Below are 115,343 nucleotides of genomic sequence, written 5' to 3' on the forward strand. Positions count from 1 at the left end.
GCATTTCGGATGCTTAAATACTTCTTTTTGTTTTTGGGAGGATATCTGGGGATTTTTGGAATTGTGATCGGAGTATATCTGACAGTATCACATCTGGCAGGACTTCTCAGCTTTGGAGTCCCATATCTGACGCCCTTTGTCAAACAAAGTATGGATAATGGGACTGGAAACAAAATTGTGAGAGTGCCATTTAAAAAGAGATGGAGGCGTCCTTCATATGTCAGACAAAATGAGCGAGTGAGACTGCAAAAAATCCGCAATAAAAACAGGAAGGATAGGTAGCAGGAATAAATGAAATTTGCAGAAAATAATCGAATCTCCCAGCGGCAGCTCTACAGGCAGATCGTGATTGCGTTTATTGCACCATTAATATTGTGCCTTTTCGGAAACAGAAAAACTCTGGGGCTTGGCGGGCTGGCAGGGACTGCAGCAGCCCTTGCAGCTGTGCTGTTTTATGTGATTTTCCTCATCCGTCTTCGTTATGCTTTTGCCAGGCCCTGCAAAACAGCCGGTGTGGTGTGGGGACGGCTGACAGCGTTGTTTTTTCTTATATACTGTATTTTTGGAGCCGCATTTCTTTTGAACCTTCTGGGAGAAATTGTTGCAGTTAGTCTGGGAACAGGTATAGGAAAAAAATGGCTATGTCTGATCACATTGCTGGTTTGCAGTCTGGGCACGCAAAAGGGGATTCAGAGGCGAGGCAGAATGGGAGAAGTGTCAGGAGGCGTGGTACTTGCAGCGGTTATGCTTATGTTAGTCCTGGCTGTGGGACAGGGAAAATGGGAGTATTTTCAGGAAATGGTATGGAATTCCTCTTTCTCAGGAAGAAAAATTCTGGAAAGTGGATATGATGTGATATGTGCATTTTCCGGATTGGGGCTGCTTCCCTTTGCACTGAACTGTGTAGGAAACAGTAAAGATACAGGGAAAACTGTAAGCCTTGCCGTTTTTACCCTGGGAATTTTGCTTATTCTGACGGAATTGCTGCTTCCTTCTGTATTTGGATGGGGGCGGCTGAAATATGAAAGCTGTCCGATTTTGCCGCTTCTGTCAGGTGCGGAGCTTCCAGGGAATGTATTGGCAAGATTTGATGTCCTCTGGATGGGATTTCTTTTATACAGCCTTTTATTTTCTATTGGAAGTTTTCTGCATTATGGTCATTTAATTGTGGAAAAAGCAGATATGGGAACTGGAAAGCTGTGGATATCCATTCTGGTTTTTGCCGGAGCTGTGTGGGATATTGAAAGATGGGGAATCCGGAATAGTTTTCCATTATATTTGAAATATATTTTTGTGCCCGGAATGCTGGTGCTTCAGATTATGTTTTTTATGACAGGCAAAAAGAAGTGGAAAAAGAAGCTTGCCGTAGCGTGTGTCAGTGCATTGTTTCTGTTAGCCGGCTGTGGTGGTGTGGAACCGGAGAAACGCATGTATCCGCTTGCACTTGGAGCCGATATTACAGAGGGGAAATATCTGCTGACTTACGGAATTCCGGATCTTCCAAAATCTACAGGACAGGAAAAAGACGGGGAAGACCAGGGGAATGCTGCTCCGTCGATTCAGGGAGAAACTTTCCGTGAGATTGAAAATATATACAGCCGGACACAGGAAAAATATCTGGATATGGGACATCTGGAAATTCTGGTTTTGGGCGAGAGTTTGTTAGATGGAGGGCGTTGGGAGCAGGTCCTTGAGTATCTGAAGCAGGAGCCGACTATAGGTGAAAATGTTTATGTGTTTCGCTGTGCTGCGGCATCTGAAGCAGTAGCCTGGGTAAGCCCTCAGGACGTTTCTCTGGGAGAGTATCTTCTTGGGCTGCTGGAAAATAATCCAAATGGAAGCCCGGGACAGGCAGTAACGCTTCGTGAGGTTTATCATGAGTTTTATGAACGTGGTGCTTTGTCTGAATTGCCAGAACTGAAAATTTATGGAAAGGAACTGGAAGTGAAATTTTAGCCGAATCTCCCACAAATTGTGACGCACATCTTGCAGAAAGCCTTTTTCAGACACGCTCCAGGGAAGTTGCGAAAAGCAATAAGCAGTGGGAATAAATGTGATTATTCCGGGCCGGGACAGGGAATACTTTTGTTAAGAAAAATATGGGAGGTACTTTTATGCTTTGTCTGAAAAAAAACAAATATCATATAGCGGCAGCACTTCTGACAGCTGTATTACTTTGCCCATGCAGTGAAAATTTTAATAAAACTTCCAACCTTCTTGCGTGGTGGGGAACCATTTATCCCCAGTTCTGTTTTATGGAAGCACCGAGGACGGAGAACGGTCAGAAAGCAGAGCCAAGATTTCATTTCTGGATTGTGGAGACGTTACTGTTCGCAAAAAACACTTCGCGGAATGTTACCAGTGAACCGTAACGTGGGGACACTTAACGCTTTGATGTAGTACAAGCACTTGCACCGCCGCTCCTTTGGTGTTAAAATGAAATACAGATTGCAAATATCGCTTGACTATGAATTTGGAGATAGATAAATGAAAATAGACAGAGATGCGCCTGTTGGTGTGTTTGATTCCGGTATTGGCGGACTTACTGTGGCAAGGGAGATCATGCGGAATCTTCCAGCAGAGAAAATCGTGTATTTCGGCGATACTGCCAGAGTTCCATATGGCAGCAAATCCAGAGAGACTATTATAGGATATTCCCGTCAGATAATCCGTTTCCTGAAAGAGCAGAAGGTGAAGGCGATTGTGGTGGCCTGTAATACAGCCAGTGCGTTTGCTCTGGAGGCAGTTCAGGAAGAATTTGACATTCCCATTCTTGGAGTGATTGAAGCCGGTGCCAAGGTAGCTGCGCAGGTTACCAGAAATAAACGGGTGGGAATCATCGGTACAGAAGGTACTGTTGGAAGTGGAATCCACGCGGAGGTTCTGAAAAAGATCGATCCGGAGATTACAGTGATTGGAAAGCCATGTCCCTTATTTGTACCGTTGGTAGAGGAAGGCTGGACTCATGATCCGGTGACAGTGGAAGTTGCAAGCAGATATCTGAGGGAACTACAGGAAAAAGATATTGATACACTGATCCTTGGCTGTACCCATTATCCACTGCTCCGTTCTACCATCGGACAGATCATGGGAGAGGGGGTTACTTTGGTGAACCCGGCGTACGAGACGGCACTGGAGCTTGGCAGACTTCTGAAAGAGCAGGATATGCAGAGCACCGGACAGGGACAGTCTGATTTCCCATATCGTTTCTATGTGAGCGATCTGGCAGAGAAATTCAAGGGCTTTGCCAATTCGATTCTGCCATTTGATGTGGAGAAAACGCAGAAGATTGATATTGAGAAATATTGAAAAAGAGAAAGAAATGGAAAAACAATGGAAAAAGAAGTTTTAATTCACGTAAAAGGTTTACATATGATGGACACACCAGAAGGTGATGAGCCCATCGAGATTGTGGTTCCGGGAGAGTATTATTTCCGCAACGGCAGTCATTATCTTCGCTATGAAGAAATGCTGGACGAGCAGGGAGATCCTACTGTAAATTATATCAAGATATCCTCCAGGGGAATGGAAATCCGAAAAAAAGGACAGGTAAATACACATATGGTTTTCGAGCAGGGAAAGCGTAATATGGCATTTTATACCACCCCATTCGGAACTCTTGAAATGGGAATTTCAGCGACGAATCTGGAATTGGAAGAAAGTGACGGTCAAATTGCCATGAAAGTGAATTATTCTCTAGACCTGAATCAGGAGCATGTGGCAGATTGCTGTCTGGATATTCAGGCGCAGGGGAAGAATACAACTGGGTTTGTGTTGTAGGAACTGTTGGGTAGAAGCATTACAGAAATTAATTTTAACAAGAAGACAGCAGGCGTTCGTTTGTTAGAATGAACTCCTGCTGTTTTTTTATTGTTATTTGAATCGGTAGCAGTGGACGAATCTGGTATTGGAATCAATATTTTCAGATGAAACCAGTGGTCACTGGCGCTGACATGCACGGCATTCATGAATTTGAAAAGGGTTCCATCGATGACGCTGGTTATGGTAATCCCATGTTTCTGGCAATATATGGTTTTCATTTTTTATGTAATGATGTAAACAAAAAAGGTGCGACTTAAAAGTTTGTTTTTAAGCTGCGCCTTCTTTGTTTAATTCACCAGCCGTAACCAGATACGAAAGCGTAATCTGTAGCTTTTTAAACGTGGGATGTTGTGGACTCCTGGAGAAATTCATTTTATACTATAGTTAAATTATGAGTAGATTTACAAGAAATGAGAATTGGTTATTGTTCAAAGATTGTGAACAGCAATAATTTACGGGAGGAAAACGGAAATGGAAAATACATTTTGGATCTGGTATCCGGGAGATTTTGAATTATATCATGCCATGAAGCAGAATTTCAGCCGTGTGGAGAGAGGTTTTGGATGGCCGGCATTTTGGAAGAGTGAGGGCTTCCGCAACCGTGTGGCTTTCCGCCGGACTTATGAATTGGAGCAGGAGACCAGTTTTACTGTATTTTCCAATGCGATTGGTCATGTGCTTGTAACCAGGGAGAATGGGGAGAAGAAATATCCATTTGGAAAGAAGATTACAGTAGCACCTGGAAAGGTGCGGATCTCTATTCATGCAGGCTGTGTGGAGGCATTTCCTTGCGCTTATGTGCAGGGTGAGGTGATCCATTCTGATAAAACATGGAAGGCAGAGGATTATTCCCAGCCATTAGTGCCGGTTGGAGTGTGTAAGTATTTTACCAAGCCGGGACAGAATCCTACTGTGTGGGAATATACAGAAAAAGAGTGCAAGCCGGTGAAAATCAGCGAGATAAACGGTGGCGTGCTGGCAGAGTTTGAGACGGAACTGACGGCGGCGGTTTATGTGAAAAGTAAACGCAGTAATTGTGTTGACAGTACAAGCGAAGATGAGGATTTAGAGGTTTTTTGCGGTGAATCTGAGGACGAAGCTCTTGACCTTGAGCACTGCTACTACAGCTGGCAGCCGAATCCGGTTACAAATCGATGCCCATGCTGTGCAGTCCGTTTTGCATTCATTCCGAATTGCAAAGCCGAAGATGTGGAAATCACAGCATTCTATCAGTATGTAGATTTCCCGAAACGCGCTTCCTTTAAGTGTAATGATGAGAAACTAAATAAAATCTGGGAGGTGGCGGAGCATACCTTCCGTCTTTGCAGCGGTATCTTTTTCCTGGATGGGGTGAAACGTGACAAATGGATCTGGTCTGGAGACGCCTACCAGAGCTTTTTTGTAAATCAGTATCTGCTGGCAGATCCTGATATTGACCAGAGAACTCTTTTAGCACTACGTGGAAATGATCCTATGACAAGACATATCAATACCATCATGGACTATTCCCTGTTCTGGATCCTGGGCGTGCTTTATCATTATGAGGCATATGGTGACCTGGAATTTGTCCGCCAGGTTTATCCGAAAATGTGCTCCCTTATGGAGTTCTGTGAGGGTCAGCTGGATGAAAACGGATTTCTTGTAGGTCGTGAAAATGACTGGATCTACATTGACTGGGCTGACATGGATAAGACTGGTGCCCTTTGTGCAGAGCAGATGCTGTTCGCAGCATGCTGGCAGACCATGGCGAAAGTGAGTGCGGCTCTTGGAGAAGAAAATCCGGAATACATGGAGAAATATGAGAAACTGATCGGGCAGATCCGTAAATTATACTGGGATCAGGAGAAAGGCGCATTTATTGATTCCTTTGAATCCGGTAAGAGAAATGTGACCCGTCATGCCAATATTTTTGCAATTCTTTTTCACATTGCAACACAAGAAGAGCAGGAGAAAATTCTGGCAAATGTAATTAAGAATGATGCAATTCCGGCAATTACAACTCCGTATTTCAACTTCTTTGAACTGGATATGCTCTGCCAGACCGGAAATCTGGAATTTGTACTAAATAAGATTCGCAATTACTGGGGCGGTATGCTGGACCGCGGTGCAGTTACCTTCTGGGAAGAGTTTGACCCGGAGGCACCAGTAGAAACTCAGTACGATATGTACGGCGACCGCTTTGGAAAAAGTCTCTGCCATGCCTGGGCTGCAAGCCCGATCTATTTCCTGGCGAAGTATTTCATGGGGCTGAAATTTACTGGAGTCGGCGGAAAAGAATTTGTGGTAGAACCGCATACTGAGTTTTTCGACAGCTTTGATTGTACATTGCCTGTTGCTGAGGGACAGGTACATATTGTGTGGGATGGGAACGAGCTGAAGGTAGAGAAGACAGCTCACAGACTTGATTTATAAAGTTCTGTGGGCTGTTATTAGCGTAAAAAAAAGGACTGTTCACGCTAATTCTTCCACAGAGATAGGAAAAAGCAGTAAACTGTCAACAGAACGAGAATGCCGAAAAGGTAGTTGGTTTAAGGACAGAGATTTCAGAAAGGAGCAGTTTACTGTATGCAGAAAATTGATTTTAACAAGGATTGGATGTGCAGGTGTCTTACCAGGGATGAGGAAGCTTATCCGGTGACTTTGCCACATGACGCCATGTTGAGTGAGCCGCGTACTCAGGAGAGTACCGGCGAGGGAAATATTGGATGGTATATTGGTGGGGATTACGAATATACCAAGAATTTCTTTGTGCCAGAGGAGTATAAAGGTAAGAAAGTCCTCATTGAATTTGAGGGTATTTACCACAATGGTGAAGTTTACATAAATGGGAAAAAGGCGGCTTACCGTCCTTATGGTTATACCAATTTTTATGTGGATACAGAGGGCTTTTTCCAGTATGGAAAAGAGAATGAGATCAAAGTCATTGCGCGCAATGCTGACCAGCCAAACAGCCGCTGGTATTCAGGAACCGGTATTTACCGTCCGGCTTATCTGTATGTTGGGGAAGAAAAACATATTCCGGTAAACGGCGTGAAAATCCGTACTTTAAGCTATGATCCGGCGAGAATTGAGGTCGTTGTGAAAACTTCTTCGCCTGGAGAGGTTTCCCTGAAGATTGAGTTTGAGGGCTCTAAAGTACTTGGAGTAATTGGTGAAAGTACAAAAATAGGAAATGTAAACAATGACAAAATAATATCATCAGATAATAAAAACATGCAGCCAAATGAATCAGTACAGACTGGAAAAAATGGTCAGAAGAGTGAATTGGCGCAGGTGGAAGCGGAAAAAAATAATCAGGAAGCAGCATACCAGGCCATCTTCCAGCTGGATGTTCCAAACGCAAAGCTCTGGGATACAGAGCACCCGAATCTCTATACCTGTAAAGCAATTTTCGGTGAAGACGAAGTAACTGAAACTTTCGGAATCCGTGAATTGATCTGGAATCCTCAGGTAGGAATGACCATTAACGGAGAGCGTGTGATTCTTCGCGGTGCATGCTTTCATCACGATAATGGCGTGCTTGGTGCATGTACGTATCCGGAAGCAGAAGAACGTAAAATGCGTATTCTCAAAGAAAATGGATACAATGCAGTCCGCTCTGCACATTATCCTTGCTCTAAGGCACTTCTGGATGCCTGTGACCGTGTGGGAATGCTGATGATGGATGAATATGTAGATGTATGGTACATTCATAAGACTAAATATGATTATGCCGGACAGCTTGCTGACTGGTGGAAACAGGATTTAAAAGACATGGTTGACAAGGATTACAACCATCCAAGTGTGATTATGTACTCCACAGGAAATGAGGTTGCAGAGACTGCCCAGAAGAAGGGAATTGCCCTTACCGGTGATATGACAAACTATCTTCACAGCCTGGATTCCACCCGTCCTGTTACCTGCGGAATCAATATTTTCTTCAATTTCTTAAGCTCCATAGGACTTGGCGTTTACAGTGATGACAAGGCAGAAAAGAGCGCTGGAAATGCAGAGAAAAATGCCGCTCAGGCAGCTGGAAAGAATGAGAAAAAAGTAGTTAAAAGTGGTGAAAAGACAGTAAATAAAGCCACAGAAAATGGAAAAAAAGGATTAGGCAGCACCAAGCCGGAAAAGAAGAAAAAGCCGGTAGGAAGCGAGTTCTATAATACTCTTGCCTGTCTGGTTGGAGACTACTTTATGAAGTGCGGTGCTACCCTTTATCCGTGCGATTTAAGGACGAAGGATGCCTACGCAAACATGGATATCGCAGGTTATAATTACGGTATTTTCCGCTACAAACATGATCTGAAAAAGTACCCGAACCGTCTGATTCTTGGAAGTGAAACCTTCTGTAAAGATGCGTATAGTTTCTGGAAAATTGCCAAAAAAAATAAAAGAATTATCGGTGATTTTGTGTGGGCAGGATGGGATTATATCGGAGAAGTCGGGGATGGTGCAGCAGAGTATTCTGACTATAAATTTGAAGATCCAGCCACGAGAATGACAGGTGGAAATGGTCGAATTGACCTGAATGGAAAGCCGCGTGCAGAGGCTGCATATACTCGAGTTGCTTTTGAAAGAGAGACAGGTCCGTTTATTGCAGTTGATCCTGTTTACCAGAAAGAGAAGCTTCGTCTTACCGGCTGGCAGCTGACAAAGGCTCTGGAAAGCTGGGCATGGGATGGCTGTAACGGAGAACCGGCGAAGGTAGAAGTTTATGTAAGGGCTGCACAGGTTGAGCTGTTTATCAATGGCAAAAGTGCTGGTAAAAAGAAAGTGAAAAAATGCCGTGCAAACTTTAATATCACCTATCAGAATGGGGAGATAACGGCGGTTTCTTACGATGAAAACGGAAGAGAAATCAACCGTTATTCATTACATACAGCAGGAAAAGAAACGGTTCTTCAGGTGCGCCCAGAGGAGAAAACCGTAAAACCGGAGGGCCTTGCATTTATTCAACTGCAATACACAGATAGCAAGGGAATCTGGAAACCAATGGAGAAACATAACATAAAAGTAACAGTAGAAAATGGTGTCCTGAAGGGACTCGGAAGCCCGGCTCCTTATGTAAAAGGGAATTATACTGACCATACTGTGGCGACTTATTATGGTGAGGCAATGGCAGTTGTACAGGCAGATGGAAACGGACCGGTGAAGGTTACCGTGGCAGATGAAGAACGGTTTTATGTGGTGGAAATTCCATGTGAATGAAGTGAAAGACTTATGATTTAAGGTGGAAAAGAGGTTGAACAAATGAAGAAAAAAGGTTTTATCATAGGTGGAATCTGTCTTGCTGCTATAGTTGGTATTCTAGGTTGCAATCATGAAGCTGTTCGTGTGGTTTTTCATAATGTATACTCTCCATCAGTGAAATTGGATGATTCTTCCAAATGGAATGGTGGAAAAGCTTATGAGAAGCTGTCATATTCTGAGACTTCCGAAAATGATTATCTGGATCTGTATGTGCCGGACAGTGAAGAACCTATGCCGTTGATCATATTGGTACATGGGGGCGGCTTCGTATACAATGACAGCCAGTCCCGTCAGGCGCAGCTGATGTACCGCTATTTCCGCGATCATGGATATGCATGTGCATCCGTTAACTATCGTCTTGCCCAGGAAGCAGCCTTTCCGGCCGGAGTGGAAGATGTGAAATCGGCAATCCGTTTTCTTCGTGCAAATGCAGAGAAATATGGATATGATCCGGAGCGTTTTGCAATCTGGGGAGAGTCAGCTGGGGGGTATTTATCAGTGATCTGTGGCGCTTCTAATGATGAGGAATTTAATAGTGTTCCATTTATCGGAGAAGATAAGAACCATCCTGTTTCCAGTGAAGTTCAGGTGATTCTGGACTATTACGGCTGTATGGAATTCGGAACTATGGAAGATGATTACAGGGAGCTGAGGATTCCAAAAATTGTCCGCTGGGCGGCCAGCCTGTGGCTTCAGGGAGCAATTAAAGATACCGGCTACGAAGATGTAGAATCTTATTGGATGCGCAAGGATGTAAAAACTCTTACTGAGGATGAGAAAAACAATTATAGTCCATTATATTATATTGAGAAAAATCTTACGGAGAAAAACAGCCCGGATATATTGATCTGGCATGGTGATGCGGATTTAGATGTTCCGTATCTGCAGTCTGAGAGACTGAATGCACTGCTTACAAGAATTGTTGGGACAGATAAGGTGGAATTTAAGCTTTTTCATAATTATAAGCATGCGGCAGATCAGCTGTACAGTGATGAAAATCTGGGAATCCTGAAAGAATATCTGGATGAGAAATTTGCATAAGGGAAGTCGCATACATTAATATGAGCGTGATTACCGGAGAATCGGCAGACACATAAGCTGACAGAAACGAAGAAAATATCTGGCACAGGGCAGAATTGCCCCGTCAGATATTTTTTTGCCCTCAAATAAAAAGGTTTTAACAAAATCTGTCAAAACCTTGAAAAAGCTAAATGGGTTTGATATGCTGTCTATGTATATCTTTTGATGAGTTGTAAGTCATTGTTTACAGGTAATATTCTGTGCGGGTAAATTTCGCATAGAATTGCAGCACAAGGTGATCATTGTGCACTTAGTGAACAGTGCTATTTTATATAGTAGGGAGAAACTATGAAAATAGAAAAGAAACTATGGATTACCATGTTCGCATTTGGAATGTTTGCTATTTGTTTTTCGGGCTGGATCTTCAGTCGGAGTACGGTCAGGGAAAAACTGTTCTGGGATAATACAATCAAGTGCGAAACAAAAGAACTGACAGATGGAGAAATCAAATCAGAGAATATTGCTCTGCCTGAAGACTTTAATGTTCCCAAATCAATCATGTTTAAAACCACACACACCATTGCAGAAGTGTGGCTGGACGGAGAAAAAATATACGAATACGGAAATGAAAAGGATGCTCCCGGCTTTATGAAGTCACCGGGAAGCTGCTGGCACATTGTGGATATTCCGGAAGACAGCGCAGGCAAAAGTCTGGAGGTCAGAATTATTCCGGTATATGACGACTATTATGGAAATGAAGTCAGCATTGCATACGGAACACGAGGCGACTGCATTCTGAAAATCTTAACGGACAGCTTTGAAACCCTGATGCTCAGCTGCGGGATCCTGTTTGCAAGTATCATCTGCCTGGTTCTGTATTTGGGGGCAGTGCGAAGAAAAAGAAGAGACAAGACAGAAGCGAAGATAGAGATCTTTTTAAACCTTGGATTTTTCTCATTGCTGATCGCAATATGGACACTGGCACAATGTAGTTTTTTGCAGTTTTTGATTCCGGATGGAAGAACCCTGTACTTTGTGGAATATTTTTCATTCTTTCTTTTCCCGATACCATTTAATTTCCTGTTATATGATATCTGTAAAAGCAGATACCACAAAGGTTTATTGATTTTTTCCATTCTTTATCTTGTAAATATGGCAGCTGATGTTCTGCTTCAGTGTACAGGAGTTATTGATATATTCCGGCTGCTTCCAGCAACCCATGTTATCATGGTTGCCAATGCAGTTTACACAATTGCCCTTATTCTTTACGAGGCCAGAAAAGAAGGCAACGATGAAGCTAAGAAATTCCAGTATCCTATGTGTGCGATTATAGTATTCGGAATGGCGGAAATGTTCCTTTATTATTTAAGAAAATTCCAACAGACATCCATTATGCTTCCCATAGGAACCCTGCTGTTTATCATTATGCTGATCTGGATCCAGGTTTCCCAATATTACGATCAATACATCCAGAAACAAAAGGTGATCTATCTGCAGAAAATAGCCAACATGGATATGCTCACAGAGGCTATGAACCGAAACGCTTACGAGGACATGGTGAAATATCTGGAGGAAGGGGATATTAAACTGCGCACAACAGGTGTGGTTTTGTTTGATCTGGATAATCTGAAAGTGATCAATGACAGTTTTGGACATGAAAAGGGAGACGAGGCGCTGAAGCTGTGTTATCAGTGTATCAGTCAGGCATTTCAGAATGTAAAGAACTGCTTTCGGATTGGCGGTGATGAGTTTGCATATGTGTATCATAGCGATGAGAAGGATATGATTCCGGAACGTTTGAAGGCGCTTGAGCTGATTTTGAAAAAAACAGCGGAAACGAACAAGCTGGAGTATCCACTCAGCATGTCAGCCGGATATGCTTATTATCAGCCTGATATAGACTTTGACTTTAAAGATATTGTAAGACGAAGTGATACCATGCTGTACCGTCAGAAGCGTAGGAAGAAGGTGGCACGGTCAGCAGGTCTGGACAATCTGCTCTCCCGTATGAGTAAGCAGCCGACAGAGGAGATCACAGATGAGGTGATCCTGCAGGAGAAAAAGTTTCAGAGCATGTCTGTGGATGAGCTTTGCAGTGTGATCGATCTTCTGAGCCCAACTACAGATAATTACCCATATGTGGTTGACTTTCGGTCAGATTTTTATTACATAGCAAATCAGGCGCTTGAACGTTTCTGTATTCCGAAAAATGGTTTTCATAATGTAATTTCGAAGCATAAGGAATTTGTATATGCACCGGATTATGAAAAACTGAAAGCGGAATTTGATGATCTTCTAGAAACAGACCGCTGCATCCATAGCATGGAATATCGCTGGCTGGATCTGAAAAAAAAGCCGATCTGGATTCATTGCAAAGGGTATCTGGTCCGTGACGATAACATGAAACCTCTTTACATGATTGGTTGTGTGAATGAAATTGGAGAGAGACAGAAGGCAGATAATGTAAGCGGACTATTGGGAGAGTCTGGTTTCCGGGAGTATATGAACCAGCTGGATACTCCTTTGGAGACAGGATATCTGCTTCGTATAGGAATCGATCATTTTAAGGAAATCAATGATAACTTCGGACAGGAGTACGGTGACTTTGTACTTAAGAAAACGGCAGAGTGTATTTCCAGCTGCACATCAGAAGGACAAAAGGTGTACAAGCTTGTGGCAGATGAATTTCTGATCCTGGATGTTTCTTCTGATGAGGTGAAGGATGCGGATAAGCTTTATGATAAAGTAAGAGAGGCAATAGACAGATTTATTGAAACCAATGAATTTAAAGTCATGTATACGGTTTCAGGAGGAATTGTACCATTTGCGGCATTAAAGGGAAATCAGTGTTCAGAAGCATTGAAGCTGACGGATTTTGCCCTGAATGAGGCGAAGAAGCTGGGAAGAAACCGTTGTTATATATTTAATGGGGAAACCTACAGAAAATTTCTTCGGAAAAGGGAGATCACCCAGGAGCTGCGGGAAGCTGTGATCAATGGCTTCCAGGGCTTTGCAGCTTTTTATCAGCCTGTATTTGCTGAGGATAAAAAAGTGCCTTATGGAGCAGAAGCTTTAATGCGTTTTACCTCTGAAAAATTCGGAATGATTTCACCGGCAGAGTTTATTCCAATTCTGGAAGAAACAGGTCTTATTATTCCTGCTGGCCGCTGGATGATGAAAGAGGCTATGGAAAAATGCAGTGAGATCCGGAAGATACTTCCAGGGTTCCGGATGAGTATTAATATTTCCCAGGTACAGGCTTCCAAGTCTGATGTGCTCCAGGATATCAGTGCAGAAATGAAAAGGGCAGGGCTGCCGCGGGTAGCGGTGATCGTGGAATTGACAGAGAGCGATCTTCTGGAACAAAATATAAATGAGAAGCATTTTCTCACAGAACTGAAGCGAATGGGAATCAGTCTGGCGCTGGATGACTTTGGAACCGGATACTCGAACTTCCATTATCTCAGTGAGCTGAAACCAGAGATTATTAAGGTTGACCGCTCTTTCACTGCGAAAGCATTTGCAGATGAACAGGAATATTATCTTCTGAATCAGTTTTGTACCATGATTCATAATCTGGATATGAAGATTTGTATTGAAGGTGTAGAAAGTGCCCAGGAATGGCTCAAAATCCGAAAGCTGTGCCTGGAATTCACCCAGGGATATTTCTGGGGAAAGCCTTGCGGGTATGAAGAGTTTGTGAGAAAATTTGTACAAGAGAAATAAGAGAAATTCGGTACAAAGTGTATAAAAATACTTTGTGCCGAATTCTTTTTTTATGTGTGCATAAAATAATCTGCTACAGCACATAAAATTAAAAAAATGTAAAATACAAACGTTTTTTAAATACATTTTAAAAACTTGAAAAAATATCAGTGATAGCAGTCAGAAAATGAGTGAGAAAATGGAAAAAAATGATAAGGATAATTTGATACTGGATATTGATGGAAATAAATTAGATAGATTTTGCAAATTGACGTTGCGTGGGATTTAACCTATAATGAAATTAGTTTTATGAGTGAAATGGGGGAAACTATGCGCGTTGATGAGGTCATGACAGAAATTATACAACGGTGCAGATTGTATGGGGCACAGAAGATAATTCTGTATGGATCCCGGGCAAAGGGAACTGCGACAGAGCGGAGCGATATTGACATTGCAGTGTCTGGAGTCGCTTCACACGAAATTCTTGATTTGCAGGAGAATTTAGAAGAGATTCCAACATTGTACACAATTGATCTGGTTGATCTTGATACTTGTCAGAATCAGCTGTTGTTGGAGGATATAAAACAATATGGACGAGAAATTTATAAGAAGATTTGAGTCGTTTAGAAATTCACTGGACTCTCTGGCGGAGGCGAAACAGCGTGATTTGTCAGATTCTTTTGTACTTAGTGGAACCAGTGCTAAATTCAGTATTACATTTGACTTGGCGTGGAAGGTTATGAAAGATATTCTAGTACAGTATTATGCAATAACTGGATTTGTCACTGGCTCACCAAGAGAAGTTCTCAGAGAATCATTTCAGGCGAATCTGATTACTGGTGATGAGTGGATGGATATGCTGAAAGTAAGAAATCAGCTTGCACACGACTATGATGGAGTGATTGTGAAAGAACATTGCGGGACAATTGTTCATGTGTATATTGATAAATTATATGATTTCAAAAAGGCTGTTGAAAAATTGCTGAAAGAATGATACATCGACCGGGGCATGCCCGGTCGGTTGTTTTTAGGGAGTTTGGGTTATGGCTAAGGTGTATTTTGTGAGGGAAGAGATTAGTATAGAGGTTCCGGTGGGAATCAGCGTGCTGGAGGCAGAGATTCGGGCGGGACTTGTGCCGGATGCACCTTGCGGTGGACTTGGAACCTGTGGAAAATGTCTGGTGAAGGCGGATGGAAAGCCGGTTCTGGCGTGCCAGACAAAGGTGGAAAAAGACTGCCGGGTGGAAATCCCTGGGAAGAAAAAAAGGGGGAAGATTTTAGGCGAAGGTTTTTCCAGAAAGGTGAATTTCCAGCCGGAGCTGCAGGTGAAAACGGTGCGGCTGGAGAAGCCGGAGACTGGGGAAAAAAGGTCAGAGTGGGAGCGGCTGGTGGAGGCTGTTTATGAGAGCCCTGAAATTGAAAAAGCTTCGCATACGATTCAGAGAAACATAAAAACAGATATAGAAATAGCTGGAAGTCTTTATAAAAAAAGAATCTCTGAGGCAGAATGGGACGTGATTTACATAGATAATGAAATTCTGGATTTGCAACCCTGTTTCGCTTCACAGGATGCTTCAAAGGAAAGACAGGAAGATAATTATAAAGGAGTACACCCGCTGTTGTTTACTGCATCAATTGACCTTGGAACAACCACAATTGTAGGTTATCTTCTGGATGGCAGAACAGGGGAGACATTAGCTGTGGAGAGTAGAATGAATCCTCAGATGCAGTACGGTGGAGACGTGATCCAAAGAGCGAATTATGCGCTGGAACATGGAGAAGATGTGTTAAGTGCGTGTGTACGAAAGGTAATAAATGAAATACTGGAAAGCCTTAGTGTAAAAGCTCGAAAAGCCCTTCCAATAGATATAAAAAATCGCAAAAACGAAGTAACAAATGAAAAGAAAGAAGTGAATGGACAGGCTGTCAATGGCAAGCTTGGAAGCGCTGAATGGATGCCTGGAGTGGAAGATATCTATCAGGTAAGTCTTGTTGGAAACACCTGTATGCACCACCTGTTTCTTGGAATTTCCCCGGCTTCTTTGGTACATGCGCCATATACGCCTGCAATCAGTCAGTCCCTTACTGTGCGCGCAGCTGATTATGGTATTCACATCCACCCAAAAGGCCAGTTGCTCCTTCTTCCGAATATCGCCGGATACATAGGCGCAGACACCAGTGGCTGTCTTCTGGCTCTTCGACAGGATTTGAAGGATGAAATAACTTTAATGCTGGATATCGGAACTAACACAGAGATGATCCTTGGAAATAAATATGGCCTGGCAGCCTGCTCCGCGGCATCTGGCCCAGCCTTTGAAGGGGCGAAGATCCAGTGCGGAATGCGGGGGCTTCCGGGAGCTATTGATCATGTAAAATATGAAGATGGAAAATGGCAGTATACCACAATTGGCGGTGAGAAGCCTGCAGGCCTATGCGGTTCCGGGCTGATTGATCTGGTGGCAGAACTTCTGCGAGTTGGTTTGCTGGATGAGAATGGAATTCTTCACAGCGGGCAGGAAAGAGCAGACACGTTTATGCTTGTGCCACCACAAGAAACTGGTTTTTCCCAATGTGGGCAGAATATGTCAGAGGATGAGCAAAGTGAGAAAACGGAGTGTTTACAGAGAAACGAAAAAAATGGGAGTGGGCAGTCGCGTTTCGAGAATGATTGCGGAGTCTATCTTACCCAGAAAGACATTGGCGAGGTTCAACTTGCCAAAGCAGCCATTGCCGCTGGAATCCAACTCTTATTAAAGAAAAGAAACATAGAAGAATCCCAGATCCAGACTGTATATCTGGCTGGTGGATTCGGCAATTATATGAATGCAGAAAATGCGGCCCGGATTGGTCTGATCCCGGAGAGCTTTGTGAAGAAAGTACAGTGTGTGGGAAATATCGCTGGGGAAGGTGCTAAGATTGCATTGCTAAATAAGAATGAGCGCCATGAGATCGAAAGAGCGGTACAGAGCATTGAATTTCTGGAACTGGCGGCCTGCCCGGAATTTCAGGATTGTTTCGTAGATGAGCTGGGATTTGAAAGGTAAAGAGATTTCCGGTTACTGTTCACTGGTAATATTCCGCGAGGTGTTTTTTGTGAACAAAGTTCACAGAAAACCCGAGAATTGCGGCGCGAAATCATGCGAATGCATGATTTCTGTGCATCGCGAAGCGCGTTACTGGTCACGGAGTGAACAGTAACGATTTCCGTGTTTATTACAGGAAATTTTAGTGCTGATTTTATAAAAATAGAAGACTGAGAATTATAAAATGTTTTTGTATATTATTATCTGTGGATAATAATGATTTAAAAAGGATTAGAGACATGAATTTCAAAGACTTAAAACAACTATGCCTGTCCCACGGTTTTACCAACGTGGCTCCGTTGGCCTGCGATACCATTGAACTAAAGCCAGAAGTACGCCAGATGTGCGCCTCCGATTCCTGTCACAAATACAACAAATGCTGGAGTTGTCCGCCCGGCTGCGGAACCCTGGAGGAATGCGAACAAAGAGTAAGAAAGTATAAACTTGGAATCCTGGTACAGACAGTGGGACAGCTGGAGGATTCCATGGATGGGGAAGGCATGATGCGCACAGAAGCTACGCACAAAGCCTCCTTTTACAGCCTGGAAAAAGATCTGCGGAAATTTTACCCGAACATGCTTCCAATGGGCGCAGGCTGCTGCACAAAATGCAAAACCTGCACCTGCCCGGAGGCCCCCTGCCGATTTCCGGACCAGGCCTTTTCCTCAATGGAAGCCTATGGAATGCTGGTCATGCAGGTTTGTCAGGCAAACCACCTTGACTATTATTATGGTCCTGGAAAGATTGCGTATACCAGCTGTTATTTATTAAAGTGAAACTGGGAAGATGAAATGCAGGTGGTTAGATATTTCGCAAAGAAAAGTTGTATATGTGAGTATTTTACGATGCTTTGCGCTGAAATCCTGCATATGCATTTAGTTGTGAAATTATTCACAGTAAGATAGTATAATCGAATGAGAAAATAACAGAAGAGGAATTTCCCCCAATTGATATAAAATGAATTTGTAAAAGCAAGTCCATTTAGCGGAGGACTTGCAGCGGAGAGAACGAAACTGTTACAGCTTGCGGAGAAGATTGTGACGGAAAATTACAAGTTACTGGTCACGGAGTGAACAGTAGCAATTACAATTTCATATTGGAGGGAAAATGCCATGATTATTATTGGTGAGAAGCTGAACGGATCCATTCCGTCAGTTGCAAAAGCCATCGCTGAGAAGGATGCGGACCTGATCAGAGAAAGAGCCAGAATGCAGGCAGAAGCGGGAGCCACATTTCTGGACGTATGTGCCTCAGTAGAAGAGGCTGTAGAAGTAGAAACCTTGAAATGGATGATCGACCTTGTACAGGAAGTGACAGATACACCAATCTGTGTGGACAGTCCAAGTGCCAGATCCTGTGTTGCAGCCATTCCATTTTGTAAAAGACCGGGACTTATTAACTCTGTTTCCCTTGAAGGAGACAAAATTGACACGATTTTTCCAGTGATCGCAGATACAGACTGGGAGTGCGTAGCCCTTCTCTGCGACAATGATGGAATTCCGGATTCCGTAGAGCGTCGTATGAAAATTTTCTTCGGAATTATGGAAAAAGCGAAACAGTACGGCATTGCACCAAGCCGTTTACATATTGACCCACTGGTTGTAACCCTGGGAACAGACCAGACTGCGCTGACTGTATTTGCAGACTGCTGCAGAAGAATCAAATACGAATATCCGGAAATCCATATCACCAGTGGACTTTCCAACATTTCCTTCGGACTTCCGGTGAGAAAAAATATTAACCAGGCATTTATGGTTCTCGCTATGAATGCCGGTATGGACAGTGCCATCGTAGATCCTACCAACAAGAACATGATCGGTATGATCTATGCCACAAATGCACTGTTAGAGCGTGATGAATACTGCCTGGATTACATTGGTAAATTTGGAAATAAAGCCACAGAAGAAGCTGCACAGCCAGTTCCTGCTTCTCCACTTGATGAGAAAATGCAGAAGGTTTTCAAATTAACTCAGGATGGAAAAAATAAAGAAATCGGACAGGCTGTTCAGGAAGCACTTGATGCAGGCTGCGACCCGACTGCAATCCTCAATGACGCTATGATCGGCGCCATGGCAGTGGTTGGCGAGAACTTTAAGAAAGAGATTATTTTCGTACCACAGATGCTGGCAGCAGCCAGGGCTATGAAGGCTGGTGTGGAAGTTCTGAAGCCATATCTTGCAACCGGCGAGGCTGGAAGTGCAGGAACGATTATCCTTGGAACTGTTGCCGGAGATCTTCATGATATCGGTAAAAATCTGGTTGGAATGATGTTTGAAAGTGCCGGCTTCGAAGTGATCGATCTTGGCGTTGATGTGCCGATCCAGACTTTTATTGATGAGGTAAATAAGCACAAAGAAGCAAGTATTGTTGCACTTTCTGCGCTTCTTACCACTACAATGCCGTCCCTTCGTGACACTGTGGCGGCACTTCTGGAACAGCCATTCAGAAGCAGGATTAAGATCATGGTTGGCGGTGCGCCGATCAGTCAGGAGTTTGCAGATGAGATCGGAGCAGACGCATACACAGAGGATGCAGCCTCTGCGGCAGAGCAGGCGAAGAAATATGCAGAATCCGGTTTCTGTGCAAAGGCAGCGGCTGGAGAATTTGATCCGGCACCTGCAAAGGATAGTGAAGAAGTTACTGAGACAGGAAAAACCGCGAAACCAGCGGAAAATATTGCAACTGAGGAAACTTTTACAGAAAATGGTTCCTGGCTTCGAAAGCCCATACAGGTTGAGCCGCATTTTGTAAAAGAAGAAGTAGATTTAAGCAAAATCCAGCTTCCGAAGCCAGGCGAAGGCTACAAGGTAAACATGGAAGCTGCCAAAGAGAAATTCCGCAATTACTGGGCACATAAGAACACAGGAAGACCGCTTATGTGCGTAATCGCAAGAAGACCGGAGGTAGAGCAGTATTCCGATGGAACTCCTGTAGAGGGTGGCTATCTGGATCAGATCTGCCAGGGCAAATATTACAATATGCCGGAAGAACTGAAATGGAAAGACATGGAGGACAAATACCAGAATCCTCAGAGAATCGTTGACCGTTACCGTTACTTCTGTGAGACCCATGCGTTCCTTGGTGAGAGCTTCCCGAACCTGAATATCGACTTTGGACCAGGTTCCCTTGCTTCTTATCTTGGATCTGAGATTGGATTCAAAGAAGACACTGTATGGTTCAATAAGTGTCTGGACAGCTGGGACGGTGTTCCGAAGCTGACCTTTGATCCGGAGAATAAATGGTTTAAGAAACACATTCAGCTTGCAAAAGACTGCCAGGCACTTGCCGGAGATGACTTCTATGTGGATATGCCTGACCTTATGGAAAATATTGACGTTCTTGCTTCTCTTCGCGGAGCCCAGGACATTCTCTTCGACCTTCTGGATGAGCCGGAAATGATCGGAGAAAGAATCCAGGAGGTAACGGATATTTACTATGAATATTACGACCGCTTCTATGATATCATTAAAGATGAAGAAGGCGGAAATGCATACACCGTATTCCAGATCTGGGGACCAGGCAGAACTGTGAAGCTCCAGTGCGACTTCTCCGCAATGATGTCACCGGAAGACTTCCGGAAATACATTCAGCCGTCCTTACGTACCCAGTCTGAAAATGTAGACCATGTACTTTACCATCTGGATGGACCGGCTGCAATCAAGCATATGGACGCCCTTATGGAAATTGATGGAATCGATGCTCTTCAGTGGACCAGCGGCGATGCCGGCCCGGACGGAACACTTCCGGATTGGGATGTGATCTACGACAAAGCTATCGCAGCAGGAAAATCTATCTGGGTAAAGGTTTATTCCGGAGAATTCGAAGACTGGATCCGCAACGTAGACCGTATTGTAAAGAAATACGGCTCCCACAGTCTTTTCCTTCTTTTCCCGGAAATGTCCATGGAGCAGGCTGCATATCTTCTTGATTATGCAGACCGCAACTGGAGCGATGTGAAGGGTACTTTTGTAGAGTCTCTGGGACGCTGAAACATATGCAATCCTATTGATGGAAGCAACCCATATTCAAATTAAGTTTGTTTTGTTAACTCCATAATAAAAACCACAAAGCGCCGGCAGGTAAATCTGTCGGCGCTTTGCGTTGTCTGTATGAGATATACAACGTGCAATAATTCATATAAAACTAATAGGAATAATTATAATATTTGTGCAATTAGTACAAAAAACAATAAGAAAGTATAAAGTAACAGGAAGAAAATAGAAGAAAAAGTTTTTTTAAAAGATATAATTGAAATTAATACGCGGGGGAAACACAAAAATTGAATGGGGAAAAGAGGTATTTCAAACTATGAAACAGAAAGCTATGGATGTAAAACTTGTTGTAAGGCCATTGATCGGTTGTCTGACACACACGCATTTCTGGGAAGGCCCGTGCCGTGCCGGACGAAAAGAGGATATGACTGTAGAGGCAGAGACAAAGGTTGCTGATGAAACCTTCAAAAGCTCTGTAGAGGCCCTGAAGGACGTGATCAGCGAGGTTGAATTTAAAGAGGCATTGGATGTAAGATATAATGAATCCTTTGTTGTAGAAAAAGAAATGTTCGACAAGATCGGTGAAGATGTAGATGAAATTGACTGCTTCCTTTGCATGGGATGGAGAATTCCGAAGCTGGAACGCTACAGAAAACCGGTCATTATCTGGCAGAATGGAAATGAGGGCATTGATTTTGCAGCATATTGCCGCTCAATTGGTGTGGAAGCATACGTGGCAATGGATCTTCAGGATGTAAATGAAATCGCACATATTCTCTGGGTAAGAAAAGCAGTTCGCAATACAAGAGCACTTGTGCTGACCGCAGGTTCCCAGCCTACATTTGGAATTCAGAGCCTTATCCGTGATCCGGAGATTCTTCGTCAGCGTTATGGATTTGAAGTGATCAAGCTTCCATTCACATCTATTTTCAAATATATGGATGAGATTACGGATGAAGAGGCAAAGCCAATTGCGGATAAGCTGATTGCTGGTTCTACAGATACTCAGGTAAATACCGACTGGTTTATCAATGACATTAAATATTATCTTGCAGCAAAGAAAATGATGGATATTTATGACTGCAATGCATTTTCCACAGCCTGTCATGAGCTTTGTACGACGGAAATTCCACAGAACCGTAAATTTACACCATGCATGTGTCATTCAATTATGAAGGATGAGGGAATTCCAAGTGGATGCGAGGAAGACTTGAATGCACTTATGGCAATGCTGATCATGCAATACGCTGCAAACCGTCCGGCCTTTATGGGAAATCCAAATCATGAGACAGATGAGCTGCTCAGGATCCATCATGCAGTTCCGGCCCTTTGTATGAACGGATACGGAACAAAACCGCTGGAATACAAGCTGTGGGCATTTACCGGACAGGGCTTCGGCGGTAAGCTTCAGGTTGATTTTACACAGAACGAAGACGATTATATTACACTTGGTCGTTTCAATCCGGCAGGTGATACCATGTGCATTAAGAAAGGAAAAGTAATCCGTTCGGAATATGCCGAGACCTATTGCAGCCCGTATTACTATATCCAGATGGATGATGCAAGGGAGTTTATGCACAATCTGGCTGGCTTTGGACATCATCAGGTTCTGATTTTTGGTGATTATACCAGGCTGATCAAAAAAATTGCAAAGGTTATGGATTTCAATATCCTGGAAGGATGAGTTAGATGATCTATCTGAACAATGCGGCCACTTCCTGGCCCAAGCCTTCCTCTGTATGTGAAGCTGTACAGGCGTGTCTTATGGACACGCCTGCTTCGCAATTCCGGGGAGGAAGCGCAATTTTGAAAAAAGATACAGAAGAAAGGTGCAGGGAAAAGCTTGGAAAGCTGCTGGGCATCCATGCTCATGACCGGATCTTTTTTACCTCAGGTGCTACGGAAAGCCTGAACACAGTGCTGTGTGGACTGGATTATGGAGAAGAGGGGCGTGGAATCCTGGCAACCCAGACAGAACACAATAGTGTATTGCGCCCGCTTATGAATCAGCCGGTATTAAAGAAGCATCCGGTAACAATCATTTCCTGCCTGGAAAATGGAGCAGTTACCCGGAAGGCACTGGAAAAAGGTTTGGAAGAAGCTCTGGAAAACACAGGGAAAAATCCGTCAGCTCTTATTGTAAACCACTGTTCCAATGTGACCGGATATGTGCAGGATATGAAGCTGATTGGAAATTTTGTAAGAGAAAATAATCTGCTTCTGATTGTTGATGTATCGCAAAGTGCAGGCTGTATTCCGGTGGATGCAGACAGCTGGAGGGCAGATGGGGTTATTTTTACAGGGCATAAAAGTCTTTTGGGAATACAAGGCACCGGAGGCTTTTTCATAAGAAAGGGGCTGGAACTGAAGCCATTGAAGTATGGCGGCACAGGGCGGAACAGTCAACAGCTTACTTATGAAGACGGTGATTATGAGTATGAGGTCGGCACTCAGAATCTGCCGGGGATCAGGGCACTTCTTGCCGGTGTGGAATTCGTGCTGGAAACCGGCGTGGACAGGATAAAGGAAAAAGAAGAAAGGATGATGAAGCTTTTGTATGAAGGGCTTGGGAAAATTCCGGGGGTACAGGTATATGGCAGCTTTGCGGAATGTAAGGGACCTGTTATGAGCCTGAATTTTCAGGGGCTGAAGGCTTCGGATGCGGCATATATCCTGGAAAATGGTTATGAAATTACAGTGCGCGCCGGACTTCATTGTTCCCCCCTGATTCATGAGGCAATGGGAACAAAAAATAGTGGAACTGTGAGAGTGAGCGTTTCCTGGTTTACGAAAGAAGAGGAAATCCTTGCATTTCTGGAGGCAGCAGGCCAGATTGCAGTATCATTGAGAGGAGCCGATTAAATGAAAATTCTTGGAAAACAGCCGTCAAGAGAAAAGTGTGCAGAATCAGGCTGGTTCGCAACGGATTACCTTCTGGATGCGCCTATAGACAGAGCTTTTATATTAAGTCTGAGACCTCTGGGAAGTTTTGTGTATCTGGATATGCTGAAAGAGCCTTTTTTTAAAATAGAAAATGATTATTATATGATAAAGGGAGTGCAGGGAAAAGATTATTTCAGAATTGCAGTTCATGGGAAACATGAGGATGAGCTGCAAAGGTTAGAAGAATTTTTGTATTCTTTAAGGCTGATTGCATGCAGAACCTAAGTCTGCTATACTGTGCTCATGAGATTATTACAGGGGGCAGAATATGAGACTGGAACGAGACAGCATTCCTCTTGATAAAGAATTTCCTTTTCAGATATCAGAAGTGGAGCTTAACCCTTCCAACAGTCATCCGGGAACCTGGCACTGGCACAGCTATTTTGAGATCACCTGGGTTCTGGAAGGAAAGGGAAACTATTTCGTTAATGGACAGGAATATACCATGGAAGAGAATGATATTATCATTTTCAATAATGTAGAGCCGCATGGCTGGAAACTTCTGGGAGGCAGAATGAAGCTTTTGGTTATGATTTTTTCGCCGGAGTTTGTAGCAGAGAAGATCAGTACCTTTGACACGGAATATCTGCGGCCCTTCGTTGAGCGTGGAACTAATTTTAAGAACAGAGTGGGCCATGAAGAAACTGTGAATACGGAGATCCGTACCAGCATACAGGAGATTTATCAGGAATGGCAGGAGCGCAAGGAGGGCTATCCGCTTATGATTAAGGCGAATGTTCTGCGGATTTTGACCATGCTGATCCGGGCTTATCAGGATGAGACCAAGTCCGGTGAAATGCTTCGGGAAAAGAAGAATGCCATGAAACGCCTGGAGCAGGCTTTTACTTACATAAACGCTCATTATTGTGAGAAGATTACGCTGGAGGAGGTTGCAGCGTCTGTTTATATGAGTTCCAACTATTTTTCCTCCTATTTCCGTAAGTTCACCAACATCAGCTTCAGTGATTATGTGACACGTCTGCGTGTGAACCGGGCACGGGAGCTGCTTCGGGAGGATGGGGCAAATGTGACTGAGATTGCCCTGGCATGTGGGTTCAATAATATTTCCAATTTTTACAGATTATATAAGAAGCATATGGGAAAAACTCCCGGATATGAGAAGAGTAAAAATAATTAAAATTCAGAAGCAGATAAGACATAGACCTTTTTCAGGCTGGCATGTTAGGATAAAAGCAGGATGCTTTGTCCTGATGTGCCGGCTTTTTATATAATAGTATAATAGAAAATTTCGTTGCAATTTATTATTACATGAGAGGCTATTCCGGACAGACAACGTAAAAAACAGGGGATTAAAAAACGGAGGGAATGGAAAATGCTCAAAACAGACAGGTATGTACAGACGGAAGCGGCAGGAATGTTATACCGGCTGATTCCGGTTACAGAGGAAATCATCCGCTGTGTAATTGGAAAAGAGGAGATTAAGGGAAACGACTCTCTTATTATTGAAAAAAAGGAATATCCGTCAGTTGAGTTTGAAGCAGAGGAAAACGAGGAGAAGCTGGAATTAAAGACTGGAAAAGTTCTGGTCTCTCTGGAACTTTTATCTGGAAGAATAGAATGGAAGCATGCGGACGGAACCAGGTGGTGCATACAGGATAAGGCAGATTTAACAAAAGTTGATGTAGTGCGGTATACAACCGGCGGGGAGAAGCCGGTTATCAACCGTGTAAAAACAGTTGACGGTGAGCGTAACTTTATTCAGAATCTGAAGCCGGAGAAGGTGCGCGACGGTTATCGTGCAAGAGTTTTCTTTGACTGGAAAGAGGAGGAAGAGATTCACGGACTTGGCCAGGCAGAGGAAGGAATCTACAATTATCGCGGACACAATCAGTATCTTTACCAGCACAATATGAGGATCCCAATGCCTCTGTTTGTTTCCACAGAGGGATATGGAGTGCTGTTTGACTGCTGTTCTTTGATGACTTTCAATGATGAGGGACGGGAGTCTTACCTGTTTTTGGATACAGTGGATCAGATTGATTATTATTTCATGGGCGGCAATACCATGGATGGAATTATCCATAATTATCGCTATTTGACAGGCAAGGCGCAGATGCTGCCGAAGTGGGCTTATGGTTATATCCAGTCCAAGGAACAGTATTATACTTCCAAAGAATTAGAGAAAATTGTACGCCGTTACAGAGAAATCGGGGTTCCGCTGGATTGTGTGGTTCAGGACTGGAATACCTGGGATCCGGGCAACTGGGGGGAGAAGATTCTGGATCAGTCCCGTTATGGGGATAACAAGGAGTGCATGGAGCGGATTCATGAGATGCATGCCCACAGCATGGTCTCTGTATGGCCGAATATGAATGCCGGAGGAAAAAATCATCAGGAATTTTTTGATGCCGGATATCTTCTGTATGATTATGCAACCTATGATGCTTTTAATGAAAAAGCAAGAGAAATGTACTGGAAACAGGCGAAGGAGGGGCTGTTTGACCAGGGCTTTGATTCCTGGTGGTGTGACTCTACAGAGCCGTTTTCCGGTCCGGACTGGGGCGGTGCGGTGAAAAGAGAGCCCTGGGAGCGTTTCCAGCTGGTTGGAGGCGAGCACAAGAAATACCTGGATCCTGCTGTGGCCAACGCTTTTGCCCTGGAGCATGCAAAGGGAATTTATGAGAACCAGAGAAAGGCTCGGGAGGATATGCGTGTACTGAATTTGACACGTTCCGGTTATGCATCTGGTCAGAAGTATGCAGCTATGCTGTGGTCTGGAGATACCTGCGCGGACTGGAAGAATCTGAAGATCCAGATCGTAGAAGGTTTGAATATGGGACTGAGCGGTTATCCCTATTGGACCTTGGATATCGGAGCCTTTTTCACAGTTGCAGATAAGTGGCAGAACCGTGGATGCGGATGCAACACGGATCCGGAGCCCAAGTGGTTCTGGCAGGGAAAATATAATGAGGGTGTGAAAGATAAGGGATATTGTGAGCTTTATACACGCTGGCTTCAGATGGGAACATTTCTTCCTATGTTCCGGTCTCATGGTACAGATACGCCGAGAGAAATCTGGAATTTCGGGGAAAAGGGCACTATGTTCTATGATGCTATCGAGAAATTTATCAAGCTGAGATATCATTTTATGCCTTATATTTATTCGCTGGCAGGGGCGGTACATTTTGAGGATTATACCATTATGCGAAGCCTGTTGTTTGATTTCCCGGAGGACAGGGAGGTGCGAAAGGTGGAGAATGAGTTTATGTTTGGACCATCCCTGCTGATCTGTGCAGTTACGGAGCCTATGTATTATGGTCCGGAAAGTACCGTGCTTAACAGGGAAAAGACATGGGAGTGTTATCTGCCGGCTGGTACGATCTGGTACGATTACTGGACAAATGAGAAATATGAGGGTGGCCAGTATGTGAAGGTGGAGACACCTATTGACCGGATCCCGATTTTCGTGAAGGCGGGTGCGATCATTCCGGTGGCTGATGGGCTGGTTTATGCAGAGCAGGAGCCAGAGAAGCCGGTACAGATTATCGTTTATCCTGGGGCAGACGGAGAGTTTGTGCTGTATGAGGATGAAGGAAATAACTATAACTTTGAGAATGGGGCGTATGCGACGACCAGATTCCAGTGGAAGGATGCGGCAGGACAGCTGGTGAATGGGCGTAGAGAGGGCAGCTTCCCGGGAATGAGGGAAGCGGTTTATGAGACGGTGATTATAAAGTAGGATACTGCGGTACGGGAAGCGAAAGTGGAGAGAAGGAAAGATATATGGTTGTAGAGAGAAATAGGGCTGTATTTACTGAGGCTCCGACGGCTGTGCCAGATGGAAATGTGGATGTTTCAGGGGGCGGACGATGGAAAATCTGGCAGAATGCGGGGACGAAGATTGACGCGCCGATTTTGGGAAATGGAGATTTGCTGGCGGCAGTGGCCGGGGATGGGAGGTATCCACAGTTCTGGTTTACGACCAATGACTTCTGGCAAATGGAAAGTGCGGCGAACTGGGAATTCTTTCATGATAACAGTTCTGCCAAATGTGATCCGGCGGTAAGCGGCGGAAGCCCCAGACCGGTAGGGCGTATGGTGTTTGATATTCCTGCTATGGAGGGTGCCAGGTGGTATACGGAGCAGAAGTTTGCCACGGGAGAAACTATAACAATATTGACAAATTCCGCCGGAGAGAAATGTTCTCTGAAAAGCTGGGTGGCTGCAGATGAGAACATTCTTGTGGTAGAGTTTGAGAGTGAGACAGATCTGGATGTGGAATTTGATTTTTATTTTCCGGACGAAATAGGAAAAGGCTGCGAAAAAGCTGTGGATGTCTGGGGAAGCGGTGAGTTGGAGAATATCCAGAACGGAATGTTCGCTGGACTGGTGACGGGACGTCCGCTGCAGGTAAAGAAAACCGGCGGTGGGATTGTAAGTGGATACCGGCAGTTTTCAGATCATGTGGATATTCCAACTAAGGTTGGTTTTGCTGGGGGCTTTCTGAAGGAAACGAAAGTAATTGGCGGCGTTGAAAGTTTGGGTTCTTTAAAGAAAGAATCTATTATATCCACTGAGGAAAGTGGGAATAAATCAAATAAAGCGGTATTTACAGAACCTTCGGCGGGAAACGGTATTTTAAAGAATGTTGAGGCAGTTAAAGCATTTGGAAATACAGGGAAGCTAAGTGACAGAAGCACTCACAGAAAAATAAAAGCCGGTGAGCGGGCAACCTTCGTTCTGCCAGTGCGCTCCTGGGCGAAGTGCAGCAGACCTTATGAGTATGCCTTTTCCAGGGCAAGGTGGATAACGGAAGAAGATGTGGAAACTCTTCATGAACGGCACCTGGTATGGTGGAAAAAGTTTTGGAGTGTTTCCGAAATTTCTCTGGATGAGCCGGTGATCGAGCAGAGATATTATCTGTCAAAATATATGCTGGCAAGTGTATCACGGGATCCGGAATATCCGCCCAATATTCTGGGAATCAGTACTTTTGACCGTCCGGCATGGAATGGAAATTATAAGATTAATTATAACCATCAGTCTCCCTATCTGAATCTGATGGTCTCCGGACATTTCCAGCAGTCCGATCCTCACGATGCGCCTTATCTGAAACTGATGGAAATTTCAGATGAGATGTGTAAGCGGCTGCTTCACCATGAGGGACTTTATTATCCGCTGGGACTGGGACCTCACGGTCTGGTAAGTGAGGCCCTGCTTTTGCATATGAAATCCCCAGCCATTCACGGTGCTTTGAATATGATCTATCGTTATGGAATCACGGAGGATGAGGCGTATGCACAGAAGGTTTATCCTTATCTTCGCGGTGTGGCAGATTTCTGGGAAAAGGATCTGGTGTGCAGGGATGGCGTTTACCATGTAGTTGGAGATGGTATGCACGAGCGCACAGATGGGAACATCCGTGACAATGGCGTTCCGGAAGATCCGGTGAATACATTAGGTTATCTGAAAACCTTCTTTACCTGGATGCCGAGAATCAGTGAGGCACTTGATCTGGATGAGAAAAAGAGGGAAAAATGGCTGGAAATCGCAGAGAACCTGGCACCTTATCCAAAGGGGACAATTCGGGAGATTCAGGAGAATCCAACTCTTTGGAAAGAGGTGGATGTGAAGCTGGAGGATCTGCTTCCGGAAGAAATGCTGGACAAAGAGATTTATTATGATGAAGGTATCGGTGGCAAATGGTCTTTCCATTTTCCGGGAAATGTGATGCAGATATATCCGGGCAATGCAATTGGGCTTGGAAGTGCCCCGGAAGAGCTGGAAGTGGCGCGAAATACAGTGCAGATACATGCACTGGTGGAGAATGCGCTGGGAGAGCTGGAATACAGGAAGGCACTTGAAGAAGCAGAATTTGCAGATAAAGATAATGCAAATAACTTGCTGTTCAATAGCAATGGTGAATTAGAAAATGGCGAAGCTTACAGCAATGGAATGGAATCTGGTGGAGTAAAAAATCCTCATTTCTACAAGGCTGGTGCTTTTAATGCCTCTAACCTAAGCTGTCTGTTTTTCACTGCCGCAGTACGTGTAGGCTACGCTCCGGAAATCATCTGGAAAGAAATGCGCGATATGATCCTAAACCGGGGAATCCCAAACGGTTTTCTGAAGGAAAATCCTCATGGAATCGAGCAGCTGAACACCATCCCGGATGCCATCCAGGAGATGATGCTGCAAAGTTGCGAGGGCATGATCCGCATTTTCCCAGTATGGCCGAGAGCTGAGCATCCAAACGCCTTTTTCCGGAATTTCCGTGCCTGGGGAGGGCTTGAGGTAAGCGCTGCTTTGAAAGACGGTGAGGTAGAGCGGGTTAGCATACTCAGCCACAAAGGACACCCATGCAGAGTGGAAAACCCATGGCCAGGAAAATCTGTGAAGGTTTCCTATGAATACGGAAGACCGGATGAAGTGCACTTTGGAGAGTACTTAAATATAGAGCTGTATAAAGAAGAGCATGCAGAATTATTCCGGATCTAGAGCCTGTTTGAAAAATCATTCCCGCAATCTGTACGCCCCGCTTTGCGGTATATTTCACCCGAATTTGGTTGCTGTAGCCCGCTACGGCGCCCTCATCCGGGCGAAATCTCCCACAAATTGTGACGCACATCTTGCAGAAAGCCTTTTTCAAACACGCTCTAGAGCGTGTTTGAAAAATAAAAGTTGCACAAAACATATATTCTAATACCCTTTTTCATGTTAAAATAAAGAAAAAAGGGTGTTTACTATGTTGAGACGATACGAGTTAACTGATGAAGAATGGAACCGCATTGCTCCTTTACTGCCACCTGAAAATACTGGAAAACAGGGCCGCCCCCCAAAATGTACTCGGACAATTCTTAACGGAATTGTTTGGATTGCCCGCAGTGGAGCGCCCTGGCGTGATCTTCCAGAACGTTATGGTGCCTGGCAAACCGTCTACTCCCGTTTTCGAAAATGGATTGATGATGGCATCATCGATAACATTTTTCGTGTTTTAAGCCTTGATGCTGAATTAACAGAACTATCTATAGATGCTTCTATTGTTCAGGCTCATCAGCACAGTGCAGGTGCAAAAAAAGGGGGCCTCCAAACGAAATCGGACATAGCCGAGGTGGAGCAAGCACAAAAATCCATGCCGTAGTGGATGCCTATGGCTATCCGGTATATTTTATGATTAGTGAAGGTCAGCGTAATGATATTAATTACGCACTTCCATTGCTCGAACATGTGAATACAACCGGAAGCAATGTATTAGCTGATCGAGGATACGATAGTAATAAATTACTTGATTATGTCTACGACCATGGTGGAGAACCAACGATTCCTTCCAGAAAGGGAGCGAAATTTGACCGTCATTGTGATTGGTGGCTTTACAAAGAGAGACATCTAGTAGAAAACTATTTTCTCAAATTAAAAGCGTTTCGCCGAATAGCCACACGTTATGATAAACTGGCTTCCACTTTTCTGGGTTTCGTATGCATCGTCTCAATATTAATTTGGTTAAAATAAACAACTCGAAATGTTTTTCAAACACGCTCTAGAGCGTGTCAGAAGGCCGGCAGGGAACAATCCCTGTCGGCCTTCAAAGCTTTACCCCCGGAATTCCAACGGGCTTTTACCTGTATGTTTCTTAAAAATTCTGCTGAAATATCCCTGATCATGATAGCCGCACATTTCCCCGATCTGTTTCACGGACAGACCAGGCTCATGGACCAGAAGACGCTGGGCGTGGCTCATGCGCAGAGTGATCAGATATTTGGACGGGGTACAACCGTAGACCTGGCAGAAAATTTTGGTCAGGTAGCTGGGACTGTAGTTCATGTTATCTGCGATCAGGTTCAGATTAATGTCCTCGCTGTAGTTTTTTACAATGAAATCTTTCAGTAATGTGGCAATCTGAGTTGGTGTCATGGCAGCAGTCCGGGCATTAAACACCTCTTCGTAATCATTTCCGGCAATCTGAAATTCCTGTTTGATCTTGGAGAGAGCTTCTTTAAGCTCCTCTGAATCAACTGGCTTCAGCAGATAATCAGAAACCTTTAAAGTGATGGCCTTTTTTGCATATTCGAAATCTGAAAATCCACTGGTGATAATAAATTTAGTAAATGGAAACTGCTCCCTTACTTTTGTGAGCAGGGTGATTCCATCCATCACAGGCATACGGATATCCGTAATTACAAGATCAGGGCTGAGCTTTTCTACCAGAGCCAGAGCCTGATCGCCTGTTTGTGCAGTTCCTGCCACCAGAAAATCCGGATCCGCTTTCTGGATTTTCTGGACAAGATTTGTGAGCAGAAGTTCTTCATCCTCCGCAACGATGACAGTGTACGTCATACTGTTTTGATTCCTCCTTGCTTATTCACTTATGCAGTCAGTTTCATCTGCTGATTTATCTGTCTTGGAAAAATACCGTCCAATAGACACGATTCCGTGCCCATCAGCAGTATTTCCATATCTGAAAATAATGTCTCCTTTACAGAATATTTTCCATCTGAGATACACATTTATAGTTCCCAGCCCATTTATTTTTAGTTCCGGAAGTCCCGGATTCTGAATAGCTTTCATAATGTTGGCAGTGATCCTCTCTTTGGCTTCCTCTGTAAAGCCAGGACCGGAATCCGTTACTTCAATCTGCCAGCTTCCTTCCGTGACCACGCTGGTGATCGAAATGTTCCATGGCGGTGCACAGTTCGAACCATAGCGAATGGCATTTTCCACAATAGGCTGGATGATCAGCTTGGGGACTGGTTGGGAAAGAAGGCTTTCATCTACATGGATGCTGTAATTCAGGCTGGACTGATAACGGACCTTCATACAATACAGATATTTCTGTACATAATCCAGTTCATCCTTTAAAGTGACCGTTGTCTCTGTGGTATTGGTAATATAACGCATGATCCGGGAAAGATTCCGGCACATTTTTACCACGGTCTCAGAATCTCCGTTCTCTGCCAGAACTATAATGCTGGACAAGGTATTGTAGTAAAAATGAGGATTGATCTGTGTCTGCAAAGCCATGCTTCTGGCTTTCATTTCCTGCTCCTTAGCTTGATTCAGCTGCTCCATGGAATCCTTCAGATTGTCGCTCATCAGCTGAAAGGCCTGGTAGAGCTCTTCCAGTTCATTAACGGAAACCGGATATGCAGTCACCTTTTCCTGTCCAAGTGTATCCAGCTCCATGCGCTGAATAATATGCTTCAGGTGCTTTACCGGTTTTACGACTGAACGGGAAAGCCGGTAGGAAATAAAGATGGAGACTGTCAGAAACAGCGCAACAATTGCTGCAAGAATACGAAGCAGATTGTAAACCGGAGCCAGAACTACAGATTCCGGCTGAATTGTAAGATAGGTATAGCCGGTATAAGAGGACACGGCCTCTGCTGCATACTCTGTTTTTCCTGTAAGAGGACTGATAAAAGTGAGGGCTGAATCATCTCCCTTGGTAAGTTCATAGTAGGGCTGAAGTGCTGCTTTGTATTCCTGGGAAATATCGTAGGGATAGATCAGATCGCCATTGCTGTCAAAAACATAGATGCTGGCAGCATCTTCATGGTTCTTTTTTTTATAAGTGATGATACTTTTAAAAACAGATTTGCACTGCTTGGCTGTTTCAATCACACCCACGCCACGTTTATATTGATTATTAAAGGATCGGTACAGGGAAATAAACCACTGGTCATAGGTGGCTGTTTTTGTATATTCTCTGGTACAGTAGGGTGGAGTAAGGACTTTTTTTCCCTCCAGTTCACGGGCGGCCTCAATCCACTCATCCTTTGAGCCATCTGTTTTTTTTACCAAAGTTGAGATTCCGGCCTCCAGAACATATCCGGAAAAATCATAGAGATTTACCTGATCTGCCTTCAGCTCGGTTCCGGAAAGGGAAATAAACAAATCTGACATGGCAGAAAGCATATCGCTGGAAATATTTAAGTTGAAGGAATTGTCCAGAATGGTTTTAGACTGATTGCTGTAGTTAATGTTTACAGATACTGCATCCAGATTGCGGATCGCGGAATCTACCTGAGTCTGAAAGCTGGAATTGAGAGTGTTCATGGCACTGATCTGACTTTGCTTGAGCTGTCTGGAAACAAAAGCATAGAAAAAAACAGCAAAAGAAAAAAGAATCAGGCAGGCCAGACTGATATAGGCAAAAAAAAGCTTGGATTGTAAACTGCGTGATTTCATCTGGCGATACCTCCTGTAATTGTTTTGCCCGCGCTGCTGACTATATTATGAAAGCAGATGCAGAAATCCATGTTTGAAACATTAAAAATCAGTATATCATATTTGTGTAAAAAGTACAAATAAATGCTCGAAAACAGAGAAAATATATATAAGAATTGCGGATGACTTTTTGAAGAAACATAAGCTTATGTGAAAAAAGTATAATATGTGGTGAAAAAAGTACAAATTGAAAGTAAGAATATCCATGGATTAAAAAGCATCTGGCTGATAAAATAATATCATCAAAAGAACAGAGGAATCAGCGGAGATTCCTGAATGAGGTAAATGCCATTTTATTAAAAGGAGGATATGTAAATGAAAAGAAAGAGTTTTGTGGCAGTGGCTTGTGCAGCAATGATCGCGTCCATGACAAGCGGACTTACCGTATTTGCAGAGGAGACTGCAGATTTTTCCGGTGAGGAGCTGAGTATTCTGGTATCAGCAGGCTGGATGGATAACAGATATGATGCAACAATCGAGCGTTTTGAAGATACTTATGGTGTAACAGTTGACCTTCAGACTATTCCGGCTGATCAGTATTCTGATCTTCTTCAGTCAAAATTAGCTACTGATTCCTGTGCAGATATTTTCTGGATTCAGTCCAACCCATTTGCAATCGAGTCTACAATCGTTGATCCAGAGAAATACTGTATTGATTTCACAGGAGCTTCCTGGGAAGATCTTATGCCGGAAGCAAGAAAAACATCCTGTGTATACAATGATAAATTATACGGACTTCAGATCTGGCACAATTCACCAGAATATGTAATGGTTTATAACAAAACATTATTCGAAGAGAATGGCTGGGAGATACCATCTACTTATGCAGAGCTGAAAGACCTTTGCGCTAAGATCGCAGAACAGGGAATCACTCCATGGTTTATGCCAGGCGCAGACGGATGGCAGCATCAGCTGGCATTCTTCCAGATCGGTGGTGTTTACGAAGAAGCTACACCAGGACTGTACGATGCTTTGAATACAAATCAGGCTACATTTGCTGACAATGAGAAAATGCTTGAGGTTCTGAACGAGTTCAAAGAGCTTTCCGATGCAGGATATTTCGGAGAGGACTGGATTGGAACTGACAGCACCAACCTTGGAAATGAATTTGGCGACAGAAACATTGCAATGGCTATGGCAAACTCCAGTTATATTCAGCAGATCAAAGATGACACAGGCACAGAGGATGAGTTCGGTATGTTCCTGATCCCACTTGGCGATAACACCTGGTATCCGACCAACCCGGCTGGACCTACTATGTTTGGCTACAAGGGAACAGAGCATGAGGATCTTGTAAAAGAATTTTTCAATTTTGTTACAACAACAGAGAGTCTTCAGGAAATCCTTGACAACTCTCCTGCATACACAAACGTTGATATGAATGATGATGCAATTGAGCAGCACTGGCTGCCAGAGGAAGAAGAGTTCCTTGCAACAGTAGATGACAGTAAGAAGAGCGTATCTGTTCTGCAGACCGGCACAAAATATACAAACGATTACTGGATGCAGTTTGGTCAGGACATGGTTGCATTCTGCCAGGGCGAAATGGAAGCAAATGACGTTCTTGCAAATATGGACACCAACCGTGCAGAGGCTGCCAAGACAGTTGGAGATGCAAACTGGAACTAAAGTATTTCGGTAAGAAATTGACATAATTATTTAAGCATAAGATATTTAATAAGGGTATATCTTCAGTGCGAAGGAGTGATTCCTTCGCACTGTTTGATAAAGGGGAGGTATCGCTTTTGAATAAGAAGAAAATTTATCCCCAGTGGTTTCTGATACTGCCGCTGGCTTTGTACATTATCTTTTTCCTGCTTCCCAGTATAATGGGTGTTGCATATTCATTCACTGACTGGAATTCAAGAAGTGTATTAAATGGTATTCATTTTGTCGGAATTGACAATTTTAAAGAGATTTTCACATCAAACAAAGATTACTTAAGCGGTATTGGAAATACATTGAAATTTACCATTATTTCCAACATTGTGAAGCTGATTCCGGCACTTCTGATTGCCATCATGCTTCAGGAAGGACTGAAAGGAAAGGGTCTTTACAGAACACTTTTGTATCTGCCGTCTATCCTTCCTTTTGTTATCATTGGTCTTGTATTCAAGTCCATTCTCAACTATAACAATGGTCTTTTAAATGCAATTCTGGATGGTCTGCATCTTGGAATCCTGAAACAGAAATGGCTTTCGGATCTTGGCGTTGTGTGGAAATCCATTTATGGTGTGGATGCATGGAGAGGTATTGGTTATGTAATGACGATTTTTCTTGCCGGTCTTAATACCATTCCGAGATCCTACTATGAGGCAGCTGAGATCGATGGGGCAAACTTCTGGCAGAGGCTTCGCTATGTGACACTTCCAATGCTCAGCGGCGCCATTATGATCAACCTGGTATTTGGTATTACCTACGGTCTGAAGGTGTTTGATATTGTTTACGTTCTCACAAACGGCGGCCCTGGACATGCAACAGAGGTTCTTACCACCTATGCATTCCAGCTTTATTCCAGGGGTCAGTACGGTATGTCTTCTGCTTTGAACAGTATTCTGCTTCTGATCACAGCAATTGCTGGTGTTGTAATTGTTAAAACTTTAGGAAAACAGGAGGTACAGCAATGACAAAGAAAAAAGTTCAGAATCTGCTGAAACATCTGGTCTGCATCCTGCTGTGCCTGACCGTTATCCTGCCTTTTTATATGGTAGTTATAAACTCTTTCAAGAGTAAAGGCGAGGCTTCCCGAATGAGTCTTGCCCTGCCGAAGGAATGGCTGTTTTCCAATTATACCGAGGTTATTGACAAAGGAAACTTGATCCAGGGATTTTCAAACAGTTTACTTTACGCACTGGTCGCAACCACTTTGGGGGTTGTGCTCTGTGCAATGGCTGCCTTTGTAATGTGCCGCAAGCGTACCAGATTAAATGTATTTTTATATTATTTCGTACTTTGCGGACTGTTTTTCCCGGTTAACTATGTAACATTGGTGAGAGTATTAAGCACTCTTCATCTGAACGATACGCGACAGGGAATTATTATGGTGTTTACAAGCGCCATGATTCCGTTCTGTGTGTTTACTATCCGCAACTTTGTGGTTTCTGTTCCGGTGGAACTGGATGAGGCAGCAGTCATTGATGGCGCAGGTCCTATCAGCCTGTTTTTTAAGATTATCATGCCTCTTCTGAAGCCAACTATGGTGACCTGTTTTATCCTGCAGTTCATGGGTGTGTGGAGCGATTTCCTGACTCCATTGTATCTGTCAAGCAAGAGTAAAATGTTCCCGATGACTATGGCTGTTTATCAGTTCTTTGGAAAAAATAAAAGCTACTGGAATTACATTTTTGCTGATATTGTACTTACCTGTATTCCGGTTGTAATCGTGTATATGATCGGACAGAAATATATTGTGGGCGGTATGACTTCCGGTGCGGTGAAAGAGTGATCTGGGGCGCGCAGCGAGGCTGCAAATTATAATTGAAATTCCTTCTAAACCGGGAATGGTTCTTTGAATGTTAGGATTTGGAGAGCTGTTTCCGGTATTTTTTTGCCTAAAAGGTGCCTACATTTGCCAGAATGCTGAAAAATAAGAAGAAATCTGTTATCTTTATCTGTGAAGAATTTTATTGTATGCAGTCTGCGGCTTCTGAGCTGCAAATTGCGGATTTTTCAGGAAATGATCCATGAAATGTGATAAAGTATCTGGAGAAAATGTAGGAGTGGGAAAATGATGAGGCATAAAATTGAGATAACAGCAGATGAAAAAATGTGGAACCGGATCAGCCAGATTCTCGCAGTTGTTCTGGTGCTACTTTCCGGAATTGATATTGTCCGGTTTGCAATTTTGGGAGATAAGACAGCATTTATTACATTCAGTATGATCGCGGTGGTTTTTATGCTGGTGGCGTATATGGCATGGAAAAGCAGAATGCCATTTTTATATCTGCTGATTGCAGTGACGGCTTTTGTTCTGTATTTTAATACCAATTTTTCTACCAGTACATATTATTTTAACTGGTTATTTCTGGCAGAGGCTATTGTAGCCACGCTGGGAGGAAGCCTGGGGACAACGGTGATGATCTGGAAAAAAATCCCTATGGGGCGTGTGGCAGTTTTACCGCTTGCGGCAGCAGTTCTGATACTGGCAGGATTTCTGGGATTTTGGAAAGTAAGGTATGATGCAGGACATGAAGCGCAGGGACAGGCTCGGGATGAGTTATGGGCAGTTCCGTCGAAATATGATGAGGAAGAACCAGAACAGGCTGGAACTGTGGAAGAAGTTGTATACGATACCAGGGCTTATGCCACTGATGGAAGAAGCGTGAAAAAGTCAGCTTATGTATATCTTCCATATGGTTACAGTAAGGAAAAAGAGTATAATATTCTGTATCTGATGCATGGAACTGGTGATGATGAAAAATACTGGCTGAAAACAAATCCATATAATAAAACCATGCTGGATAACATGATCGCAGATGGAGATATTGAGCCACTGATCGTGGTGACACCAACCTTTTATGTGGAAGATGACTGTGCAGATGATCTGGATCAGCTGACCTATTCTTTTGCAAAGGAGCTGCGAAATGATCTGATGCCTGAGATTGAATCCTCTTATTCTACATATGCAAAATCGGCAGATGATAAGGGATTTTCCAAGAGCCGGGATCACAGAGCCTTTGCTGGTTTGTCAAGAGGGGCGGTAACGATGTACCATTCCGTATTGTGCCAGAGCCTGGATTATTTTTCCTGGTTTGGGGCATTCAGCGGAAGCAGGACAGATAAGACTGCATTTGAAGACACCATTCAGACAGGCGATTTTGCAGAACTGCCAATTCATTATTTATATGTGGCAAGTGGCAACCTCGACTTCGCCCTGCCTGGACAGATTCAGGATTACCAGGCTCTGCTGGATATTGAACCCAGATTGCGGTCTGGTGTAAATACCTGTTTTGATGTATTTCCAATGCGGTATCATTCTATGGGAAACTGGCATCTGGCGCTGTATAATTTTTTACAGAAGATTTTCTAGAGCGTGTTTGAAAAAGGCTTTCTGCAAGATGTGCGTCACAATTTGTGGGAGATTTCGCTCGGATGAGGGCACCGTAGCGGACTACGGCAACCGAATTCGGGTGAAATATACCGCAAAGTGGGGCGTGCAGATTGCGGGAATGATTTTTCAAACAGGCTTTAGAGCCTGTTGCTGCGAACAGGAGAACAGCAATGCGCTTTTTGCACAGTTGGCGCGTGTTTTTTGGCAGGTTGCGTTTGGAATAGCGCAGCCTGCTTTTTATTTGGTAGAATTAAGCTGAGAAGCAGCATTCGGTTATGAGTAAGTAGCGAAGCGGACCTGGAATATCCGCTTGACATTAAAAGAAAATTATAGAAAATTTCAGGAGGAAATCATGAAGCAGTCATTTAACGAAAACTGGATTTGCTACAAAACAGGAGATAAAGAAAATGCATTTGCAGTAACTCTTCCGCATGATGCCATGCAGCTGGATGAGAGAAGCGAGACAAGTGCCGGCGGTGTGAATACAGGATGGTATGAGGCACAGGATTACACTTACGAGAAAACATTTATCCTTCCAGAGAAAGCGAAAGACGAGAAAGTGATCCTGGAATTTGAGGGCGTTTACCGTAAGGCAACTGTATATCTCAACGGCGAAAAAGTTGCATATCATTCTTATGGCTATCTTGGTTTCTATGTAGATGCAACAAAATATGTAAAATTCGGGGAAGAAAATGTGATCCGGGTGGAAGTGATCAATCACGATCAGCCTAATAGCCGCTGGTATTCCGGTACCGGAATTTACCGTCCGGTGTGGCTGTATATCGTGCCGAAGAAACATTTAAGATTTGACAGCGTGAAGATCACTACACTGGATTATAAGGAGCCGAAAATCCGCGTGGAGGCATGGCCGAATGCTGCCGGTGAGGTGAAAGTGGAAATTATGGAGAAACAGATTGTTACCAGAAAAGCTGTGGCTGGCGAAAGTGCAGACCAGACAGACGAGACCATAGAGCAGTGTATTGACGAAAATGCAGTACAACCAACCGTTCAAAATTCTGACAAAGCATCAGATAAGATCATCGCCTTGGAAATTCTCCAGGCAGATGGTAAATTTTCTAGAGAAATTGCTCTTCCGGGAGCAAACCTTTGGAGTCCGGAAGCACCGAATCTTTACACCTGTCGCGTAACCTTCGGCGAGGATATTCAGGAAGAAACCTTTGGAATCCGTGTAGTAAGCTGTACTCCGGAAGAGGGCTTCTGTATCAATGGAAAACGTGTCCTGTTAAAAGGTGGCTGTATCCATCACGATAACGGCCTTCTTGGTGCCTGTGCGTATGAATTTGCAGAACGCCGTAAAATCCGCATCCTTCTGGACGCTGGCTATAATGCAATCCGTTCTGCACATAACCCATGCTCCAAAGCACTTCTTCGCGCCTGTGACGAGATGGGAATGCTTGTAATGGACGAATATATTGATGGCTGGTATATCCATAAAACAAAGTATGACTATGCAGATGAGATTCTGGAAAATTACAGAAAAGACTTAAAAGATATGGTGGATAAGGACTATAATCATCCATCTGTGATCATGTATTCTACAGGAAATGAAGTGTCTGAGACTGCGCAGAAAAAGGGAATTGCCCTTACAAAATCCCTTACAGACAGACTTCATGAGCTGGATTCCACTCGCCCTGTAAGCTGCGGAATCAACATCTTCTTTAACTTCTTAAGCTCTATGGGATTTGGTGTTTACAGCGATAAAAAAGCAGATGAAGCTGCTGAGAATGCCAAGAAGAAAAAGGCTGTGGGAAGTGAATTTTATAACACGGTAGCCGGAATTTTTGGTGCCGGATTTATGAAAACAGGAGCAACTCTTTATCCATGTGATGTGAAAACAAGGGATGCATATGCCAATATGGATGTAGCAGGATATAACTATGGAATCAAGCGTTACCGTCATGACTTAAAGAAGTATTCCAAGCGAATTATTCTTGGAAGTGAAACCTTCTGTGCAGATGCTTACAGATTTATGCAGGAAGCAAAACGTGATAAGCGTATCATTGGTGACTTCGTCTGGGCAGCTCAGGATTATCTGGGTGAGGTTGGAATCGGCGCATGGGAATATAAGGATTATGCACCTCGTTTTGATGGCGGCTGTGGCTGGGTAAGTGCCGGTTCAGGCCGAATTGATCTCACAGGAAAGCCTCTTGGTGAGATGGCATATACCAGAGTTGCCTTTGAACTGGAGGATCTGGCAATTGCAGTTATGCCGGTTGATCACACAAAGGATGCCCATTCTCCTTCTGCATGGAAAATGACAAATGCAATGGAAAGCTGGTCATGGAATGGCTGTGATGGGAATGCAGCAAAAGTGGAAGTTTACACTCGTGCAGATCATGTGAAGTTGTATATAAACGGCAAGTGTGTAGGCACTAAGAAGCCGAAAAATGACTGCAAGGTATTCTTTGATACAACCTATCAGAATGGAGAAATCAAGGCTGTTGCCTATGATGCAAATGACAATATAATTGAAGAGAAAACCTTGACAACCGCGGGAAAAGAAACAATCCTCCAGGCAGAACCAGAGCTTACCTGTGTGAATGCAGACACCGATCTTTGCTACGTAAGAATGCGCTACACAGACGAAAACGGCCAGACAAAACCGTTGGCAAGAGGCAGAATCAAGCTTGCTGTAAAAGGTGGCGAGCTTCTGGCATTTGGAAGTGCCTGCCCATACTATCCGGAAAGCTACCAGAGCAATGAGACAGATACTTATTATGGAGAAGCACTGGCGATTATCCGTCCACAGGCTGGAGCTGGTAAAGTAGTTGTGAAAGCTGAATCTGAGCTTGGAAATGCAGAGACAGAGATTGAAATATTAGATTGATTTAAATTTCATATGCTTACCAGTTTTGCCAGAAACGGTTCCAAATTTGCCGAATTTTTCACAAATCCCATTCCTTTTGCTATAGTAAATCCAGCGGTTCAAACAGAACTGAAAGGACAGAGTAACTATCTGAAAAGTATGTGTTTATCTGTCAAAGGAAATTTACTAGGAGGAAAGGAAATATGAAAAAGCATACCGGGAAAATCTGGCGTGGTTTGGCAACAACTACAGCCTCACTTCTCACAATCACACTGGGCGGAAGCTCAATTGCAAATGCAAGAGTGGATTTCATTAATGCGACACTTGGAACCTCAAGCTACAAAATCGAGCAGGGAGATTCTGACTCTGATGGCATTTATTATGAATCTGAATTTGACAATGTAGAGGATCTGGTAAAGGCTAAAGAACAGCTGGCTGCTGAAATTTCTTCAGAAGGTTCCGTTTTATTCAAAAATACAGATCAGACTCTTCCACTTGACAAATCCAAAGAAGCTGTTACCCTCTGGGGCTTAAACAGCCATCTTCCGGGAACCGGCGGATTAATTGGTTCCTCTGTTGTGGCTGATTCAGAGGATGGTCAGATCGCTTATGGTATTGAAGAAGCTATGGATGAAAGAGGCTTCACAGTAAATGAAACCATGAAAGGCTTTTATGCAAGTGAAACCTGCGCGCCATATTACAGAAAAGCTTCTTTCTTTGGAAATGAAGTTCCGGGCCATAGCCTTGTACCTGCTTTTTCCGCTTCTTATAATGAAGCAGATACATATACAGTAGGTGAGGCACCTGCTGAACTTTACACAGATGATATTCTGGAATCTGCTAAGGATACAACAGCAATTGTTGTTCTTTCCCGAGACAGTTCAGAGGCGTCTGACTACAGCACAAATATGAAGGATCCTAATGGGGACAGCTTCGACACCCCGATGTCTATCTCAGCTTACGAAAAAGAGATGATCCAGCTTGCAAAGGAAAATAGCAATGGCAAGGTGATCGTTTTGATCAATTCTGACGTTCCTATGGAAATCCAGGAACTGAAGGATGATCCGGAGATTGGAGCAATTCTTTGGACTGGACTTCCGGGAATGAATGGATTCCTTGGAGTATGTGATGTACTTTCTGGCGATGTGAATCCATCCGGTCATATTTCTGATACTTATGCCACAAGTTCTGTTTCTGCTCCGGCAATGACCAACTTTGGCCTTTATACTTATACTAATGCTTCCAATGCAGAATCTGGTGCAGAACTTACAGAAGCAGACAAGGGTGACTGGTATGTAGTAGAAACAGAAGGTATCTATATTGGTTATAAATATTATGAAACCCGTTACGAGGATACTGTTCTGGATCAGGGAAATGCAACCACCACAGAAGGCTCTTCTACTGGCAAAGCATGGAACTATGTAGATGAAGTAACTTATCCGTTTGGATATGGTTTATCTTATACAACCTTTACTCAGGAGCTGGAAAGTGTAGATGTAATATCTGGGGAAAAGGGACTTGCAAAAGTGAAGGTAACCAATACCGGTGACGTTGCCGGAAAAGATGTTGTCCAGCTTTATGTACAGACACCATATATAGAGGGCGGACTGGAGAAAGCTTCTATTCAGCTTCTTGATTTTGGAAAAACAGAGGTTCTTGAGCCTGGCGAATCACAGACTCTGGAAATTGAGTTCGCTCCGGAATATATGGCAAGTTATGATGAAAAAGCTGTAAAAGAAGATGGAACAGAGGGCGCATGGGTGCTGGATTCCGGTGATTATTATTTCACAATCGGAAACGGTGCGCATGAAGCATTAAACAATGTCTTGGCGGTAAAAACAGATTCCACAGACGATCTGATCACAATTACAGACGATGAAACAATTGAGCCGGAAAATGTAGTGACAGTTTCTCTTGGTGAAGATAAAGAGACTTATTCTGAAAACGTAGAGAATGCATTCCAGGATTGCGATATTAACAATCTGATCCCGGATACTGCTGAATACACTACACGTTCTGACTGGAGCAAGGGCTGGAAAGAAGTGGAAAGCATTACTCCAATAGAGGAAATGATGAAAGGTCTTACAAACTCCGCTTATGAGCTTACTGAGAACAATGACGAAGAAGTTGTCTGGGGAGCTGACAACGGATTAAGCACCGTTGATTTCCTCCAGTTTAATGAGGATGGAACTTTCGCAGGTGCACTTACTCTGTCTGATGAAAAATGGGATCAGCTTATGGATCAGCTGACTTTGGAAGAGGCTGCCAACTTTATTGAAAAAGCAGGAGATAAAAACTTTGAGAAGCTGGATTCTATTTTCCTGCCAGAAGCAATCTGGTATGACGGACCGATCGGTTACAGCTACGACCAGATTGCAGGATATGCAACCCGCTGGAATGAATCCAACTCTTCCGAGCCGACTTATGTTTCTTCAGACAACGAATATGCTTCCTACTCTATGAGCTCCATGCCTACAGAACCTGTAGTTGCAGCAACATTCAATAAAGAACTTGTAGAGAGAGAAGGCGAGCTCTTTGGTGAAGACGGATTGTGGTCCAATGCCAACTCCATTGCAGCACCTGGTCTTAACATTCACCGTGCACCTTACTGCTCCAGAAATCATGAATATTATTCAGAAGATGCCATGCTTACCAACCTGTTGGGACAGGCTGTCTGCAAAGGCGGAAAATCCAAAGGTCTTATGATGATGCCGAAACACTATATCATGAATCATCAGGAGTTAAACCGTTCCGGTGTTTCCACATTTTTCACAGAGCAGGCTGCAAGGGAAAATGAACTCCGTGCATTCCAGGGAGCTATGGAAAATAACTATGCGCAGGGAATCATGACAGGCTTCAACCGTCTTGGAACTGTATATTCAGGAGCTTCCGAAGCTTCACAGGTGCAGGTTGCACGTAACGAGTGGGGATTTGAAGGCTGGATCGTAACAGATATGATCAACGGTGCTGATTACATGAACTGGAGAGATATTGTATTTGGCGGCGGTGGCGGATGTCTTACAACTTCCGCATATGAAAGCGCTAATATTGGTTCCATGACTTCAACTGAGAACCTAAAGCTGATTGCAAAGGACTCTGCTTTCCAGAAAAAGATGAAAGAAACAATTAAATATTTCGTATATAATACAGTTGCAAGTAATGATATGAATACAATTACAACCTCCACTAAATATATTCACGTTCTTACATGGTGGCAGATTGCCTTTATGGCAGCAGAGGTGGTATTTGGACTTCTGACACTTTTGTTTGCAGTTATGTACCTTCGAAATTCACTTCGCAAAAAGACAGTTTACGTGAAGGAGGACAAGTAATATGGGATATCTGAAAAATAAAACATTTGGTTTTTACTTAAGTTTTGTGGCTGCAATCCTTGCGCTGATCGGCTTTGTAATGTACCGCCAGGCAGGACATACAGAAGCTTATATTGAGGTTCTGCTGCTTGTAACAGTGGTTCTGCAGATTCTTGCGATGATCGTTTTGAAGGTGGCACCTGATTTTAAGTGGACAAGCCTTCTGCTTACTGCAAATGCAATTCTGACTGCAGCAGCACTTGTTAACAGTTTTTATACACAAGTTGATTTTATTGGATATGTGGTATCAGGACTTTATGAGTTTGCAACCATAAAAAAATTCATAATTTCAGCCGTACTTATGGCACTTTCCATGATTGCATATATTGTTTCCTCTTATTCTGGATTTCAGAAATGTACTTGTAAGGATGAGACAAAAGCTTGATTTATCTGCTGTAAAATATGGCACAAATTAATATTTACATGGTATAATGAAAAAGCCGGAATGCCCAAAAGGACTCCGGCTTTTGCCGTATACCATGGAGGATAACTATGATTACCATTGCTATTGTGGAAGATGATAAGAAAAGTGCAAAAATTCTTCAAGACTATATATTACGCTATTCAGAAGAAAAACAGGAACCGTTAGCTGTAGAATGCTTTGAAAACGGATTAAATTTTATCAGCGATTATAAAGCCAGCTGCGACATTGCTCTTATGGATATTGAAATGCCTCATATGAATGGTCTTGACACCGCCAGAAAACTGCGGGAATTTGATAGCCAGATTCCTCTTATTTTTATTACCAATATGGCGCAATATGCCATTAACGGATATGAAGTGCAGGCTCTTGATTTTATGGTAAAGCCTATTGAATATTTCAACTTTTCGCTGAAACTGGACAAAGCGATCCGAATCTGTAAAAAGCTTCATGGTTATCAGATATATGTTCCTTCTGAACAGGGAACTGTTAAAATTGATATTGCAGATCTGATTTATATTGAAAGTGCAAAGCATTATCTTTATCTTCATACTTCGAAAGAGACCTTTCGCCTGCGAAGCACAATGGGAGATTTTATAGCACAGCTTCCGACAGGTCGCTTCTCCTGTTGCAGTAAATCCTTTTGTGTAAATCTGGAATGGATTTCCCGCTATCAGGGAAACAGCGTGTTTGTAAATGGAAAGGAATTATCGATTTCCCGTTCTTATAAAAAAACTTTTATAGATCAAATGACAATGTACATTAACCGGGGAGGAAACTGACGTGGCAATTTATGAAATATTAGCTTCATCTACAAGTGAAATACAGGGAATTACCTGTTTTATCATCCAGCTTTTTATAGCGGAAGCTATGTTCTTTTTCCATCTAAAAAAAAGGAAACGCTTCTGGTTACGCCTGCTTGTAGGGGGAACTGCCTGTCTGCTTTTGGGAGTTACCCTTCCAATTATAATTGGTCAATATATAAGCGGAATTCGAACCTTTATTGTGCTTGTTTTTATGCAGCTTTACATGTGGTTTTGCTTCAGGCGTTCTTTTTTGGATATTTTATTTTGTACAATTGGAGCTTTTACTGTACAGAATCTTGGAAGCAATATTCAGGTGCTGATTTGTATCGTGACCAAAACTTCTTTCAAGATGCTTTCCACGGAAATGGTCATTGGATTTACCATTGTATATATTATTTGCTATCTTACCTGTGCAGCAAAAATAAAAAATTTTCCGAATATCAGCCAGAACAGAGTCCGTGTACTTTGGGTAGCCATTATTTCCTTATGTGTCTGCTGGCTCCTTCAAAGCTGGCTGATCAGTGAAAAGCTGGATATGGTTATGGCGTGCCGTGTTCCATTTGTATTCTGCTGTATTTTATCTCTTTTTATGCAGTTTGGGCTTCTGGAACAGTCCCGGCTCAATGAAGAAAATCTGGCTCTTGAGCAGTTAATAAAGGAAAATGCAAAACAGTATGAGTTGTCAAAGAAAACAGTTGAAATCATTAACATGAAATGTCATGATCTTAAGCACCGGATTCTGGAATTGGAACAAGCCGGAAATGCAGATCATGGCCAGCTGGAAGAAATACGTAAAGCAGTAGATATTTATGACGGGCTTGCGAAAACAGGCTGCCAGCCATTGGATATTATTCTTTCAGAAAAGAATCTTCTTTGTGAAAAATATCAAATTAAGTTTTCATATATGATTGATGGAGAGAAGCTTACTGGTATTAAATCGGGAGATATCGCTGCCATATTTGGAAATGCTTTAGATAACGCTATTGAATGTGCAGCGGAGCTGCCAGTTGAAAAAAGAATTATCAGCCTCATCGGATATGCGAGACAAGATGTGATGGGGATTCATATTGAGAATTATTGCGAGGATGAACTGGAATTTCGTAATGGGCTTCCGGTGAGTACCAAAGGAGATGATAATTATCATGGCTTTGGCATGAAAAGTATTCAATATGTGGTGGAAAAATATGGCGGAAATCTTGTGGCGAATTTGGAAGAAAAGATTTTTAGTGTAGATATTATTTTTCCAGTTCTAGATTAGAGCCTTTTTCAGACACGCTCTAGAGCAAAGCTTATAGGAATTTATGAAAACAAAAATGTAGATATGACTGGATGAAGTTTTAACAGAATATAGGTTATTAGTAAAGAGCAGCTTTCGGGCTGCTCTTTAAATTTACAGGATCAATGAGCGAAAGTTCGTGCAATATGCTTATTGTGGATAATAATTGTAAAAAATGATACCGATTATGTTGCAAAAGTGACGGTTCATGCCAGTTATATTGTTATGCGGCTATAAAGAAGTATAATTTAAGCATCTGAAAGTGGCTAAAAGAGGATTAGGAATTATAGAACATGAACGGTCTCAAACCTGTCATTTTTGAATACGATTCTGTCATGATTGGACAACATTACCACTGGATTTTGTGCTATACTACCAAAAAACAAAACAGATTTTTGTGAAAATATACAAAAGTGGTTGCAATTTGCGTATGGAAATTGACAGTCTGCGCATGAAATGAACCGCGAACAGTAAAATCTGTTATAGTATCACCATAAGAGATAAGCTTAAGCGTCAGCACCGGAAGGGCGGCGTAAATGATAAAAGGAGGGAGCTTATGAGCAACAAGAAAAAGTCCACTGGCTTGTGGAGAGGACTTACATCAGTTTCAGCCAGTCTTCTTGCAGTAACTGTGGGCGCATCGGCTATCGTGGATACCAATGCGGCATTTATCAATGCACGTCTTGGAATTTCAAGCTACAAGATTGTAGACACAAGTAACGGAGAGAAAACAGATTCCACTTATTTCAAATCTGAGTTCTCAAGCCTTGATGAGGTAATCGCAGCAAAAGATGCTCTCGCAGCAGAGATCGCATCTGAAGGAACTGTATTATTCAAAAATGAAGATACAACCCTTCCACTTGATACTTCTTCTGACAAGGTCACCCTTTGGGGATTAAACTCTATTAATCCTACACTGGGTGGTATGATCGGATCTTCTGTTTCCATTGATGGGGAGGCAGGTCAGAAGCAGTATGACATTCAGACTGCACTGACAGAAAAAGGCTTTACATTAAATCAGGATATGCTGGATCTTTACAGCAGTGAAAAAGTAAATGGAACCTACGGAAGAAAGAATGGTCATTCTTTACAGCCATCTTTCGGAACTATGTATGAGAATCCGGCAGCTTACAATGTAGGTGAAGCACCGGAAAGCATTTACGATGAGGATGTTCTGAAATCAGCAGATGATACGGTTGCGTTGGTAGTAATCTCCCGTGATAGTTCTGAGGCATCTGATTACAATCCGAATATGACAAGTGCAAATGAGGAAGACAGCTATGAGCGCCCACTGGCACTTTCCGATAATGAAAAAGCTATGATCCAGCTTGCAAAAGAGCACAGTACAAAGGTTGTTGTTCTTCTGAATACAAACAATCCGGTTGAAATCGATGAGCTGAAAAATGATGATGAAATCGGTGCAATCCTGTGGGCTGGTGAGCCGGGAGCGAATGGATTCCTGGGTGTAGCAGATGTTATTTCCGGTGAGGTTAATCCATCCGGTCATATCGCTGATACTTATGCAGTAAACTCCACATCTGCTCCGGCAATGGTAAACTACGGTGTATATCTTTATACAAACAATTCCCAGGCTGGTTCCGATGCAGAGCTTACAGAAACAAACAAAGCAGACTGGTATCTGGTAGAATCAGAAGGAATTTACACAGGTTATAAATACTATGAGACAAGATACGAGGACGAAGTTCTCGGACAGGGTAATGCAGATACAGCAGAAGGTGCTACAAGCGGTAATGCATGGGACTATGCAGCAGAAGTTTCCTATCCATTTGGCTATGGACTTTCCTATACTACCTTCGAGCAGAAGCTTGAATCTGTAGATGTACAGGTTGGTGGAATTGCAAAAGCAAAGGTAAATGTAACAAATACCGGTGATGTTGCTGGTAAATCTGTTGTTCAGCTTTATGTACAGGCTCCTTATACAGAAGGTGGTCTTGAGAAATCTGCAATCCAGCTGATCGGTTATGGTAAGACAGCAGTTCTCGAGCCAGGTGCTTCCGAAGAGGTTACAGTCGAGTTTGATCCTCTTTACATGGCAAGCTACGATGAGGATGCTGTGAAGGAAAACGGTACACAGGGTGCATGGTCACTGGAGTCCGGTGATTATTACTTTGCAATCGGAAATGGTTCACATGAAGCATTGAATAACGTTCTTGCAAACAAAAATGGCAATGAAGACGGGCTTGTAAAAACTGCTGATACAGATGAGATCAATGCAGACAATGCAATCAAATGGAACCTTGCAGATACAGATATTGAAACCTATTCTGTTGGTGTGGAGAATCAGCTTCAGGATATGGATATCAACAATCTGATCGAGAATACCGTTGAGAATACAACAAGATCTGACTGGTCAAAGGGCTGGGAATCAATAGAATCCCTTACACCTACTGAGGCAATGATGGTTGGTCTTACCGATCAGCTGTATGAGCTTACAGAAAATGACGGCGATGGAAATGGTATTACCTGGGGTGCCGACAATGGTCTGAAACTGATCGATATGATGAAACTTGATGAAAATGGCAATTATACCGGAGCAGTTGATTTCGACGATCCTATGTGGGATCAGCTTATGAATCAGATCACTCTTGATGAGGCAATCCAGTTTATTGAAAAAGCGGGCGATGATTTCGAGAACATCGATTCCATCCAGCTTGCAAGAACATACGCAAACGATGGTCCTCTGGGATACACTGGTGACCAGGTTGGCGGTTACTTCGTAAGATGGTCCAAAGACCTTTCCGACGAAGACTATTACACAGAAGAAACAGACGACAAGGCTACCTACCGTATGGCAACAATGCCGACTGAGCCGATTGTTGCAGCAACCTTTAACAAAGAGCTTGTTGAAAGAGAGGGCGAGCTTCTCGGAGAAGACGGTCTGTGGGCAAATGAGAGCTCTCTGTTTGCACCAGGTATGAACCTTCACAGAACTGTTTACTGCGGACGTAACCATGAGTACTATTCAGAGGATTCTGTGCTTACTGCTTATATGGGAAATGCTCTTACAAGCGGACTGAAAAGCAAAGGTACCATGGCTGAGCCGAAGCATTTCGCATTTAATCATCAGGAAGCGAACCGTTCCGGTGTATCTACATTTATGACAGAGCAGGCAGCCCGTGAGAACGAGCTTCGCGGTTTCATGATGTGTATGAGCAGCAATAATGCACAGGGTGTTATGACTGCATTCAACCGTGCGGGAACTTCTTTCGTAGGTGCCTACAAGAATCTTCTTGAAGGCATTGCAAGAAACGAGTGGGGTTACCAGGGATGGTTTGTAACTGATATGATCAACGGTGCAGACTACATGAACTGGAGAGATGTAACAGCAGCAGGGGGCGGTGGAACACTGACAACTTCTGCATATGATACTTCTGAAATCGGAGCTATGGCAAATTCCAAAAAGGAAATTGAGAAGGATGTTAGCTTCCAGCAGATGATGAAGAAGAATATCAAGTATTATCTGTATCAGCTGGTACAGAGTAATGCGATGAATGGAATCAGTTCTACAACTGAGATCCAGACTGTAAGAACATGGTATCAGAATGCACTGACAGGCGCAGAGGCAGCACTTGCAGTACTTACGATCCTGTTCCTGATCATGACGATCCTGAAAACTGTTAAATCCAAAAAAGAAGCGTAATCGGAGGTGCGGATGATGAATAAGAATAAAAAATCAATCGGACTGTATCTGACGCTTGTAGCAGGCATTATTGCTATCGTAGAGGCTGTTTACTACGGTAAAGTAATGTATACATTCCAGCCGGTATATTATTTCCTGGCAGCAGCAATCGTCCTTGCGGTACTTTCCTTTGTACTGGTTGGTTTCAATAAAGTGATTACTGGTTTTATTCCGGTTGTAAATGCGGCATTAATGGCAAGCGCAGCAGTATGGAGCGCTTCCGTAATGGTAAACCAGATTGGATATGTAATTTCCGGATTGGACGGAATGGATACAATTATGAGCTTTATTATTTTCTGCAGTCTGGCAGTAGTTGGCATGATCATCAATATCGTAGCTTCTTTCCTGCCGGTAGCTAAAGAAGCAGAATAAGAAATATCTGGAAATATATGTTTTGCTACAGTCACTGGGAACAGGCGTGATACGACCTGTTTCCAGGATGAAAAGTATAAGAACACGACAATTTAGCCGTGGGAAAAAGCAAAATAACAGATATATCCGGCATGATATATCTGTTATACCTGAGAAGTTAACTGCACGGTGTGCAGTTACAATAGAAAAGGAGCAAAAATCATGAAGAAAAAAGTTTTAGCACTTGTACTTGCTGCATCTATGGCAGCATCCATGGCAACAACCGTTTCTGTATTCGCAGAGGCAGCTACTGCAACTGAGGCAGACCTTCCAGCAGAAGCACAGTTCGAGCCAAACAAAGACTACGACAAATACACAGTAGTAGAGTACACAATCGAGGATATCCAGGCTGATCTTGTTTGCACAGTATCTGCAAAAGAAGACAACAGTGAGTTCTATCTTGAGTGTAACTTCTACGGCGACGACCAGATGACAAGAACTACTTATGATGGAAAAGAGTTCAAAGTAGAAGAGGATAAGACAGGCTTCATGAAGGGTGATACACCTGCAATCCTTGAGAAAGCAATCGAGCAGAATGTATGGGTACCAATGGATGGAGCAGCAGCTTCTGACGACGCAAAAGCTGATGATGCTAAAGAAATCAAAGGCGTAACAGAGGATAAGCTTCCTGCAGAGCCAATGTTTGAGGCAAACAAAGACTATGACAAATGGACAGTAGTAGAGTATACTATCGAAGACATTCAGGCAGATCTTGTATGCACTGTATCTGCAAAAGAAGATAACAGCGAATTCTATCTTGAGTGCAACTTCTACGGTGACGATCAGATGACAAAGACAAAATATGATGGAAAAGAGTATACAGTAGAAGAAGACAAAACAGGCTTTATGAAAGGTGATACACCGGCAATTCTTGACAAAGCAATTGAGCAGGATCTGTGGGTATACTTTGATAATGGCGCTGACGATGCAGACGCAGCAGCTGCAGATGATGCAGCAACAGACGGAGCAACAGCTACAGCAGCAGACCTTCCTGCAGAGCCACAGTTCGAGCCAAACAAAGATTATGATGAGTATACAGTAGTAGAGTACACCATCGAAGACATCCAGGCTGATCTTGTTTGCACCGTATCTACAAACAAAGATCATACAGAGTTCTATCTTGAGTGCAACTTCTATGGAGATGATCAGATGACAAAGACAACCTATGATGGAAAAGAGTACAAGGTAGAAGAAGATAAGACAGGTTTCATGAAGGGTGACACACCTGCAATCCTTGACAAAGCTCTTGAGCAGAATATCTGGGTTACAATTGAGAAATAATTGAAACTGCAAAAAAGGCACTTTCCCAATAGTGGGGAGGTGCCTTTTTTGAACGCAAATATACGATAGCAATAAGTTAACTGGTAGTATTCCGGCGAATCAGCACCGGAGTGATCTGTTTGTGAATTGGCTTTTCCAGTGGCTTAGGCGCTCGCTTTTTTTGCTCTTCCATCTGCTGCACCAGAAGCTCCATGGCAGTCTGTGCAATAACGTCAATTTGCTGACCGACAGTTGTGATCGGAAGGATTGATTCACTGGCAATTGGAGAATTATCAAAACCTATAATTTCGTAAGTAGGTGGTAATTTACCATATTTCTGGAAAATTAAATTGAGAAACATATTGGCATAGGTATCATTTGCGAGAAAGATACCTTTTTTTTGATTCGGATACTTTTCTTCAATTCTTGTAAAGATACGTCTTATCACATTTAAAATCTCTTGATAAGAATTGCCGCTTACGCTTAGATCAATGTCATAAGGAACCTGATATTCTTTACATGTTTCCTCAAATGCACGTATACGATCATAAGCCGGGACTGTTTTTTCAACATTGACATTGATATGAATCAATATATCACATTTATCACGAATTAACAGGGAGGTAGCCTGAAGGGAACCCATATAATTGTCAGTGGTAATGCTGCTGATATATTCTGCCTCTCGCTCAATGGCAATGATAGGAATCTGATAGGAAGCCAGTTTTTTGGATGACAGTGTATGGCTTAAAACAATAAGCCCCTCAATCTGATAGGAAAGAAGCTCTTCAATATACTGTTGTTCCTCTTCGGCACCGTGTTCACTGGAAAAAACAAGAAATTTGTAATGGTAGTTACTATAGCTTGAAAGAAGCTGTGTCAGCATTTCAGAGTAGTAATGCAAGTAGAGATTTGGAATAATGATTCCGATAAATTCACTCTTACCATTTGCCAGAACTTTTGCAAGTTTATTTTTTTTATAGCCAAGGGTATCAAGGGCCTGTGAAATCTTTTCCTGATTTTCAAGCGTAAGAGAATCGGGATGATTGAAATACCGTGATATTGTAGTTTTTGAAAAATGAGTATATTCTGCAATATCTGCAAATGTCACCTGTTTTTTTGCCATAAAAATTTAATCTCCTTATAAATAAATGAGAATAATATTTGGGAATCTTTTAAACTGGGATTATATTATTTTTTTAGTATAGCAATTATTTAAAAAAAAGGCAATGCTAAAATAACCGATTACGTAACCGGTTATTTTAGCTTGAAAAAGTGTTGACATATGAACTTGGATGTAGTAACATCGAGTCATAAAGTAACCGGTTACTTAACCGGTTCCGAGAACGAAAAGGGAAAGGAATGGAGGAGAAGTGCATGAAAAGAATGCAGAACCAAACAATGCCCGTGAAAAAGCAAACGTGGAGAGATAAGGCTACATATGTGAAGAAAAACTGGCAGTTATATCTTTTTTTCTTAATGCCAGGACTTTTACTGACAATCATTTTTAAGTATCTTCCTATGGGGGGACTTCTGATTGCGTTTTAGGATTACAACGTAATCAAGGGAGTGCTTGGAAGTCCATGGGTTGGACTTGAATATTTCAGGCGGTTTTTATCTTCACCGGATTTTATGAACTACCTGTTGAATACGTTAAAACTGAGTATTTATGGACTGTTGTGGGGCTTTCCGGTTCCGATCATTCTGGCATTGCTTTTAAATCGTATCCGCAGAACCGGAGTTAAGAAGAAAGTACAGCTTCTGGTCTATATGCCGAACTTTATATCTGTAATTGTACTTTGTGGTATGGTACGAATGCTGCTTTCTCCGGTTGGACCTCTGAATAAGCTTTTAGGAATTAGTACAAACTGGATGACAATGCCATCTGCTTTCCGCACCATTTACATAGCAAGTGGAATCTGGCAGACAGCAGGCTGGGCCTCTATTATGTACACGGCTGCTTTATCCAATGCAAGCAAAGAACTGGAAGAAGCAGCTATTATGGATGGAGCAAATCTTCTGCAGCAGATCTGGTATGTGGAGCTTCCTGCAATCAAGAATATTATTGTAATTCAGTTTATTCTGCAAGCTGGAAATATTATGAGTATTGGATTTGAGAAAGCCTATGCATTACAGACAGATATGAACCTGCCGGCATCAGAAATTTTATCAACATATGTATACCGTATTGGTCTTTTGAACGGCGATTATGGTTATTCGACAGCTGTTGGTCTGTTTAATTCAGTAGTAAATGTAATTCTGTTAGTTTTTGTAAACTGGGTGGTAAAGAAGCTGAACGACGGAGAAGGATTATAGGAGGAAGCGAAGATGGAGAAAATAAAGAAAAAATATTCGAAGACAGACTGTCTGATCCTTGGAAGTGGATTCCTGATTCTTGGACTGTTTGTACTTTCTATTGCAATTCCAATCGTGTATGTAGTGCTGGCCTCTTTTATGGATCCTACAGTTTTGAATAATCAGGGGCTGAGTTTTCATATTAAGGACTGGACTTTGGATGCATATCGCAGAGTATTGGAAAATGAGATGATCTGGCGTGGATTTTTGAATTCTTTTCTGTACTCACTTGCATTTACAGCTATTTCTGTTTTTGTAACATTACTGGCAGCATATCCATTGTCAAAAAAGGAATTTGTGGGAAGAAAATTTTTTAATCTTATTTTTTTGATCACAATGTTCTTTGGTGGTGGAATGATCCCGACTTTTATTCTGATCAATCAGCTGCATATGGTAAATACAGTCTGGGCAGTTTTAATTCCCGGAGCATTTAATGTCTGGAATATGATTCTTGCAAGAACATACTACCAGTCAATTCCGGCAGAATTAAGAGAAGCTTCCGCAATTGACGGAGCAAATGAAATTCAGCATTTTTTCCAAATTATGATGCCGGTATGTAAGCCTATTATTGCAGTACTTGCACTGTGGTCATTTGTAGGAATGTGGAATAGTTATTTTGATGCAATGATCTACCTGAATGATGCCAATCTCCAGCCGCTGCAGCTGGTACTTCGTTCAATTCTGGTGCAGAACACTCCACAGCCAGGAATGATTGCAGATATCCAAAGTACAGCAGAGATGGCAAAGGTTGCGGAGCAGCTGAAATATGCTACGATTGTAGTATCAAGTTTACCGCTTTTGGTAATGTACCCATTCTTCCAGAAGTATTTTGATCAGGGAATTATGGTCGGATCAGTAAAAGGCTGATAAGAAAGGAACGATACAGATATGAAGAAAAACAGAGTAAAAGGTTTACTTGCACTTGGGCTTTCTTTGACGATGATGATAAGTATGGCTGGGTGTGGAAAAGAGCAGATGCTTGATGCCGAGATTAATCCTGACACACCAGTATCTGATGTACAGTTTCCATTGAAAGAAACCGCGGAACTTTCCTTTATTACAAGTGCACCGGCTACCTCAACACAGGATCCGAATAAAAGGGTGATTTTTCAGAGACTGGAAGAACAGACAAATGTTCATATTGATTGGACCTGTTTTGTATCAGATCAGTTTTCCGATAAAAAGAATCTGGCATTGGCTCAGTTTGGAAATCTGCCGGATGGTCTGTTTAATGCAGGTATGAGTGATTATGACCTGCTGCGTTATGCCAAGCAGGGAATTATTATTCCATTGGAAAATCTGATTGACAAATATATGCCGAATCTTCAGGCTGTGTTTGAAAAATACCCAGAGTACAGGACTATGTGTACAGCACCGGATGGACATATCTATTCTTTCCCGTGGATTGAACAGCTTGGTGCAGGAAAAGAAGCAATTCAGGCGATTGGAGATATTCCATATATTAATAAAAAATGGCTTGACTACCTTGGACTTGAGATTCCTACAACAACAGACGAACTGGAACAGGTACTGATTCAGTTCCGCGATCATGCAGAAGAACTGGAGAAAGAATTTTCCATTGAAGGTGATGTAATTCCAATGTCCTTTATTATCAATAACGGAGATCAGGATCCGGCGATTTTAATAAACGGATTTGGAGAGGGTTACGGAGACACAGGAGATCATTTCGCGGTAACAGATGAAGGAAAAGTAATTTATACAACTGTTCAGGAAGGCTACAAGGAAGGAATTGAATGGCTTCATAAACTGGTGACAGAAGATCTTGTAGATCCGGAAGCCTTTACACAGGAGTGGTCTACTTATGTTGCAAAAGGAAAGAATCACCGTTACGGACTCTGCTTCACATGGGATATTGCGAATATAGATAACAATACAGATTATGTGATGCTTCCGGCACTGACCGGGCCGGATGGCATGAGAAATATTACCAGACAGAACAACAGTGAAACCAGTGGATTTGACCGTGGAAGATGTGTTCTTACATCCAGCTGTCGTAATACAGCACTTGCTGCTGCATGGATTGATCAGATGTATGCACCCCTCCAGTCTCCGCAGAATAACTGGGGTACTTATGGCGAAGAGGATTCCTTTAACATTTTTGAACTGTCTACAAACAAAGACGGCGGCGAAATGTTAAAACATATGGATCTGGGAGAGCAGTCTCCAGTGGAAGTGCGTGAGGCGCAATCTGTAAATGGCCCTCTGGCCGTGCTGAATGAATATTATGATGTATATGTGACACAGCCGGAAGATGCGAAATGGCGTCTGGATAATATGCACGAGACATATTTACAGGATATGAACAGCAAATATGTTTATCCGAATGTATTTATGAGTATTGATGATACAAACAAAGTATCACAGTATGATACCGATATTAAAAAATATGCAGAACAGAAGAAAGCTGACTGGATCCTGAACGGAGGAATTGAAGAAGAATGGGATTCCTACCTGGAAAAGATGGAGAAGTACGGGCTTTCAGATTATCTTTCAATTAAGCAGAAATATTTTGATCAGTATCAGGAATCCTTAAGCGTGGAAAAGTAACAAAAGATGTAAGAATTGAACAACGACTTTGACAGGAGATTTTTCATGAGCGAAATGTTAGAAAAGGCAAGAAAATATGAATTTACACAGGGACAGCAGATTAAAGCGGAAGACAGACCGGCTTTTCATATAACTCCTTATGTTGGATGGATGAATGATCCCAATGGATTTTCCTGCTATAAGGGAGAATACCATTTGTTTTATCAGTACAATCCATATAACACACATTGGGACAGCATGCACTGGGGGCATGTGGTAAGTAAGGATCTGCTGCATTGGGACTATCTCCCGGCAGCATTGGCACCAGACCAGGATTACGATAAAGTGGGCTGCTTTTCCGGAAGTGCCATAGAGCTGGAGGACGGCAGACAGCTGCTTATGTATACTGCTGTGGACCGGGAAATACTGGAGGACGGAACCGCAAGGGATGTTCAGACACAGGCGGTGGCTGTGGGAGATGGAAAGGATTACGTGAAGTATGACAAAAATCCGGTCCTGACCTTTAAAGATCTGCCGGAAGGTGCAAGCAAAGTAGATTTCCGTGACCCAAAAATCTGGAAAGAAAAAGACGGAAACTTTTATTGTGTTATAGGAAGTCGTCCTGCTGATGGAAGCGGACAAATTCTTCTTTACAGAAGTAAAAATGGTTTTGAATGGGAATTTGTAAGTACTTTGGCAGAGAATAAAAACCGCTATGGAAAGATGTGGGAATGTCCGGATTTCTTTGAACTGGACGGCAAATATGTGCTTCTGACAAGCCCACAGGACATGATTCCGGAAGGAATGGAATATCATAATGGAAATGGAACATTATGTATCATAGGAGATCTGGATTCTGAGACACATACTTTGAAGGAACAGTCTTATCAGAGTGTGGATTATGGAATTGACTGTTATGCAATGCAGACATTGCTTGCTCCAGATGGAAGAAGAATTATGATTGCCTGGATGCAGAACTGGGATACTCTTGCTTATCGCAGGAATGATTCTAAATGGTTTGCACAAATGAGCCTTCCAAGAGAGTTGTCAGTGAAAAACGGAAGATTGTATCAGGTTCCGGTCAGAGAACTGGATTCCATGCGTGCAAATAAAGTCGAGTACAGGGATGTTGTGATTAAAGACACCAGAATCACACTTGACCAGATTGAAGGACGTACCGTAGATCTGGAGCTTGTAATACGACCGGTAGATAAAGATAAGCTTTATAAAAAATTCGAACTCTGTTTTGCAGAGAATGAAAAATATCATTCCACTTTACGATTCCGTCCAGATGAATCAGTTTTGAAAATCGACAGAAGCTTCTCCGGAAGCGAACGTGCAGTGGTTCATCAGAGAGAATGTCTGGTAAATGGTGACTGTAATGAATTGAAATTACGAGTAATTCTGGACAGATTCAGCGCGGAAATATTTATCAATGACGGAGAACAGGTTATGTCTGCTGTTATTCTTACAGAGCAGGATGCAAAGGGAATTTCTTTTGCTGTGAATGGTGCTGCCAGAATCGATGTAGTGAAATATGATCTGGCATAAAAGTCGTATAAGGCGGTTATGAATAGGTATTGTTTACAGCAGTGAGTTCAGTTCATGGCGTTGCGTCTGACTGGGCTGAATGCCAAATATATGAATCAGGAGATGCATATGAAAAAATATGATGTAACGGCACTGGGCGAATTATTGATTGATTTTACTGAGAATGGAAAAAGCAGTCAGGGAAATCCGCTTTTTGAAGCGAACCCGGGAGGGGCACCTTGTAATGTACTTGCAATGCTGGCGAAGCTGGGACATAAGACAGCATTTATCGGGAAAGTGGGAAACGATTTCTTCGGAGAACAGCTGAGAACTGCAATAAAAGAAGCTGGAATTGATGACACTGGATTATGTACAGACGAAAAGATCCATACAACCCTTGCTATGGTACATACATATCCCGATGGAGACAGGGATTTCTCTTTTTACCGTAATCCAGGAGCGGATATGATGCTGAACAAAGCAGAGATTCGCGAAGATATTCTCAAAGATACGAAAATTTTTCATTTTGGCACATTGTCTATGACTCATGAAGGAGTGCGGGAGGCAACCAAGGCGGCAATTCATATTGCAGAGGAAGCTGGTGCCGTTATTTCCTTTGATCCCAATTTACGCCCACCGCTCTGGGAATCTCTGGATGAGGCGAGAGAGCAGGTATTATATGGTCTTGGACATTGCCAGATTTTAAAGATTTCAGATAATGAAATTCAGTGGCTGACAGGGGAAGAGGATTATACTGCTGGTGTAAACTGGATCCTGGAAAGATATCAGATTCCGCTGATCCTTGTGTCTATGGGCAAAGAAGGAAGCCGTGCTTATTATAATGAAATGATGGTGGAAGTAAAGCCGTTTTTACAGGAGAATACCATCGAGACAACCGGAGCAGGAGATACCTTCTGCGGCTGTGTATTGCACTATGTCTGTGAACATGGAATTAATGGACTAAAAGAGGAAAATCTGGCTGAAATGTTAACATTTGCCAATGCAGCTGCCTCAATTATCACAACAAGAAAAGGCGCACTGAGAGTAATGCCGGAAGAAAAAGAAATAAAGCTATTAATATAAAATATTCAAAAGAATAGGAATACAATAAAGGGACTTCTTTGGAGGTTCCTTTATTGTAGTAGAAAATAGTTTAAATTTCATTTGACGTATAAATATGCACACTTTACGACGAAAACGATTATTTTACTGTGAAAATGGTACAATGCAAAATAAGCAAGGTAAGAAAAAATAGTTAAAATAACGGACATCACAAAATATGAAAGCCATCTGATCTGCATCAATGACACTGATTAGATGTTGTCCGGGATTTTCACAGAAAAATCGAGGAGGAGAAAAATTCATGAGTATGAAACAAGTGCTTGCCGCATTCATGGGCGTGACACTCCTGGTTGGCAATGGACCGGTAAGTGTGTTCGCTGAAGAAGCGGCAGTTGAGGCAGCAGCGGAACCTGCAATTGTAAATCTGGAAACCCAGGGACGCACAAACCCAATTGGCGTTGACGAGACCAACCCTGCTTTTTCCTGGCAGATGCAGTCTGGTGAGATTGGGGCAGCTCAGAAATCTTATCAGATTGTTGTGCAGGATAAAGAGGGAAGCGTGGTCTGGGATTCCGGTGTGGTCGAGAGCAGCCAGTCAAATGAGATCAAATATGAGGGAAGCAGCCTGACTCCGGCTACTCAGTACAGCTGGAAAGTGACTGTGACCGATAACAAGGATAATTCCATTCAGTCTGAGACTGCAACCTTTGAGACTGGTTTGATGGATACAAGTTCAGCATCCTGGGGTGGAGCCAAATGGATCGGTGCAGGAGAGCTTTCTCTGGATGCAGCATCTAAAGCAGTTTTTAATATTTCCGCAGATGTTCAGGTGGCAGAGGGCAGTAACGGGGCATCCTTTATTCTTGGCGCAGATGATTTCCGTTTGGAGAACAAAGTGTTCAACAGCGAAATGCAGAAGGGCGAAAACTATGTCCGCGTAGAACTGGATCTTTCCGGTGTTGGCGCGAACGGTGGTGCGAAGATTAACGCTTACCGCATGGGCTATGCAAAAGACGATGATCCTACAACTCCATTTTTCACAATTGAAGATGATGAAGATCTGAATACTTTGATTACAGAGAAGAACAAAAACGATGTTCACCACATTAATATTTTCTGTACTGCAAGTACACTTTCCATCACAGTTGACGGAACCAAGGTGGGAGATGACATTCTGGTAAACACCATGGAAAACGGAAACACTTTTCCGAACTTAAATTCTGTAGGTTTTGCAGCAAATACAGGTGACAGCGCCACATTCACAGATTATAAGATCGAAAACGGCGGAAAATATGCAACCGGAACTCTTCTGGATGCAGAGACAGGTGCAACTTATTCCATTTTTGATGGAATGGATGGTGTAACTGTAGATGGAAATACAATTACTGTAAATGGAGGTAACGCAGGAGTTCTTGGATATGCAGATCCTTCCTACGCAGCAGCACCGATGGTTCGTACAGATTTCGAAGCAAAATCAGAGATAGAGTCTGCAAGACTTTACCTGACTGCACAGGGTATCTACGATTTCTATATCAACGGACAGGAAGTTGCGCCGGAAGAATGGTTTAACCCAGGCTCCACAGAGTATGATTCCATTCTTGCGTACAATTCCTATGACGTAACCGATTACCTTCAGACTGGCGAAAACGCAATGGGAGCAATCCTGGGTGAAGGTTGGTGGACTGGTATGACTACCTTCGAGTGCACAAACAACAACTACTATGGAGACCAGCCTGCACTGATGGCAAAACTGGTAGTGAACTATACAGACGGCTCCAGTGACACAGTAGTAACCGATGACGGCAGCTGGACTTATTATAACGATGGCCCGGTACGTCTGGCCTCTCTTTTCCAGGGAGAAAGATATGATGCGACAAAAGAGGCTGCTGTAGAGGGCTGGACAGAGGCTGGATATGATGACTCTGCATGGACTGCTTCCTCTGAAATCGAGACAAGAAAACAGTTTGCAGATTATCAGCTGGTTTCCCGCTATGATGAGCCGGTTCATTTAATCCGTACTAACGATGTAAAAGAGGCTCTTGGCGAAACAAAAGAGGGATCTGGTTCTTACATTTACGATATGGGCGAAAATGTTTCCGGTGTTCCGGTAATCACAATTCCAGAAGAATACGCAAAGCCAGGCGAGACAGTAACCGTTCGTTTCGCAGAGATCCTTTACCCGGAACTGGAGGAGTACACCAGTGAAGGTGTTGACGGAATGCTGATGGTGGAGAATTATCGTACTGCAATGGTAACGGATTTCTATACCATGAAAGAGGGAGAGAATGTATTTGCACCAGACCTTACTTTCCACGGATATCGTTACATTGAGATCACAGGTCTGGATCAGGAGCTTCCGGCAGACTGCATTAAAATGCAGGTACTTTCTTCACTGGACGCAAGTGCTGAATATGAGTCCTCTAATGAGCTGACCAACCAGCTGTTTACGAACATTACAAACTCAACAACCAGTAACTACATTTCCATTCCAACAGACTGCCCGCAGCGTGACGAGCGTATGGGATGGACTGGAGATGCGCAGATTTATGCACTGTCTGGCTCTTATGTAGCTGATACATACAATTTCATGCGCCAGTGGATGGATACTGTCCGTGCAGATTGCGGTGAAACAGGAATGTCTTCCCAGTATTGTCCGGCATTTGTGAATTATGATCTGGAAGCTGATGACAAAATCCAGCATAACGGACAGAGCTTCGGTATTACCTGGAACTGTCTGGTTGTAACCATTCCGTACAACCTGTATATGCAGACCGGAAAACTGGACATTGTAAAAGATAACATTGATAATATTTATGCGTATGTGGATCATCTTGCCTCTACTCCAATGAGTTATAAGAATGGAAATGGAGATAAGAAGGAGGATGCACGTCTGACAGGTGAGACTGGTACACTTTGTGACCACCTTTCCAGAATCCCGACTGACGGTGTGATGCTTGGAAATGTGCTTTATATTAACTGTCTGGATCAGGCAGCAGTTCTTGCGGATGTTATGGGCGATACAGATAAGGCAGAAAGCTATCGTGAGACAGCTGCAACTGCAAGAGAAGCATGGAATGAGTTTTTCATTGATCCGGACACTGGAAAAACAAAGAACACTAAGGGCGAGATTCAAGATACACAGGCTTCTTATGCAACTCCTCTTCGTTTCCATGTGGTAAGTGATGAGAATCTGGAAAAAGTTCTGGAGAATTATAACGCAACAATCGCAGAGGCTTCCGGTGAGGACAGTGATGGAATGCCGATTGTTCCTTACACTTTGACAACTGGATTTAATGCAACTGGAAACCTGTTAAATGCACTTTCCGATTATGGCTTAAATGATACTGCTTACAAGCTGTTTGAGTCCACAGACTATGCTTCCTGGCTCTATCCGGTAACACAGGGTGCAACCAGTATCTGGGAGCGTTGGAACGGTTATACAAATGAGCTTGGATTTAACGGAAACAACAGCATGAACTCCTTTAACCATTATTCACTTGGTGCAGTTTACGAGTGGATGGTAGCTTACCAGCTTGGAATCAAGTCTGACGAGACACAGCCTGGCTATCAGCACTTTATCCTTCAGCCCACTGTAGGTGGTGACTTCACAGAGGCAAAGGGAAGCTATGATTCTGTTTATGGAACCATTAAGAGCGGCTGGACAGCAGCTGACGGTGTGATGACATCCTATGATGTGACCGTTCCGGCAAATACCTCCGCAACCTTATACCTGCCAGTATCTGGTGAGGTCACTGCATGCGACGGCGTAACTGTGACAGGTGCGGCAACACATAATGCGGTTGAGACACAGCAGATGGAGCTGGTAGCTGGAACTTACCACTTCGAAGTAACAGACGGAAATGTGACAGTGACAGCTGCATAATGAGTTATGTTGGAATACTCGCTGCCAGAGTAGTTTATAGAGAATCATAGATAAAATCCTTCACTTTATTATGATTGAATTATAAAAAGGTCAGTACTGACGGAGTATTTTTCCTGAAATCAGGAAAGAGAGCTTCGTGGTACTGGCCTTTTTGCTACTGAGTATTCAATTTCAGTCGCGTGAGAAAAATGTGGTGTGGCAGATTGCAGAAAACCTTTTTCAAACACGCTCCAGGCAGATGCTGGCTTATGATAGCTGGTTTATTAGGAAACTTTCTCTTGCTAAATTGTAAAAGCCTGTTAGAATATGTATAAAATACAAGAAGATATGTCAGCGTGTATAATTTTGCTGATTGCCTGACTGACATGAAAAAGAATGTCCACATGCGAGGTGAAAGTTATGATCACACTTAATGATTATTTATATTCCGGAGATACAGTTTTAAAGATTTTACAGAAATATACAGAGGATCTGCGCAAGGAAGCGAAAAAGAACCATAATGAGATCGATCTGGTGCACAGCAATTTTTTGATCCAGATCACGGAACTTTTGGAGCATAATGACTTCCTGACAGCTCAGTCCCAGAAGATCCGGGAATTTTATAAATATATGGCCCATGAATATCCATTTCTTGCCTTTACATTTAAAGGCAGGATCAAGTCATTAATCCGGGCAGAAGAGAAATTTAATGGATATGTAGTGGAATATATTTATGATTATTACAGGGAAAATGGTACCTATCCGTCGGTTGCAGAGCTGAAAAATAAGCTGAGCTGCTTCCGGGATTTCATTGCGTATCGAATTGTAGTATGCATGCCAAGATGTCACCTGAAGCCTGGAGAAGACCAGGAACAGGCATCTATCCGTTACCTTTATGAGATTGCAAATGTGCTGCCCGGATTTCTGGAAGAGAGAGGCTTTACAGCAGAATCTGCTCAGGGAGTGAAATTGAGTACTTCTGATCAACTAAATGATGATGTAAAGCCCTATTACAGAGATTATATTTGTGGTACCAGTGAATATGGGTATCAGTCTTTACATATTACATTTTATGATAACAGCTCCAGATCCTACATGGAGGTACAGCTCCGTACCCAGAAAATGGATGACATTGCAGAAATCGGTCCGGCCAATCACCTGGGCTATGAGAAACGCCAGCAGGACGAGCGCGCCAGAAGAGATGTGATCCCGGAAGGGGAATGTGTTTACTTTGATGAGGCTTATGAGCGGGGGATGAAGCTGCTTTCCCTGGAATTAGCAGATCTTGACGTGAATATGTTTTCTGCGGTAAATAACAGTCTGATCAACGATGGCTGTGGATTGTTCCGAGGCAGATTGATTCTGCCTTATGAGCATTTGTCCAGATTTCAGAATGATGTGATTGATTGAGAAAAAAGTAAGTGGAGCAATAAAGATGTTAAAGAAAAAGATGTTAATTGCTTTAGGGGTGGCAGCAGTATTGAGTGTGAGCTGTGTAAGTGTGACTGTCTGGGCTGAGGAAAACGCAGAAGAGCAGACAGAGGAAGCAGAGGACAGTTCTAATTCTGAAGGAGAGGAAGATGCTGATTTAGAAGAGTCTGACAATCCGGAGATTGAAGAGGGATACACTACAGAACTAGAAGGCTGCACAAAGGTGGTTTCCTGGTGCAAAAATGGAGACAATAATATTTACGGACAGTTCTATTATCCGGAAGATTTTGACGAAACAAAGACTTATCCAGTAATCATTATGAGCCACGGAATCGGTTCTACTTCCCAGATGGTAGAGCGTGCAAAATGGCCGGAAAAGGCGGCTCAGGATGGATATGTGGTTTATACATTTGACTTCTGCGGCGGTTCCCTTAACGGAAACAGTGACGTAGATTTCATGGATATGACAGTGATGACTGAGAAAGAAGATTTAAGTGCTGTTATGGACTTTGTGAAAACAAAGGATTATGTGGATCAGGATCATCTTTTCCTTCTGGGACAGAGCCAGGGAGGACTTGTAAGTGCTCTGACTGCTGCAGACAGAAAAGATGATGTGGCTGCTATGATCCTGATTTATCCGGCGTTTTGTATTGCGGATAATGCCCGGGAAATGTATGATTCCGCATATGATATTCCGGAAGACAGAGCTGAGATGCCGGTAGGAACTGTGGGTTCTGAGTATGTGAAAACAGTTTATGATCTGGATGTTTATGGCACTATCAGCGCATATGACGGAGACGTGATGATCATTCACGGAATCAATGACAGCCTGGTGCCATACAGCTATTCTGAAAAGGCAATTGAGGAAGCGTATACAGGGGAAGGTTCTGTTCTGATTCCCATTTATGGAAAAAAATCTACCCATGGTTTCGAGATGAACTTTGAAGAGGGAAGAGACTATGCGGAGACAGTTGGATTGGAATTTTTGGATGTGCATTTGAAAGAGGAAGAATAAAGGTTTAGGAAACCAAAAAGTGAAAAAAACATGTAGGGCGTATTTGTAGATCGTTATGAATTAAAGGCATTGCAAGGATATTATACCGCGTACTAAAAGTTAGATTTTAATGTCTGACTTTTGGGCGGTATGTTCTACAATGCCTTTTTTTATTTAAGTATATATTTTATAAAAATAATATTGTATAAAATAAATACAAATGGTATAATATTAACGAGGAATGATTCTTAAAAAAATATAAACTCCTTGCAGTACATTATATTTTATGTTACGCTGAATTCACATCTCAGGAACTCTATGTACTATTCGTAGGCGGTTCAGCTCATGAACAGCAGTCTATTCATTGCCATTCGGTGAAGTATTCCTGTGAAATAAGCGTAATAAAGAAGGTGGTGAAACTTGGGTGTAAAAGACCAGGGACTACAGGAGTATCTGAAAGATAACGAACGCTTTGCAGATTTTATGAACGGTACCTTATTTGCAGGAAAGCAGATTGTGGATCCATGTTATCTTAAGGAAGTACAAAGGAAGAAGAGAGTATCATATAAACAGTCGATTATGGCAAAAAATATACAAAAGAAAAACAGTTCTGAAAAATACGGCGAAGAGGAAATTGCCAGGGAAAAAGGTGTTTTTGAAGAGGGAGAATTCGGGGATGACAGCGCGAAGCTCATGTATCTGGAAAGAGAGCGCGATTTCCTTCGTCTCCACGATAAGCCAGGCTGTAGATTTTTGTTGGCATGTGAAGTTGAATCTGGGGCAAATTATGAGATGCCTGTGAGATGTTTTACATATGACAGCATAGAATATACAGATCAGCTAAAAGAGTGGAAAAGAAAATCCCAGCAAATGTTTTGGGGAAGAGGAAAACGTGGGAAAAAACGGCGCCGAATCCGTCGTCCATTGCTTCCGGTATTTCATCAGGTATTATACCTGGGAGAGAAAAGGTGGAAGAGTAAGTTAAAATTACAGGAAATGATGGACATCCCGGAAAATGTGATGAGTTTTTCAGACAGGCTTCCTGATTATGATATTTGTATGATAGATATTCATGAACAGAATCCTGAGTTGTTTCACACGGAATGGAAAGATATTTTCCAGCTTATGAAGCACAGCCGTAAAAAAGACGAATTGAGAAAATACGTAGAAGAGAGTACCGAAGAAATACGAAAGCTAAGTCAAGAAACCAGATGGCTTCTGGCGATATTACTGGAGCAATATGAATTTGTTGATGAAGAGGTTGTGGAGGTGAAGGATATGTGTAAGGCATGGGATGGCGCAATGCAAATGTATGCAGATGAAGCGAGAGCAGCAACGCGGAAAGAAATGAAGAAAGAGATGAAAAAAGAAATGAGAAGACAGGCCAGAGAAAAAGATCGCAGGACCGTTTTTAACATGTTTTCTCGGGGGTATTCACAGAAAGAAATTGCGGCAATTTCCGAGCTGCCGCTTAAAAAAGTACAGAAAATGTGTGAAGGGTTTATCGAGAATACAACAATGGCAGTACATACTTCTTGATTTGGATTAGAAATTACAGAATAGTAGCTGAGAAAGTTTAACGAGAAAAGGCATTGCAAGGAATTATATGGCGTCTGTAAACGATTTGATTTTGGAGTCAAACGTTAGGGAGAGGCTATATCCTGCAATGCCTTTTAAAATCCTTCAAATTTATATGAAAACTGCTAACAGGTACGCTTATGCATCTTGTTTCTCCGGAAACATTTTCCCGAAGAGAAAACGGATCAGCGGTCCACAGTACATAAGCTGCCAGAAGAAGGCTACCGGGAAGTTCATGAAAGTGGTCTGGAGCCATACGGCAACGAACTGGGAACCCGCATTTTTAAACAAGATTGTGGCAATTAAGCTCATGATCGGGCACATAATGCAGATGATCATAACAGAAATTGCAACTGTGATGGCGAAAGGTCTGTCTTTAGGTGTGACAATACGAAAAGCAAGCTTATGGGCAAGGTTATCAACAATAAAGAACTCCAGTACAAATGCAACCGGCCACATAATCTTCATTTCGCCGAAAGCCATGAGAAATACCTGGTTGCTCATTCCACCGATGTTCAGGGAAATGTTGTAGCAGATCATGGCGTAGACCATAAGGAAAGCCATCATCAGAGTGAAAATAACATTTTGAAACTTAGTTTTTGGCATAAAATTGTTCTCCTTTTTCTAAAAATGGGTACAAAAAAGACACATGTGTTGTTCGTTATCAAGTGTACACTTGTGTCGTTTCCAATTTTATACCAGAGCTAATTTGTTATTGAATTGTTTACCGAATGATTATTATACCAGATAAATGGGAAAATGCAATAAGAAAATCGATATATAAGATGGACTAAGAAATGGTAATGGGGATTTTTTATAAGTCAGAATGCAGTTTTACTTAGTTACTGTTCACTGGTAACGTTCCGCGAGGCGTTTTTTGTGAACAAAGTTCACAGAAAACCCGAGAATTGCGGCGCGAAATCATGCGAATGCATGATTTCTGTGCATCGCGAAGCGCGTTACTGTGAACGGAGTGAACAGTAACTTTACTTATGTTCCTTGGTTATATTAAACTAGTGGTTTATTGCAGAATATGTAGTTCTTCTGGTAATATAAAACATGCAAGAAATCATATCGGTCATTATCCCGCTAAGGAGGCGGAGCGGACTGTAAATCCGCTGTTATCATAACACGAGTGGGTTCGATTCCCTCATGACCGAGTATACTCCTGTAGCTCAGCTGGATAGAGCACGCGTCTACGAAGCGCGGTGTCGAGAGTTCGAATCTCTCCAGGAGTGCTTCCAATGGCAGATGCCTTGGAGTAAAGTGAATCAGGTAAGGAAATGGTGTAAAGGAAGAAAGCTGTCTGTGACTGGACAGTTTTTTTATTGAGCTTCAACCTCTGGACTTTAAAGATGTGCTATTTGCGATAAATTTGTTACAATTTACGTTAAAAACAGGTACAGAAATTGCAGGGTGTTATAATAAATCCATGATATGAAACATGTAAAATAATCAATGGAGGATAAATGGTATGAAAACAAAGCAGGCTGTAAATCCGTACCTGCCAAGCTGGGAATACGTGCCGGATGCGGAGCCGCATATTGTGGATGGACGTGTATACATATATGGTTCTCATGATCTTTTTAACGGCTTGAATTTCTGTCTGGGAGATTATGTATGCTGGTCAGCGCCGGTAGACGATCTGGGCAACTGGCGTTATGAGGGTGTTATTTTCAAAAGAGAGCAGGATCCGGCAGCACCGAAGATCCGTCTTACAAATGGTCTGGCAGCACCGGATATGATCCAGGGACCGGACGGAAGATTTTATCTTTATTATTTCATGGGCGGCACCAAGATGATCTCTGTGGCTGTCTGTGACAAGCCGGCAGGCAAATATGAATTCTATGGTTATGTAAAATATGCAGACGGCACTCCTATTGGAAAGAAAGAGGAGCCGCTGCAGTTTGACCCGGGCGTTTTTATGGATGATGATGGAAAGCTGTATCTTTATACAGGCTTTGCCCTTCAGGGAAATCCCCTTCTGCTTGATGGATCCAAGCCGACTGAGCACGGTGCAATGTGCTTCGAGCTGGACCCGGCAGATATGCTTACTGTAAAAATGGGACCGAAATACATTGGAATTGCCAGTGAGAAAGAAGCACCGGGAAGTTCTTATGAGGGACATCCCTTCCTGGAGGCAAGCTCCATGCGTAAATTCAATGGAACCTATTACTTCATCTACAGTTCCCTGAACAGCCATGAGCTTTGCTATGCAACAAGCGATAACCCTACAGAGGGCTTTGAGTTTGGCGGTGTTCTGGTCAGCAACGGGGACATCGGCCTTCCTGGAATCACAGATGTAAAAAATGCAAGAAACTGCACCGGAAACACTCACGGAAGCCTGATCGAGATTAATGGAAGCTATTATGTTTTCTATCACAGACACAGTAACCGTAAGCAGTCTTCCCGTCAGGCCTGTGCAGAGCGCATCCGCTTCGAGAATGGCAAATTCTATCAGGCAGAGATGACCTCCTGTGGTCTGAATGACGGACCGCTTAAGGGAAAAGGAAACTATCCTTCCTACATTGCCTGCAACGTATATGGCAAAAAAGGAACCCGTTTCTTAAGTATGATCAAACATCCAAAGTCCGGTCATCCATATCTGACTCAGGAAGGAAAGGATCGTGAGCAGGGGTCAGATCAGTATATTGCCAATATGTGTGACGGAGCAGTTGCAGGCTTCAAATATTTTGACCTGCGTGAGACCTCTAAGGTTCGTATTAATATTAAGGGAAAAGCAACTGGAATTGTTTATGTATCCACAGAGGAAGGCGGCAAGCCAGTGGCAAAGATTCAGGTAAAATCTTGCAAGGAACAGCACGGTTTTGCAGCTGATGTAAACGGACTCGGTGAGAAAGAGGCACTGTACTTCAGTTACAAGGGAACTGGCGCATTTAATTTTATGTCTTTTGATCTGAAGTAAGATTCCATTAAATGTGCAGGAAATATTCTGCCTGCAAATGGAAGACAGAGCTTAAATAAAGGGAAAAAGAGTTTATCTTAAGAGTCAAATAAACCCAGGAGGCGAAATATTTGAACATTACTAATTTTGCAAAAAAACTTGCAGAAAAGCCGGTTTTTAAAACAAGAATCAAATCCGATCAGGTGAAGCTTCCGGAAATTGCCATTGGATATTTTCTGGCGCCCTTTTGCGCCATGTTTGCCAATGCCATTTTCGGTGCCTATCTGAACCGTTATTATGTGGATGTACTTGGCTGGACGAAATTCGGAGCATTTGCCACACTTCTGCCAATCGTATCTGTGATTTTCGTAGTTCTCGGAAATCTGATGATCGGGCAGTGGATCGACAACACCAGAAGTACACAGGGAAAAGCAAGACCTTACCTGATCATTGCAGCACCAATGCTGATCATAGCCATTATTCTTATGTTTATGACACCAACTAAGGGCAATAATGCAGTGCAGATGATCTGGATCGCAGTGTCCTATAACCTGTACTATGCACTTGCATATCCATGTTTTTACTGTGCACATAGCTCCATGGTTTCTCTTTCTACCAGAAATTCTGAGAGCCGCGGGCTTCTTGCAACACTGTCAAATGCAGCAATGGTTGCTTCCGCAGGAGTTGGAGCCAGCATTGTAGTGCCGATTCTTCTTCAGAGCTTTCTGTTTGTGACAAAGGACGGCGGAATCGATGTGGACGCAAGCTATTCACACTGGAGGATTATTTCCATAGTTCTTTGCCTTGTAAGTGCATTTGGCTGTATGCTGGAATATTATTTTACCAGAGAGCGTATTACAGAGGAAACCATCAATCTGAATGTGAAAGAAGAGAAGCTTCCTCTGAAAAAACAGCTGGAAGGCTGTATCCACAACAAATACTGGTGGATCATCATTCTCTATTTCCTGATTTTCCAGTTTGGCCAGCTGATCAAAAACAGTTCCATGAGCTTCTATGTAAGATGGATGTTTGACAGTGTAATTAATTCTGCAAATCCGGAGCAGACTTCCGGTGCATTAATGTCAACACTTGGTTTGGTTGGTGGAATTCCTACTGCCGTTGGTATGGTAGTGGCATGGCCAATTGCCCGTAAGCTGGGCAAAAAGAGAGCTGTTGTTACAGGACTTTGCTTCTCCGTTGTAGGCGGCCTTGTCTGTTTCCTGAATGTACACAGCTTCGGAATGGTTGCTGCAAGTATGGTACTGAAAGGAATCGGAAGTATTCCGGCAATGTATGTGACGATGGCGCTTCTTTCTGATGTGCTGGATCACCTGGAAGCGAAAAATGGTTTCCGAAGCGATGGATTTACAATGTCTGTTTATAGCTCCATTATGGTAGGTCTTAGCGGACTCTGTATCGGTGTGCTGAACAGTCTTCTTACCTTTGCTGGTTACAGCAATACCGGTATTGCATGTAATCCGCAGACCTTGGAAATTGTTGAAAATGTGGCAAATTATACAGGTCAGGTGGTATATCGCCAAATGGGCGGCGTGGAGCAGGTGCTTGCATTCGCATTCCTGGCGGCAGATGTGATCACATATGCAGTTGTTATCATTCTCATGAGCCGTCTGGATGTAGAAAAACACATTGAAGAGGACCAGAAAAAGATCAAAGAAAATCAGAAGAAAGCAGCTAATATCTAATTGTTTCAGAACCTGTTTCCTGTTATACTATTCTTAGTTAACACAAGTGATTCCGGCTCCCTGGTGCAGTGTCACTGTGCCAGGGAGCCGTTTTAGCCGAATAAGCTGCGAAGAAGCTATTCGATTATGAGAAGGCAGCAAAGCGGATTGGAGTATCCGTTTGATTGAATAGGATAGGTGAGAAATAATTATGATAAGAATTGCAATTGTAGAGGATGACAGGCATGACCGGGAGGCGTTGAAGAAATGCCTGAATCGTTATGAAAAAGAGAACCAGATGAAATTTTCCGTAACAGAATTTCAGGACGGAGAGGATATTGTGACCGATTACACTGCCAGCTATGACCTTATTATTCTGGATATTGAGATGGCGTTTCTCAATGGAATGAAAGCAGCAGAAAAAATCCGCGAGCTTGATACAAATGTAATTATTATTTTTATTACAAACATGCCTCAGTATGCCATTCAGGGATATAAGGTAAATGCGCTGGATTATATTTTGAAGCCAATTTCCTATTTTTCATTTTCAGAGAGTATGGTAAGGGCTCTGGCAAAGGTGAAGACACCGGAGAAGGAGTACATTACCATTGTTCTGAAGGGAGGTAAAAAGAAGCTGGATGTGGCGCGGATTTGTTACGTGGAGGTTCAGGACCATGTGCTGATCTACCACACTCTGGATGGGGATTTTGAGACAAAGGGCACTATGAGGGATACAGATAATCAGTTTGATCCGAAGAAATATTTTCGGTGTAACCGCTGTTATCTGGTAAATCTGGAATTTGTAGAGACTTATCAGGGCAGTGATATTATGGTAAACGGCGATACGATCCAGGTGAGCAGAAGCAGGCGGAAGCCCTTCCTGGATGCCCTGAATGAATATATGAATGAGGTGGAAAAATGAGAGGCACAGTAGTCAACACTCCCGGATATTATTATGCCATTTCCTACTGGCTTTCTGCACTGGTAATGATTCTTGTGCATGGATGCGGGAAAAAAGATGTGTGGAAATATGTGTATGGGGTGTTGAGCTTTATCAGTATTTTTACCGTTATGTTTTTTACAGATGGAATAAAGCAGATGTTTTTCATGCCTCTTATGGTTTGTGTGTTTTTGCTGATGCTTTTGTACATCAGGATGGCAGGAGAGCTTCCATGGCGTGAAACCGGATTTTTCTGTGCGAAGGCATTTATCAACGCAGAATTTGCAGCCTCTTTGTGCTGGCAGATTCATTATTTTTATACAGGTGATTTCAGCGGTCAGGAGAAGGGGACACCAGAGCAGATGTTATGGAGAGTGCTGCATATGGTAGTTATTTATGCAGTATTATACATTCTGATTTATCTGATCGAACGTTATCTGAAAAAGGATATTGAAGAATTGCAGATCACCCGCAGAGAATTACTGGTTGTATATTTTGTGCTGATTATGGTGTATTGTATCAGCAATGTAAGCTATGTGGATGTAAAAAGTATTTTCAGTGCAGGAACAGCTATGGATGTGTTTATTATCCGCACACTGGCGGATCTTAGCGGTATGGCGGTGCTTTATGCTTATCACATTCAGGTAAAAGAGATCCAGATGCGTTTTGAGAAGGATACGCTTCGGAATATTATGGATATGCAGTACAAAAATTACAAGCTTTCCAAGGAGAGTATCGACATTGTAAATCAGAAATACCATGATCTGAAGCATCAGATCAATCTTTTAAAAAGCGGCGCAGATTCTGAAAAAGCAGGGGAATACCTGGAACAGATGGAGCGTGAGATCAAGATTTATGAGACACAGAATAAAACGGGAAATAAGGTCCTTGATACCATTCTTACCAGTAAAAGCATGCATTGTCAGAGACATGGTATTGAGCTGAAATTTATGGGTGAGGGGCAGCTGCTGAATTTTATGGAGGATATGGATATCAGTGCTCTTTTCGGAAATATGCTGGATAATGCTATTGAAAGTGTGGTGAAGATCAAAGACCGTCAGAAACGTCTGATTTCCCTGCATGTGATTCAGGATAAACAGTTTATTCGTATTCGCACAGAGAATTACTGCGAGGAGAACGTTCAGTTCCAGGATGGAATCCCGATCACAACAAAGAAAGACAAGCGGTTCCATGGATATGGAATGAAGAGTATGAAAAAAATTGTAGAGAAGTATGACGGTTCCGTTATGGCGGGCAAGACAGACAACTGGTTTGAACTGAAGATACTGATTCCGATGAAACATTAGGCGATTTTTAGGAGGAATGATAATGCCATCATATAGTATAATTGAAAATTTCGAAGTACATAAAAATAACCGTTTTCTGGAAATTGCAGAATCCCTGAAGCCAGAGCTTTTGCATAAAGAAATTAAGGCTGAAAAGGAAATTATGGTGGGAAAAGACCGTCAGATGAGAACGGTTATTACAGAAGAGCACCCGATTGAAAATCTGTATGCAAAATCTTTAAAAAGAGATGATACAGTATTTGTGGATTTCGGGGATCATGCTGTAGGTTATGTGACTCTGGAGCTTAGTAAAACAGGAAGCCATCAGGATGCACCGGTTTATTTTTACCTGAAATTCGGTGAGCGTCTGGAGGAAATGACGGACAAAACTGCTGATTATGACGGCTGGCTCAGCCGTGGCTGGATTCAGGAGGAGTATATTCATGTGGATGTACTTCCGGCGAAGGTGAAGCTGCCAAGAAGATATTCTTTCCGTTATATGGAGCTTCGTGTAATTGATACTTCTGCCAAGTTCCAGCTGAAAATCGATGGTATTTCCTGTGATACGGTTTCTGCTGTAGATATGGAGTCTGTAAAGCCGGTGGATTTCGGAGATCCGCTTCTGAATCAGATTGATCTGGTAAGCCGAAAAACCCTGAAAGAATGTATGCAGGATGTTTTTGAGGATGGACCAAAGCGTGACCGCAGAATGTGGCTGGGAGATCTGAGACTTCAGGCGAGAGCCAATTATTACACCTTTAAGAATTATGATCTTGCCAAACGCTGTATGTATATTTTTGCAGGACTGCTTTTTAATGAGGGAAAGCTAAGCGCCTGTGTATTCACAGAACCGGAGATGGAGCCAGATGATACTTACCTTCTGGACTATGCATTGTTTTTCTCATCTGTGCTTCTGGATTATTATGAGGCAACCGATGATCTGGAAACCTTAAGGGATCTCTATGATGTGGCAATTGATCAGATCCGCATTGCCATGACACAGTTAAATGAGAAAAATGTTGTGGAGGATTTAGGTGATGCATTCTGGTGCTTCCTGGACTGGGGAGATGGTCTGAATAAGCAGGCCGGAGCTACAGCAGTTCTTATTTACTGTATCCGTTACGGAATCCGCCTTGCAAAGATTCTGGATAAACAGGAGGATATCAGCTGGCTGGAAGAGAAGCAGGCCATGCTGAAAGAGGCAGCGGTGAAAGAGTTCTGGGATGAAGAGCTTGGAATGTTCGTAAGCGGTCCGGACCGTCAGGCTTCCTGGGCAACCCAGATCTGGATGATTCTGGCCCGTGTCTTTGACAAAGAGACAAACTGTAAATTGATCCATCATGTAATGGAAGTGAATCCGAGAATCCGCATGGTAACTCCATATATGTATCACCATTATATTGATGCGCTTATCCGCTGTGATGAGAAAGATCTTGCATTAGAAGAAATGAAACGCTATTGGGGTGAAATGATCCATGACGGTGCTGATACCTTCTGGGAGCTTTATAATCCTTATAACAGGGAAGAATCTCCCTACGGTTCCAGTATGGTCAACAGCTACTGCCACGCATGGAGCTGTACGCCGACGTATTTCCTTAGGAAATTTTATATGGATAATGAGAAATAAGATTGAGAATGAGGATCTTGCAGAAATGCAGGATCCTTTTTGAAATAAGAGAAAGATTTTTGATAAAATGCAACACGCAGGAAATAATGTCTGGCATTACAATATGGGGAAAGGAGCATTAAAATAGCCCTGCCATCATAATGGCAGGGCTAAAATAATCATTTCTTTTTATTCTTTTTGGATTTCTTAGTCTCATTCTGGGCTGCCTGAGCTTCCTCAGCAGATTTCTTAAAACGTGCGAAAAATCCTTTTTTCTTCTTAACCGGAGCGTCCAGGTTACCGCGGATGCCTTTTACACCTACTATGTAAAGTCCACTTACTTCAGCTTTGATCTCTTTCTTCACAGGGATAAGGTCGAATACCTTCTCGTCTGCGATAAGAATGGAAATCTTCGGTCCGACTTTAGCCTTAACGATCGGCATCTTGGAGCGGCGGAGAAGCTTCGGTGTCTGGTCGATGACCATCTGTGGGAGACCTGATTCCTTAAGTGGCATTCTCTTCTTATCAATAACGAGCATGGAAACGGTCTGTTTACTTGCCTCGATCTGTGCCTGCTGTTCTTCCTGCTTCTTCTGGGTCTTCTTGCCAAAGAAATATAAACCAACCAGTAATCCGATGAGGATTACGAGAATCACCAGAAGGACGATTGTTACTGGATGCATACTTATCCTCCTACTATATTATAAAGTTTCTTAATAACTATTCAGCCTGTACGGTTCCGCAAAACGTGTGACCGTGAAGAAACTGAACAGTTACATTCTTGTTTCACATAAACTACATTTTAACATCATTTTTTGGAAAAGGCAATTGTTTTGTTATCTCCTTTAAAAAGCTTATAAGCTGTGAAAGCATATAAAACCGGTACCGCAAATGCTGCAAGATTCATAAGAACCAGTATAATACTTCCCTTAATATGAAAGAAGTGGGCAATCTGGGGAATAAAGGCCAGAATTCCAAAGATAACGGTGCTCATTCTTCCTTTTTCTGCATTCATCACGCCTATAATTCCAATTGCAATCTGAAGAAGTGTAAATGCATAAGTAAGTGCAAAAGCCTCTGTAGTATCACCATGGCTTACATGTCTGCCCACAATATTAGTGGTTCCGATCCAGAAGCGGGCTGCGATCAAAGAAGCAGAACCCAGGGCTATTTCAAATAGTGCGCTGATGCGCATAATATCTGATCTGTTCATATTTTCCTCCTTTAGAGTGAATGATATAGAGCTTAATATTTTTGATATTTGAGGTTAAAACATATTTTATCATGTGTTTTTTATTTTAACAATATATGGCAATAGAATGCAAGGATATTTACTGAGAAGAGGTGGTAATTATTTTGAATATCATGTATAATAGAAATCTACTGGTTACAGAATGGATAGATTTATCTGGTATGGTTATAATAAATGCCAGATTACAGATTCCGTTCAGGATTAATAGGAAGCTTTGTAGGTTTTCTTTATTAACTGGTCTTGCGGGAAGAAGGTGTTTTGAGGGGGGCTTACAGTATAGTTAGGAGTTATACATTATGAAGAAATCGGATACAGAACAGGAACAGCCTGGTCTGGAAGAGAATAAAGTTCCCGACAGCCAGTCCAAGCGGGAGCTTGACAGAGAATTACAGGAACTGGCAGAGAAGGAACACCAGGAAGAGATATATTACGAAGAACGACGGCGCGAGAGACATGAGCGCAATCTGAAGAGAAAGAAGAGGCAGATACGGAATCGTAATCTGGCTCTTATTATTACTGCTCTGGCAGTGTTGGGCGGTGTGGGATACTTTTATAGAGAGCAGACAGGGTTAAAAGACGGCATGGAAACGCTGGTAGCCAAGGTAAGGGATTTGGTCCCTGATAAGAATTCCGGTAAAGAGAGCAAGGCAGCAGAAGAACTGGCAAAGGCTGACCAAAGCACCGAAAGCATCGAAAACCCCGAAAGCACCGAAAACCCCGATATTAATACAGAGGAAGCTGCTGACAGCTCAGACAGTACAGATATACAACCGGAATCTGGTGAAGGTACGGCAGATGACAGTGATGAAATGACTGGAAATACAGCTGACAATTCAGAAAATACTGCACAGGGTGAATCTGGGAATGTGTCTGATGAGGAGAAAACAGAAGATAATTCTTCAGACTCTGTAAATCAGCCAGAGCAGGAAGCAGCCCAGGCAGCAGCCATAGATTTAAAAGGGGTTATGCCACAAGCAGCAGCTGCCGGGGCTGGTATCATCAGGAGGCAGATCCGTCACGAGAAGAAAGTACTGGTCACAGCCAAGGAGAAAGCAGCCCAGTATGATTATGACGGTGCAATCAGCCTTTTGCAGAAGGACAATGCATATGTGAGAAATGTCCATTTTCAGAATGCTGCAGAGAAGTTCCAGAAGAAAAAGGATAAATGTGTAGCCTGGTCTCCAGAACAGGTAACTCACATTTTTTACCATTCCCTGATCGTGGATACTTCCAAGGCGTTTGATGGAGATTACAAGACAGATGGTTATAATCAGGTTATGACCACTATGGATGAGTTTAATAAGATAACCCAGATCATGTATGACGAGGGATATGTAATGGTAAACCTTTATGATCTGGCAGACGTTGATGAAAATGGGAAAATGCAAGCAAAGCAGATTTATCTTCCTAAGGGAAAAACACCGTTTGTTCTTTCGCAGGACGATGTATGTTATTATCACTCCCAGGATGGAGATGGAATTGCCACCAAGCTTGTTATAGACGAAGAGGGGAAGGTTCGCAACGAATATGTACAGGATGATGGAAGCACAGTTGTAGGTGACTATGATGTTGTACCGCTGATCGACCGGTTTGTGGAGGAACATCCTGATTTTGCATATCATGGACATAAGGGAATTGTAGCGCTTACAGGCTACAATGGAATCCTGGGTTACCGCACAGATATCAGCTATCAGACAAGACCAGATGATCTGAATGATGATAAAAAGGCGTGGCTTGACGCGCATCCTGATTTTGATCTGGATACAGAGCGGGCAGAAGCGAAAAAGGTCGCAGATGCCATGAAGGCGGAGGGCTGGACTTTTGCCAGCCATACATGGGGACATAAAAACATGTCCACAGTTTCCATGGAACGCCTTGAAACAGATACACAGAACTTCAAAGAGAACATTGACCCGCTTATTGGCGGAACAGATATTATTATCTTTGCTTTCGGAGCAGATATTAATAACGGCGGAGAGTACACTGGCAATGAGAAATTTGAATATCTGAAATCCCAGGGCTATGATTATTATTGCAATGTGGACTCTAACAAATATTTTGTACAGATGACGGATGAATATTTCCGAATGGGAAGAAGAAATGTGGATGGATACCGAATGTATTACAATCCGGACATGCTGGCAGATCTGTTTGACGTAAGCCAGGTATTTGACCCATCCAGACCCACTCCTGTACCGCCTATGAATGGGGGCTGATAAGACCAGCTGCACAGAAATCATGCATTCGCATGATTTCGCGCTGAGATTCCCGGGGGTTCTGTGAACCTTGTTCACAAAAAGCACCTCGCGGAACATTTCCAGTGAACAGTAACGGTGGAGAGGCAAAATAAAAATGATTGCCTCAGTGGGCTTTCTTTTTAATAGAAAATGTGATAATTTTATAAAAGAGTAACTGAAGGGAGTATGAAATGAAAAGAAAACTATATTTGGCAGCGTTAGTAATGTGTATGGCACTTGCTGTAAATGGCTGCGGAAGTGATAAAGAAACTACCAGTACAGAGAGTGAGAGCACTGCCACAGAGCAGCAGGCAGAGGATTCGGCAGAGGAAGAAGAGGTACAGGAACCTTATACAGATTCTACCGGTGCGACACGCCTGGTTTCAGTGGATAATGTGGAGAAATATGTTACAATTGCAGACTATAAGGGGATAACTCTTGATAATTCTGTACCAGAAGTGACAGATGAGGATATTGAGAATCGTATCGCAGAGAATTTGAAAGACAATTCAGTGGAAGTGACAGATGAGAACGCTGTCATCCAGAATGGTGATACCGCTACTATTAATTTCGTAGGTACAAAAGACGGGGAAGCTTTTGAAGGTGGAACTGGTAATAATTATGACCTTGTGATCGGAAGCGGCACAATGATTCCCGGATTTGAAGAAGGAATCGTGGGAATGAAGAAGGGTGAGACTAAAGACGTATCGGTAACCTTCCCGGAGAGCTACCGCAACAGTGAACTGGCTGGACAGGATGCAGTATTCCAGATTACCGTGCAGAGCTTTAAGAGACCACCGGAACTGACCGATGATTGGGTTGCAGCGAATACCGATTACAAGACAATTGATGAATATAAGGCTTCTGTTCGCGCACAGCTGGAGCAGGAAGCACAGGATCAGGCCGACAGCAGTCTGCGCAGCACTGCATGGAATACTGTTTACACCAATTCTGAGGTTGTGGAATATCCAGAGAAAGACGTAGAAGAGGCAGTGAAGACATTTAAGAAACAGGCAGAAGCATACGCGAAGCAGGGAAATATGGAGCTTGAAGACTTCGTAGAGTCTCAGGGCGTTTCCATGGATGATTTCGAAGCCCAGTGCCAGCAGTATGCCCAGGCCAAGGTAAAACAGAATCTGCTTATTCAGGGAATCATGGACGCAGAGGGAATGACTTTGGAGGATGAGGAAAGTCTTGCAATCCAGAATCAGCTGGTAGAGCAGTATGCTTCTGGCGATCTTGCAGTTCTTATCGATACTTACGGTCAGGTTGCAGTGGATGAGAGTATCGGACTTATGAGAGTTCAGGATTTCATTATTGCAAATGCTAATTATGATCAGACAGCAGCGGATACATCTGCTGAAGGTGAGGATGCACAGGCTGCTGAGGGAACAGAAGCAGCAGATCATGCAGATGGCAGTACGACTGACGGACAGAGCACTGATGGCGGGGATACAGCAGAAGAGCAGGAAGCTGGTGCAACCGCAGATACAGGCACAGCAGCGGATGCTTCAACAGATACACAGGATGACGGTACAGAGAATTGACGGTTGCCGCTTATAACAGAAACAGCAGCCAATGAATCTCAGGAGGGAATGGAGTTATGATTATTAAAAATGGAGAAGTTTTTCAGGAGGATGGAAGCTTCAGATTACAGGATCTGTATGTGGAGAATCATAGAATCGTGGCTTCAGAGGATGAGGTTACGGACAAGACGATTGTAGACGCGGCTGGGCTCAGGGTGCTTCCGGGGCTGGTGGATATTCACAGTCACGGTGCATTTGGACATGATTTTTCTGATGCTGATCCGGAAGGACTTAAGATTATTCTGAAATACGAAAAGAGTCACGGAATTACTTCCTATTGTCCTACTTCCATGACATTGCCGGCAGAAGAACTGAAGGAAATTTTTGCTACTATTAAGACTGTGGGAGAAATGAAAGACGGAGCTGCTGTCCGGGGAATCAATATGGAAGGCCCATTTCTGGATGCGAAGAAAAAAGGCGCTCATGTGGAGGGCTATATCCGCAAACCAGATGCCGGATTTTTCCGTGAACTGAATGAATATTCCGGAAATATGGTGAAGCTGGTAACTCTGGCACCGAATGTGGATGGTGCTATGGAATTCATTGATGAGGTACATAATGAGGTGTGCATTTCCCTTGGTCATACAGCAGCTGATTACGATACAGCAGCGGAGGCCATGAGAAGAGGTGCACACCATGTGACACATCTTTATAATGCCATGCAGCCACTGGCGCACAGAGAACCAGGACTGATCGGAGCTGCCTGTGATGATGGGCAGTGTATGGCAGAGATGATCTGTGATGGCATTCACATTCATCCCGCTGTGATCCGCGCTACATTTAAGATGTTTGGACCAGAGAGGATTGTACTGATCAGTGACTCTATGATGGCTACTGGAATGGAGAACGGAACCTACCAGCTGGGTGGACAGGAAGTAACGATGAAGGACTGTAAGGCAACTTTGAAGGACGGTACGATTGCCGGTTCTGCTACGAACCTGTATGATTGTATGCGCAAGGCTGTTTCTTTTGGTGTTCCCCTTGAAGAAGCGATTTTTGCAGCAACACGAAATCCGGCAAAGAGTATTGGTATTTATGATGAAGTTGGTTCCCTTTCTGTTGGAAAGAAAGCGGATATTCTTCTTGTAACAGATGATCTGGAGCTGAGAGAAGTGCTATGACAGAACTTTTTTGCGGAAAATTTTTTCCACTATGTAACGAGAGATAAAGAGGGAATATGAATGGATAGAAGGGTTTTGCGCGAAAGAATGCGCAGGAAACAGCGCCAGATAAGACGAAGGAAGATCATTAAGCTGGTTACCTATGTTGTGGCAATGGTGCTGGCTGTGATTTTTGTAATAAGAGGAGTGATTTTTCCAATCGTAAGTCGTGTGGGAGGAAAGAGTACTGGAAAATCACAGAGCGTGCAGGCGGATGCAGGTGACGGAGCTGCTTCGAATGCGGATTCCAATTCTACAGATGCTCTGAGACAGCCTCTGAAAGGACAGAGCGATGTGACCAAGGTTTCTTCACTGACTCCAGGCTGGCATGAGGATTCCAGCGGACGCTGGTATCAGAATGCAGATGGTACATATTATACCAATGGTTTTGCAGAGATTGACGGAGTGAAATATGCATTTGATTCCAATGGATACATGCAGACCGGCTGGGTGACCAAGGGGGTAAACGATTATTATTTTAATGAGGATGGTTCTTACAATGCTGAGAAGAAACGCCCTTTGATCGCACTTACCTTTGATGATGGTCCGGGACAGTATACAGACAAGCTTCTGGACTGTCTGGAGGAGAACAATGCACATGCTACCTTCTTTATGTTGGGACAGCTGGTTGGACAGTATCCGGACGAAGTGAAGAGAATGGTGGAACTTGGCTGTGAGATCGGAAACCATTCCTGGGATCATCAGGATATGCTGAATCTGAGTATTGATGATGTTATAAAGGAATTCGGCGATACCGATCAGGCATTGATTGATGCCTGTGGACAGGAGTCCACGGTAATTCGTCCGCCTTATGGAGACTGCAATGATGAAATTATTTCGGCAGTTGGGAAACCTTTTATTTTGTGGTCTATTGACAGTCTGGACTGGAAATATCTGGATGCAGATCTGGATTACAATGGCATTATGAATGACAGCAATCTGGGAGACGGAGCCGTTATTCTGATGCATGATATTCATGGTCCTTCAGTTGATGCGGCACTCAGACTGATTCCAGATCTTATTGCACAGGGATATAAACTGGTAACGGTAAGTGAGATGGCAGCGGCGAAGAATGTTACCCTTCAGCCAGCAAAATATGCAGAGTTCTGGCAGAGCGCCCTTGATGCAGGTTATGTGCCTGGATATAATGGAAATGGCTCTTCTGAGGACTCTTCCACAGATGGAACTTCTGATGGCAGTTCAGATGACAGCAGTAATGGAGATGAGAGCGACTTCAGTGATGGTTCCGGTGATGGAAGCGACGGCAGTGAAAGTGACGGATACACAGACGGCAGTGAGAATAGCGAAGGGGATTTTAGCAGCGACTCAGGCGAATAACGGAGAAAATAAGAGGCTCTAGAGCCTGTCTGGCATATGTGTTAAGCTTCGGGACTTCCGGAAATCGCAGATGCTGTATAGTGTGAATGATAGTATACGCTTGTACTTATGAGAAAAATGTCAAAGTACAGGCGTATTTTTTTACAGTAAAAATGAATTTTGATGTAGATTTTTTATGAATAATAGACAAGTTTTTGGTGGCATGGAGGAAAAGAGTATGCTATAATGTGCATAAGAATTTGAAAGTTTAGGGAGGTAACTTTCTGATGGGAGAGAAATTACAGTTTACAGAGCTTGACCAGTATCTCTTTGGTCAGGGAACCCATTATGATGTTTACAGAAAGCTTGGCGCACATCCTGTGAAACAAGGGAAAAAAGAAGGTGTTTATTTTGCAGTATGGGCACCTAATGCGCAAGCTGTTTCTGTAATTGGAGAGTTTAATGACTGGAATGAACAGGCTGCTCCAATGAAAAAGGCAGGTCCGATCGGTGTATTTGAGACATTTGTCCCTGGAGCGAAGATTGGACAGCTGTATAAGTTTTTTATTGTAGGAATGAACGGGGAGCATATTTATAAAGCTGACCCTTATGCAAATGAGGCAGAATTAAGACCGGGAACGGCATCCAGAATCACGGATATCGGGGATTACAAATGGAAAGATACCACCTGGATGAAGAATCGTCAGAAATTTGACGAGACTAAGGATGCCATGGCGATCTATGAGGTACATCCTGGCTCCTGGATGAAGCATCCGGCTACAGAGGAGAATGAGAAAGGCTTTTTCAATTACAGGGAACTGGCGGTGAAGCTTGCCCAGTATGTGAAGGATATGGGCTATACACATGTGGAGCTGATGGGGATTGCAGAGCATCCCTTTGACGGTTCCTGGGGATATCAGGTCACCGGTTATTATGCGCCTACTTCCCGCTATGGAACACCCCAGGATTTCAAATATCTGGTAGATTATCTTCACAGACAGAAAATCGGGGTTATTCTGGACTGGGTGCCGGCACATTTTCCCAAGGATGCCCATGGACTGGCGAATTTTGACGGAACTGCAGTTTATGAGCATGCAGATCCCAGACAGGGAGAGCATCCGGACTGGGGAACCAAGATCTACAATTATGGCAGACCGGAGGTAAAGAACTTCCTGATCGCAAATGCTCTGTTCTGGATCGAGGAGTGTCATGTGGACGGTCTTCGTGTGGATGCCGTTGCATCCATGCTGTATCTGGATTATGGAAAGAATGATGGTCAGTGGGTAGCCAATAAATATGGCGGAAATCAGAATCTGGAAGCAATTGAGTTTTTTAAGCATCTGAATACAGTGGTTCTTGGAAGAAACCATGGTACTGTGATGATTGCAGAGGAGTCTACCGCATGGCCGAAGGTTACAGGTAAGGCAGAGGATGACGGCCTTGGATTTTCCCTGAAATGGAACATGGGCTGGATGAATGACTTCCTGGAATATATGAAGCTGGACCCCTATTTCCGTAAGTTTAACCATAATAAGATGACTTTCTCCATGACATATGCTTACAGTGAGAAATATGTGTTAGTAATCTCCCATGATGAGGTGGTTCATCTGAAGAAGTCTATGCTGGAGAAAATGCCAGGTGAGCTAGATGATAAGTTTAAGAATCTGAAGGCTGCTTATACATTTATGTTCTGCCATCCGGGCAAGAAGCTTTTATTTATGGGGCAGGAATTCGGTCAACTTCGAGAGTGGAGCGAGGAGAGAGAACTTGACTGGTTCCTTCTTGGGGAAGAGAAGCATCGGGATTTGAAGGATTTTGTGCAGACATTGCTGAAGATGTATCGCAAATATCCTGCGCTCTATGGAACGGATACGGATCCGTCTGGCTTTGAGTGGATCAATGCAGATGACGGGGACAGAAGTATTTACAGCTTCGTAAGGAAATCCCCTACAAAAAGAAATAACCTTCTGGTAGTATGCAATTTCACTCCTGTAGAACGTCCGGATTACCGTGTTGGTGTGCCGAAGAAGAAACAATACACACTGGTTCTGGATGAAAACGGACAGACTGCGAAGAAGGTATTTAAGGCAGAAAAGCAGGATTGTGACAATCGTCCGTTCTCCTTTGCTTATCCGCTGCCAGCTTACGGGGTTGCTGTGTTCCAGTATTAGAAGCTGCCAAATTCCGCAAGGAACAATTCTCACAGACAATTTTCAGATTGCTGTGATAATTTAGTATTAAAAATACCCAAAGAATGGGGCAAATTCGGGTTTTGTTTGTGACTGTTGGGGATTTTTTCCCAGAAGGTGAAAAACCTGTTGCTATTTGGAAAAAGTTGAGATATAATGAGCCCGAACAAAAAGAAATGGAAAAAGTTGTACATGTTGAAAGGAGAATATTGACATGAAGGTATCTAATATTAAAGACATTCAGAAATTTTTTGATGTAGTAGACAGCTGCGCTGGTAAAGTAGAGCTTGTAACTGGCGAAGGTGACAGACTGAACCTGAAATCTAAATTATCACAGTATGTATCTCTTGCAAACATCTTCTCTAACGGTGAGATTCCGGAGCTTGAGATCGTTGCATATGAGAAAGAAGACATTGATAAGCTTATGCACTTCATGATCAACGGCTGATTTGCATAAAACTGTGAAATTGGGATAAATATATTAGGGGATGTGACTTGGTCATGTCCCCTTTTTCTGACATAATAGAAAGGGGAATACAAAATGGTAAAGATTGACATTATCTCCGGTTTCCTTGGAGCTGGTAAGACAACTCTTATTAAGAAACTGCTGAAAGAAGCATTTGAAGGTGAGCAGGTAGTTTTGATCGAGAATGAGTTCGGTGAGATTGGTATTGACGGGGGATTCCTGAAAGATGCCGGAATCGAGATCCGTGAGATGAACTCCGGATGTATCTGCTGTTCCCTGGTTGGAGATTTTGGTGCTTCCCTGAAGGAAGTTGTAGAGAAGTATCATCCGGATCGTATCCTGATCGAGCCATCAGGTGTTGGTAAGCTTTCCGACGTTATCAAGGCTGTACAGGGTGTGGAAGAGGATGTTGATATTCAGCTGAACAGCTACACTACAGTTGTTGATGCCAAGAAATGCAAAATGTATATGAGAAACTTCGGCGAGTTCTTTGACAATCAGGTTCAGTATGCAGGCGCGATTATCATGAGCCGTACCGATATTGTAGACGAGAAGAAAGCAATGGAGTCTATGGAGCTTCTTCGTTCTATCAATGAGAAGGCAGCTATTATTACCACTCCGATTGAGAAGCTGGATGGAAAGAAAATCCTGGAGGTTATGGAGCATCCGGTATCTCTGGCGGATGAGCTGCTGAAAGAGGAGCATGAGCATCATCATCATGCCCATGATGATGAGTGCGGTTGCGGACATGACCACGATCACGAGCATCATCACGACCATGATGATGAGTGCGGCTGCGGACATGACCACGATCATGAGCATCATCACCATCATGACCATGATGATGAATGTGGCTGCGGACATGACCACGATCACGAGCATCATCATCACGACCATGACGAGTGCGGCTGCGGACATGACCACGATCATGAGCATCATCATCACGACCATGATGACGAATGTGGCTGCGGACATCATCATGATCATCACCATCATCACGCAGACGAAGTATTTACCAGCTGGGGACGTGAGACTATTAAGAAGTTTACAAGAGAAGGGCTTGAGAAAATGCTGGAGAGCCTTTCCGCTTCTGAAGAGTATGGCGTGATCCTTCGTGCTAAGGGAATGCTTCCGGCAGAGGACGGAACATGGATCTACTTCGATATGGTTCCGGAAGAAACTGAGATCCGTGAAGGTTCACCGGAGTACACCGGACGTCTTTGCGTAATTGGTTCCAAGTTAAATGAAGAGAAACTGGTCAAGCTGTTCGGCGTAGCTTAATGATTGACATATAAACGGGATAAAAGACTTTTGGTAAGCTTATTTGTTGCTGTTTATAAGCGATATATGCGAACGTACTGCTTTTAATTAAGAAAAATACAGGGAGGTTTCTGTAAATGGATGAAATTACAGTACCGATTTATCTCATAACCGGCTTCCTGGAAAGCGGCAAGACCTCTTTCCTTAGCTTTACCCTCCAGCAGGATTACTTCCGTACAGAGGGAAAGACACTTCTCATTCTCTGCGAAGAGGGAGAGGAAGAGTACGATGAAGAGGCTCTTGCAAAAGATAATGTTGTAGTTGAGGTTATTGAGAAAGAAGAAGATTTTACACCGGAGCGCCTTCAGGCACTGGATATTATCCATCAGCCGGAGCGTGTGGTTATGGAATATAATGGAATGTGGCTGGTAAGCAAATTTGAGGAGATGAAGCTCCCGGCAGGCTGGGGAATTGAACAGCACATTACCTGTGTAGATGCAAGCACATTCCAGGTATATATGCAGAATATGAAATCCATTTTTATGGATATGGTTCGTAATGCGGATATGGTTGTGTTTAACCGCAGCAAGAAAGAATATCCTCTTGCAAACTTCCGCAGAAGCATTAAGGTTGTAAACCCAAGTGCAGAGGTTATTTTTGAGGACGAAGAAGGCGAGATGACGGATATTTTCGCAGATCAGATGCCATTTGACCTGGATGCAGAGATTGTAGATATTCCGCCTGAAGATTACGGAATCTGGTTTGTAGATGCTATGGATCATCCGGATCGCTATGTGGGAAAAACTCTTCGCTTTAAGGCTCGTGCAAGACGTCCGAGAGGTATGGGCAGCAAGTTCTTCATTCCGGGACGTACTGCCATGACCTGCTGTGCAGATGATACTTCATTCCTGGGATATATCTGTAAGAGTGCATATGCACCGAAGCTGAAGCCCGGCGAGTGGGTTGAGGTGACTGCCAAGGTTGCCTTTGAAAACCGTTCTGAGTACCAGGGCGAGGGAATTGTTCTTTATGCAGAGAATGTGACCCCGTGCGAACCTCTGGCTGATGAGATGGTTTATTTCAACTAATTTGATGATACCAGTGTCAAAAGGTCAAAAAGCTGTTCGTGCTTGCACGATAAGGCTTTTGAACTTGGGACACGCCAAATATGAGAAAGTAGCGATTTACGCAGTAAATCAGCGGATTTCGAATATTTGGAGGATTGCGGGAGCAGCGTAGCTGCGTAGCAATCCGGGTATCAAATGAGTGTCAAAAGACCTTTTGACACTCATATCATTCGATAATAAATGAAAGTCATCTGTTTTATGCTATTGGCTAAGCAGGTTGCGGCAGTGATTACAGGGCTGTGGCTGACCAGAGCTTTGGAATTGCTGTGGAGGACTTTCGTAGTAGAATAAGGAAAATAAGATTATGTATTTAGTTGTTGGACTGGGAAACCCCGGGAAGCAGTATGAGGCGACCCGCCACAATATGGGTTTTGATACGATCGATGTGCTTGTGGAACGTCATAAGATTCCGCAGGGCGGCGTAAAATTTAATGCTATGTACGGTTCCGGATTCATCGGAGGAGAGAAGGTAATCTTTATGAAACCTTTGTCCTTTATGAATTTAAGCGGTGGTCCGGTACAGGAGATGGCTGCTTATTTCAAAATCAATCCGGAGAGTGAGTTGATCATTATTCAGGACGATATTGATCTGGAGCCGGGACAGCTTCGTATCCGGAAGCAGGGCAGTGCAGGCGGCCATAATGGTCTGAAGGACATTATTGGCAGACTTGGCACACAGAAATTCATGCGTGTAAAAATTGGTGTAGGAGCCAAACCAAAAGGATGGGATCTGGCAGACCATGTGCTTGGCCGTTTTTCATCCGGGGACCGCAAGCTCGTGGATGAAGCAATTGAGTTTGCAGCAGACGCTGTAGAAAAAATCATAACAGATGGTCCGGATGCGGCGATGAATGAATACAACCGAAAGAGGGTTACTGAGTAACAAAGGAAGTCCAGCAACAAGCTGGGCTTCTTTTGCCCCTGGAGCGTCCCCCAAAAGCTTTGTGAAAATTATGACGTGCAGATAGCTTGCAGGAATGGTTTCATGTTTTGGGTGGGCTCTGAGGTGCGGCTTTTGAGAAAAGGAGGAAAGCCATGCTTTCATTTACCCAGCCCCTGAAGGGGATGGCAGAATTTGAAGAAATAGAGAAAAGCCTTGAGAAAAATCAGGGCATTGTGCAGATCACAGGCTGCCTGGAATCCCAGAAGGCACATCTGATCCATGGGCTTTCCGGCAAAACACCTATGCGCCTTGTGATCGCAGGAGATGAGCGCCAGGCTAAGGAAATCTTCGAGGACGTGCGCTTTTATGACAAAAATACCATGTTTTACCCGGCGAAGGATCTTCTCTTTTTCCAGGCAGATATTCAGGGAAATCTGTTGATCCGCCAGAGAATGTGTGTGATAAAGGCACTTCTGGAGCAGAAGGAACTGACTGTGGTTACCAGCATTGACGGCTGTATGGACTATCTGATGCCCCTGGAAGAAATTGGGAAAAAGGTGCTTCATTTCTATTCTGACAGCGTGATCAACATGGATGTGCTGAAAAATACCCTTGTGCAGCTTGGATATGAACGCGTAGGACAGGTGGAAATGCCGGGACAGTTTTCTGTGCGCGGTGGTATAGTAGATATTTATTCCCTTACAGAAGAGAATCCATGGAGAATTGAGCTGTGGGGAGATGAAGTGGATTCTATCCGAAGCTTTGACGCAGAGAGTCAGCGCTCTCTGGAAAATCTGGATGAGATTGCCATTTATCCGGCTGTGGAGTGGAATGATGGCAAAAAGATGGTATCTTTTGTGGATTATTTTCCCAAAGAAAAAATGCTTCTGTTTCTGGATGAACCCAACCGTATTCTGGAAAACGGACTGGGCGTGGAGGAAGAGTATGCCGCCAGCCGCACACATCGCGAAGAAAAAGGGGAAAAGAACCTTCCGGTTCAGTGGCTTTGTGAATTTTCCAAGGTTCAGAAAGAACTGAATAAACTTCGTGCAGTGTCGTTGTCGGCATTGGAGCCAAGAGGCGTGGAGTGGAATTTTGCCTCGGAGAAATACAATCTGACGGTGCAGAGTGTAACTTCTTATAACAGCAGCTTTGAGCTTCTGGTGGAGGATCTGAAAAAGTATAAGAAAAAAGGCTACCAGATTGCCTTGCTTTCCGGTTCCAGGACAAGGGCGGAGCGTCTGGCGAAGGATTTGCAGGAGCATGAGCTGAATGCTTTTTACGGTTCAGATTATGACCGTGTGATCAATCCAGGGGAAATTATGGTCCTCTATGGACACGCCCGGAAAGGCTTTGAGTATCCACTGATCAAATTTGCGGTGATCACAGAGTCCGATATTTTCGGTCAGGAGCAGAAAAAAAAGAAAAAGAAAAAAGTCTACAACGGCAAGCGGATCCAGGATTTTGCAGAGCTGTCTATCGGGGATTATGTGGTCCATGAAAAGCATGGACTGGGAATTTACCGTGGAATTGAAAAAGTTGAAGTAGATAAGGTCTTAAAAGACTATATCAAGATTGAATACCGTGACGGAAGTAATCTGTATATTCTGGCGACGCAGCTGGATGCGCTGCAGAAATATTCCGGCGCAGATACAGCCAGGGCACCGAAGCTGAACAAGCTGGGAACCCAGGAGTGGAATCGCACGAAGTCCAAGGTAAAGGGCGCTGTCAAAAATATCGCCAAAGAGCTGGTGGAGCTTTACGCTGTGCGTCAGGAAAAAGAGGGGTATGTGTGTGGCCCGGATACAGTGTGGCAAAAGGAATTTGAGGAAATGTTCCCATATGAGGAGACAGAGGATCAGCTGAACGCCATTGAGGATACCAAGCGGGATATGGAGAGCACCAAGATCATGGATCGTCTGGTGTGCGGAGATGTTGGATATGGTAAGACGGAGGTTGCTCTTCGCGCAGCGTTTAAAGAGGTGCAGGAGAGCCGGCAGGTTGTTTACCTTGCACCAACTACCATTCTGGCGCAGCAGGTGTACAACACCTTTGTCCAGAGAATGAAGGAGTTTCCGGTGCGCGTGGATCTGCTTTGCCGATTCCGTACACCTGCCCAGCAGAAAAAGACTTTGCAGGATCTGAAAAAAGGACAGGTAGACGTTGTGATCGGTACTCACAGAGTTCTTTCTAAGGATGTGGAGTATAAGAATCTGGGGCTTCTGATCGTTGACGAGGAACAGCGTTTCGGTGTTACCCACAAGGAGAAAATCAAGCAGCTGAAAAAGGATATTGATGTTCTGACTCTGACTGCGACTCCCATTCCACGAACCCTTCATATGAGTATGATCGGAATCCGTGACATGAGTGTGCTGGAGGAGCCGCCTATGGATCGTATGCCGATCCAGACTTATGTAATGGAGTATGATGAGGAGACTGTCAGGGAAGCTATCGGAAGAGAGCTGCGAAGAGGCGGCCAGGTTTATTATGTTTATAACCGGGTTACAGATATTGATGAGGTTGCCCTGCGGATTTCCAAACTGGTGCCGGACGCAAGGGTGGATTTTGCCCATGGACAGATGAGCGAGAGAGAACTGGAACGGGTTATGTACGATTTTATCAATGGGGACATTGATGTGCTGGTTTCCACTACTATTATCGAGACAGGACTGGATATTTCCAATGTAAATACCATGATCATCCATGATTCTGACAAGTACGGACTTTCCCAGCTTTATCAGCTGCGAGGCAGGATCGGACGTTCCAACAGGACGGCGTATGCGTTTCTGATGTACCGAAGGAACACCATGCTTCGGGAGGTGGCGGAAAAACGACTTTCTGCTATCCGTGAGTTTACAGATCTGGGAAGTGGATTCAAGATCGCCATGCGTGACCTGGAGCTTCGGGGGGCTGGAAATCTGCTGGGAGCACAGCAGCATGGGCATATGAACGCAGTGGGCTATGATCTTTACTGTAAAATGCTTAGCGAGGCGGTCAAAGAGGCAAAGGGTATTCATACTATGGAAGACTTCGAGACTACCATTGATCTGAATATGGATGCTTTTATTCCGGATACCTACATCAGCAATGAATTCCAGAAGCTGGATATTTATAAGCGCATTGCAGGGATTGAGTCCCAGCAGGAGTATGATGATATGCTGGAAGAACTGATCGACCGGTTTGGGGAGCCGCCGAAAGCAGTGCTGAATCTGCTGGCTATTGCAAGACTGAAAGCACTGGCACATCAGGGCTACATTACGGAAATCAAGCAGATGCAGCGTGAGATCAGGATCACCCTTTACGAAAATGCACATCTGAACCCGGAAGGAATTCCGCCGCTGGTTGCCAAGTACCGCAGACAGCTGCAGTTTAAACCGGATAAAGAGCCGAAGTTCCTGTTTGCACCAGTGGGGGATATTGTGCAGGCGCTGACGGTGTTTGCAAAGGAACTGATGGAATTGGTGGAAGAGGAAGGAAAGAGCGAAAAGTAGTAGACGGCTGGGCTGTTGAATGCTTTCGGATATTTTGATTTAAAGTAGTCTCTGGGTGGGGAAGATCCGATGGAAATTCGCGAAAATTGTGTGAATTCTATCAGATTTTCCCCTTTCTACTTGCCCTCATGGGAAAAAAGTTTTATACTCTTATTAGCGTGTCCGCATTGGGAAATCATGCTGGCTGTGCGTGGTGACTAAGCGGCACATCAGTGAAAGGGTAATTGGTGATCAATATGAAGAAAATCGTGAAGAACACAACCGTAGTGGCATTAAGTGGCGTAATGGCAATTGGAATGCTTTCCGGATGTGGAAGTAAGTCTATAGATGGAGAGAAGACCGTTGCAACTGTAGATGGCACAGACATTCCTATGGGTGTTGTAAGTCTGTATGCACGTGAGTCACAGGCACAGACGGTTGCTATGTATAAGAGCTTTATGGGAAGTGCAGGAAATATCTGGAGCCAGGTAGTAGATGAGGATGCTGGTACTACATACGGTGAGCAGGCTGTAGGACAGTTCCTGGAGCAGGTTGAGCTGATGTACATCATGAAGGAGAAGGCAGCTGATTACGGTGTTGAGGTTACTTCTGATGATGAGACTGCTATTGCAGATGCAGCAGCACAGTTTATGCAGGACAATGACGAGGACACTCTGAAGGAGCTTGCTGTTTCCGAAGACCAGGTTAAGACTCTTCTGGAGCTTGAGACTTACCGTCAGAGAATTTACGATCCGATCCGCAATGAGGCTGAGGTTAACATAACGGATGAGGAGGCACAGCAGTCTTCTTTCAGCTATGTAAGTATTTCCATCAGTGGAGATGACCTTACCGATGATGATATTGCTACCCGCAAGGAGCAGGCACAGGAGATCCTGGATAAGATGAAAGAGGATCCGACAGCAGACATGGGCGAGACAGCCAAGGCTGTTGATGATACTTACAGCGGACTGACCGGAACTATTTTCACAAATGACAGTGATGATGAGGATATTTCCAATTCTTATGATGACGCTGTTGTAGAAGCGCTGAGAACTCTGAAGGACGGCGAAGTTTACGGCGAGCTGGTTGAGACTGATAGCAGCGTATATGTGCTTCGGATGGACAAAGTAAATGACCAGGATGCAACCGCTTCCAAGAAAGAGTCCCTTGAGAACACCAAGCGCAGCGAATACTATTCCGAGACAACTCAGAAATGGCTGGATGATGCTGATATTACTGTAAATGATAAGGTGCTTTCTACTTTGACAATTACAGATGAGCACAGTTTCACAATTAAAGAGACTACAGCGGATACAAGTGAAGATGCAGCAGATACAACAGATGCTACTGAGGATACTGCTTCTGAGGATGTCGAGGCAGCAGATGAGAGCGATGATGCTGATACTGCTGAGACAGATGCTGCAAAGAGCGACAGCGCAGAGGAAGCTGATACTACAGACAGCGCTGACAGTACAGACGAGACTGCAGAAGCGAACAGTGCAGACAGCAAGGCCGAGGACAGCAGCGAGAGCGCTGATTCTGAGGAGAACGCAGAGGATACTGCAGAAGAGACAACTGAGGAGAACTAAAAGTGAGATAAAGACCGAAACTTGTTATATCGTATGTATTGCAAAATGTTTTCTGAAAGAATTGAGATTATATAAAGTGGAGAAAATGATAAAAGAGCCTGCCTGGGGTGATTCGGGCGGGCCCTTTGTCTATACAAAGTAAAATACTTATGAAAAAAAGCTTTTCGCTACAAAGTAAGGTTTGAGAAAATGCAGGTACAGCAGATTGAACATGTGGATAACAATTACACAGGGGGACAACATGAAAAAGATACTTCTTATTGCAACCGGGGGGACCATTGCTTCCAAATATACAGCAGAGGGGCTGGCACCGCAGATTTCTGCAGATGAGCTGTTGGAATATATTCCTGAAGCCCGGGAATTCTGCACCATTGATACCGTTCAGCCTTTTGCCCTGGACAGTACCAATGTGTGCGCAGACCATTGGCTGAAGCTGGCCAGACTGATCGAATCCAAATATGAATTTTATGATGGCTTTGTGCTTTGCCATGGAACGGACACTATGGCATATACGGCTGCTGCTTTGTCTTATCTGATCCAGAATAACCGCAGACCTATCGTGATTACCGGTGCACAGAAACCTATTGACCTGGCAATTACAGATGCACGTTCCAATCTTCTGGACAGTCTCCGCTTTGCCTCTCACGACCGCGCTCATGGAATTTCCATTGTGTTTGGGGGAAAAGTGATCGCAGGAACCAGAGCAAAGAAGGAATTTTCCAAAAGCTACAATGCCTTTTCCAGCATTAATTATCCGGATATTGCATCCATTCACGATCAGAAGATCATTTTTTATATTGATGACAAAGACCAGTCCACCAAGCCACTGGTGTTTTATCATGAGATGAATCAGAAAATTTTTCTGCTCAAACTGATTCCGGGGATTGACGGGAAAGTATTGGATGCTCTTTTTCCATCTTATTCCGGACTGATCATTGAATCCTTCGGTGTAGGCGGTCTGCCTCATTACGAAAATGATAATTTTATAGATGCGATCGCGCATTGGATTGAAGCAGGCAAGCCTGTGTGTATGGCGACCCAGGTTACCCATGAGGGAAGTGACATGGAAGTTTACCAGGTTGGAAAAGTCATCAAGGAACGGTTCCCGGTGCTGGAGTCTTATGATATGACGCTGGAGGCGTCTGTGACGAAAATGATGTGGGCGCTGGGACAGACACGGGATATGGAGAAGTTTAAGGAGTTATTTTATACGACCATTAATCATGATTTATTGTTTCTGTAAGTAAGTCTTGAAATTTTCTGGAGTGTTAGGCTAAAATAAAAAAGCTGAAATCATGGAGCTGATAATACTTTCAGAGAATCTTTATGAATGGAGAGCAAGGCAACAGACTCAAATTCATATCAGAGATGGGATATCGGTTTTGAAAACATATTTTCTGGAATACTGGAGGACATATATAAATGAACAAAAAAGAAATTTCTGAAATCAAGAAACAGCTGACACCAGCCAACTGCAACATTACCAGAATTTGTGGATGCTATGTGGATGCTGAAAAGAATAAAAAAACAGAACTGAAAGAAGCATTCCTTTCCCTTTCGGAGGAAGAAATGTTCAAATATTTTGAAATATTCAAGAAAACCCTTTCTGGTACTCTTGGAAAGAACCTGATGAATATGGAATTCCCACTGGCAGAGGAAAAAGAGGGCGGCAAACACGAATTTCTCATGAAGCTCCGCGCCAGCAAACTGAAGGATGACGCTTTAATCGAGAGCTTTTATGACAAAATTATTGAAAATTACGATTATCCGGAAAATTACTACATAATCCTGGTACACGCTGTGTACGATATCCCGGGAAGAACTTCAGATGGAATCGATATGGATGATGCTTCTGAAGAGATTTATGAGCACCTTCTTTGCAGTATCTGTCCAGTGAAGCTGTCTAAAGCAGGTCTTTGCTACAATGCGGAGGCAAATCTGATCCAGGACCGTATCCGTGACTGGATCGTGGAAATGCCAGAGAACGGCTTCCTTTTCCCGTTATTTAATGACAGAAGCACAGACATCCACGGCATGCTCTACTATTCCAAGAATGCAGAGCAGCTTCATGACATTTTCGTGGACGAAGTGTTTGGATGTACAGCACCGCTTTCCGCAGGTGGACAGCGTGATTCTTTCAACATGCTGGTGGAGGAAACCCTTGGTGACGACTGCCAGTATGACACCGTTATTGGAATCCATGAGAAATTGAACGAGATCATTGAAGCACAGAAAGATTCCCCAGACCCGGTTGTGCTCACTCAGTCTGAGGTGAAACGTCTCTTTGAGGACTGCGGTGTAGAAGACGAGAAACTGGAAACTTTTGATAACCAGTATGAGGCTGTAGCCGGTGAAAAAGCCACCATGGTAGCCTCTAATATTACCAATACCCGTAAATTCGAGATCAAAACTCCGGATGTAGTGATCCATGTTGAACCAGATAAAGTGGAACTGGTGGAGACCAGGATCATTGACGGCCGCAAGTGTCTGGTGATTCCTATGGAAGACGTAGAGATCAACGGAATCCGTGTGCGGATGGGCGGGGAGAGCAGTGACGATTCATCCATTGTAGCACCCGGTGAGGATGAAGAGTCCGCAGGAGTCCTTTAGGATAATGGTGATGGAACCTATTCAGATGAAAATGGCGTAGGCTACACCGACAATGGAGACGGAACCTGGACAGATGAGAATGGGAATAATTACACAGAATAAAAGGGGGTGGCTGAAAGAATTTTTCAAAAAACGGCAGGTCGTGTACCATCCCCGGACTGTGGAAATTTGGTGTTTGGCTTTTTAGTCAGGCACCATTTTTGTTTCTGGTCACGGATTGAACAGTAATCCATTTTTTTCGAATATAAGACTGGAAAAATCCTCTGTGGAATAAATTGTGCCACTGTGTTAATATAGAAGAAAATTGCAGAAAAGAGGAACCCATATGACCCTGGCACAACTTCGTTATGCGATTACGGTGGCGAATTCCAATTCTATGAATGAAGCTGCCCGGAATCTTTTTATATCACAGCCAAGTTTATCTTCGGCAATCCGTGAACTGGAGGAGGAAATCGGAGTAGAGCTTTTTCGCAGGACAAACCGTGGAATTTCCGTAACCCCTGAGGGAGAGGAATTCCTGGGCTATGCCCGCCAGGTGGTAGAGCAATACGAACTGATCGAATCCAAATACGTTTCCAAAGAACATACCAAGAAGAAATTCAGTGTTTCCATGCAGCACTACACCTTCGCAGTAAATGCCTTCGTGGAAATGGTGAAGCAGTTCGGAATGGACGAATACGAATTCGCTGTCCACGAAACCCGCACCTACGACATCATCACCGACGTAAAAGATTTCAAAAGCGAGATCGGCATCCTTTACCTGAACGACTTCAACCACAAAGTCCTGGAGAAACTTTTTCACGAATTCAACCTGGAATTCCACCCAATCCTGGAGTGCAGCATCTATGTCTACATGTGGAAAGGCCATCCCCTTGCTGACCGCGACCTGATCACCCTGGAAGACCTCCGCGAATACCCTTGCCTCTCCTTCGAGCAAGGCACCTACAACTCCTTCTACTTCGCCGAAGAAGTCCTGAGCACCTACGAATACAAACGCCTCATCAAAGCCAATGACCGAGCCACTCTCCTGAACCTAATGGTGGGTCTCAACGGCTACACTCTCTGCTCCGGAATCATCTGCGAAGAACTAAACGGCTCCGACTACTGCGCCGTGAAGCTAGACTCCGACGAGGTCATGACCATCGGCTACCTTGCAAGAAAAGGAACCACGATTAGCAAGTTAGGACAGAAGTACCTGGAAGAAATTGCCAAATACAAAGACAAAGCATTACGATAATCCACACACTTACATAAACTTCCATTTGGAACTAAAGCTGAACCTACCCCCCACTACACCCACCCCCCCCACTTTCAGTTTGGGCGGAAACAGCGCAGCGCCTTCCCGCCCAAACGTCCGCTTCGCTCAACTGTTCACCAACCAGTACACAGCCAGTGGGGGAGGGATAAATCTAAGCGAGCCATTTAAGGAGCGCCCTTAGTGGCGGTGAGATCCATGACTTACGGAGACTTATGCGAGAGGGCTCTCCCGAGCGCATTAGTCGCAGTTAGTCATTAGCTCACCAGAACGTTGCGACGGCGAGCGTGATTTATCCCTCCCCCGCTGGCGTCCACTTTAGCTATAGCCTTACCCTATAACTAGCCAAAACTTTTAAGAATTAACACTTTTACTCCAATTGTGTTATAGTAACCATATCGACGATGAAACACCACTTAAAGGAAAGAGGAAAGACATGTCTTCAATATTAATCCAAGATGTGAGCAAAACCTTCGAAACCAAAGACGGTTCCGTACAAGCCCTGAAACACGTAAGCCTCTCCATTGAAACCGGAGACATCTACGGAATCATCGGAATGTCCGGTGCAGGAAAAAGTACCCTGGTACGATGTATGAACTTTCTGGAAGTACCATCCGAAGGAAAAGTATTAATAGACGGAAAATCCCTCAGCGAATTTTCCCCAAAAGAACTCCGCAAAGAGCGAGAGAAAATAGGAATGATTTTCCAGCATTTTAACCTGCTCATGCAGAAAAACGTACTGGAAAACGTCTGCTTCCCACTGTACATCCAGGGGAAGAAAAAAGCCGAAGCAAGAGCAAAAGCCCTGGAGCTTCTGGAAATCGTAGGACTGGCAGACAGAGCGAAAGCATATCCCGCACAGCTCTCCGGTGGACAGAAACAAAGAGTGGCAATCGCCAGAGCCCTGGCCTCCGATCCACAGATACTGCTCTGTGACGAAGCCACAAGCGCTCTGGATCCCCAGACCACATCCTCCATACTTGAACTTTTGCAGGACATCAATCAGAAATTCGGAATCACCATTGTGATCATTACCCACCAGATGTCAGTTGTCCGTGAGATTTGTACTCATGTGGCAATTATGAAAGACGGTGAAGTAAAAGAACAAGGCCTTGTAGAAGAAATCTTCAGCCACCCGAAATCACAGGTAGCCAAAGAACTGATTAGCAAGGATTCTGGAAACGACGTAGAAAGCAAAAAGCTTACCCAGTCAGAAATCCAGGACGGCGAAATCGTTCGAATCGTATTCTCTGAGAACTCCGCATTCGAACCAGTAATCGCAAACCTTATATTAACCTTCCACGAACCTGTAAACATTCTGAAGGCAAACACCAAAAACGTAGGCGGTGTAGCCAAAGGAGAAATGATCCTCCAGTTCATGAGTGACAGTACCAATGTACCGGAGATGAAGAAATTCCTTACAGAACGTGGACTTGAGATAGGGGAGGCGAACTGATTATGTGGACGAAACAAGTAACCGATATGATAATCGCAGGTGTAGGGGAAACATTATATATGACCCTGTTTTCCACCTTCTTCGGATATGTATTTGGAATGCCCCTTGGAATCCTGCTGAAAGTATCCGACAAAGAGGGTCTGCGGCCAAACGCAGTACTATATAAGATCCTGGATGTGATCGCAAATATTTTCCGAAGCATCCCATTCCTGATCCTGTTGATCCTGCTCATTCCATTCACCAGATTTCTGGTAGGAAAAAGCTATGGAACCACAGCCACTATCGTACCCCTTACCATTGCGGCAATCCCTTTTATCGGACGAATGGTAGAGTCTTCCTTAAATGAGGTAGACCCGGGAGTTATCGAGGCTGCAAGATCCATGGGAGCAAGCAACCTTCAGATCGTATTTAGGGTAATGCTGGTAGAAGCAAGAACATCCCTGATCTCAGGAGCTACCATTGTAACAGGAACTATCCTTGGTTACTCCGCAATGGCAGGAACCGTAGGAGGAGGCGGACTTGGAGACATTGCAGTCCGTTACGGATACAACCGCTGGCAGACGGACATCATGCTGGTGACAGTTATCCTTCTGGTAGTACTGGTACAGATTTTCCAGACAATTGGTATGTTCATAGCCAACAAGCTGGATAAAAGAAAATAAGCCACAGATTATTTTATAAGAAATGGTATCTGTGAGCAGTAACCAAAATCGATAATTGACAGGAGTTTTTAGTAGCCCCTGTTTATTATAAAAAATGATTGTAATGTAGAAACTAAATATATTTTTCAAAAAATAAGGAGGAACTTTATTATGAAAAAATTAATCGCAGCAGCACTCACAGGAGCATTAGTACTTGGAACCGTTGGAACATCCGTTGTTTTCGCAGCAGATGATGACAAAACCATCACAGTAGCAGCATCCGAGACACCACATTCCGAGATCCTTGAAGCAGCAAAACCGATCCTTGAGGAAGAGGGATACGACCTTGAGGTAACGGTATTTGATGATTATGTACAGCCAAACGAAGTTGTAGAGAGCGGCGATTTCGATGCAAACTACTTCCAGCACATTCCATATCTGAACAGCTTCAACGAGGAAAAAGGAACCCACCTTGTAAATGCAGGCGGAATCCACTACGAGCCATTTGGAATTTATCCTGGAACAAAATCCAGCCTTGACGATATCGCAGATGGCGACACAATCGCAGTACCGAACGATACCACAAACGAGGCAAGAGCACTTCTTCTTCTCCAGGACAACGGAATTATCAAACTGAAAGACGGTGCAGGTCTTGAGGCAACTGTAAACGATATTGAGGAGAACCCATACAACGTAGAAATTGTTGAGCTTGCAGCTGAGCAGGTAGCGCGTGTTGCAGAAGAGACTTCTTACATTGTCCTTAACGGAAACTATGCACTTCAGGCTGGTTACTCTGTATCCAAAGATGCACTTGCATATGAGACCTCTGATTCCGAAGCTGCAAAAACATATGTAAACGTAATCGCAGTAAAAGAAGGAAATGAGAACAGCGACAAGATCAAAGCTCTTGTAGACGTATTAAAATCTGACGAGATCAAAGATTTTATCAACGAGAAATATGACGGAGCAGTTATCCCGTTCGAGGACAGCGATGACGCTGAGACAGGAGATGCTGAAGCAGCAGATGACGCTGACGAGACTGCAGCTGCAGAAGCTGACACAGCAGACGAGACAGCCGAGGAGACAGACGCTGAATAATCTGTAAAAATTAAACAGGGTTTTATTAAGAGAGTGATTATAAATCGGATTGAAATGCATTGGAAAAGATACATTTCAGTCCGATTTTTGCCTGTAAAAAAAGCAGTGTCCAATATATGGAACAGTACATAATTATGGAATAGGGTGACCTTCAGCCCTCTGCAAAAACAGTTGAAAAACCTTATAAAATCTGCTATTATAAAAACGAATTTTTGTAGGTATCGAGGTGAGGCCAAGTGAAAAAAAACGAATGTGCGAACCGGCTTGTCTGCCTGTTTTTCAGTGTGGCAGTTGCGGTTTTGTGTGTGCTTTTTGCAGGCATGGAAGCGAAGAGCATTATGCATGTTTACGATCTGAAACCGGCCTCAGCTTCTTTGATTTCACCAGAGCTTTCCAGAAGCACCTGGACAAGTGCAGAAGAACTGACAGGACTTCGGCAGGTGTCTGTAAGGCTGGAGGCGGACCAGCGCCTTCGCCACAGGTCAGGCGTGGAAATTGTGGTGCTCATCATGTTGGCAGTTCTGCTGGCGAATACCGTATTTTATAAAGCAAAGAAACGTCTGCTGACCAGAAATGATGCTGACGGCAGACGGTTTATTATCTGTTACATCCATCATCAGGATGGACAGAAACACTGAAGATCATATACCATTGTTTAATATTGCTGATTGCTGCAAGTGTTTTCATTATGAGTAAAGCATTGCAGTGGAGAGCAATTATTTTCCATGTAAACAAACGTATATGATTGGAGGTATGACACTATATGTTACTTAATATTTTTATAGGAGTAATGATTGTTGCAGCCATTGCTGTCGGCATCTGGATGGCATGGTTTGACAGTCATGGAGGAAAGAAATGATAGCACAGATTTTTGCAGTAGTAATTTTCCTGGCGATGTTCATTCTGATCATCACAGAAGTATGGGAAAGACATATTGTTACGCTGGGATGTGCGCTCCTTACATTGATTCTTGTATTTGGAATCTGTATGCACAGCCCCTCAGCAATTATTGAAACACTGAACATACATAGTATTTTTTCACCGGGATTCTGGCACACAGCAGGTGAAGCAAGCGAAGCTTCTGCTGGAATCAACTGGGAAACTATCGTGTTCATCGCTGGTATGATGATCATGGTAGAAGGCATGGCAAACTCCGGATTTTTCCGCTGGTTATGCATGAAGATCGCGAAACTGGTTAAATACCAGATTATCCCGATCTTTATCACATTTATGCTCCTGTCCTTTGTACTTGCTATGTTTATCGATAGTATCACCGTAATCCTGTTCCTTGCAGCGGTTACCGTAGAACTGTCACAGCTGCTGAAATTTAATCCGGTACCAATGATCCTTGCAGAGATCTTCTGCGCCAACCTTGGTGGATCCGCTACCATGTGCGGAGATCCGCCGAACATTATCATTGGAACATCACTTGGATTTTCCTTTGCAGATTTCGTGACAAACACAGGTCTTATCGCGGTGATCGCACTGGTGCTGGTTGTAATCTATTTTTACTTTATTTTCCGCAAAGAGCTTACCGAAAATGCGGGAAAAATTGATCCGTCTACGTTACCGGATCCGGAAGAAGCGATTGTAAGCAAGAAGGGTTTCACCATCAGCTGTGTGATCTTCCTCTGCGCTGTTGTCCTTCTGGTAACACATTCCCAGACAGGGCTTACCGTATCCTGTATCGGTGTATTTATCGCAGCAGTGACACTGATCACTTCCGGAAAAGATGCTTTGGACCTTCTGAAAAAGGTTGATTACAAGACACTGCTGTTCTTCGTAGGACTTTTCGTAGTTGTTGGCGGTCTGGAGCAGACCGGTATCCTTACGATCCTGGCTGGATTTATTGGAAAAGTCAGCGGCGGAAACCTGATGGTAATGATCGCCATCATTATCTGGGTATCTGCTATCGCAAGTGCATTTATTGATAACATTCCGTTTGCAGCTACCATGATCCCGGTTATTGACAGTCTGGCAGCCGCACAGGGAGTTGATATTTCCATTCTGGCATGGGCTCTTGCAATGGGTACTGACATCGGCGGAAGTGCAACCCCGATCGGAGCTTCTGCAAACGTAGTCGGTATCGCAACAGCAGCCAAGAGCGGTCACATGATCAAATGGGGAAAATACTGCAAGGCAATGGCACCTGCCACGATCCTGGTTGTCCTCGTTTCCATGCTGATGATTTATGCTAGATATTTATAATGCCATAAGGGGGAAGTGTAGAACTGTCAATTATCAGAGAAAAAGCAGTGCCAAAGATCTGGCATGCCATGAATAACTGACAGTTGGTCTTGCCCGCTTTTAACGGCATTTTATCCGGAAAAATCCGTGAAACAAGAGCGGATTTCTCTGGTTAGAAGGGAGGATACCATGAAAACACAAAAACAGGTGATCATTTCCATCGGACGAGAGTTCGGAAGCGCAGGCCATGAAATTGCAGAGCGAATCGCCAAGCGCTATGGACTTTCGTTATACGATCACAATCTTTTACGCGAGGTGGCAGACAGCCATAACGTAAATCCAGAAGAGCTGGAAATCTTTGACGAGATGAAGCACAACAAATTTCTTTACCGCACAGTGAAAGGAATGAGCAGTTCTCCGGCAGACAACGTTGCTATGATGCAGTTCAATTTTCTTCGGGAAAAGGCTGAAAAAGGAGAATCCTTTGTAGTTGTAGGACGTTGCTCTGAGACAATCCTGAAGGATTATGAGGGCCTGATTTCCATCTTCATTATTGGAGACATGGATCAGAAAATTGCCCGTGTAGCCCGTCTTTATGGAAAAACCGATAAAGAAGCTGAGCGTTTCATCAAAGAGAAAGACAGAAAGAGAAAGAAATACCACGACAGTCATTGCAATTCCAAATGGTCAGATTCCCATACCTATGATCTGAGTCTGAACAGCAGCACTCTTGGTGTGGAGGGAAGCGTTGAATTTCTTTCATCTTATATTGACAAAAGGATATCAAAAATGAAATAATAAGTTTAATGACAAAAGGTTCTGCCAGGACGCATACAAGTGTCAGGGCGGAACCTTTGTGGTTTTTGTGACCGCAGTCAGTAAGAGTAGTCAGAAATAGTTCTGATGTTGGGAAGGTGCTACCCTAAAGCCACGAACTCTCATTTATCCAGGAGGAAAATTTATGTTCACTGATGACGAAAAAGACTACATTATGCGTATGATCAAAGAGATTGCCCGTGTCCTTGCCAGCGTCATGCTTGGGAAAAAATATGTTCAGGTGGAATTGCCGGTAGAATCCAAATATCAGATTTCCGGAGACAAGCTTCACCATATGAAAACCATGGTGGACAGAGGCGAGATCAACGAGGCAGAGAACGAACTTCTTGACCGGATCGATTACGCTGACAAAGAAGCTCTGGCAGAAGCTATGTTTTTCTACGAATATGCTGCATCCAAAGGGGATGAATTTCTGGAAGCGCACAACTATTCCCTGGAGGAAATAAGGGATGGGATCCAGCAGCTGGCAGAAGATGCTGGATATGGAAATATTATAAATATGCTTGATATAAAATAGAATCTCTTGTGATATATGAAATACTGCGATTTTATTAAGTCTGCGCCCAAAAGTATTTTTGCCAAGTGGGAGCGCCATAGGCGTGGAACAGCTGACTTTCCTATATGGAGATGTCGCCGACAGGCGGCATGTCCGTTTAGAGTGAAATTGTGATCACGCTTAAAATGATGAGGAGATTATAAGATGTTTCTTGAAAAAAACAGAGACCGGATAGAAAAAGACTTTGAAGATTTTTCCAGGGAACTGCCAGGAAAAGCGGAAGAGATAAAGAAGAGAATGGAAGCACTAAGTCCTGATATTGTGATCGGAATGAAATATCTGTACAGCAATATGCCCTACAGCGATGTGGGAAACTATACCTTTGACACTTATCTGGATTATGTGCAGCAGGGAATCTATCTCTGGGAAAATTCCCCTTATGTAAAGAATTATCCAGAGTTTTATTTCCTGAATTACGTGCTTTTTCATCGGACAAATGATGAAGAAATCAAACCATGCCGTACCTATTTCTGGAAAAAAATAAAGGATAAGGTCCAGGGGAAGGCCATGGTGGAAGCTGCACTGGAAATCAATCACTGGTGTGCGGGAGAAGTGATGTACCAGGGAACGGACATGCGTACCGGCTCCGCACTGGAAATTTACAGAAGCGGTGTAGGCCGCTGTGGTGAGGAAGCCGTCTTTGTGGTAAATGTAATGCGAAGTGCCGGAATCCCTGCAAGACCAGTGTATGTGCCGAGATGGTCCCACTGTGATGACAACCACGCCTGGGTAGAGGTCTGGTGCGATGGCGACTGGCATTATCTGGGAGCTTGCGAGCCAGAAGCTGTTCTGGACAAGGGCTGGTTTACCAATGCAGCATCCAGGGCCATGATGATCGGCTCCAGATGGTATGACCGCGCTATGCCAGACGAAAAAGTGATCGGAAAAGACGGAATGAACCGGATCATCAATCTTCTTGGTAAATATGCCAAAACCAGGTGGATCACTATTACAGTGGAAGATCTGGATGGAACTCCGGCAGCTGGGGCAAAAGTACGGGCTGAGGTAATGAACTATGGGGAATTTTCCCCGATTGCAATAATGGAAGCAGACAAAAATGGCTGTATTTCTTTTGAAACCGGTTTTGGAAGCCTGCTGATCTGTGCTGTTTATGATGGTGCTTACGGGGAAAAGGTAATCGACACAAGAGAGGACGACCATTTTACCTGTACTCTTGGTGAGGAATATGAAGATGAGCTTTGGGTGGATTTTGACATGAATGCACCGGAGGATACCGGCAGAATAAGCTGGAATATTACCCAAGAACAGGAAGAAGAGAATAATCGCCGGATTGCCGCTGAGGCAGAACACTGTCGACGTAAGATTGAGAAATTCCAGCCGCTGTGGAAGCGCTGCCTTTTTGGACATACCATGAAGGAAGTGGAGCCTATGATGGCTGTTTTGTCTGAGAAAGACAGAAGGGATGCTTTTCCAGAAGTGCTGGAGGGCCATTATCAGGAGGCCTCGGTTTATCGCGAATTTAATCCAGATGAGATTTACATTCCATATGTATGGAATCCCCGCGTGGAAAATGAGGTTCTTACCAGGTGGAGAAAGAAGATCCTGGGCTATTTTGACAAGGGGCAGAGGGATGCCTTTGAAGCAGATCCCAAGAGCATCTGGACCTGGATCGAAGAGAACATTTCAGTCCGCAATGACAAAGAGCGCCTGACTGCATACACCACTCCTGGTGCAGCACTGGAGCTTGGAATTGCCGGAGAGAAATCCCACAAGGTGCTTTTCGTGGCAATCGCCAGAACTCTGGGAATCCCGGCACGTCTGAATCCTGCTGATGGAGCTATTGAATATTGGGATGGAATGAGGTTTGTAGCAGTATTGGAAGAGAGCCGGAAGGAATCCCATCTTACAGTCTTCGCCGGGGAAAAAGGGGACTGGAATTATTTCCAGAACTGGACCATTGCGGTGACAGACGGAAGAGGATACCTTACCCTGGATTTCAGCGACCGCAAGTGGGAAGCTGGAAAACTGGAATTGGATATTATGCCGGGAGATTACCGGATCCTGACTGGAAACCGTCTGCCAAATGGAAACATTCTGGGAAAAAGATACGATTTTCATATTGAAAAAGATGAGACGAAGCGGGTGGAACTGGAGCTTCGGGAGTATTGTCTGGAGGAAATGTTCAACCGTCATTCCATTCCGGATTCCAAGCTGACCGATCGGGCTGGAAATCAGGTGCTGGTGTCCAAATTGACGGGAAAAATAAGCGGAGATGCTGCCAAATGTGAGAATGGCATGGCTGAACGAGGCATCCTCTTCTGGCTGGAAGAAGACCGTGAGCCTACTGTGCACATTCTTAATGAAATGATGGATTTGAAAGAAAAATATGAAAAAATACAAAAACAGATTATATTTATCCTTCGCAGCGAAGAATCTTTAAAAAATGCTACTCTGGTGAAATGTCTGGAACTGTTCCCTGAAATTCAGGTGTACTTCCACGATTTCGGCAAGGACAAGGAAATGACCGCCCGCCGCATGTACGTAGATTCCGGGAAGCTGCCGCTTATGACCATTACCGAGGGCAAATGCCAGGGTATCTTTGCAGCAGCTGGATACTCCGTGGGTATGGCAGATATGTTGGTGAGGATTTTTGAGGCATGAACCGGGATCAGATCAAATACGTAGCCATGTTTACCATGCTATTAAACCATATTGCAAACGTTTTCCTGGAACCAGGTACCTTTCTTTTTGAGGTGATGGTGGACGTGGGTTATTTTACCGCTATCACCATGTGCTACTTCCTGGTAGAAGGCTACGGCTACACCCGCTCCAAAGAGAAATACGGCAAACGGCTTCTGCTGTTTGCCCTGATTTCCGAAATCCCCTTCTGTCTTGCATTTACAGAAGAAGGAACCATCAGTTTCGTAAGCATGAACATGCTATTCACTCTTTTCCTGTGCTTCCTGATTCTCTATGCAATGGAAAAAATCCCTTCAGGAACCCGGCAGACACTCTGCATCTTGGGCCTGGTATTTGCCTCCGCCTACAGCGACTGGGCCTTTCTTGCCCCTATCTTCACCTATTGGTTCGCAAGCTGTGGCCTCCGGGATGCACAGGGGAAAATGCTGCCAGCCGGCGGCCGGAATGCTGATCAGAAAAGCCATCTGGCTGGCGGCCAGAATCTTGAACGAAAAAAACTTTTATGGAAGGTTTTCAGAAAGGCAATGCTGTTCTTTGGTCTGTTAAACCTTGTAGAAAACATGGAGCAGACCACTCCTGCCAGGGCTGTTATCCAGTCCCTCGGTGCCACCGCCGGAATTCCGCTCTCAGCACTTTGCATCATCTATCTCTACAACGGAAAGCGCTCCGAAAAACATCGAACCTTTTCTAAGTGGTTCTTCTACATTTTTTATCCGGCACATTTGCTAATATTAGGTATATTGAGAATTGCTATTTAGTGTGTTGAAAGTTGTTCAAGGCGGACGCATTCGGACAATGGTGATTGCTCACTCGCCGGCGCGTTGCGCCGGCGAGTGAGTAATACACATTGTCCAAATGCGTCCGCATTAAAGAACTTTTAATCAACTAAATAGCAACTTAGAAAACCTTGTACAATAAAACCGGCTATGCTAAAATAAAGAAAGATTTCAGGGACAAAGCAGTTTGTCCCTTGTTTTACGTTTGAAGAAAGGACACCCTATGTTTCACATAATCCCCAACAATTTTTTTGTTCCGCTATCCTCGCCAAACCGAATTGTGTACTGGGAATGTATCAGCCGCCTTTTTGCCATTATGGAACACCAGCTCTCCTTTGGCGTGGAAAGAGAAGTGCTGGTAGACGAGCTGGAATTTTATTTTGGGCAGGAAAATGCGGCCCAGCTGGTGGAAGAAGAATTCCAGGCTGATGACAGCCGAAGCCGGGCTAACGGCATTTTGCGCCGCCTGGAATACTACGGCTGGATCGAAGTGGAAACAGACAAAAGCTACGTACAGCGTGTAAACTTCAAGGAATACGCTGTGAAAATAATCAAAACACTCCTGGATATCGCAGATGGGAAACAAATTGAATACCAGGGGTACATTTATACCATTTACAGTCTGGTAAAAGGCACCATGGATAAGCCGGGTATCGTACTCATGCAGATCTGGGAAAACACCGACTACCTGATCACCGGTCTGAAAAACCTCAATTCCAACATCAAACACTACATAGATGACCTTACCAGACACAGCACGGTTGCCCAGATTATGGATGCACTGTTTAACGATTACATTACCAATATTGTAGACAAAGCCTACCACCGCCTGTTGACTTCTGACAATGTTTCCAAGTTTCGTCCGGAAATTATGCAGTGCCTGGAGAAAAGAAGCCACAATGAGGAATTTCTGGAAAAGGCATCTGCAGAGATTGCAGCTATCCGGGAGGTTTCCGAGGAAGAGGGGCGGGAATTGACCTACCGTTATCTTCACGAAATTATTGAGGCTTTCCGCAATATGGACGAGATTCTTCAGGAAATCAACCAGAAAAATACCCAGTACCAGCGAGCTGCCATCAACCGTGCCAAATTTCTCCTGGCAGGAAATGAAGATGTGCGGGGGCAGCTGAAAGAAATACTCATGGGAATTAATGAAGAAATCAACCGGGAAAATATGGATCTTGGGGGAATCTACCGCATTGATTTTCTGGATGATCTGGTGCGTATTTACCAGTGCTCTATTCTGGAACAAAGTTCTCTGTATCTGGCAGTAGAAGGCAAAAAGGAATTCATCCCCTCCAGTCTGGAGAGTGAGGAACCAGACGAAGAGCTTCGCCGTGAGAAAATGAGAAAGATGGCAGAAAAGATCCGGAAAGTGATTAGTGTAGAGAAAATTCAGAACTACGTAAACCGTTATCTGGCGGAAAAGGATGAGCTGGAAGCAAGCCAGCTTCCTCTCAATAATGAAGAGGATTTTATCAAACTGATTTATGTGCGCCTTTACGGTCAGCGCAAAAATATGGGATATGTAATAGAAACGCTGGAAGAACGGGAAGTAAACGGCTACCGTTTTAAAGATTTTCGGATACGGAGGAGAGAAAATGGAATATCTGGAAGGAATGCTGCAAAGAGAAAAGGATAATTTCAGCAGGGTTTGCAACCGTCTTCTGGGAACCTGCTTTTTGTGCAAAGGAAACCAGAATACCAAAGCAGATTATTATTTTGTGCTGAAATACAGGAAAGAATTTAAAGAATATCTGGGCGTTCTTGGCTATCGTCTTGAGATAAACGAGGAATATGGAGTGATTCAGCTGACCAGTCCGAGAGGGTATAACCGGATGAATCTGAAGCTTTATGATTCCATTGTACTTCTGATCCTGCGAATCCTTTACGATGAAAAGAAGCGTGAGCTTTCCGCAATAGAGGAAGTAATCGTAAACCTTGGAGACATTCAGGATAAGTTTGTGAGTCTTAATATCCGTGACAGATTAATCGACAAAACCACCATGCGAAATGCCCTGAGCCTGTTCCGAAGATATCAGATCGTGGAGCTTCTGGATAAGGATATGGGAGATGAAGAATCTCGTGTTCTGATTTACGACTCCATTCTGATGGTGGTACGTGCAGAAGACATTAAGGCAACATATGAGAAACTTGAGACATACAGAAAGGGAAGAAACGAAAGCGATGAAGAAACTGACGAGGATGAAGCTGATTAACTGGCACAGGTTTAATAACTGTACCATAGAGTTTGGAGATTCCACTCTTTTATCTGGTGAAAACGGCGCTGGAAAATCCACTCTTCTGGACGCAATCCAGTTTGTGATCATCTGTTCCACCGGTTATTTTAATAAGGCGGCCCACGAGAATGGCAAGCGAAGGCTTACCGGATATATCCGTTGTAAAACAGGAAAGGAAAACCAGCCTTATGAGCGTACCGGTGAGATCAGCGCTCATGTTGCCCTGGAATTTTATGAGGAAAGCAAGGATAAATATTTCATTATCGGTGCTGTTGTGGACTCTGCTTCTGAGGGCCAGGAGACTACAGTGCGGTATCTGATGGAGAATACCAGGATCTCAGATGATCTTTTCCTGTACGGAAACCAGGTGAAATCCATTGCAGAATTCCGTGGTTCCAACATTGATATCCGCCAGTGGTGCAAGACCAATGTAGAAGCCCGTAGAATGGTCACAGCAAGACTTGGAAGGATTGAAGATAAGTTTTTCCGTCTGATTCCAAAAGCGCTTGCATTTAAGCCAATCGACGATATTAAGGACTTTGTTTACTCTTACGTGCTGGATGAAAAAGAAGTCAATATTGATGTACTTCGGGAGAATGTGCGTACTTATCAGGATATGGAACGTACCCTTGATAACGTGAAAAAACGCATGAAAAAACTGAAAAAAATACAGGAATTGTACCAGCGTGTACAGGAGCGTATTGAAAAGGACAGGATGTACGAGTATTTCCTGAAACGTAGTGAGCTGGAGCTTGTGGAAGGACAGCTTTCCAATCTGGAAACTGCCAGAAAGAACGAAGAAATCCGTCTTTCCCAGGCGAAAACCCAGCTGGAAATGCTTCAGAAAGAGCGCTCTGAAAAGCAGGAAATTGCCACAAATATCCGTGTAGAACTGCGCCATAACCAGGAATTTGTAGCTTTGGAAGAGGAGAAAAAAGAGCTGAAAAGGCTTCGGGATAAGAGACAGGAAGCTCTGAATGAGGAGACGGAATTGAAGAAGAGCGTGGCTCAGGCGGCCAGGGACTGCGAGAGTTTATTGCAGACTATGGGGGCAGGGAACACTTCCAGATATTCTGCAGCAGTTTCTACCGAAATGAGTCAGTCTGCAAATGCAGAAAATGAAACTGGCGTAGATTTCGCTTCCTGTATCCGTGAATACCGGAAAAAACTTCAAACTCTGGATGGTGATATCAATGTAACAGAAATAAAGAGCCTTACAGATGATGTAATCCATTTCAAACAGATGCGCTATGGAGAACTGCAGGAAGAGCAGGCGCAGCTGAAGATCCGGCTGAATCAGAACCAGACAGAATGGGAGAAATTAAGCAAAAAGATCAATAAACTGAAACGCAAAAAGCTGACTTATCCATCTGGAGTAGAGCTTCTTGTGGAGTCTGTACAGGAAGAATTTGCGGGTATTGGAAGAGAAATCCAGCCTGGAGTGCTCTGCGAAATGCTGGAAATTAAGGATGAGGAATGGCGAAACGCAATAGAGGGGTATCTGAATACGCAGCGTTTTTATGTGCTTGTAGAACCGGAGAACTTCGATATTGCACTTGGTATTTATGACCGTCTTCGAAGAGAGAAAAAGGTTTACGGAGTAGGTCTGATCAACACGAAAGATCTGGAAAAATACGACACTGCGCCTGCTGGAACTCTGGCAGAAGTAGTCACATCCCAGAACAAATATGCCCGTCAGTACAGCAACATGCTCCTTGGAAAAGTACAGATGTGCGAGCGTTACGAAGACCTGAAAAAGTATTCTGTTTCTATCACAAAGGGCTGTATGAGATATCAGAACTGTGTGGCAAGTGCCATCAAACCAGAGGTATTTCGTGTGCCGTTTATCGGCAAAAATGCTTTTACCGTACAGCTGGCACAGGCTGAAGAAGAATTTCAGAAGCTTAGTGAAACAATGGAAAATCAGGAGAAAAAGCTGTCTGACACAAAAGAGATTCTGGGACTTCTTTCTACAGAAAGTGACGTGGATATTAAGTACCGTCTGGATGTGATCGCTACCCTTCGTATGTTAAATAAATCCATTGATAAATGTGAGGAAAATATACGAAAACTGAAAGAAAATTCCACCCTGATCCAGAAGCAGCTGCAGCTGGATGAGCTGGAAAAAATGCTTAGGGGATTGGATTACACCATCAGCTCCGACACGGAAAAAATCGGTGGAATGCGTGCCCGGATCCAGGATTTGGTTGCCAGAAAACAGACACTTCTGGAAAAACAGATTACCGGAAAGAGTGAGGTAACCACTCTTGCAGCAGATGCGGGAGAACGTTTAAATAGCTGGAATCGGGAATATAAGGAGGCTCTGGGAGTAAGATCAATTGAGCAGTTTCAAAGTGAATATTTTTATAAACTGCCTTCTAATAAGAGAAAATATAACAGTGAGAGATGTCAGATTGCCAAAGACAATATGATAAATGCCATGGTGGAGTATAAGACCGAGCATGATTTTGGTGCAGCTGCCAGTCTGGATGGTTTTCCTGAATTTGAGGCGGTATATGAACGTTTGAAAAACTCTGAACTTCTTGATTATGAGGAGAAAGTACAGTCTGCCCATAAAGCGGCAGAAACAGAATTTCATGAGCAGTTTCTGGCGAAATTACAGGAGAATATGAAGCTTGCCCAGGGGGAATTTAAGGAACTGAACAAGGCGTTAAAGGGCATTGATTTTAGCAGTGAACGCTATGAATTCCAGTTTATGCCAAGTAAAAAATACCGCAATTATTATGAAATGATCATGGATGATTTCAATGTGACACAAGGCGAATCCCTATTTTCGGGAATCTTCCATGAGGCTCATAAAGATGTAATCGAGGAGCTGTTTGAACAGCTTTCGGTAAGTGGAGATAACAGTGCACAGGCTCTTGACGAGTTTACGGATTACCGTACTTACATGGATTATGACATTAAGATCATTCATAATGACGGCACCTATTCTTACTATTCCAAGGTATGTGAAGAGAAGAGCGGCGGTGAGACACAGACCCCGTTTTATGTGACAGTGGCAGCCTCTTTTGTGCAGCTTTACAGCAATAATATTGGTGGCGAGGCAGCTGGACTGGTGCTCTTTGATGAGGCCTTTAATAACATGGATGATGAAAGAATCGGCGGCGTTTTGGAATTCCTGAGACGCCTTCCATTACAGCTTATTATCGCCGCTCCTCCAGATAAGATCCAGTATATCGGCCCGGCTATGGATGAAGTGATGCTAGTAATGACAGATCAGAAGCAGAGTTATGTGGAGGAATATCACAATGCAGTATGACTAGCTGGTATTAGAGCGTGTTTGAAAAATCATTCCCACAAATTGTGACGCACATCTTGCAGAAAGCCTTTTTTAAACACGCTCTAGAGCGTGTTTGAAAAATCATTCCCGCAATCTGCACGCCCCACTTTGCGGTATATTTTGCCCGAATTCGGTTGCCGTAGCCCGCTACGGCGCCCTCATCCGGACAAAATCTCCCACAAATTGTGACGCACATCTTGCAGAAAGCCTTTTTCAAACACGCTCTAGAAAACCTGCTGGATTGCAGATGAATCCTGAAATTAACAGTTGCGCACAGATAGCTGAGGTATTAAAATATATGAAAATA

80 protein-coding genes, 2 tRNA genes and 8 pseudogenes (1 of these 90 only partly in view) are annotated in these 115,343 nt (G+C 43.5%); 80 read left to right on the top strand and 10 right to left on the bottom strand.

What is annotated here, in order from left to right; genetic code table 11:
- The 23 genes and pseudogenes from AB5170_RS01170 to AB5170_RS01280 form a co-directional block, all read left to right on the top strand.
- A partial coding sequence (locus AB5170_RS01170) for a spore germination protein (protein WP_368365032.1) occupies window positions 1-282 on the top strand: 282 nt, incomplete at its 5' end.
- Between the two features lie 9 nt (window positions 283-291).
- Window positions 292-1,956, top strand: a complete 1,665-nt coding sequence (locus tag AB5170_RS01175) for a GerAB/ArcD/ProY family transporter (RefSeq protein ID WP_173715751.1) — start codon at window positions 292-294, stop codon at window positions 1,954-1,956.
- The gene (locus AB5170_RS01180) at window positions 1,950-2,051 is read left to right on the top strand and encodes a DUF6783 domain-containing protein (RefSeq protein WP_368361354.1); all 102 of its coding nucleotides are present in this window, start codon (window positions 1,950-1,952) and stop codon (window positions 2,049-2,051) included. Before AB5170_RS01175 ends, AB5170_RS01180 begins: the two co-directional genes overlap by 7 nt.
- Before the next feature lie 63 nt (window positions 2,052-2,114).
- Entirely contained in the window at window positions 2,115-2,372 is a 258-nt protein-coding gene (locus AB5170_RS01185; protein WP_368361337.1) for a hypothetical protein, read from the top strand.
- A gap of 121 nt (window positions 2,373-2,493) precedes the next feature.
- Window positions 2,494-3,309, top strand: coding sequence for a glutamate racemase (gene murI / locus AB5170_RS01190; protein ID WP_368361355.1), 816 nt, complete (start codon window positions 2,494-2,496; stop codon window positions 3,307-3,309).
- A gap of 24 nt (window positions 3,310-3,333) precedes the next feature.
- Window positions 3,334-3,780, top strand: coding sequence for a DUF1934 domain-containing protein (locus AB5170_RS01195; protein ID WP_368361338.1), 447 nt, complete (start codon window positions 3,334-3,336; stop codon window positions 3,778-3,780).
- Window positions 3,781-4,293: 513 nt separating this feature from the next.
- Entirely contained in the window at window positions 4,294-6,234 is a 1,941-nt protein-coding gene (locus tag AB5170_RS01200; RefSeq protein WP_118577591.1) for an amylo-alpha-1,6-glucosidase, read from the top strand.
- A 153-nt stretch (window positions 6,235-6,387) separates the two neighbouring features.
- Window positions 6,388-9,012 (top strand): glycoside hydrolase family 2 TIM barrel-domain containing protein, encoded by a 2,625-nt coding sequence (locus tag AB5170_RS01205; protein ID WP_368361339.1) that lies wholly within the window; start codon window positions 6,388-6,390, stop codon window positions 9,010-9,012.
- A gap of 42 nt (window positions 9,013-9,054) precedes the next feature.
- The gene (locus AB5170_RS01210) at window positions 9,055-10,095 is read left to right on the top strand and encodes an alpha/beta hydrolase fold domain-containing protein (protein ID WP_368361340.1); all 1,041 of its coding nucleotides are present in this window, start codon (window positions 9,055-9,057) and stop codon (window positions 10,093-10,095) included.
- A 327-nt stretch (window positions 10,096-10,422) separates the two neighbouring features.
- Window positions 10,423-13,800 carry an EAL domain-containing protein gene (locus AB5170_RS01215; RefSeq protein ID WP_368361341.1) on the top strand — a complete coding sequence of 1,126 codons (3,378 nt, stop codon included), beginning with the start codon at window positions 10,423-10,425 and terminating at the stop codon, window positions 13,798-13,800.
- Window positions 13,801-14,088: 288 nt separating this feature from the next.
- The gene (locus tag AB5170_RS01220) at window positions 14,089-14,397 is read left to right on the top strand and encodes a nucleotidyltransferase family protein (protein ID WP_226814871.1); all 309 of its coding nucleotides are present in this window, start codon (window positions 14,089-14,091) and stop codon (window positions 14,395-14,397) included.
- The gene (locus AB5170_RS01225) at window positions 14,369-14,773 is read left to right on the top strand and encodes an HI0074 family nucleotidyltransferase substrate-binding subunit (protein WP_118577587.1); all 405 of its coding nucleotides are present in this window, start codon (window positions 14,369-14,371) and stop codon (window positions 14,771-14,773) included. The genes AB5170_RS01220 and AB5170_RS01225 overlap by 29 nt, the downstream gene beginning before the upstream one ends.
- 49 nt (window positions 14,774-14,822) lie before the next feature.
- The gene (locus tag AB5170_RS01230) at window positions 14,823-16,823 is read left to right on the top strand and encodes an ASKHA domain-containing protein (RefSeq protein WP_368361342.1); all 2,001 of its coding nucleotides are present in this window, start codon (window positions 14,823-14,825) and stop codon (window positions 16,821-16,823) included.
- 278 nt (window positions 16,824-17,101) lie between these two features.
- On the top strand, window positions 17,102-17,638 hold the full coding sequence (locus AB5170_RS01235) for a DUF2284 domain-containing protein (protein ID WP_195380070.1): 537 nt from the start codon (window positions 17,102-17,104) through the stop codon (window positions 17,636-17,638).
- A 336-nt stretch (window positions 17,639-17,974) separates the two neighbouring features.
- Window positions 17,975-18,754: pseudogene (locus AB5170_RS01240) on the top strand (methyltetrahydrofolate cobalamin methyltransferase); the annotation flags it as partial.
- Window positions 18,755-18,808: 54 nt separating this feature from the next.
- Complete coding sequence (locus AB5170_RS01245; protein ID WP_227200844.1) at window positions 18,809-20,851, top strand: cobalamin-dependent protein; 2,043 nt, start codon at window positions 18,809-18,811, stop codon at window positions 20,849-20,851.
- A gap of 319 nt (window positions 20,852-21,170) precedes the next feature.
- Window positions 21,171-22,538: a hypothetical protein gene (locus tag AB5170_RS01250; protein WP_195477209.1), complete on the top strand. Its 1,368-nt coding sequence runs from the start codon at window positions 21,171-21,173 to the stop codon at window positions 22,536-22,538.
- Between the two features lie 5 nt (window positions 22,539-22,543).
- A complete protein-coding gene (locus tag AB5170_RS01255; RefSeq protein ID WP_195477212.1) occupies window positions 22,544-23,716 on the top strand; it encodes an aminotransferase class V-fold PLP-dependent enzyme in 1,173 nt (390 codons plus the stop codon).
- Window positions 23,717-24,022 (top strand): hypothetical protein, encoded by a 306-nt coding sequence (locus AB5170_RS01260; protein WP_195477214.1) that lies wholly within the window; start codon window positions 23,717-23,719, stop codon window positions 24,020-24,022.
- A 43-nt stretch (window positions 24,023-24,065) separates the two neighbouring features.
- Entirely contained in the window at window positions 24,066-24,935 is an 870-nt protein-coding gene (locus AB5170_RS01265) for an AraC family transcriptional regulator (RefSeq protein WP_195477217.1), read from the top strand.
- Between the two features lie 195 nt (window positions 24,936-25,130).
- Window positions 25,131-27,497: a TIM-barrel domain-containing protein gene (locus tag AB5170_RS01270; protein ID WP_195477218.1), complete on the top strand. Its 2,367-nt coding sequence runs from the start codon at window positions 25,131-25,133 to the stop codon at window positions 27,495-27,497.
- Between the two features lie 44 nt (window positions 27,498-27,541).
- The gene (locus AB5170_RS01275) at window positions 27,542-30,256 is read left to right on the top strand and encodes a hypothetical protein (RefSeq protein ID WP_195982727.1); all 2,715 of its coding nucleotides are present in this window, start codon (window positions 27,542-27,544) and stop codon (window positions 30,254-30,256) included.
- A pseudogene (locus AB5170_RS01280) lies at window positions 30,234-30,377 on the top strand (DUF6783 domain-containing protein); the annotation flags it as partial. The gene AB5170_RS01275 and the pseudogene AB5170_RS01280, both read left to right, overlap by 23 nt.
- On the opposite strand, the pseudogene AB5170_RS01285 reads toward AB5170_RS01280, so the two are convergent.
- A pseudogene (locus AB5170_RS01285) lies at window positions 30,309-30,452 on the bottom strand (DUF6783 domain-containing protein); the annotation flags it as partial. The pseudogenes AB5170_RS01280 and AB5170_RS01285 sit on opposite strands and share 69 nt — an antisense overlap.
- 51 nt (window positions 30,453-30,503) lie before the next feature.
- Between AB5170_RS01285 and AB5170_RS01290 the strand changes: the two are divergent.
- Window positions 30,504-31,267, top strand: a pseudogene (locus AB5170_RS01290) (IS5 family transposase).
- 81 nt (window positions 31,268-31,348) lie between these two features.
- On the opposite strand, the gene AB5170_RS01295 reads toward AB5170_RS01290, so the two are convergent.
- Complete coding sequence (locus AB5170_RS01295) at window positions 31,349-32,092, bottom strand: response regulator (RefSeq protein WP_173769864.1); 744 nt, start codon at window positions 32,090-32,092, stop codon at window positions 31,349-31,351.
- 21 nt (window positions 32,093-32,113) lie between these two features.
- Window positions 32,114-33,943 carry a histidine kinase gene (locus AB5170_RS01300; RefSeq protein ID WP_195477231.1) on the bottom strand — a complete coding sequence of 610 codons (1,830 nt, stop codon included), beginning with the start codon at window positions 33,941-33,943 and terminating at the stop codon, window positions 32,114-32,116.
- A gap of 354 nt (window positions 33,944-34,297) precedes the next feature.
- Between AB5170_RS01300 and AB5170_RS01305 the strand changes: the two genes are divergently transcribed.
- The 4 genes from AB5170_RS01305 (at window position 34,298) to AB5170_RS01320 (ending at window position 39,011) form a co-directional block, all read left to right on the top strand.
- Window positions 34,298-35,611, top strand: a complete 1,314-nt coding sequence (locus tag AB5170_RS01305) for an ABC transporter substrate-binding protein (protein ID WP_368361343.1) — start codon at window positions 34,298-34,300, stop codon at window positions 35,609-35,611.
- Window positions 35,612-35,727: 116 nt separating this feature from the next.
- On the top strand, window positions 35,728-36,609 hold the full coding sequence (locus AB5170_RS01310) for a carbohydrate ABC transporter permease (RefSeq protein WP_226836991.1): 882 nt from the start codon (window positions 35,728-35,730) through the stop codon (window positions 36,607-36,609).
- Window positions 36,606-37,427 (top strand): carbohydrate ABC transporter permease, encoded by an 822-nt coding sequence (locus tag AB5170_RS01315; RefSeq protein ID WP_173718072.1) that lies wholly within the window; start codon window positions 36,606-36,608, stop codon window positions 37,425-37,427. The genes AB5170_RS01310 and AB5170_RS01315 overlap by 4 nt, the downstream gene beginning before the upstream one ends.
- A gap of 282 nt (window positions 37,428-37,709) precedes the next feature.
- The gene (locus tag AB5170_RS01320; RefSeq protein ID WP_195477233.1) at window positions 37,710-39,011 is read left to right on the top strand and encodes an alpha/beta hydrolase-fold protein; all 1,302 of its coding nucleotides are present in this window, start codon (window positions 37,710-37,712) and stop codon (window positions 39,009-39,011) included.
- Here the strand turns inward: AB5170_RS01320 and AB5170_RS01325 are convergent.
- On the bottom strand, window positions 38,959-39,120 hold the full coding sequence (locus AB5170_RS01325; protein WP_334285684.1) for a DUF6783 domain-containing protein: 162 nt from the start codon (window positions 39,118-39,120) through the stop codon (window positions 38,959-38,961). The genes AB5170_RS01320 and AB5170_RS01325 overlap by 53 nt on opposite strands.
- Between AB5170_RS01325 and AB5170_RS01330 the strand changes: the two genes are divergently transcribed.
- From AB5170_RS01330 to AB5170_RS01370, 9 genes are all read left to right on the top strand, one after another.
- Entirely contained in the window at window positions 39,052-39,291 is a 240-nt protein-coding gene (locus AB5170_RS01330) for a DUF6783 domain-containing protein (RefSeq protein ID WP_334285683.1), read from the top strand. The genes AB5170_RS01325 and AB5170_RS01330 overlap by 69 nt on opposite strands.
- Window positions 39,292-39,384: 93 nt before the next feature.
- Window positions 39,385-41,880: a glycoside hydrolase family 2 TIM barrel-domain containing protein gene (locus AB5170_RS01335; protein WP_202030756.1), complete on the top strand. Its 2,496-nt coding sequence runs from the start codon at window positions 39,385-39,387 to the stop codon at window positions 41,878-41,880.
- Between the two features lie 182 nt (window positions 41,881-42,062).
- Window positions 42,063-45,191: a glycoside hydrolase family 3 C-terminal domain-containing protein gene (locus tag AB5170_RS01340; RefSeq protein ID WP_173770715.1), complete on the top strand. Its 3,129-nt coding sequence runs from the start codon at window positions 42,063-42,065 to the stop codon at window positions 45,189-45,191.
- A gap of 1 nt (window position 45,192) precedes the next feature.
- The gene (locus AB5170_RS01345; RefSeq protein ID WP_118577567.1) at window positions 45,193-45,615 is read left to right on the top strand and encodes a hypothetical protein; all 423 of its coding nucleotides are present in this window, start codon (window positions 45,193-45,195) and stop codon (window positions 45,613-45,615) included.
- Between the two features lie 107 nt (window positions 45,616-45,722).
- Window positions 45,723-46,433: a LytTR family DNA-binding domain-containing protein gene (locus AB5170_RS01350; protein ID WP_118577566.1), complete on the top strand. Its 711-nt coding sequence runs from the start codon at window positions 45,723-45,725 to the stop codon at window positions 46,431-46,433.
- A 1-nt stretch (window position 46,434) separates the two neighbouring features.
- A complete protein-coding gene (locus AB5170_RS01355; protein WP_173715762.1) occupies window positions 46,435-47,715 on the top strand; it encodes an ATP-binding protein in 1,281 nt (426 codons plus the stop codon).
- 574 nt (window positions 47,716-48,289) lie between these two features.
- The gene (locus AB5170_RS01360) at window positions 48,290-51,394 is read left to right on the top strand and encodes a glycoside hydrolase family 3 C-terminal domain-containing protein (RefSeq protein ID WP_173770714.1); all 3,105 of its coding nucleotides are present in this window, start codon (window positions 48,290-48,292) and stop codon (window positions 51,392-51,394) included.
- Window positions 51,395-51,406: 12 nt separating this feature from the next.
- Entirely contained in the window at window positions 51,407-51,805 is a 399-nt protein-coding gene (locus AB5170_RS01365; RefSeq protein ID WP_173770713.1) for a hypothetical protein, read from the top strand.
- Between the two features lie 201 nt (window positions 51,806-52,006).
- A complete protein-coding gene (locus AB5170_RS01370; protein ID WP_173770712.1) occupies window positions 52,007-53,125 on the top strand; it encodes a hypothetical protein in 1,119 nt (372 codons plus the stop codon).
- Window positions 53,126-53,201: 76 nt separating this feature from the next.
- Here the strand turns inward: AB5170_RS01370 and AB5170_RS01375 are convergent, their stop codons facing one another.
- On the bottom strand, window positions 53,202-54,227 hold the full coding sequence (locus tag AB5170_RS01375) for a LacI family DNA-binding transcriptional regulator (protein ID WP_173770711.1): 1,026 nt from the start codon (window positions 54,225-54,227) through the stop codon (window positions 53,202-53,204).
- 251 nt (window positions 54,228-54,478) lie between these two features.
- On the opposite strand from AB5170_RS01375, the pseudogene AB5170_RS01380 reads away from it, so the two are divergent.
- The 9 genes and pseudogenes from AB5170_RS01380 to AB5170_RS01420 all read left to right on the top strand — a co-directional run bounded on the left by AB5170_RS01380 (window position 54,479) and on the right by AB5170_RS01420 (window position 68,421).
- A pseudogene (locus AB5170_RS01380) lies at window positions 54,479-55,417 on the top strand (ABC transporter permease).
- Between the two features lie 12 nt (window positions 55,418-55,429).
- Window positions 55,430-56,323, top strand: a complete 894-nt coding sequence (locus AB5170_RS01385; protein WP_173770710.1) for a carbohydrate ABC transporter permease — start codon at window positions 55,430-55,432, stop codon at window positions 56,321-56,323.
- 21 nt (window positions 56,324-56,344) lie between these two features.
- Window positions 56,345-58,024, top strand: coding sequence for an ABC transporter substrate-binding protein (locus tag AB5170_RS01390; RefSeq protein ID WP_173770709.1), 1,680 nt, complete (start codon window positions 56,345-56,347; stop codon window positions 58,022-58,024).
- Window positions 58,025-58,069: 45 nt separating this feature from the next.
- Window positions 58,070-59,554, top strand: a complete 1,485-nt coding sequence (locus AB5170_RS01395; RefSeq protein WP_173770708.1) for a glycoside hydrolase family 32 protein — start codon at window positions 58,070-58,072, stop codon at window positions 59,552-59,554.
- A 108-nt stretch (window positions 59,555-59,662) separates the two neighbouring features.
- Complete coding sequence (locus tag AB5170_RS01400; protein ID WP_173770707.1) at window positions 59,663-60,616, top strand: carbohydrate kinase; 954 nt, start codon at window positions 59,663-59,665, stop codon at window positions 60,614-60,616.
- A gap of 280 nt (window positions 60,617-60,896) precedes the next feature.
- Window positions 60,897-64,478: a family 78 glycoside hydrolase catalytic domain gene (locus tag AB5170_RS01405; RefSeq protein ID WP_173770706.1), complete on the top strand. Its 3,582-nt coding sequence runs from the start codon at window positions 60,897-60,899 to the stop codon at window positions 64,476-64,478.
- Window positions 64,479-64,877: 399 nt separating this feature from the next.
- On the top strand, window positions 64,878-65,867 hold the full coding sequence (locus AB5170_RS01410; protein WP_368361344.1) for a guanosine polyphosphate pyrophosphohydrolase: 990 nt from the start codon (window positions 64,878-64,880) through the stop codon (window positions 65,865-65,867).
- A gap of 25 nt (window positions 65,868-65,892) precedes the next feature.
- Complete coding sequence (locus tag AB5170_RS01415) at window positions 65,893-66,903, top strand: S9 family peptidase (RefSeq protein ID WP_118577557.1); 1,011 nt, start codon at window positions 65,893-65,895, stop codon at window positions 66,901-66,903.
- 399 nt (window positions 66,904-67,302) lie between these two features.
- Window positions 67,303-68,421, top strand: a complete 1,119-nt coding sequence (locus AB5170_RS01420; RefSeq protein WP_295262142.1) for a hypothetical protein — start codon at window positions 67,303-67,305, stop codon at window positions 68,419-68,421.
- A gap of 177 nt (window positions 68,422-68,598) precedes the next feature.
- Here the strand turns inward: AB5170_RS01420 and AB5170_RS01425 are convergent, their stop codons facing one another.
- Window positions 68,599-69,066, bottom strand: coding sequence for a DUF2798 domain-containing protein (locus AB5170_RS01425; protein ID WP_118577555.1), 468 nt, complete (start codon window positions 69,064-69,066; stop codon window positions 68,599-68,601).
- Between the two features lie 469 nt (window positions 69,067-69,535).
- On the opposite strand from AB5170_RS01425, the gene AB5170_RS01430 reads away from it, so the two are divergent.
- The 7 genes from AB5170_RS01430 to AB5170_RS01460 all read left to right on the top strand — a co-directional run bounded on the left by AB5170_RS01430 (window position 69,536) and on the right by AB5170_RS01460 (window position 76,900).
- Window positions 69,536-69,620: transfer RNA gene (locus tag AB5170_RS01430), tRNA-Tyr, on the top strand.
- A 4-nt stretch (window positions 69,621-69,624) separates the two neighbouring features.
- Window positions 69,625-69,698 (top strand) — tRNA-Arg (locus AB5170_RS01435).
- 236 nt (window positions 69,699-69,934) lie between these two features.
- Window positions 69,935-71,386 carry a family 43 glycosylhydrolase gene (locus tag AB5170_RS01440; protein ID WP_226836977.1) on the top strand — a complete coding sequence of 484 codons (1,452 nt, stop codon included), beginning with the start codon at window positions 69,935-69,937 and terminating at the stop codon, window positions 71,384-71,386.
- A 110-nt stretch (window positions 71,387-71,496) separates the two neighbouring features.
- Window positions 71,497-73,068 carry an MFS transporter gene (locus AB5170_RS01445; RefSeq protein WP_368361345.1) on the top strand — a complete coding sequence of 524 codons (1,572 nt, stop codon included), beginning with the start codon at window positions 71,497-71,499 and terminating at the stop codon, window positions 73,066-73,068.
- Between the two features lie 190 nt (window positions 73,069-73,258).
- On the top strand, window positions 73,259-73,969 hold the full coding sequence (locus AB5170_RS01450; protein ID WP_173769723.1) for a LytTR family DNA-binding domain-containing protein: 711 nt from the start codon (window positions 73,259-73,261) through the stop codon (window positions 73,967-73,969).
- The gene (locus tag AB5170_RS01455; RefSeq protein ID WP_368361346.1) at window positions 73,966-75,294 is read left to right on the top strand and encodes a GHKL domain-containing protein; all 1,329 of its coding nucleotides are present in this window, start codon (window positions 73,966-73,968) and stop codon (window positions 75,292-75,294) included. The genes AB5170_RS01450 and AB5170_RS01455 overlap by 4 nt, the downstream gene beginning before the upstream one ends.
- Window positions 75,295-75,316: 22 nt before the next feature.
- Window positions 75,317-76,900, top strand: a complete 1,584-nt coding sequence (locus AB5170_RS01460) for a sugar hydrolase (protein ID WP_195477248.1) — start codon at window positions 75,317-75,319, stop codon at window positions 76,898-76,900.
- A gap of 158 nt (window positions 76,901-77,058) precedes the next feature.
- Here AB5170_RS01460 and AB5170_RS01465 read toward each other — a convergent pair whose 3' ends face one another.
- Both AB5170_RS01465 and AB5170_RS01470 read right to left on the bottom strand, forming a co-directional pair.
- Complete coding sequence (locus AB5170_RS01465) at window positions 77,059-77,562, bottom strand: hypothetical protein (protein WP_118577551.1); 504 nt, start codon at window positions 77,560-77,562, stop codon at window positions 77,059-77,061.
- Window positions 77,563-77,687: 125 nt separating this feature from the next.
- Window positions 77,688-78,092: a hypothetical protein gene (locus AB5170_RS01470; RefSeq protein ID WP_173715770.1), complete on the bottom strand. Its 405-nt coding sequence runs from the start codon at window positions 78,090-78,092 to the stop codon at window positions 77,688-77,690.
- A 335-nt stretch (window positions 78,093-78,427) separates the two neighbouring features.
- On the opposite strand from AB5170_RS01470, the gene AB5170_RS01475 reads away from it, so the two are divergent.
- The 26 genes from AB5170_RS01475 (at window position 78,428) to AB5170_RS01600 (ending at window position 115,015) form a co-directional block, all read left to right on the top strand.
- Complete coding sequence (locus AB5170_RS01475) at window positions 78,428-80,347, top strand: polysaccharide deacetylase family protein (RefSeq protein WP_330637269.1); 1,920 nt, start codon at window positions 78,428-78,430, stop codon at window positions 80,345-80,347.
- A 212-nt stretch (window positions 80,348-80,559) separates the two neighbouring features.
- The gene (gene tig / locus AB5170_RS01480; protein ID WP_368361347.1) at window positions 80,560-81,915 is read left to right on the top strand and encodes a trigger factor; all 1,356 of its coding nucleotides are present in this window, start codon (window positions 80,560-80,562) and stop codon (window positions 81,913-81,915) included.
- A gap of 56 nt (window positions 81,916-81,971) precedes the next feature.
- Window positions 81,972-83,075: an N-acetylglucosamine-6-phosphate deacetylase gene (nagA, locus tag AB5170_RS01485; RefSeq protein WP_118577548.1), complete on the top strand. Its 1,104-nt coding sequence runs from the start codon at window positions 81,972-81,974 to the stop codon at window positions 83,073-83,075.
- A gap of 60 nt (window positions 83,076-83,135) precedes the next feature.
- The gene (locus AB5170_RS01490) at window positions 83,136-84,452 is read left to right on the top strand and encodes a polysaccharide deacetylase family protein (protein ID WP_148461566.1); all 1,317 of its coding nucleotides are present in this window, start codon (window positions 83,136-83,138) and stop codon (window positions 84,450-84,452) included.
- 266 nt (window positions 84,453-84,718) lie between these two features.
- Window positions 84,719-86,602 carry a 1,4-alpha-glucan branching protein GlgB gene (gene glgB, locus AB5170_RS01495; RefSeq protein ID WP_173719231.1) on the top strand — a complete coding sequence of 628 codons (1,884 nt, stop codon included), beginning with the start codon at window positions 84,719-84,721 and terminating at the stop codon, window positions 86,600-86,602.
- 232 nt (window positions 86,603-86,834) lie between these two features.
- Window positions 86,835-87,068: a polya polymerase gene (locus tag AB5170_RS01500; RefSeq protein ID WP_118577545.1), complete on the top strand. Its 234-nt coding sequence runs from the start codon at window positions 86,835-86,837 to the stop codon at window positions 87,066-87,068.
- Between the two features lie 93 nt (window positions 87,069-87,161).
- A complete protein-coding gene (locus AB5170_RS01505) occupies window positions 87,162-88,367 on the top strand; it encodes a CobW family GTP-binding protein (protein ID WP_173719232.1) in 1,206 nt (401 codons plus the stop codon).
- A gap of 116 nt (window positions 88,368-88,483) precedes the next feature.
- Window positions 88,484-89,434: a GTP-binding protein gene (locus tag AB5170_RS01510; protein WP_148461569.1), complete on the top strand. Its 951-nt coding sequence runs from the start codon at window positions 88,484-88,486 to the stop codon at window positions 89,432-89,434.
- 343 nt (window positions 89,435-89,777) lie between these two features.
- Window positions 89,778-90,356 (top strand): aminoacyl-tRNA hydrolase, encoded by a 579-nt coding sequence (pth, locus tag AB5170_RS01515; protein WP_173719233.1) that lies wholly within the window; start codon window positions 89,778-89,780, stop codon window positions 90,354-90,356.
- Between the two features lie 152 nt (window positions 90,357-90,508).
- The gene (gene mfd, locus AB5170_RS01520; protein WP_173719234.1) at window positions 90,509-93,847 is read left to right on the top strand and encodes a transcription-repair coupling factor; all 3,339 of its coding nucleotides are present in this window, start codon (window positions 90,509-90,511) and stop codon (window positions 93,845-93,847) included.
- Window positions 93,848-94,083: 236 nt separating this feature from the next.
- Window positions 94,084-95,415, top strand: a complete 1,332-nt coding sequence (locus AB5170_RS01525) for an FKBP-type peptidylprolyl isomerase (protein WP_173715775.1) — start codon at window positions 94,084-94,086, stop codon at window positions 95,413-95,415.
- A 241-nt stretch (window positions 95,416-95,656) separates the two neighbouring features.
- Window positions 95,657-96,658 carry an asparaginase gene (locus tag AB5170_RS01530; protein WP_118583704.1) on the top strand — a complete coding sequence of 334 codons (1,002 nt, stop codon included), beginning with the start codon at window positions 95,657-95,659 and terminating at the stop codon, window positions 96,656-96,658.
- Window positions 96,659-96,837: 179 nt separating this feature from the next.
- Window positions 96,838-98,025 (top strand): DUF4317 domain-containing protein, encoded by a 1,188-nt coding sequence (locus tag AB5170_RS01535; protein ID WP_368361348.1) that lies wholly within the window; start codon window positions 96,838-96,840, stop codon window positions 98,023-98,025.
- Between the two features lie 325 nt (window positions 98,026-98,350).
- The gene (locus AB5170_RS01540; protein WP_118583712.1) at window positions 98,351-99,262 is read left to right on the top strand and encodes a LysR family transcriptional regulator; all 912 of its coding nucleotides are present in this window, start codon (window positions 98,351-98,353) and stop codon (window positions 99,260-99,262) included.
- A 454-nt stretch (window positions 99,263-99,716) separates the two neighbouring features.
- A complete protein-coding gene (locus tag AB5170_RS01545; protein WP_173719240.1) occupies window positions 99,717-100,736 on the top strand; it encodes a methionine ABC transporter ATP-binding protein in 1,020 nt (339 codons plus the stop codon).
- A gap of 2 nt (window positions 100,737-100,738) precedes the next feature.
- Window positions 100,739-101,398 carry a methionine ABC transporter permease gene (locus AB5170_RS01550; protein ID WP_117849363.1) on the top strand — a complete coding sequence of 220 codons (660 nt, stop codon included), beginning with the start codon at window positions 100,739-100,741 and terminating at the stop codon, window positions 101,396-101,398.
- A gap of 150 nt (window positions 101,399-101,548) precedes the next feature.
- On the top strand, window positions 101,549-102,475 hold the full coding sequence (locus tag AB5170_RS01555; protein ID WP_148461575.1) for a MetQ/NlpA family ABC transporter substrate-binding protein: 927 nt from the start codon (window positions 101,549-101,551) through the stop codon (window positions 102,473-102,475).
- A 236-nt stretch (window positions 102,476-102,711) separates the two neighbouring features.
- On the top strand, window positions 102,712-103,113 hold the full coding sequence (locus AB5170_RS01560) for a hypothetical protein (RefSeq protein ID WP_368361349.1): 402 nt from the start codon (window positions 102,712-102,714) through the stop codon (window positions 103,111-103,113).
- Between the two features lie 217 nt (window positions 103,114-103,330).
- A complete protein-coding gene (locus AB5170_RS01565) occupies window positions 103,331-104,683 on the top strand; it encodes an SLC13 family permease (protein ID WP_148461577.1) in 1,353 nt (450 codons plus the stop codon).
- 168 nt (window positions 104,684-104,851) lie between these two features.
- A complete protein-coding gene (locus AB5170_RS01570; RefSeq protein ID WP_148461578.1) occupies window positions 104,852-105,460 on the top strand; it encodes an AAA family ATPase in 609 nt (202 codons plus the stop codon).
- A gap of 163 nt (window positions 105,461-105,623) precedes the next feature.
- A complete protein-coding gene (locus tag AB5170_RS01575; protein ID WP_148461579.1) occupies window positions 105,624-106,016 on the top strand; it encodes a DUF6483 family protein in 393 nt (130 codons plus the stop codon).
- Window positions 106,017-106,199: 183 nt separating this feature from the next.
- Window positions 106,200-108,677 carry a transglutaminase domain-containing protein gene (locus AB5170_RS01580; protein ID WP_368361350.1) on the top strand — a complete coding sequence of 826 codons (2,478 nt, stop codon included), beginning with the start codon at window positions 106,200-106,202 and terminating at the stop codon, window positions 108,675-108,677.
- Window positions 108,674-109,474 carry a TraX family protein gene (locus tag AB5170_RS01585; RefSeq protein WP_173734759.1) on the top strand — a complete coding sequence of 267 codons (801 nt, stop codon included), beginning with the start codon at window positions 108,674-108,676 and terminating at the stop codon, window positions 109,472-109,474. Before AB5170_RS01580 ends, AB5170_RS01585 begins: the two co-directional genes overlap by 4 nt.
- A 241-nt stretch (window positions 109,475-109,715) precedes the next feature.
- Entirely contained in the window at window positions 109,716-111,134 is a 1,419-nt protein-coding gene (locus AB5170_RS01590; protein WP_173734758.1) for a Wadjet anti-phage system protein JetA family protein, read from the top strand.
- Complete coding sequence (locus AB5170_RS01595) at window positions 111,094-111,711, top strand: DUF4194 domain-containing protein (protein WP_173734757.1); 618 nt, start codon at window positions 111,094-111,096, stop codon at window positions 111,709-111,711. The genes AB5170_RS01590 and AB5170_RS01595 overlap by 41 nt, the downstream gene beginning before the upstream one ends.
- The gene (locus AB5170_RS01600) at window positions 111,680-115,015 is read left to right on the top strand and encodes an ATP-binding protein (RefSeq protein WP_173734756.1); all 3,336 of its coding nucleotides are present in this window, start codon (window positions 111,680-111,682) and stop codon (window positions 115,013-115,015) included. Before AB5170_RS01595 ends, AB5170_RS01600 begins: the two co-directional genes overlap by 32 nt.
- On the opposite strand, the pseudogene AB5170_RS01605 reads toward AB5170_RS01600, so the two are convergent.
- Window positions 115,016-115,078 (bottom strand): annotated as a pseudogene (locus AB5170_RS01605) (hypothetical protein); the annotation flags it as partial.
- A 64-nt stretch (window positions 115,079-115,142) separates the two neighbouring features.
- Window positions 115,143-115,193 (bottom strand): annotated as a pseudogene (locus AB5170_RS01610) (DUF6783 domain-containing protein); the annotation flags it as partial.
- Between AB5170_RS01610 and AB5170_RS01615 the strand changes: the two are divergent.
- A pseudogene (locus tag AB5170_RS01615) lies at window positions 115,170-115,343 on the top strand (DUF6783 domain-containing protein) (its annotated part continues 39 nt past the right edge of the window); the annotation flags it as partial. The pseudogenes AB5170_RS01610 and AB5170_RS01615 sit on opposite strands and share 24 nt — an antisense overlap.

The sequence above is a fragment of the Ruminococcus sp. RTP21484sp1_RTP21281st1_A8_RTP21281_210402 genome, from assembly GCF_040914025.1.
Lineage (GTDB): Bacteria > Bacillota > Clostridia > Lachnospirales > Lachnospiraceae > Blautia_A > Blautia_A faecis.

Excerpts from the sequence above, each read along its gene's own strand:
- AB5170_RS01175 (WP_173715751.1), top strand. The coding sequence starts at position 292 with ATGAAATTTGCAGAAAATAATCGAATCTCCCAGCGGCAGCTCTACAGG.
- AB5170_RS01185 (WP_368361337.1), top strand. The coding sequence starts at position 2,115 with ATGCTTTGTCTGAAAAAAAACAAATATCATATAGCGGCAGCACTTCTG.
- AB5170_RS01195 (WP_368361338.1), top strand. The coding sequence starts at position 3,334 with ATGGAAAAAGAAGTTTTAATTCACGTAAAAGGTTTACATATGATGGAC.
- AB5170_RS01200 (WP_118577591.1), top strand. The coding sequence starts at position 4,294 with ATGGAAAATACATTTTGGATCTGGTATCCGGGAGATTTTGAATTATAT.
- AB5170_RS01205 (WP_368361339.1), top strand. The coding sequence starts at position 6,388 with ATGCAGAAAATTGATTTTAACAAGGATTGGATGTGCAGGTGTCTTACC.
- AB5170_RS01210 (WP_368361340.1), top strand. The coding sequence starts at position 9,055 with ATGAAGAAAAAAGGTTTTATCATAGGTGGAATCTGTCTTGCTGCTATA.
- AB5170_RS01215 (WP_368361341.1), top strand. The coding sequence starts at position 10,423 with ATGAAAATAGAAAAGAAACTATGGATTACCATGTTCGCATTTGGAATG.
- AB5170_RS01220 (WP_226814871.1), top strand. The coding sequence starts at position 14,089 with ATGAGTGAAATGGGGGAAACTATGCGCGTTGATGAGGTCATGACAGAA.
- AB5170_RS01225 (WP_118577587.1), top strand. The coding sequence starts at position 14,369 with ATGGACGAGAAATTTATAAGAAGATTTGAGTCGTTTAGAAATTCACTG.
- AB5170_RS01230 (WP_368361342.1), top strand. The coding sequence starts at position 14,823 with ATGGCTAAGGTGTATTTTGTGAGGGAAGAGATTAGTATAGAGGTTCCG.
- AB5170_RS01235 (WP_195380070.1), top strand. The coding sequence starts at position 17,102 with ATGAATTTCAAAGACTTAAAACAACTATGCCTGTCCCACGGTTTTACC.
- AB5170_RS01245 (WP_227200844.1), top strand. The coding sequence starts at position 18,809 with ATGCAGAAGGTTTTCAAATTAACTCAGGATGGAAAAAATAAAGAAATC.
- AB5170_RS01250 (WP_195477209.1), top strand. The coding sequence starts at position 21,171 with ATGAAACAGAAAGCTATGGATGTAAAACTTGTTGTAAGGCCATTGATC.
- AB5170_RS01255 (WP_195477212.1), top strand. The coding sequence starts at position 22,544 with ATGATCTATCTGAACAATGCGGCCACTTCCTGGCCCAAGCCTTCCTCT.
- AB5170_RS01260 (WP_195477214.1), top strand. The coding sequence starts at position 23,717 with ATGAAAATTCTTGGAAAACAGCCGTCAAGAGAAAAGTGTGCAGAATCA.
- AB5170_RS01265 (WP_195477217.1), top strand. The coding sequence starts at position 24,066 with ATGAGACTGGAACGAGACAGCATTCCTCTTGATAAAGAATTTCCTTTT.
- AB5170_RS01270 (WP_195477218.1), top strand. The coding sequence starts at position 25,131 with ATGCTCAAAACAGACAGGTATGTACAGACGGAAGCGGCAGGAATGTTA.
- AB5170_RS01275 (WP_195982727.1), top strand. The coding sequence starts at position 27,542 with ATGGTTGTAGAGAGAAATAGGGCTGTATTTACTGAGGCTCCGACGGCT.
- AB5170_RS01295 (WP_173769864.1), bottom strand. The coding sequence starts at position 32,092 with ATGACGTACACTGTCATCGTTGCGGAGGATGAAGAACTTCTGCTCACA.
- AB5170_RS01300 (WP_195477231.1), bottom strand. The coding sequence starts at position 33,943 with ATGAAATCACGCAGTTTACAATCCAAGCTTTTTTTTGCCTATATCAGT.
- AB5170_RS01305 (WP_368361343.1), top strand. The coding sequence starts at position 34,298 with ATGAAAAGAAAGAGTTTTGTGGCAGTGGCTTGTGCAGCAATGATCGCG.
- AB5170_RS01315 (WP_173718072.1), top strand. The coding sequence starts at position 36,606 with ATGACAAAGAAAAAAGTTCAGAATCTGCTGAAACATCTGGTCTGCATC.
- AB5170_RS01320 (WP_195477233.1), top strand. The coding sequence starts at position 37,710 with ATGATGAGGCATAAAATTGAGATAACAGCAGATGAAAAAATGTGGAAC.
- AB5170_RS01335 (WP_202030756.1), top strand. The coding sequence starts at position 39,385 with ATGAAGCAGTCATTTAACGAAAACTGGATTTGCTACAAAACAGGAGAT.
- AB5170_RS01340 (WP_173770715.1), top strand. The coding sequence starts at position 42,063 with ATGAAAAAGCATACCGGGAAAATCTGGCGTGGTTTGGCAACAACTACA.
- AB5170_RS01345 (WP_118577567.1), top strand. The coding sequence starts at position 45,193 with ATGGGATATCTGAAAAATAAAACATTTGGTTTTTACTTAAGTTTTGTG.
- AB5170_RS01350 (WP_118577566.1), top strand. The coding sequence starts at position 45,723 with ATGATTACCATTGCTATTGTGGAAGATGATAAGAAAAGTGCAAAAATT.
- AB5170_RS01360 (WP_173770714.1), top strand. The coding sequence starts at position 48,290 with ATGAGCAACAAGAAAAAGTCCACTGGCTTGTGGAGAGGACTTACATCA.
- AB5170_RS01365 (WP_173770713.1), top strand. The coding sequence starts at position 51,407 with ATGATGAATAAGAATAAAAAATCAATCGGACTGTATCTGACGCTTGTA.
- AB5170_RS01370 (WP_173770712.1), top strand. The coding sequence starts at position 52,007 with ATGAAGAAAAAAGTTTTAGCACTTGTACTTGCTGCATCTATGGCAGCA.
- AB5170_RS01375 (WP_173770711.1), bottom strand. The coding sequence starts at position 54,227 with ATGGCAAAAAAACAGGTGACATTTGCAGATATTGCAGAATATACTCAT.
- AB5170_RS01385 (WP_173770710.1), top strand. The coding sequence starts at position 55,430 with ATGGAGAAAATAAAGAAAAAATATTCGAAGACAGACTGTCTGATCCTT.
- AB5170_RS01390 (WP_173770709.1), top strand. The coding sequence starts at position 56,345 with ATGAAGAAAAACAGAGTAAAAGGTTTACTTGCACTTGGGCTTTCTTTG.
- AB5170_RS01395 (WP_173770708.1), top strand. The coding sequence starts at position 58,070 with ATGAGCGAAATGTTAGAAAAGGCAAGAAAATATGAATTTACACAGGGA.
- AB5170_RS01400 (WP_173770707.1), top strand. The coding sequence starts at position 59,663 with ATGAAAAAATATGATGTAACGGCACTGGGCGAATTATTGATTGATTTT.
- AB5170_RS01405 (WP_173770706.1), top strand. The coding sequence starts at position 60,897 with ATGAGTATGAAACAAGTGCTTGCCGCATTCATGGGCGTGACACTCCTG.
- AB5170_RS01410 (WP_368361344.1), top strand. The coding sequence starts at position 64,878 with ATGATCACACTTAATGATTATTTATATTCCGGAGATACAGTTTTAAAG.
- AB5170_RS01415 (WP_118577557.1), top strand. The coding sequence starts at position 65,893 with ATGTTAAAGAAAAAGATGTTAATTGCTTTAGGGGTGGCAGCAGTATTG.
- AB5170_RS01425 (WP_118577555.1), bottom strand. The coding sequence starts at position 69,066 with ATGCCAAAAACTAAGTTTCAAAATGTTATTTTCACTCTGATGATGGCT.
- AB5170_RS01440 (WP_226836977.1), top strand. The coding sequence starts at position 69,935 with ATGAAAACAAAGCAGGCTGTAAATCCGTACCTGCCAAGCTGGGAATAC.
- AB5170_RS01450 (WP_173769723.1), top strand. The coding sequence starts at position 73,259 with ATGATAAGAATTGCAATTGTAGAGGATGACAGGCATGACCGGGAGGCG.
- AB5170_RS01455 (WP_368361346.1), top strand. The coding sequence starts at position 73,966 with ATGAGAGGCACAGTAGTCAACACTCCCGGATATTATTATGCCATTTCC.
- AB5170_RS01460 (WP_195477248.1), top strand. The coding sequence starts at position 75,317 with ATGCCATCATATAGTATAATTGAAAATTTCGAAGTACATAAAAATAAC.
- AB5170_RS01465 (WP_118577551.1), bottom strand. The coding sequence starts at position 77,562 with ATGCATCCAGTAACAATCGTCCTTCTGGTGATTCTCGTAATCCTCATC.
- AB5170_RS01470 (WP_173715770.1), bottom strand. The coding sequence starts at position 78,092 with ATGAACAGATCAGATATTATGCGCATCAGCGCACTATTTGAAATAGCC.
- AB5170_RS01475 (WP_330637269.1), top strand. The coding sequence starts at position 78,428 with ATGAAGAAATCGGATACAGAACAGGAACAGCCTGGTCTGGAAGAGAAT.
- tig (WP_368361347.1), top strand. The coding sequence starts at position 80,560 with ATGAAAAGAAAACTATATTTGGCAGCGTTAGTAATGTGTATGGCACTT.
- nagA (WP_118577548.1), top strand. The coding sequence starts at position 81,972 with ATGATTATTAAAAATGGAGAAGTTTTTCAGGAGGATGGAAGCTTCAGA.
- AB5170_RS01490 (WP_148461566.1), top strand. The coding sequence starts at position 83,136 with ATGGATAGAAGGGTTTTGCGCGAAAGAATGCGCAGGAAACAGCGCCAG.
- glgB (WP_173719231.1), top strand. The coding sequence starts at position 84,719 with ATGGGAGAGAAATTACAGTTTACAGAGCTTGACCAGTATCTCTTTGGT.
- AB5170_RS01500 (WP_118577545.1), top strand. The coding sequence starts at position 86,835 with ATGAAGGTATCTAATATTAAAGACATTCAGAAATTTTTTGATGTAGTA.
- AB5170_RS01505 (WP_173719232.1), top strand. The coding sequence starts at position 87,162 with ATGGTAAAGATTGACATTATCTCCGGTTTCCTTGGAGCTGGTAAGACA.
- AB5170_RS01510 (WP_148461569.1), top strand. The coding sequence starts at position 88,484 with ATGGATGAAATTACAGTACCGATTTATCTCATAACCGGCTTCCTGGAA.
- pth (WP_173719233.1), top strand. The coding sequence starts at position 89,778 with ATGTATTTAGTTGTTGGACTGGGAAACCCCGGGAAGCAGTATGAGGCG.
- mfd (WP_173719234.1), top strand. The coding sequence starts at position 90,509 with ATGCTTTCATTTACCCAGCCCCTGAAGGGGATGGCAGAATTTGAAGAA.
- AB5170_RS01525 (WP_173715775.1), top strand. The coding sequence starts at position 94,084 with ATGAAGAAAATCGTGAAGAACACAACCGTAGTGGCATTAAGTGGCGTA.
- AB5170_RS01530 (WP_118583704.1), top strand. The coding sequence starts at position 95,657 with ATGAAAAAGATACTTCTTATTGCAACCGGGGGGACCATTGCTTCCAAA.
- AB5170_RS01535 (WP_368361348.1), top strand. The coding sequence starts at position 96,838 with ATGAACAAAAAAGAAATTTCTGAAATCAAGAAACAGCTGACACCAGCC.
- AB5170_RS01540 (WP_118583712.1), top strand. The coding sequence starts at position 98,351 with ATGACCCTGGCACAACTTCGTTATGCGATTACGGTGGCGAATTCCAAT.
- AB5170_RS01545 (WP_173719240.1), top strand. The coding sequence starts at position 99,717 with ATGTCTTCAATATTAATCCAAGATGTGAGCAAAACCTTCGAAACCAAA.
- AB5170_RS01550 (WP_117849363.1), top strand. The coding sequence starts at position 100,739 with ATGTGGACGAAACAAGTAACCGATATGATAATCGCAGGTGTAGGGGAA.
- AB5170_RS01555 (WP_148461575.1), top strand. The coding sequence starts at position 101,549 with ATGAAAAAATTAATCGCAGCAGCACTCACAGGAGCATTAGTACTTGGA.
- AB5170_RS01565 (WP_148461577.1), top strand. The coding sequence starts at position 103,331 with ATGATAGCACAGATTTTTGCAGTAGTAATTTTCCTGGCGATGTTCATT.
- AB5170_RS01570 (WP_148461578.1), top strand. The coding sequence starts at position 104,852 with ATGAAAACACAAAAACAGGTGATCATTTCCATCGGACGAGAGTTCGGA.
- AB5170_RS01575 (WP_148461579.1), top strand. The coding sequence starts at position 105,624 with ATGTTCACTGATGACGAAAAAGACTACATTATGCGTATGATCAAAGAG.
- AB5170_RS01580 (WP_368361350.1), top strand. The coding sequence starts at position 106,200 with ATGTTTCTTGAAAAAAACAGAGACCGGATAGAAAAAGACTTTGAAGAT.
- AB5170_RS01585 (WP_173734759.1), top strand. The coding sequence starts at position 108,674 with ATGAACCGGGATCAGATCAAATACGTAGCCATGTTTACCATGCTATTA.
- AB5170_RS01590 (WP_173734758.1), top strand. The coding sequence starts at position 109,716 with ATGTTTCACATAATCCCCAACAATTTTTTTGTTCCGCTATCCTCGCCA.
- AB5170_RS01595 (WP_173734757.1), top strand. The coding sequence starts at position 111,094 with ATGGAATATCTGGAAGGAATGCTGCAAAGAGAAAAGGATAATTTCAGC.
- AB5170_RS01600 (WP_173734756.1), top strand. The coding sequence starts at position 111,680 with ATGAAGAAACTGACGAGGATGAAGCTGATTAACTGGCACAGGTTTAAT.